The following is a 114,002-nucleotide window of genomic DNA, read 5'->3' as shown; positions in this document are numbered from 1 at the left end:
GGAGAAACGGCCGGTCCTGGCGCACCGGCGGCGCCTGCACCTGCTCACCGCGCTCGCGTTCCTGTGCAGCGCGGCGTTCATCATGAAACTGGGCGGCCCGGCGGTCTTCTTCTCCAGCCGCCAGGAGATCATCGCGGGCATCGAGGAGGCGGGCGTCTCCAACGGCGACGGCCAGGCGGGCCAAGCGCTGCTGCGCGGCTTCGGCACGGTGCCGGCGCTGCTGGCGCTGCTGCTGTACACCCGGTGGCTGATCACCTCCAAGTACGCCCGGCGCAAGGTCTCGATCCTCGCGACGTGGGGCGCGCTCGCGCTGCTCAACCTGGTGGTCAACAACCCGATCTCCAACCCGCGCTACTGGTTCCTGACGGTCATGTTCGCGTTGCTGTTCACCGTCTTCCCGGTGAGCGCGGCGATGTACCGGGTGGCGCTGTCCATGGCCGTGGTGATCGCGCTCCTCGTCTTCCCGTTCGCGGACCGCTTCCGGTACGACGAGAAGAACTACAAGCCGGTCGAGACGACGTCCTTCCTGGAGCCGATGGCCCTCAAGGACTACGACCAGATCGGCATGTTCGCGAACACCATCACCTACTCCAACTCGGGCCCGGGCCATCTGTACGGGCGTCAGCTCGCGGGATCGGTGTTCTTCGCGGTGCCGCGGTCGGTGTGGCCGGGGAAGCCGAAGGACACGGGCGTGATGATCGGGGAGTGGATGGGGACGGTCAACACCAACCTGTCGTCCCCGATCTGGGCGGAGCTGTGGATCGACTTCGGGCCGCTGGGGATGGTGGCCGGACTGCTGGGGATGGGCTACGCGGCCGCCCGGGTGGACCGCCGGTACGCGAAGCGGGCCACGAGGAGGTCGCCGCCGGGGAGCCTGATCTCGGTGGTGGTCCCGCTGGTCGCGGGGTACTCCTTCATCCTGCTGCGCGGCCCGCTGCTCCAGGCGTCGGGGCGGATCGCCATCGCGGCGCTCTGCCTGGCGCTGGTCGCGACGTTCCGCGAGGACAAATCGGCCCGCCTCCGCTGACCCGTCGCCCCCGCGCCTCAAACGCCGGCGAGGCTGAAATGCGGCCCCGTCCCCCGGGGTGGGTGAAATGCGGCCCCGGGTCCCAGGGGTGAGCTGCCGCCACCCGCGCTCTCAAGCGCCGGGGCGGAAAAAATCAGCCCCGTGGGGGTACCTCCCAGCGGTAGCTGGGGGAGTTTGAGGCGCGGGGTCTGGGGCGGAGCCCCAGGGGGTCCGGCGCAGCCGGAGGCGCTTGCGCGGTGGCGCCGCACTCGGGGCGGGTGTCCCGGCCGGTGAGGGCGGTCCGGCCGGCGGGCCGAGCCCCGAACGGCCGACCGAAGCCGCCGGGTTCTGGGGCCGAGCCCCGGATGGAGCCGGGCCGGGCCGGGACGGCTGGTCAGGCCGGTTCCGCCGACGGGGCGGGCGCCGGGGCCGGGACCGCGGGTTCCGGGAGGCGGGAGACCCGCGTCCAGGCCGCCGCCGCCTTCGCGGCCGAGCCCGCCGCCAGGCCCCACGCGGCGCCCGCCACCCCCCACACCGCGTACCCGCCCAACAACAGGGCCACCGACAGCAACGAGAACACCACCTGCAACGACAGCGTCGCCCTCGGGTTCAGCACCCGCAGCGTCAGCAACGCACACGTCCCCAGCCCCATCACCGCGTACTGCGCCCCCGTCGCCGGAAGCAGCGTCGCCGCCGCTCCCCACGTCGGGCCCAGCAACTGCCGCCCCACCGCCGCCGGCAGCGCGTACAGCACCGCGCCCCACCCCGCGCCGAGCGCCGCCAGCACCGCGCCCATCAGCAGCGTCAGCCGGACCACGCCCCGTTTGCCCGACGCCCGCCCCACCACCGGCGGCCCGAACGCGTTCGCCGAGTTGAACAGCACGTTCAGCGGCCCGAACAACGTGGTCGCACCCCGCAGCGCACCGACCGCCAGTGGCGTCGCGAACACCCCGAGCCCGAGCACCGCGAGCTGGCTGGAGCCGTTGCCCACCGCGAACTCGACCACGAACCGCTGTCCCAGGTGCCCGCGCCGCACGTACGGCCGCAGGTCCACCCGCGCCCCGCGCACGTACGGCCGCAGCAGCCACAGCCCCAGCCCGAGCGCCGGCAGCGCCGAGACCCCCCACACCAGCACCAGCCGCCCCGCCGACGCCCCTTCGGGCTGCGCGAGCAGCGCGCCGACCACACCCACCAGCCGCACCACGTCGGCGGCCAGCGCCCGCTCCGGCACGCGCAGCGCCGAGAAGCAGTACCGCAGCCCGTCCTGTACGAGCACCAGCGGCAGGACGAGCCCCAGCGCGAGGAACGCCCACCCCCCGGCCCCGGGCAGCACGAGGCCCACCAGGGCGAGCACCGCCCCGGCCGCGGCCGAGGCGGCGCCGGTGAAGGCGAGGCCCGAACGGCACACCGCGCCGAGCCGTTCCCCGTCCTGCTCCAGCACCACGGTCTGGCCGACGTACGCCATGTTCAGCCCGAGCAGCACCGTGAAGGTCACGTACACCATCGAGAAGTCGGCGAAGCCGGACGCCGACGACAGCCGGGCGGCCAGCACCAGCACCAGGATGTTGGTGGCGCTGGAAGCGGCCTGGTCCAGGACCGAGGCGAGCGCGGCGAGACCGCCGCGCCTCACCGCCGGCCCGTGCGGACCGTGCGCAGCGCCACGGTGTCGGTGCCGTCACCGGGGATGTGCTGCTCCTGTTCGGCGACCTCGTACGGGATGGGCCGCGGCGCCTGCTTGTCGGCCTGAGCCTGAGCCTGGGCCGGAGCCGGAGCTGCCGGGGCGGCGTCCTTGCCCTTCCCCTTGCCCCGGCCGCCGCGCTTCTCGCCGGGCAGCGGCGTGTGCAGCACCGCCCCGAGCACGGTCCCGCCGGCGCCGCTGATGAGCTCGCGGATGCGGGACAGGTCGCTGCGGTGCACCGCGCGGGGGTCGCAGACCACGAGGACGCCGTCGACGCGGTCGACGAGCGCGAGCGCGTCGGCGTACGAGAGCACGGGCGGCGCGAGCACCACGACGGTGGAGTTGGGGGAGTCGGCCTCGGAGATCAGCCGGGTGGCGCGCGGCGAGGTCAGGGCGCGGGCGACGTTGCGCACCCGCTCACCGGGGATCAGGTCGAAGGCGCCCGACTCCCCGGCGTCCACGACGAGCTGGCGCCCGTCGGGCCAGTCGGAGTCGCCCTGCTGCCCCGGCTTTCCGCCCGCGCCCGGGCCGCCCGGCATCTGGCTCCAGCGCGGGCGCCCGCCCGCGTCGGTCGGCAGTTGGCTGGCCAGCACCGGCGTGCGCAGGTCGGCCTCGATCAGCAGGACGTCCTTGCCGGTCTCCGCGAAGGAGGCGGCCAGGTTCACGGCGACCGCGGCGGCGGTCTCGCTGCTGCCGCGCGGTGCGACCACCAGCAGCCGGCGCCGGTCGGCGAAGCGGGAGTCGTAGGCGAGTCGGAAGGCCACCGACCGGAACTCCTCCGCGAGGCGCGGGTCTTCCTCACCGGCCGCGAGCAGCGGCCCGCCACCGGTCTTGTCGCGCGGCAGGGAGCCCAGTACGGGCGCCCGCAGGGCCCGCGCCACATCGCCGTCGGAGCGCGGCGCGGGGTCGAAGACGAGTCGGACCCAGGCGGCCAGCAGACCGAGCGCCAGGCCCACGGCCGCGCCGAGCGCGAGGGACATCGGCAGGCCCGGTCCGTCGGAGTCGCCGGGCGCGGTCGCGGGGCTGGTGACCCGGCCCGGTGCCATGTCCAGCGCCTGGAGCTTGGCGATGTTGCTGTTGAGGGTGTTGACCTTGCTCTGGAGGTCGGTCTTGGAGGAGTACGCCGTGTCCCGCCCGACTCCCGAGGGCATGGCGTTGATCTGCTTGACGAGGTCGTCGAGCTGCTTGGCGACCGGGTCGCGCTGGTCCTGGTAGCCCTTGACCATCTTGTCGCGGGTGACGTCCAGGGCTTCCTGCCGCTTGAGCAGGTAGGCCGCGGTCATCGCGTTGGCGCGCTTCGCGGCCTCCCCGGGGGAGGAGGAGGTGTAGGTGAAGCGGAGCACCATCGTCTGCGGCGGGTTGGTGACCTGGAGGCCGCTGCGCAGGGCGGCGACGCCGGACTCGGGCACGCCGAGCTTCTTCGCCGCCTCGTCGGCCGTGGAGGAGCTGAGCGCGACCTGGCGCTCCGAGCCGATGTTGATGGCCTTGTCGGGCGCCAGGCTCGGGTTGAAGGGATCGTCGGTGGGTGCACGGAGCACGATGTCGGCGGTCGCGACGTAGGTGTCCGCCGTGGAGACGCCGAGGTAGACGCCGCCCAGCAGGCCGATGCCGATGACCGCGCCGAGGAGCCGGCGGTAGCGCAGGAGTTGTCGGAACTGGTCCCGCAGGAGGTCCGGTTCGTCCTCGGCGGGGGCCGCTGCCGGCCGGTTCGTCTCGATCACGGCCGGGAACCCCCAAGTGCTTCGTCCATCAGTGCATCGATACGGGCCAGTCCCGCCTCGCGGCTCAGGTGGGCCGCCACGTGGACGGGCCCGGCGGCACCGAGGGCGTCCGCGGTCTCCGGGTCCTCGGCCAGTGCCCGTACGGCCTTGAGCAGGGCGCCCGGGTCCTCCGGCGGTACGAGCACCCCCGCGCCGGAACGTTTCACCTCCTGGGCGGTCCCGCCCCGCGCCGCCACCGACGCGACGACGGGCCGGCCGGCCTGGAAGTAGGAGGTCAGCTTGGAGGGCACGCTCATGTCGAGCACCGCCGCGTGCTGGGTGACCGCGAGCACGTCCGCCGCCGCGAGGATATCGGGGAACTCCCCATCGGCGGCAGGGGGGATGATGTCGAGGTTCGGTACGTCCGCCGCGAGGTCGGCGAGGGCCGCGCGCTGACTGCCGTCGCCCATGAGGACGAACCGGACGTCCGGGTCGAGCCGGGCGGCGCCGACCAGGACGTCCAGGCCCTGCTTGAGACCCATGTTCCCGGAATGCAGCACCACCGTCTGGCCCGGCGCCCAGCCGAGGTGGCGGCGGGTCTCGCCGCGCGGCTTGGTCGGCGTCGCCACGTGGGACCAGTTGGGCACCAGGCGGATCTTCTCCTCGGGCACGCCCATCCCGACGACCCGGTCCACGAAGGTCTCGTGGATGACGCCGACCAGGGTGGCGCGCTTCAGCGCGTACGCCTCGGCGCGTCCGGCCAGCGCGGCGGCCTTGTCGCCGCCGCTGATCCCGCTCTGCGCGGCGGCGGCGCCCATCAGGTCCTGGACGACCGGGACGTAGGGGACCCGCCACTTCGCGGCGAGGCGTGCGGCGAGCACCCCGCCGGCCAGGCTGGGCATCTGGGCGAGCACCGCGTCCGGCCTGGGCATCCGGGGCGGGGCCACGGCGCCGTGCAGCAGGATCGATCCTTCGAACAGGGCCCGCCGTACGGCGGTCTGGCGCGGCGGCACGGTGTGCGCACGCCGGTGCACGGTGACTCCCGCGCGCCGTTCCGTGCGCCGGAGCGCCCCCTTGTACTCCGGTTCCAACGACCAGGCCGGGTAGTGCGGCATGCCCGCGAGGACGTGCGTCTCATGGCCGAGATCCGCCCAGTGCTCCGCGATCTGGGTGGCGTAGGGCCCGATCCCGGCGTGCTCGGGAGCGTAATTGGTGGAAACCAGCAGCAGTCGCCGATGACCGGATCTGGACACTGGGCGTCCCCTTCCCCCCTGAATGATGCGCACGTCACCCTATTCGTTCACCGGCGTGGTGCGGAACGTGCACGCTATTGTCTGCTGATCCGCCACGCCGGGGGGTGTGGCTTCTGGGGGGTAAGAAATGACGGAGCAGGACATGTCCGACCTTGGCGCGCCCGCACGCAGGCCGTATCGAGTCGGCTACGCGCCCGGCGCCTACGACCTGTTCCACATCGGACACCTCAACATCCTTCGGCACGCCCGCAGTCGGTGCGACTACCTGGTGGCCGGGGTGGTCTCCGACGAGATGGCCGAACTCGCCAAGGGGCGCCGCCCGATGATCCCGCTCGTCGAGCGACTGGAGATCGTCCGCAGCGTCAAGTACGTCGACGCGGCCTTCGTGGAGACGGTGCCCGACAAGGTGGAGACCTGGAAGCAGGTCCGCTTCGACGTCATCTTCAAAGGCGACGACTGGCGCGGCACCCCCAAGGGCGACCGGTTGGAGAAGGACTTCGCCGCGCACGGCGTCGACGTCGTCTACTTCCCCTACACGGTCCACACCTCCAGCACCCAACTGCGTCGGGCGCTGGACGCCTTGGCGCAGCCGATCCCCGAGGCTTTCACCGCGGAACTGCGCTGAGCTCCCGGAACCACTTCGCGAGGAACGCCGCCAGGAACAGTGCGGCGACCGCCCCCAGCCCGGCGTAGGCCCAGCGGAAGAGCGCGCCGTCGCCGAGCAGCAGGAACACCAGACAGAACACCCCGTAGTCCACGGGCAGCAACGCCACCGCCCGCAGCGTCGACGGGGCGGCGGCGGGGCTCCCGGGCGCCGGCCCGGGCTTGAGCTTCTCGGTGAGCAGGCCGCCGAAGAAGGTGACGACGGCGGCGAACTGGAAGCCCAACGGCACCAGCAGCCAGCCGCCGGGCCGGGCTCCGCCGGCGCCCTCGCCGCCGACGCCGTACGCGTCCGGGAAGCGGTAGAAGGCGATGAGCACACAGGTGTGCAGGGCCGTCAACTTGGCACAGTCCACGACGTGGTCGAGCCACTCGCCGGAAGCGCTGCCGCCCCCGCGCAGCCGGGCGAGCTGTCCGTCGGCCGAGTCGAAGGCGAAGCCGACCGCGAGCGCCGCCCACACCGCGATCCCCAGTCCCCAGGAGGGTTCGGCCAGCGCGAGCGCCGCCACCGCGGCGAAGCTGAAGGCGGCGCTGACCAACGTCACCTGGTTCGGGGTGAGCCCGAGGGCGTACGAACCGGCGGCCAGGTACCGCCCGGCGGGCCGGTTGACGAACCGCGAGTAGAGCGACACCCCCTTCGCCGACTTCTGCGCTCCGCGCAACTCCCGCAGCGCGGTCCCGACTCTCGGCATCGACGCAAGCCCCCTTCGGAACGGATGTGTGTACGACGTACGTGCGTACGAGGGGCACATCATCGCAGGGGGTCCACGGCTTTCGGCTCCGGATGAACCCTTACGTCCTGAACCGGCGGTACGGAGCGGTCTCGGCGCGGTGACCACGACCGCCGACCGCGCCGTGCCCGCCGCCGTCCTCAAGCGGATGCCGCTCCAGGCCGGGACGGGCCGAGGCGCGGGCGCCTCAGCTCGCCACCCGCAGCAGCAGCACCGCCCGCGCCGGGACCGTCAGGGGCTCCCCGCCCCGGTGGCGCGTACCGGGCGCCGCCGACTGCTCCTCCCGGGAGGTGTCGAGCACGAGTTCGTACGTCGCCGCCCACGGCGCGCCCGGCAGCATCCACTCCACCGGCCGGTCCCCGGCGTGCAGCAGCGCCAGGAAGCTGTCGTCGCTCACCTGCCGCCCCCGCTCGTCCCGGCCCGGGATGTCCCGCCCCGACAGGTACAGGCCCAGCGCCGCGGCGGGCGCGTACCAGTCCCGCTCCGTCATCTCCGTCCCGGCCGGGGTGAACCACGCCAGGTCGCGCAGTCCGTCCGCGTCCTGCGCCCGCCCGGAGAAGAACGCCCGCCTGCGCAACACCGGATGTTCCCGGCGCAGCGCCGTCAGCCGGGTGGTCAGCGCGAGCAGCTCCGCCCAGGCCGGGTCCCGCGGCAGCGACCAGTCCAGCCAGCTCGTCTCGTTGTCCTGGCAGTACGCGTTGTTGTTGCCGCCCTGCGTCCGGCCGAACTCGTCGCCCGCCACCAGCATCGGCACCCCGGTCGACAGCAGCAGCGTGGTGAGCAGGTTGCGCAACTGCCGCCGGCGCAGCGCTCCGATCCGCGGGTCGTCCGTCTCGCCCTCCGCGCCGCAGTTCCAGGAGCGGTTGTCATTGGTGCCGTCCCGGCCGTCCTCCCCGTTGGCCTCGTTGTGCTTGCGCTCGTACGACACCAGGTCCCGCAGCGTGAAACCGTCGTGCGCGGTCACGAAGTTCACCGAGGCGTACGGGCGCCGGCCGCCCCACGCGTAGAGGTCGCTCGACCCCGACAGCCGGTACCCCAGGTCCCGTACGTCGGGCAGCGCGCCCCGCCAGAAATCCCGGACGGCGTCCCGGTAGCGGTCGTTCCACTCCGTCCACAGCGGCGGGAACGCGCCCACCTGGTAACCGCCCGAGCCCACGTCCCACGGCTCGGCGATCAGCTTGACCCGACGCAGCACCGGGTCCTGGGCGATCACCGCCAGGAACGGCGAGAGCATGTCCACGTCGTGCATGGAGCGGGCCAGGGCCGCCGCCAGGTCGAAGCGGAAGCCGTCGACCCCCATCTCCGTCACCCAGTACCGCAGCGAATCGGTGATCAGCCGCAGCACGTTCGGCCGCCCGGCGTGCAGGGTGTTGCCGCAGCCGGTGTAGTCCGCGTACCGGCGCTGGTCGTTCTGCAGCCGGTAGTAGCCCCGGTTGTCGATCCCGCGCAACGACAGCGTCGGCCCCAGCTCGCCCGCCTCGGCCGTGTGGTTGTAGACCACGTCGAGGATGACCTCGATCCCGGCCGCGTGCAGCGCCCGTACCATCCGCTTGAACTCGCCGACCTGCTGACCGGTGGTGCCGCTCGACGAGTAGGCGGCGTGCGGGGCGAAGTAGCCGATCGAGTTGTAGCCCCAGTAGTTGCGCATCCCCCGGCGCAGCAGGTGGTCCTCGTGCGCGAACTGGTGCACCGGCAGCAGCTCCACCGCCGTCACCCCGAGCCGGGTCAGGTGCTCGATCGCCGCCGGGTGGGCGAGCCCCGCGTAGGTGCCGCGCAGCCGCTCGGGAATCTCCGGATGGCGCATGGTGAAGCCGCGCACGTGCAGCTCGTAGATCACCGAATCGGCCCACGGGGTCTTCGGCCGGACGTCGTCCGCCCAGTCGTCGTCATCGTGGACCACGACGCCCTTGGGGACGTACGGGGCCGAGTCCCGGTCGTCGCGCACGGTGTCGGCGATGTACTGCTGCGGCCAGTCCCGCACGTGCCCGTACACCTCGGGCGGCAGCGCGCCGTAGTCGTTGCCCGGCCGCGCGTCCACGGCCCGCGCGTACGGGTCCAGGAGCAGCTTCGCCGGATTGTGGCGGGCCCCCGTCCAGGGGTCCCAGCGGCCGTGCACCCGGAACCCGTACCGCTGCCCCGGCCGCACGCCCGGGACGAAGCCGTGCCAGATCTCGTGGGTCAGCTCCGCCAACGCACAGCGGGTCTCGGCGCCCCGTCCGTCGAACAGGCACAGCTCCACCCGCTCCGCACCCGGCGCCCACAGCGCGAAGTTGGTGCCCGCGACCCCGTCCGGGCCCGAGCGGTAGCGGGCACCCAGCGGGTGCGAGGACCCGGGCCACACCGGCGGCCCCGGAGGCGCCGGCACCCGTACGGGCCGGCCGCCCGTCCGGCCGGTGACCGGGCCGGTGACCTGGCCGTTCGGCCGCGCCCGCGGGTGGCCGTCCGGCTGTCCGTCGACGGGCGGCGCGGGCGCGCTCCCGTTGACCCGTACCTCTCCGGCGACGGTTTCCACCGCTTCTTGCTCGGCTGCGCTCGACACTGCCCGCCTCCACGGCTCTCGGTACCTGCGAGGGCAGGGGAGTGCGGCCCCGGCGTCCCGGCCCGGGCCCGCCCCCGTCTGGTCCTTCCCACTGTTCTGCCCGCACGGACCCGCCCGGAACGTCGGCCGCGCCCACGTTTCCCCGCGAGGGGGCCGGTCGTTGGACAGGGCGTGACTCTTCTGACGAGGCGGGCAGGGGCGGGCTTGGCGGCCGTCGCGGTATGGGCGGCCCTGCTGGGAGCCCTGAGCGGCTGCACCGGTGACGGCCGCTCACCGGTCGAGATCCAGCTTCCCGGAAAGCCCCGGTCGCCGGACGAGGCCATTCGGATCACCCCAGAGGACAACGCCAAGGGGGTGCCCGCCGACGGCCCGTTGACCGTGCGGGTCACCGAGGGCCGGCTGGAGCGGGTGGTGGTCACCAAGGTCGAGGACGCCCAGGAGGAGAAGCTCCCGGGCGCCATCGCCGACGACGGGCTGAGCTGGAGTCCCGACCCGGCGGCCGGACGGCTCGCGCTCGCGGCCAAGTACACCGTCGACGTGGTCGCCGTGGACGGACACGACCGCCGTCAGGCCCGGCACACCACCTTCACCACCTACGTGCCCGAGGAACGGTTCATCGGCTACTTCCGGCCCGAGAACCGCTCGACCGTGGGCACCGGCATGATCGTCTCCTTCCGGTTCAACCGCTCCATCAAGCAGCGGGCCGCGGTGGAACGGGCCATCACCATCACCTCCGTCCCCGCCGTGAAGGTCGTCGGCCACTGGTTCGGCGACGACCGGCTCGACTTCCGCCCCAAGGAGTACTGGAAGGCCGGCACCGAGGTCACCGTCCGCATGAACCTCCGCGACGTCGAGGGCTCGCCCGGCGCGTACGGCATCCAGGACAAGACGGTCACCTTCAAGGTCGGCCGGTCCCAGATCTCCACCGTCGACGCGGCCGCGCACACCATGGAGGTGCGCCGGGACGGGCAACTGGTGCAGACCCTGCCCATCACCGCCGGGGCGCCCAAGAACACCACCTACAACGGCAAGATGGTGGTGATGGAGATGTTCGACGTCACCCGCATGAACGGCCAGACCGTCGGGTTCGGCGGCGAGTACGACATCCCCGACGTCCCGCACGCCATGCGGCTCACCACCTCGGGCACCTTCCTGCACGGCAACTACTGGGCCAGCCCCGACACCTTCGGCTCCCTCAACACCAGCCACGGCTGCGTGGGCCTGCGCGACGACAAGGGCGGCGGCTCGGACACCCCGGCCGGCTGGTTCTTCGACCGCTCGCTCGTCGGGGACGTGGTCGAGGTGGTCAACTCGCAGGACAAGACGGTGGCCGGGGACAACGGCCTGGGCGGCTGGAACCTCTCCTGGGCCGACTGGGTCACCGGCTCCGCCATCGGCTGACGCGCCCGGCCGACGGCTCCGCGCCGCCGGCCGTGGGGTCCGGGGCACGGCCCACGCATCAGTTGGGACGGAACGGTGACAAGACCGTGCCTTCACGTGATCTCCCCATGTGATTTCCTGACGTCAAGCGCGCGATTGTCCGCGCGGGGGACATGGGGAGAACACGAGTGAACCTGCAGCCGATTCGCGGCCGCGTCCGCACCGGCCTGCCGGCCCTCCTGCTGGGAGCGGCGCTGCTGTTCACCAGCGCGTGCAGCGGCGGCTCAGACGGCGGGGGCGGTGCCGCGGGCGACGCCGGCGGCAAGGGTGGCGGCAAGACCGGCACCGAGGCGTCCAAGGCCGTGGTCAACGTCAAGCCTGACGACGGCTCCAAGGAGGTCGCCACGAGCGGCGTCCTCAAGATATCCAGCACCGGCGGCAAGCTCACCACGGTGACGGTCGCCGACACCAAGGGCAACGCGGTGGACGGCAAGATGGGCGCCGACGGGGCCAGCTGGGAGCCCGCCCGCAACCTGGCCGCCGCCACCGAGTACAAGGTGCACGTCGTCGCCAAGGACGAGGCCGGTCGGGAGTCCGCCAAGGACACCACCTTCACCACCCTCACCCCGACGAACACCTTCGTCGGCCACTACACCCCCGAGGACGGGGAGACCGTCGGCGTCGGGATGCCCGTGTCGATCAACTTCACCCGGGGCATCACCAACACCGAGGCCGTCGAGAAGGCCATCAGCGTCACGGCGGAGCCGAACGTACCGGTCGAGGGCCACTGGTTCGGCAACGACCGGCTCGACTTCCGCCCCGAGAAGTACTGGGCGGCGGGCACCAAGGTCACCGTGAAGATCGCCCTCGACGGCGTCGAAGGCCGGCCGGGCGTCTACGGCAAGCAGACCCGTACCGTCCACTTCACCATCGGCCGCTCCCAGGTCTCCACCGTCGACGCGGCCGCGCACACCATGGAGGTCGTCCGCGACAACCAGGTGATCAAGAACCTGCCGATCACCGCGGGCGCCCCGTCGACCACCACGTACAACGGTCAGATGGTCATCAGCGAGAAGTACAAGGTGACCCGGATGAACGGCGCGACCGTCGGCTTCGGCGGGGAGTACGACATCTCCGACGTCCCGCACGCCATGCGCCTGTCGAACTCCGGCACCTTCGTGCACGGCAACTACTGGGCCTCCGCGAGCACCTTCGGGTCGGAGAACGTCAGCCACGGCTGCGTCGGCCTCAAGGACGCCCGCGGCGCGGGCGACGACGACCAGCCCGCCGCCTGGTTCTTCAACGAGTCCCTCATCGGCGACGTGGTCGTCGTGAAGAACTCCAAGGACAAGCAGATCGCCCCGGACAACGGCCTCAACGGCTGGAACATGGACTGGTCGGAGTGGATCAAGTAGTCCGCTCCCGCCCGACCCGCGAGTGATGCCCGGCCCGGTGCTGTGACCCACAGCACCGGGCCACTTCGCGTTAACCGCCGCTAACCTTCCCCGTATGACCCTCTCTCTCGAAGTCTCCGAAGGCGTCGGCACCCTCCGCCTGGACCGGCCGCCCATGAACGCCCTGGACATCGCCACCCAGGACCGGCTGCGCGAGCTCGCCGTGGAGGCCACCGACCGCGCCGACGTGCGCGCGGTGATCCTGTACGGCGGCGAGAAGGTGTTCGCGGCCGGTGCGGACATCAAGGAGATGCAGACGATGGACCACGCGGCCATGGTCGCCCGGTCCCGCGGACTCCAGGACGCCTTCACCGCCGTCGCCCGGATTCCCAAGCCGGTCGTCGCGGCCGTCACCGGCTACGCCCTGGGCGGCGGTTGCGAGCTCGCGCTGTGCGCCGACTACCGGATCGCCGCGGACAACGCCAAGCTCGGCCAGCCCGAGATCCTGCTCGGCCTGATCCCGGGCGCCGGTGGCACCCAGCGACTGTCCCGGCTGATCGGCCCGTCCAAGGCCAAGGACCTCATCTTCACCGGCCGCATGGTCAAGGCCGACGAGGCGCTCGCCCTCGGGCTGGTGGACCGGGTGGTGCCGGCCGCCGAGGTGTACGAGCAGGCGCGTGCCTGGGCGGCGAAGCTCGCCCAGGGCCCGGCCCTCGCGCTGCGCGCTGCCAAGGAGTGCGTCGACGCCGGGCTGGAGGCGGACATCGACACCGGACTGACCATCGAACGCAACTGGTTCGCGGGGTTGTTCGCCACCGAGGACCGCGAGCGCGGCATGCGCAGCTTTGTCGAGGAGGGCCCGGGCAAGGCCAAGTTCCTCTGAGGCGGCCCCTCGCCGGCCGTTCTCCCTGGGAGTGGATTAGCCGGGCATTAAGGCAGCCTTAAGCCGAAACGGTGATCCACTCGCCGTGATCATCGGAGTGCGTTGCGTCACACCAGGTCAGGCCGATGGCGTGACCCTTCGATTGCCTTTCGCATATGCCGGCACACCCCCTGGGGATCGGTGGACCCCGGGGGGTGTTTTCCCGCGGAACGCCCCGGAGCGGCGGTGTGGCCGTCCATGATGGGTGCATGGCGGGCCTGGAGGGTGTGGAGCAGCAGCGGCAGCGCGGCGGCGCTCCGGCGGTACGGATCGCGGCGGCTCTTGAGGAGGAACAGGGCCTCAGGGCCCTGGAGTTGTACGGCAATCCCGCCGAGGCGGAGGTGACGCTGCCGTCCATGCCCGAATCCGCCGGTACGGCGCGCCGGCTGACCCAGTCCGTGGTGATCCGGCTGTGGGGCCTGTCGCCGCAGATCGCCGAGCACACCGTCCTGCTGGTCTCGGAACTCGTGGGCAACGCCGTGCGGCATACCGGGGCCCGGTCGTTCGGCTTGCGGCTGGTGCGCCGGCGCGGGTGGATCCGGGTCGAGGTGCGCGACCCCTCGCGGGGGCTGCCCTGTCTGATGCCGGTCCACGAGATGGACACCACGGGCCGGGGGCTCTTCCTCGTGGACAAGCTGTCCGACCGCTGGGGCGCCGATCTGCTGCCCAGGGGCAAGATCACCTGGTTCGAGATGCGGGTGGCCGACCGCTGAGACGCCGGAGCCGGCCCGGCGCGCCCCCCGCCCCTCCCGGTAAACGCCTGAAACCCCCTGTCGCCGTGTGATGGGGCGCCGCGGGGGTTTCATGGGTGCGCCGAGGATCGAAGGGGGTGTGATCCTCGGCGTGGGACTTCGCTCGGGTCAAAGGGAAGCCGTGATTCCGACTATGGCAGACGAGCGACCAAATGCCAAAACCTCAAACTCGGACATAAGTGTGTATAACCTAAGAGTTCACAGCTAAATCCTAGGTGAGGTGGCCCACTCACCTCGTAATCAATGAATAAGTATCGACCGCTCTGCGTGATTCGTTGATCACATAGCGGACGAGCGTCGTGGGGAAGCGCTTCGGGCCGGGTGCCGAACTGGGTCAATCAGCATGTACGGGGACATCCGGACCTTAAATGGGCAGGTGCCCTGCTACCCGGACCGCCGATCCGCCCTCCTCGCCGGTGCCGCGGTCGCCGCCGGCGCCCTCACCGCCGCCTGCGGAACCGCCGCCCCGCCCAAGGCGCCGGCCGCCGCCCCCGCCACCCCGACACCGGCCCGTCCCGCCCCGGCGGCCGCCGCCGCGCCGGGCCCGCGCCGGTTCGCCGGACAGCCCGTCGAGATCGACCACGGCTCCCGGGACCGGCCCCGTGTCGCCCTCACCTTCCACGGCAACGGCGACCCGGCCACGGGACGCGCGGTCCTCGCCGAGGCGGAGCGCGCGGGCGCCCGCGTCACCGTCCTGGCCATCGGCACCTGGCTCGACGAGCACCCCGACATGGCCCGCCGGGTCCTGGAGGGCGGTCACGAACTCGGCAACCACACCCAGCGCCACCTCGCGATCAACACCATGCCGGAGGACGAGGCGTACGCGGAGATCACCGGCTGCGCCCAGCGCCTCAAGCGGCTCACCGGCTCGATCGGCACCTGGTTCCGCCCCTCGCAGACCCAGTACGCGACCCCTCTCGTCCGGAAACTCGCCCAGCGGGCCGGCTACCCGCACGTCCTCTCGTACGACGTGGACTCCCTCGACTTCACCTCACCCGGCGCCGCGGCCGTCATCCGCAACGTCACCGGGACGATCCACGCCGGATCGGTGGTGAGCCTGCACTTCGGCTACGCGGACACGGTCGACGCGATGCCGCCCCTCCTCGAAGAACTCGCGCGTCGCCAACTGCGCGCGGTGACCACCACGGAGCTGCTGACCCCATGACGACGAATCGCCTTCCACGGAAGGCCACCGTGCTGCTTGCCGGACTGGTTCTCGCGGCCCTGGCCGGGTGCGGATCCGGGGGAAAGGGCGCGACCGAGGCGCTCGGCACCAAGGGGCCCGCCCAACCGGTCAAAGCGCAACCCGCGGTCCCGCCCGGACTGGCCGGAATGCCGCCCGTGCTCGACCCCCACGACGTCTACGCGGCCGACCGGCCGAACCAGTTGTCCCCGGTCGTCAAGAACTTCCCGTCCCGCGTCTACGTACCGAACACCGGCTCCAACACGGTGTCGGTCATCGACCCCAAGACGTACAAGGTCATCGACACCATCCCGGTCGGCGTCCAGCCCCAGCACGTCGTGCCGTCCTGGGACATGAAGACCCTGTGGGTCAACAACAACCGCGGGCACACCCTGACCCCCATCAACCCGGCCACGGGCGAGGCGGGCGACCCCGTGGAGGTGCACGACCCGTACAACCTGTACTTCACGCCCAATGGCAAGTACGCGATCGTGATGGCCTCGATGGACCGCGAGCTGGTCTTCCGCGACCCGCACACCATGAACCGGGTGAAGACCGTCCCGGTGACCTGCTACGGCGTCAACCACGCCGACTTCTCCCTCGACGGCCGGTACTTCATCGTGAGCTGCGAGTTCTCCGGCGAGCTGCTCAAGGTCGACACCGAGAAGATGGAGATCGTCGGCCAGCAGAAACTCCCCTTCGAAGGCGCCATGCCCCAGGACGTCAAGGTGTCGCCCGACGGAAAGACCTTCTACGTCGCCGACATGATGGCGCACGGCATGTGGGTGCTCAGCGGCGACAAGTTCGGGACACCGAAGCTCCTCCCCACCGGAAAGGGCTGCCACGGCCTGTACGTGAGCCGTGACTCCAAGGAGATGTACATCTCCAACCGCGGCGAGGGCAGCATCTCCGTCTTCGACTTCAAGGCGAACAAGCTCACCAAGAAATGGGAGCTCCCGGACGGCGGCAGCCCCGACATGGGCGGTGTCTCCGCGGACGGCAAGGTGCTGTGGCTCTCGGGCCGCTACAACTCCGAGGTCTACGCCATCGACACGAAGACGGGCGAGGAACTGGCCAAGATCCCGGTCGGCTCCGGCCCCCACGGCCTCGCCGTCTACCCGCAACCCGGCCGCTACTCGCTCGGCCACACCGGCATCTTCCGGTAGCCGGTAGCCGGTAGCCGGTAGCCGGCACGGCATGACGGTGCCCCGGGAGCTCGCACAGCACCCGGGGCACCGCCGTCCTGTCCCGCCGCCTTACGCCGAAGGCGTCACCAGGCGACGGGGAGTCGTTCGGGCAGCCGCTTGATGAAACCGGTGCGCCAGACGAGGTTCTCCGCCGGCACCGCCAGCCGCAGCCCCGGCAACCTCTCCACCAGTACCTCCAGCGCGATCTCCGCGTGGGCCCGGCCCAGCGCGGACGCCGGGCAGAAGTGCCGCCCGGCACCGAAGGCCAGATGGGCGTTGGCGCTCTCCCGTTCCAGGTCCAGCTCGTCCGGGTGCTCGAAGGCATCGGGGTCGAAGTTGGCCCCCTCCAGCAGGACGAGGACCAGCTCCCCCTCCTTCACCAGCACGTCCCCGACCCGCACGTCGGCCATGGCGATGCGCGGCAGCCCGTCGCCCACCGACAGGTTCCAGCGCAGCAGCTCGTCCACCGCCTTGCCCATCCGCTCCGGATGCGCCCGCAGGTACCCGATGAGCTCCGGTCGCTGGAGCAGCGCGAGGACGGCGAGCACCAGGAACGCGGACGTGGACACCGCGCCCGCCCCGAAGAGCGAGACGGCGACGGTCGCGAACATCTCGTCGGTCAGGTGCGCCGACTCGGGGTCGGCCTCCTTCAGCTCGGCGAACTTGCCGAGGAGCCCCGTACGCTCCTCGGCCGGCAGCGCGAGCTGGACCTTCAACTGCTCGACGAAGTAACCGACGTCCTTGTACCAGTTCAGCGCGGAGTCGGCGAACGGTTCGCGCGCGGTCATGAACGCGACGTCCAGCCCCGACATCAACCGACGTCGGTCCTCGAAGGGAACCCCCAGCACCTGACAGTGCAGCGCCGCCGAGAAGGGGTCGGCGAACCCCGCCCGGAGGTCCGCCGGACCGCCCTCCGCCACGATCTGGTCGATGAGCTCGCCGGCCTTGGCGCGCAGCCAGTCCTGGAGCCCCTTCTGGCGCGGGTTGAGCGCCTTCATAACCGCGTTGCGCAGCCCGGCGCTGTTGATGTTGCCCATGTTGTTGACGACCTCGGGCGGTATCGTCAGCGCGTACTGGCGGGGCACGCCGGCGTTCGCGGTGTCCTTGAGACTGAACCGCTCGTCCTCCAAGACCTGCTTGGCCAGCGCGTAGCTGCTCACCAGCCACGCCGGGTCCCCGGTCAGGGTGCGGACCTTGGCGACCGGCGCCTTCTCCCGCAGCCGGGCGCACTCCTCGGGGAGCACGTCTCCGCGCCGCGACAGCGGGAAGTCGAGGAGGGCCTCGTCGGTCCCCGCGCCCTGCCCGGTCTCCCGGCCCTCAAGCTGCTCGACGCTCATCGACGGTCCCTTCGGTCGGTGCGTGGTTCGCGGGTCTCGCGTGGTGCTCGCCGCTCGCGTGGTGGTCGGCCGCCGGGTACGGGGCGGCCTCCGCGGTCTCCGGACGTACGACGGCGTACGCCTGGTTGCGTGTCGCGCGCAGTCCCCCACCGCGCGCGAACAGGACATCCGTCATCGGCATCTTGACGTGATAGGCCGCCACCGAGGACGGCACGTCGAGAATGCTCGGGGTGTCCACGAAGAACGGCAACTCCGCCGCCATGTAATCGAAACAGACCTGCAACTGGCTGTCGGTCATCGATTCATCTTCCGGCAACTTCGAACCGACAAACTGGAGAGCCATCTTCTCGCAGCCCTTACGGAACTCGTCATCGGTCTCAAGGAAATGCAGAACGCGCCGGTGCAGTAGTTGGTACACGGGATTCGATTCGAACTCGGAAAGTGCCCTCACTCGTATCTCGGCGTGCGTGGACCCGGACTCCTCGACACCTTTGAGAATCCTTCGCCGCACTGCCTTGATCTCCTTCGTCGCACGCTTCTCCGCGTGCTCCCGGGTGTAGCCGAAGGCGGCGAACATCCGGTCCACGTGGAGGTCCGCGTAGACGAAGTCGACCTGCGCGAAGCGGGTCGTCGCCCATCGGGCAAGACTGCCGATGCGCTCGGAGCTGAAGTAGCTGTTGCCGGGACTCACTCCGATGAGCACATGGTCGCCGTCTTCCCAGATATGGCGGCAAGTGCGGGTGAAGGGCAGAACTTCGAATGATGCGTCAGCTTTGATCGTCACCTTTGATCGCCCTTGTTGCCGCTTGTCCCTGGGAGCCCTGTGCTCCTGGTGTGGCGGCAATGTCGGTACGTTATGCCGTGATCCCGGAGTGTGACAAGTGGGGGCCGGATTTGTTGGCTGGAATTATCGCTTCCGGGTGGCCGGGGAGTAATTGAATTTCTTTCTGCCGGCCGAACGGGACCCGGGGTGAACGCGACCCGCCGGGGGCGCTACCCTGAGCCGTCAACAAGCACCGAGAAGGGGTGGACCCAGTGGCGGACATCGAGAGCGCGCGGGCGACGTTCGGCAAGTTCGACGCGGACGGCGACGGCTTCGTCACCGCCGACGAGTACAGCGCGGCCATGAAGGCCATGGGTGACGCGTACGTCACCGGCGCCGTCGCGGACGCCGTCATCGCCGCCAAGGACACGAACGGCGACGGCCTGCTGAGCTTCGACGAGTTCTGGAACGCCCTGAACAAGTAGCGGACGCCGGACGGGGCCGCGTCACGCGGGCGGCCCCGTCATGTCGTCGACCTCGGCCAGCGCCTCCTCCAACCAGCGCAGCCAGAACGTCTCCAGGCCGATCCCGCCGCGCAGCACGAGCCGGCGCAGCCGGTCCTGGTCGGAGTCCCGCCCGGGCGGGAAGTCCTTCGCCTCGATGGCCTCGTACTCCGCCAACTGCCCGCGGTGCAAGTCCAGGTGCCGCCGCAACTCCGCGGCCAGCCCCTGCGGGCCCACGACACCGGCCGCCCGCACCCGCAACAGCAGCGGGTCCCGGATCGCCTTCGGGTCCTGGCTCTCGCCGATCCACCGGGCCAGCTCCGCGCCGCCGGCGGGCAGCACCTCGTACTCCTTCTTCTGTCCCCGCACGGGCACCTCGCTGGGCAGCGCCCGGATCAGCCCGCCCTCCTCCAGCCGGCCGAGCTCGCGGTAGATCTGCTGGTGCGTCGCGGACCAGAAGTACCCGATCGACTTGTCGAACCGCCGGGTCAGCTCCAGCCCGGACGAGGGCTTTTCGAGCAGGGCGGTGAGGATGGCGTGCGGGAGCGACATGCGCACATCCTAGGTTCGCCGCCGGGCCGGGCACGCGTGCCGTTCAGGACCCGGACCGGGCCCAGCCGGCCAGCGCCTCCGGCGTCGCCGGCCCCGGGGCGTCCGGTTCCAGCAGGTCGCGGGCCCGCAGGAAAGCCGTCACGGCGGGGGACCACGCCTGGCGCAGCCCCGCCGACGCCAACAGCCCCGGGTCCGACAGCAGGGCCGCGGCCGGGCCGACGCGGATGCCCGCCGGGGTGAGGACCGCCGCGTCGTCGGCCCAGCGCACGGCGAGGTCGACGTCGTGCGTGGCCATCACCACCGTCGTGCCGTTCGCGCGCAGGCCCGCCAGCACGTCCAGCAGCCGCTCCTGCCCGTCCGGGTCCAGTCCCGCCGTCGGCTCGTCCAGGATCAGCACCCGCGGGGCCATCGCCACCGCCCCCGCGATCGCCGCCCGCTTGCGCTGCCCGTACGAGAGCAGGTGCGTCGGCCGGTCCCGCAGGGCGGTGATGTCCAGCGCGGTGAGCGCCGCGTCCACCCGGGCCCGTACCTCCGCCGGGGCCAGACCCATGTTCATGGGTCCGAAGGACACGTCCTGCTCCACCGAGGCCGCGAACAACTGGTCGTCCGGGTCCTGCACGACCAACTGCACCCGGCCGCGCAACCGGGTCAGGCCCGCCCGGTCGTGGCGCACCGCCGCACCGTCCAGCCGCAGTTCGCCCGCCACCGGCCGAAGGCCGCCGCTCAGCAGCCGCATCAGCGTGGTCTTGCCGCTGCCGTTGCGGCCCAGCAGGACCAGCGCCCGGCCCTCCGGGATCGCGAAGTCCACACCGGACAGCACCGCCGGACCGTCCTCGTAGGCGTAACCCGCCCCCACCAGTTCCACCAACGGGTTCACAGGTGCAGCCCTTCCAAGGTGAGAGTCACGGCGACCAGCGCGGCCGGCAGGGCGGCGGAGGCCGCCAGGAACCGCCACGACAGCGCCGCCCCGGGCACCAGCACCCGCAGCGTCCCGTCGTAACCCCGCCCCGCCAGCCCCTCCTGGAGCCGCGCGGCGCGGTCGAAGGCCCGGACGAACGAGGTCGCGGCGAGCCCGGCCAGCGAACGCCACAGCGCCGCCCGGCCGGTGTGGCCGAGCCGGGCCGCCTGCGCCCGGTGCACCTGGGCCACCGAGTCGAGCAGCAGGAACCCGATCCGGTACATGACCAGCGCCACGTCCACCACCGGTGCCGGGACGCCGGCCCGCACCAACCGGGGCAGCACGTCCGACACCGGGGTGGTGAACGCGAACAGCAGCACCCCGAGCGAAGCCGCCGAGGTGCGCAGCAGCAACTCCGCCGCGTGCCGGGGCCCGTCCGGGGCCAGGGAGACCGGCCCGGCCGGGCCGCCCACCGCGAACAGCAACGGCAGCGCCCCGGTGAAACAGAACCCCAGCGGAATCCGGAAGGCCCGCCACAGCTGTCGTCCGGTCACCCCGGCCGGGCCGAGGAGCACGGCCAGGGTCGCCGCCGCGACCAGCGGCCCGCCGGGCCAGGGCGGCAGGCCGACGGCGGTGACGGTGAGCCCGAGCCCGAGCAGCGCCTTCTCCAGCGGATGGCGGTGGCGCCAGCGGCTGCCGTGCGCCGCCACGTCGATGGGCAGCACCGGTCAGTGCTCCGCCGGGGGTGCCGGGGGCGTCGGAGCGTCCTGTGGGCCGCCCGCCTGGGCGAGCCCCTGGCGGCGGCCCCTGCGCAGCCCGAAGTAGTAGGCGAGCACGCCGGCGCCGAGGGCCGCCTGCAAGGCGAACAGGGCCGACTCGACCTCCGAGGAGGGGGGTTCGTACAGCGGGGAGAACCACGGCTTGTAGTCCGGCCTGATCTCGGTGATCGCCGACTCGGCCTGACTGTCGGCGCCCGCGAAGGGCTCCTTCTTGCCCTCGCCCATGCCCAACGCGATCGGCAGGACGGCGAGCGCGGCCACCAGGAGCAGCAGCAGGGCGTTGATCTTCGTGTTCTTGCTCGTGCCGCTCATCAGGCCGCCGCCTCCTGCGCGTCGCGGCCGCGGGCCGTCAGCTTGGCGACGCCCAGCCGGACCAGGTCCGACTTGCTGGACTGCATCAGCAGCCGCATGACGAGCACGGTCAACAGCCCCTCGCTGACGGCCAGCGGGATCTGCGTGATGGCGAAGATGCCGCCGAACTTCGCGAGCGCGCCGAGGAAACCGCTCGCCGGGTCCGGGAAGGCCAGCGCCAGTTGCACACTGGTCACGCAGTACGTGACGAGGTCGGCGAAGAACGCGCCGAAGAAGACCGTCACCATCAGCGGCACGTCGAACCGCTTGAGCAGCCGGTAGACCCCGTACCCCGCCCAGGGCCCGGCGATCGCCATCGAGAAGGCGTTCGCACCGAGGGTGGTCAGCCCGCCGTGCGCCAGCAACAGGGCCTGGAACAGCAGGGTGATGGTCCCCAGCACCGTCATCACCGGGGGCCGGAACAGGATCGCGCCGAGCCCCGTCCCGGTGGGGTGGGAACAACTGCCGGTGACCGAGGGGATCTTCAGGGCCGACAGGACGAAGGTGAACGCCCCCGACGCCCCGAGCAGCAGCGTGCTCTCCGGGTTCGCCTTCACCTCGCGGGTCAGGGCGCGGACACCGTGTACGACGAAGGGAGCGGACGCGACGCCCCAGGCGGCCGCGTGCAACGGGGGCAAGAAGCCCTCGGCGATATGCATGAGTGGGGAGACCTCTCCAGCACCTCGTGGATGGACGACGCGCCCTGGCCGGTCTCCTGGCTCACGGGTGCCGCTGCCCTGGCTCCGCCTTCCCGGGGCCGTGCGGTCTCCCGCGCGGGCCCAGTGGCTTCCCGCTGGGGGCACCTCCCGGACGGTGGGTCTGGGGGAGAGTGGAGCCGGACTTCCCGATCACAGTGGCGAGGGCCGCACCGGTTTCCCACCGGTTTCCCGAACACCAAGGCCCCATGACCCTAGTCGGCCGGGCGGACGGGTCACAACCCGCCCCTTCCGGGCGCGCCCGCCGGCGGCCGCGCCCGGCGGAACGCAGGGTGGTGGGAACTCATGCACCTGACGGGTCAGCAGGTGGCCGGGTGCGGGAAGTCCAGGACGAACCGCTCCGGGGCGTGCAGCACGCTCGTGTTGTAGGTGGGCGGGGTGTCGAAGGCGGCGCCGAAGGTGACGTACCCCTCGAAGTCGCCGGTCAGGGCGATGCCCTTGAGCTTGCTCAGGGCGATCTGCTGGAGCTTGGGTCCCACGTAGACGTTCTGACCGGCGGCGTCGTGCGCGGCGGCCGGGTGCAGCCTGATCTCCAGGAAGTACTTCCCCGGCAGCGGGACGGGCTTGCCGGACCCGTCGTAGACCAGTTGGGAGACGGGTGTGACGGTGACCGGCGGGGCGGTTCCCTGGAGGTCGATCACCAGCCGGTCGTAGGTGCAGTGGCCGCCCCAACGGGCGTTGGTGACCAGTGTCGTACCGGTGGCGGCGGAGGCCGGCGCCGCGAGCGCGACCCCGGCGGTGAGCAGAGCGCCCGCGAGCAGTGCGGTGACCTGACGGCGACGTACGTGCTGCATGACGTCCCCTCGATTCTGGGAGACGGGGACAAGGGTGACACTGCCGAAGACGCCCCGGAGGCCGCCGCGGTTGCACGGATCACCCGGTGGCGGCGCGCCTTTCCTGGCAAGGTGGCGGCCTGGACATGGACCGTGCGACAGGGGAGCACCGGATGCGCCGTCACCGCCTTCACACCCGCCTTCACCGTCATGCCGTCGGCACCGCGGCCCTCGTCCTCGCGGCCACCGCCTGCGGGGGCGGCGGCGACCAGCAGGTCTCCCAGGAGGGCAAGGGCGGCTACCCCTGGGTCGCCACGGACGAGATATGCAACGCGCTGCCGTACGGCAAACTGGCCGACCCGCTCGGGGCCCGCGAGGACGTCGCCGACCGCACCCGCAGGACCACCGGGGGCTACCCGGGCGCCGAGTGCGTCCAGCAGCTCGTCCAGCGCGGCCCCGCGACCTACGGCGGCGCCAAGGTGGAGCTGGACTTCGCCTACGTCCCGAGCGTGGACGAGGCGAAGGAGGTCTTCGCCAAGGTGCGGGGCGACGCGGGCAAGGACGCGCCGGGCGGCGCCCCGGTGGACGTCGAGGGCGTGGGCAAGGAGGCGTACCGGCTCGCCTACACCAAGCCGGACGACCAGCGCCAGGTCAGGCAGCTACGGGTGCGGGACAGCAACCTCATGCTGGACATCACGGTCACCGGGGAGGCGCACAAGCCCCCCACGCCCGAGAGCCTCAAGGCGCTGGACGACGCGGTGAACGGCTTCGCCAAGGGCTGCCTGACCACGATCCGCCGGAAGTAGCGCGGGGACGGGGAAAGGGCCGGGCGCACACGCGCCCGGCCCTCCCGTCGGGTACCCGCCGGCCGCCGTCAGCGGCGCGGGCGCCGGTGTCGGCTCAGCACTCGATGACGTTGACCGCGAGGCCGCCCCGGGCGGTCTCCTTGTACTTCACCTTCATGTCGGCGCCGGTCTCCTTCATGGTCTTGATGACCTTGTCCAGGGAGACCTTGTGCGAGCCGTCGCCGCGCATCGCCATCCGGGCCGCGGTGACGGCCTTGACCGCCGCCATGCCGTTGCGCTCGATGCACGGGATCTGCACCAGACCGCCGACCGGGTCACAGGTGAGACCGAGGTTGTGTTCCATGCCGATCTCGGCGGCGTTCTCCACCTGCTCCGGGGAGCCGCCCAGGACCTCGGCGAGCGCGCCCGCCGCCATCGAGCAGGCCGAGCCGACCTCGCCCTGGCAGCCGACCTCGGCGCCGGAGATCGAGGCGTTCTCCTTGAAGAGCATGCCGATCGCGCTCGCCGCGAGGAGGAAGCGCACCACACCGTCCTCGTCGGCGCCCGGCACGAAGTTCATGTAGTAGTGCAGCACCGCCGGGATGATGCCCGCCGCGCCGTTCGTCGGGGCGGTGACCACCCGGCCGCCCGCCGCGTTCTCCTCGTTCACGGCCATCGCGTAGAGCGTGATCCACTCCATCGACAGCGCCTGCGGGTCGCCCTCGGAGCGCAGCTTGCGGGCGGTGGTCGCGGCACGGCGCTTGACCCGCAGACCGCCCGGGAGGATGCCCTCGCGGGACATCCCGCGCGCCACGCACGCCTGCATGACGCGCCAGATCTCCAGGAGGCCCTCGCGGATCTCCTCCTCGGTGCGCCACGCCTTCTCGTTCTCCAGCATCAGCGCGGAGATCGACAGGCCCGTCTCGCGGGTGAGCCGCAGCATCTCGTCCCCGCTGCGGAACGGGTACTTCAAGACCGTGTCGTCGAGCTTGATCCGGTCCTCGCCGACCGCGTCCTCGTCCACGACGAAGCCGCCGCCGACCGAGTAGTACGTCTTCTCCAGCAGCGGCGCGCCGGCGGCGTCGTAGGCGAAGAGGGTCATGCCGTTCGCGTGGTAGGGCAGCGACCGGCGGCGGTGCAGGATGAGCTGGCTCGGCTCGTCGAAGGCGATCTCGTGGGCTTCGCCTATCTCGGCGCCCAGCAGGCGCAGCCGGCCGCTCCGGCGGATGCGCTCGACCTCGGCGTCGGCGTTCTCCACGTCCACCGTGCGGGGGGAGTGGCCCTCCAGGCCCAGCAGGACCGCCTTGGGGGTGCCGTGGCCGTGGCCGGTCGCGCCGAGCGAGCCGAACAGCTCCGCACGGACCGAGGCCGTTTGGGCGAGGGCACCTTCCTTCTTCAAGCGGGTCACGAACATGCGCGCCGCCCGCATCGGGCCGACCGTGTGGGAGGAGGAGGGACCGATGCCGATGGAGAAGAGATCGAAGACGGAGATGGCCACGGTGGCGAGACTCCCTTGTCTGCTCGTGGGGTGGGAGAGGGGCACAGGAGAGCGGGTTGATCAGCGGGAGGTGATCAGGGAGGTTTGTTCGGATTTTGTCCGACAGTCGAGCTTAACGCGACGAGGTGAACGACCCCCCTGCCCGGAAGGGCCACAAGAGGAAGCGCCGGTGTGCGTCGGCTCACACGTCCTGCTCGCCCCGGGCGGGCCGAGCAGGCGTGAAAAAGGGGCCCGGGCCTGTGGGAACAGGCACCGGGCCCCGCCCGGCCGCGTCAGAGCGTCGGGTACAGCGGGAACTTCGCCGCGAGCGCGGAGACGCGCGCCTTCAGGGACTCGCTGTCGTACGCCGGCTTGAGCGCCTGCGCGATGATCTCGGCGACCTCGGTGAACGCCTCGGCGTCGAAACCGCGGGTGGCCAGGGCCGGCGTACCGATCCGCAGACCCGAGGTGACCATCGGCGGTCGCGGGTCGTTCGGGATGGCGTTGCGGTTGACCGTGATGCCGACCTCGTGGAGGCGGTCCTCGGCCTGCTGACCGTCCAGCTCCGAGTTGCGCAGGTCCACCAGGACCAGGTGCACGTCGGTGCCGCCGGTCAGCACGTCCACGCCCACGGCCTTGACGTCGTCCTGCACCAGACGCGCGGCGAGGATCTTCGCGCCCTCCAGGGTGCGCTCCTGGCGCTCCTTGAACTCGGGCGACGCGGCGACCTTGAAGGAGACGGCCTTGGCGGCGATCACGTGCTCCAGCGGGCCACCCTGCTGACCGGGGAAGACGGCGGAGTTGATCTTCTTCGCCAGTTCCTGCGTCGACAGGATGACACCGCCGCGCGGACCGCCGAGGGTCTTGTGCGTGGTGGTGGTGACGACGTGGGCGTGCGGGACCGGGTTCGGGTGCAGGCCCGCGGCGACCAGGCCCGCGAAGTGCGCCATGTCGACCATCAGGTACGCGCCGACCTCGTCCGCGATGCGGCGGAAGGCGGCGAAGTCGAGCTGACGCGGGTACGCGGACCAGCCCGCGACGATCAGCTGCGGCTTGGACTCCTTGGCGAGGCGCTCCACCTCGGCCATGTCGACCTGACCGGTCTCGTCGACGTGGTACGGGACCACGTTGTAGAGCTTGCCGGAGAAGTTGATCTTCATGCCGTGGGTCAGGTGACCGCCGTGGGCCAGGTTCAGGCCCATGATCGTGTCACCCGGCTTGAGCAGCGCGAACATCGCGGCGGCGTTCGCCTGGGCACCGGAGTGCGGCTGCACGTTCGCGGCCTCGGCGCCGAAGAGCGCCTTGATCCGGTCGATCGCGATCTGCTCGACGACGTCGACGTGCTCGCAGCCGCCGTAGTAGCGGCGGCCGGGGTAGCCCTCGGCGTACTTGTTGGTCAGGACCGAGCCCTGGGCCTCCATGACGGCGACCGGAGCGAAGTTCTCCGACGCGATCATTTCCAGGGTCGACTGCTGGCGCACGAGCTCGGCGTCGACGGCGGCGGCGACGTCGGGGTCGAGTTCGTGGAGAGGGGTGTTCAGTACGGACATCAGAAGTCCCCGGGGATCAGTTGTCGGAGTGGGTGAGCGCGGCGTAGTCGTCGGCGGAGAGCAGGTCGGCCGGCTCCTCCGCGACGCGCACCTTGAAGAGCCAGCCACCCTCGAACGGAGCCGAGTTCACCAGCGACGGGTCGTCGACGACGTCCTGGTTGGCCTCGACGACCTCACCGGTGACGGGGGAGTACAGGTCGCTGACCGACTTCGTCGACTCCAGCTCACCACAGGTCTCGCCCGCGGTCACCGTGTCGCCGACCTCGGGGAGCTGGGCGTAGACGACGTCACCGAGCGCGTTGGCCGCGAACTCCGTGATGCCGACCGTCGAGACGCCGTCCTCGGCGTTCGACAGCCACTCGTGCTCCTTGCTGAAACGCAGCTGCTGGGGGTTGCTCATGACCTGATTCTCCTGGATGCGGGGGAGTGGATACGAACGGTGGTCTCGGGTACTGGGACAGCGCCGTACGGGTGCCGTACGCCGGCGGTACGGCCGCCGTACGGGGCTCCGTGCGGCGGTGACGCGGTACGGGGTCGGTGCGGAACTACTTCTGCCGCTTGTAGAAGGGCAGGGCCACGACCTCGTAAGGCTCATGCGTACCGCGAATGTCCACGCCGACGCCGGAGGTACCGGGCGCGGCGTGCGCCGCGTCCACGTACGCCATCGCGATCGGCTTGCCCAGCGTCGGCGACGGGGCGCCGGAGGTGACCTCGCCGATGACCTCGCCGTCGGCGACCACCGGGAAACCGGCGCGCGGGACCCGGCGGCCCTCGGCGATCAGACCGACCAGCTTGCGCGGCGGATTCGTTGCGGCGCGCTCGGCGGCCTCCTCCAGTGCCCGGCGACCGACGAAGTCGACCTCCTTCTCGAACTTCACGACCCGACCCAGACCCGCGTCGAACGGGGTCAGGGAGGTGGTCAGCTCGTGCCCGTACAGCGGCATGCCGGCCTCCAGGCGCAGCGTGTCGCGGCAGGACAGCCCGGCCGGGACCAGGCCGACGCCCTCGCCGGCCTTCGTCAGCGCCTGCCACAGCTCCACGGCGTGCTCGGGGGAGACGAACAGCTCGAAGCCGTCCTCGCCGGTGTAGCCCGTACGCGCGATCAGCGCGGGGACGCCGGCGACCGTGCCGGGCAGGCCCGCGTAGTACTTGAGCCCGTCGAGGTCGGCGTCGGTGAGGGAGGCCAGGATGCCGGGGGACTCCGGGCCCTGGACGGCGATCAGCGCGTACGCGTCCCGGTCGTCGCGGACCTCGGTGTCGAAGCCGGCGGCGCGCTCGGTCAGGGCGTCCAGGACGACCTGGGCGTTGGAGGCGTTGGCGACGACCATGTACTCGCTCTCGCCGAGGCGGTAGACGATCAGGTCGTCGAGGATGCCGCCGTCCTCCTGGCAGATGTGCGTGTAGCGGGCGCGGCCGACACCCACGGTGGAGATGTTGCCGACCAGCGCGTAGTCCAGCGCCTTGACGGCCTCGGGGCCGGTCAGGGTGATCTCGCCCATGTGGGACAGGTCGAAGAGACCGGCCTTCGTGCGCACGGCGGTGTGCTCGTCGCGCTCACTGGCGTAGCGCAGCGGCATGTCCCAGCCCGCGAAGTCGGTCATGGTCGCACCGAGCGAGCGGTGCAGCGCGTCGAGCGCGGTCAGGCGGGGGGCAGTGCTCATGGGTGTGGCTCCCGGGTCCCAGGGCATGACATGACGAGGACGATCCTCCCCATCTGTCATCGGAACCTGAGAGGTTCGCCGAGAGTTCCCGCACCGGGCGGGACGCGTCGTCGGCTTGCACCTTGGGTGGAGCTGTCGAACAGCCCGCTTTTCAGATCTGCCTCATCCACGCGGTACGGGGCCTGAGAGATTCAAGGGAGGAACTTGCTCCTTCGGCGCCCGGGCACGACCTCACGGCGTGCCGGGACTCTCCCGCGCGGATTCAAGCGGCCGGTATGCAGTTGGTGTCCAGATGGCGCACATCATTGCACGAGGTGGGCGGGAGCGGGCGGGCGGCCCCGAAAGTCCGCGCGGACCCGAGCGGGGCTTGAGTGGGCGCGCGCGGGCGGCGCGGGTGGGCGCGGGTGGGCGGGGTGGAACCGGGTGGGCCGGATTACCGTCTCTTTACATTCAGGTGCGGGGGAGGCGATCGCTGTGCGGAGGTTCGGATTGCCGGCTTTGACGGGGACGCTCGACGGGGTCCCGGCGCAGCGTCGGGCACCGGCGTCGGTGCGGCCGGGACGGGTCCGCGACCTGCGGGGGTCGGCGGCGCGGGGGCCGCGCCGGCTCGGCTTCGCGGCGGGGGACATCGTGGTGGTGTCCGGCCTGCCCGGCGGTGGCAAGAGCACGCTGATCAGACGGGTCGCCGGGGTCGTCGCGATCGACTCGCAGGACACCCGGGAGCGGTGGGAGCGGCGGGTGCCGGGGGCGGTCCCGTACGCCGTGTACCGGCCGGTGGTGCGGGCGGCGCACTACTGGGGGCTGTGGCGGGTGGTGCGCTCGGGGGCTTCGGTGGTGGTGCACGACTGCGGGAGCCGGGCGTGGGTACGGCGGCTCCTGGCGCGGGCGGCGCGGCGGCGGGGCCGGGCGTTGCATCTGCTGCTGTTGGACGCGACCGCGGGGGAGGCGTTGGCGGGGCAGGCGGAGCGGGGGCGGCGGGTGTCGGCGTACGCCTTCGCCCGCCACCGGGCGGCGGTGGCCCGCCTGATCCGCGCCGCGGAAGCGGGCCGCCCCCCGGCCGGCTGCGCCTCGGTCACCCTCCTCGACCGCCGCTCCGCCGCCGCGCTCACCGGCATCACCTTCCCCTGACCGGTCCCCCGCGCCACCTTCAGCGCCGGGTCGGCACATCCAGCCTCGCCGGCGTTTGAGGCGCGGGGGCCCGGCACACCCCCGGGGCCCGCCGCCCCGGGGTGTGGGGGGGGCGGGGGCGGCGGGCCCCCCCCCGGGGGCCGGGCGGCGCGGGGTGCCCGGGGGCCCCCCCCCCGCCCCCGCCCCTCAAACGCCGGCGAGGCTGAAAATGCTGGCCCCACGCCTCGAACGCCGGCGAGGCTGAGTTCGCGCCCGCGAGCTGGGGCCGAGCCGGCGACCCGGGGCCCGGGGGGTCAGGGCGACGGAATAAGGTCGGCGGGACAACGCGGAGCGACAGGCGGAGGCGGCAGATGCACGGCGGCGGGTGGCCCGACAACGAGCTGGAACACGTGCTCGGCGCGGCCCTGGGGCAGGCGGACGCCGGCGCCCGGATCCTGGAGGTGCTCGGCCGCAGCCCGGTCTGGGTGCCGCTGCCCACCGGCGGCGGCCCCGAGCACACCGCCCTCAACCTCCCGACCATGCTCATCGGCGGCGCGGCGTACGTCCCGGTCTACAGCTCCGAGGCCCAGTTCCGCGTCTGCGTCGGCACCGCCATGGACTTCGCCGTCGCCCCCGCCGTCGAATTCGCCCGCGGCCTGCCCCCACAGCTCGGCATCGCCCTCAACCCCGAGGGCGCCGTCGGCGTCCCGCTCCCCCCGCCCGCCGTCGCGGAACTCTGCCGCACCGGCCGTACCCCACTCGACGGCCCCGCCACCGGTGGCCGCGTCCGGCTCTACGAGCCCGACTGGCAGGACGACCCGGTGGACTTCCTCACCGCCGCCGCCGAGGAGTTCCGCGCCACGGGCGTGGTCGCCGCCGCCCACCGCTGCCTCGCCAGCGTCGAGGGCGGGGCGCCCCAGCTCTACATCGGTGTCCAGCTGATGGGATGGGATCCCGAGTCCCGGAACGCCCCGCTGGAGGCCCTCGGCCGGGCGCTGACCCGCGTAGCGCCGCCCTGGCCGGTGCAGTTGATCCTCCTCGACGCCGCCCAGGACCCGGTGGTCGACTACATCCGTGAGCGCGTACGCCCCTTCTACCTGCCCTAGGGCCGCTTAAGCTGGGGGCCGATACGCGTGGATGACGGGCGGACGAAGAGGGGTACCGGGTGAGTGCGTCAGGCACGGCCGCGGCCGGGCAGGTCGAGCACATGCTGCGCCAGGTGACTCCCGGGCGCTATGAGAGCTACGAGTCGCTCCTGCACGCCCTCGCCGAGGGCCGCCTGTGGATGCTGCTCTGGCAGGGGCAGCCGGGATCGCCGGACGCCCAGTACGGCGGCATGGAGGTCGACGGCCTGGGCTACGCGCCCTGCGTGACCTCCCCACAGGAGCTCGCCGCCAGCGGATGGAACCGCGGCTACGAGGTGGTCACCGGCCGGGACATCGCCCGCGCCCTGTACCCGGACCGCTGGGGCCTGTGGCTCAACCCCCATGCCCAGGGCGGCGGCCTCGGCCTCCCCTGGGCGGACCTGCGCCGGATCGCCACCGGCCTGGACCGGATGCCGGCCGGGCCGCTGCGACTGTCCGAGCCGGCGCTGGAGCTCCCGCAGTTCTACGGACTGCTCACCCAGCACGCGCACCGGACGCCCGCCGTCCGCTCGCTCCGCCGTGCCTGGGTGCAGCCGTCACTGGGGTCGGCGTACCTGGCGGTGGGGCTGGACCTGTACGACGCCTCCGCGCCCGCGCTGGAATCCGTACGGGAGATGATGCGGCAGTCGGTCGGGGCGGTCCCGGAAGGGGTCCCGGTGTGCACCGTCGCGCTCGCGGACGAGCACGATCCGGTGGCGATGTGGCTGCGGTCGCAGACCCGTCCGTTCTACGACCGTGAGGGCCAGGCGCCCTCGTACTGACCCCCGCCCGGGCTCCTCGCCCGCGCCCCGGGCGCTGGAATTCGTTCCTCCGGAAGCCCGCCCATGTTTTGAGACAGCGATAACCAGCCATCGCGAGGCCGCCGGGACCCACGGTTCCCGGCGGCCTTCGTCTTGTCCGGATTTCGCCGCCGTTGTGAGCCTGAAAAGCACTCCCCTCATGCGAGTTGGGCCGGATGTCCGGTTGCGTACCGAACGGACGGTCTTGCTCCGCTGAGGTGTGAGTGCAGTCCGGATAACGGGAATCGGGGCGTCAGATCACGGTTGCGCATCCATTCAACTGCGGGTCTGGCGGCTGGTCGAGCGCCCGATGAAGACTCCCCACCCAAGAGCCGCTCGGTCCTCCCGAACGCGGCTCGGCACGTGTTCCGCACCCGTGGTCCAGCGCCGCGGTTCCCGCAGCACTTCCCGCACTTCCTGCACTTCACACGCGTTCAGCGTGTCCCACGCACTCCGAGCGCCACTCCGCACCAACGCCGCCACAGCGGCGGGCATGGGCCGGCACACCCGTCGGCCGAGAGGGGTCCCCACCACGATGACGGCACCACTGCACGACACGAGCGCGGAGACGCCCGCACCCGTGTCCGTAGCCGACGTCCCTGCCAAGGCCATCGAAGGCCGCTCGCCCGGCCGCATCGCCTGGATGCGGCTCAAGCGCGACAAGGTCGCGCTGACCGGCGGCGTAGTCGTGATCCTCCTGATCCTGGTGGCGGTCTTCGCGCCGCAGATCGTGAGCCTGCTGGGCCACCCGCCCAACGAGTTCCACGAGGACATGATCGATCCCGACCTCGGCACGCCGATCGGTTCCTTCGGCGGTGTGAGTTCCGACTTCCTGCTGGGCGTCGAACCCACCAACGGACGCGACGTTTTCAGCCGGATCGTCTACGGCGCCCGCATCTCCCTGATCGTCGCCTTCCTCGCGGCCTTCGTCTCGGTCGTCATCGGCAGCCTGTTGGGCGCGCTCGCCGGCTTCCTCGGCGGCTGGGTCGACGGCCTCATCAGCCGCCTGATGGACCTGCTGCTGGCCTTCCCGCAGTTGCTGTTCACCATCGCACTCGTCTCCGTGGTGCCCAACAGCCTCCTGGGCTTGGAGGGTTCGAGCGTCCGCATGGCGGTGCTCATCCTCGTCATCGGCTTCTTCGGCTGGCCGTACATCGGTCGCATCGTCCGAGGCCAGACGATGTCCCTGCGCGAGCGCGAGTATGTGGAGGCGGCACGCAGCCTCGGCGCCGGCCGCGGCTACATCCTGATCAAGGAACTGCTCCCGAACCTGGTCGCGCCGATCCTCGTCTACTCGACGCTGATCATCCCGACCAACATCCTGACGGAAGCGGCCCTCAGCTTCCTCGGCGCCGGCGTCAAGCCGCCCACCGCCTCCTGGGGAAAGATGCTGTCCGACGCCATCCCCATCTACCAGGACGACCCCATGTACATGGTGGTTCCCGGTATCACGATCTTCATCACCGTCCTGGCGTTCAACCTCTTCGGGGACGGGCTGCGCGACGCACTCGACCCCAAGGGCAGCTGAACCGCTCTACCGATTCACCCACTTCTGGAGGTTGGACAACCGTGATCCGCAGAAAGCAGGCACTCGCGATCACCGCCGTGATCGCCGCCCTGTCGCTGACCGCCGCGTGCGGTGGCGACGACACCAAGAAGGCGGAGGGCGACAAGGGCGACAAGGGTTACAGCGGTGCTGCCACCGCTGTCGTGAACGCCTCCGACGCCAAGGGCGGCGAGCTCAAGCTCTGGTCCCCCCAGGACGTCGACTTCCTCGACCCGGCGCGTGCCTACTACGGCTTCGTGTGGAACATGCAGCGCCTGTTCATACGCCAGCTCTACGCGTACGACAGCAAGCCGGGCGCCGCGGGCACCAAGTTGGTCCCGGACCTCGCCGAGGGCGAGCCCGTCCTGAGCAACGACGGCAAGACGTACACCGTCAAGATCAAGGACGGCGTGAAGTTCGAGGACGGCGCGCCGATCACCGCGAAGGACTTCAAGTACGGCATCGAGCGCGTCTTCGCGCAGGACGTGCTGGCCGGAGGTCCGACCTACCTGATCGACCAGCTCGACCAGGGCCAGAAGTACCCGGGTCCCTACAAGGACACCGACGCCGACAAGATGGGTCTGAAGTCCGTCTCGACGCCGGACGACCACACGATCGTCTTCAACCTGGCGAGCGCGAACTCCGACTTCAAGTACCTGCTGGCCATGCCGTCCTCCTCGCCCGTCCCGGCGGGCAAGGACACGGGCGCCACGTACACCAACAAGCCGGTCTCCACCGGCCCGTACAAGGTCGAGAGCTTCGCCTCCGGCAAGGGTGCGACCTTCGTCCGCAACGAGAACTGGGACCCGAAGACCGACACGATCCGCAAGGGTCTGCCGGACAAGGTCACCTTCACGGTCACCACCAACCCGGACGACATGGACCAGCGCCTGCTCTCCGGCGACATCGACCTCGCCGTCGACGGCACCGGTGTCCAGCAGGCCGCGAAGAACAAGATCCTCAAGGACGCGAACCTCAAGAAGAACGCGGACAACCCGTTCACGGGCTACATCCGCTACTTCGCCTTCCCGCAGACGGTCGCGCCGTTCGACAACGTCGAGTGCCGCAAGGCCGTCATCTACGCGGCCGACCCGAAGTCGCTGCAGAACGCCCGCGGCGGCCCGACCAGCGGTGACCTCGGCGCGAACATGCTGCCGCCCGGTGTCCCCGGCGCCGACAAGTCCTACGACCCGTGGAACCTGACCGCAGGCAAGCCGCAGGAGGACAAGGCGAAGGCCGCCCTCAAGGCGTGCGGCAAGCCCGACGGGTTCGAGACCACCATCGCGGTCCGCAACAACAAGGCCCCCGAGGTCAAGTCCGCCGAGTCCCTCCAGGCCGCGCTCGCCAAGGTCGGCATCAAGGCGACGATCGACCAGTACGACGGCAAGCTCTCCTCCTCCACCATCGGTTCGCCCGAGAACGTGAAGAAGAAGAACTACGGAATCATCGTCATGGGCTGGGGCGCCGACTACAACTCCGGCGCGGGCTTCCTCCAGCCGCTGGTCGACGGTTCGTTCATCGCCCAGACCGGCAACAACAACTACACGATGCTCGACGACCCCGAGGTCAACGGGCTGTTCGACAAGGCCGCCGCCGCCCCCACGCCGGACGCCGCCGCGCCGTTCTACACCGACATCAACAAGAAGATCATGGAGAAGGCGCTCTACCTTCCCATCAACTTCGACAAGGCGCTCGTCTACCACAACCCGCGCCTGACGAACGTCTACTTCAACGACTCGATGGGCAAGATCGACCTCGCGGTCGTCGGCGTCGCCAAGTAGCCCGCGGGCACGGCAGCCAGTAGTCGGCGCCCAGTCGTCCGACCGTCCGGCGGCCCCGCGAGGCGGCCGCCGGACACCAGTAGGTCAGCAAGTACGTAAGTAAGTGCCTTCACCGCACGTGCGCTAGTCCGAAGGGCAGGTGAAGGCCGCAGGCGGCGGTCGTCGTCCCCACGAGGGGCGGCGACCGCCCGCCCCGGGCGGCCGACTGCAGTGCTCGTCTACCTCATACGGCGGCTGTTCAACGTCGCCGCCACGCTGCTGGTGGTCTCCGTGGTCACCTTCGGCATCTTCTTCGCGGTCCCGAAACTGACCGGCAGCGATCCCGCGCTCATGTACGCCGGCCGCGAGACCAACCCGACCGCCCTGGCGGGCATCCGCGTGAAGATGGGCTTCGACAAGCCCATCTCCGAGCAGTACTGGGTGTTCCTCAAGGGCATCTTCGTCGGCCGCGACTACGACGCCGGCACCGAGGTCACGCACTGCGCGGCACCGTGCTTCGGCTACTCCTTCAAGAGCGAGGCCCCCGTCTGGGAGACCATGCTCGACCGCATGCCGGTCACCCTCTCGCTCGCCCTCGGCGCGGCCGTGATCTGGGTGATCGCCGGTGTGGCCACCGGAGTGGTCTCCGCGCTCAAACGCAGGACCGCCATCGACCGGACCGTGATGATCGGAGCGCTCGCGGGCGTGTCCCTGCCGATCTTCTTCACCGGCATGGTGGCCCCCGCGATCTTCGTCTACGGCCTGGGCTGGTTGGACGTGTCCAACTACAAACCGCTGACCGAGGATCCACTGGCCTGGCTCAACAGCCTGATCCTGCCCTGGGTCACCCTGGCCTTCCTCTTCGCCGCCACCTACGCCCGCATCACCCGCGCCACCATGCTGGAGGTCCTCGGCGAGGACTACATCCGCACGGCCCGCGCCAAGGGCCTCACCGAGGGCGTCGTCATCCGCAAGCACGCCCTGCGCTCCACCCTCACCCCGATCGTCACCATGTTCGGCCTCGACCTCGGCGGCCTCCTCGGCGGCGCCGTGCTCACCGAGACGACCTTCAACTTCCAGGGCCTGGGAACGGCGGCCGTCGCCGCCATCAGCCAGGGCGACCTCCCCGTCATCATGGGCGTGACGCTGCTCGCCGCGCTGTTCGTGGTCCTGGCCAATCTGGTCGTGGACCTGCTGTACGCCGTCATCGACCCGCGCGTGAGGCTGACGTGACCGACAACCCCTCCACCTCCGCCGGCCCCCTGTTCGTACCCGAACAGGCGACGCCCGCCTCGCGGGCCTCGGCGACGTCCTTCCTGTCCGTACGCGACCTCCGGGTCCACTTCCCGACCGACGACGGGCTCGTCAAGTCCGTCGACGGGCTCTCCTTCGACCTGGAACGCGGCAAGACGCTCGGCATCGTCGGCGAGTCCGGCTCCGGCAAGTCGGTCACCTCGCTGGCCATCATGGGCCTGCACCGCACCGGTCAGGCCCGCAGCCGCCCGCACATCTCCGGCGAGGTCGTGCTCGACGGCGAGGACCTCGTCCGGGCCGACGCCGATCACGTCCGCAAGCTCCGCGGCCGCAAGATGGCGATGGTCTTCCAGGACCCGCTGTCCGCGATGCACCCCTACTACTCCGTCGGCAAGCAGATCGTCGAGGCGTACCGGACCCACAACGACGTCGACAAGAAGACGGCCCGCACCCGGGCCGTCGAGATGCTCGACCGCGTCGGCATCCCGGAGCCCCACCGGCGCGTGGACGCGTACCCCCACGAGTTCTCCGGCGGCATGCGCCAGCGCGCGATGATCGCGATGGCGCTGGTCAACAACCCGGAACTGCTCATCGCGGACGAGCCCACGACCGCACTGGACGTCACCGTCCAGGCGCAGATCCTGGACCTGATCCGCGACCTCCAGAAGGAGTTCGGCTCCGCCGTCATCATGATCACGCACGACCTCGGCGTGGTCGCCGAGATGGCCGACGACATCCTCGTGATGTACGGCGGCCGGTGCGTCGAGCGCGGCACCGCCGAGAAGGTCTTCTACGAACCCCGCCACCCCTACACCTGGGGCCTGCTGGGCTCGATGCCGCGCATCGACCGCGACCAGACCGAGCGCCTGATCCCGGTCAAGGGCTCCCCGCCCAGCCTCATCAACATCCCGAGCGGCTGCGCCTTCAACCCCCGGTGCCCCTACGCCGACGTGCCCAAGGGCGGCATCACCCGCACCCAGCGCCCCGAGCTGACCCAGGACGACACCCGGCACTGGTCCGCCTGCCACATGTCGCAGGAGGAGCGGACCCGGATCTGGACCGAAGAGATTGCGCCGAAGCTGTGAGCGACATGAACGAGGAGCCGCTCCTCAAGGTGACCGGGCTGGTCAAGCACTTCCCCATCAACAAGGGGCTGCTGCGCCGCCAGGCCGGAGCGGTCAAGGCCGTCGACGGCATCGACTTCGACGTCCGCCGGGGTGAGACCCTCGGCGTCGTCGGCGAGTCCGGCTGCGGCAAGTCCACGATGGGCCGCCTGATCACGCGCCTGCTCGAACCGAGCGCGGGGAAGGTCGAGTTCGAGGGCAAGGACATCACGCACCTCGGTGTGGTCGGCATGCGACCGCTGCGCCGTGACGTGCAGATGATCTTCCAGGACCCGTACGGTTCGCTGAACCCCCGCCACACGGTCGGCACGATCGTCGGAGCGCCGTTCAAGCTCCAGAAGGTCACCCCCGAGGGCGGCGTCAAGGCGGAGGTCCAGCGGCTGCTGTCGCTGGTGGGCCTCAACCCCGAGCACTACAACCGCTACCCGCACGAGTTCTCCGGCGGCCAGCGCCAGCGCATCGGCATCGCCAGGGCGCTGGCCCTCAAGCCGAAGCTGGTCGTCGCGGACGAGCCGGTGTCGGCGCTGGACGTGTCGATCCAGGCCCAGGTGGTGAACCTGCTGGACGACCTCCAGGAGGAACTCGGCCTCACCTACGTGATCATCGCGCACGACCTGTCGGTCATCCGGCACGTCTCCGACCGGATCGCGGTGATGTACCTCGGCAAGATCGTCGAGCTGGCGGACCGCAAGTCGCTGTACGAGGCGCCGATGCACCCGTACACGACCGCGCTGATGTCGGCCGTGCCGGTGCCGGACCCGAGGCGGCGGGGCGCGAAGAGCGGCCGCATCCTGCTCAAGGGCGACGTGCCCTCGCCCATCTCGCCGCCCAGCGGCTGCCGGTTCCACACCCGCTGCTGGAAGGCGACGGAGCTCTGCACGACGCAGGAGCCGCCGCTGGTCGCCCTCAAGACCGGGCACCAGGTCGCCTGCCACCACCCGGAGAACGCCCCCGACCAGGCGCCGGGCGACAAGGCCCTGCCGGGCGCGGCGGAAGCGGTGGAGACGCCCACCGTATAGCGGGCCCCGCCCCGTCCCCCGCCCCGACCCCGGCCGCCGACGGTGCGGCGGCCGGGGTCGGGGCCGGCCGGGTCGGTGGGCAGGCCGGTCGGGCCGGGTCGGGCCGGGTCGGGCGGTCGGGGCCTTGTCGGGGCCGACGCCGACAGCCCGCACAATGGGGGCGTGTCCCACGATCTCTTCCCGCCCGGTATCCAGCACACCCTGGACCTCGCGGGCATTTTCGTCTTCGCCACCGCCGGCGCGCTGCTCGCCGTCCGCAAGAACTTCGACGTCTTCGGCATCTGTGTGCTCGCGCTCGTCACCGCCCTCGGCGGTGGGCTCCTGCGCGACCTGGTGATCGGGGCCGTCCCGCCGGCCGCGTTCGGCGACCTCAGCTTCTTCCTGACCCCGCTGGTCGCCGCCGCGATCGTCTTCTTCCTGCACCCCGAGGTCCAGCGGATCAACCGCGCCATCAACGTCTTCGACGCCGCCGGCCTGGGACTGTTCTGCGTGTCGGGCACCACGAAGGCCTACGAGTACGGACTGGGGCTCACCGCGTGCGCCGCGCTGGGAGTGGCGACGGCGGTCGGCGGGGGCGTCATGCGCGACGTGCTCGCCAACGAAGTGCCGTCGCTGCTGCGCGACCGGGAGATGTACGCGGTCCCGGCCGTGGTCGGGGCGTCGATGGTGGCCCTCTTCATCGGCCTCGACGTGCTGAACGGTTTCACCACGGGCGTCGCGATCCTCACCGCCTTCGTGTTCCGGCTGCTCGCGATCCGCTACCACTGGCGGGCACCGCTGGCCTGGAACCGCCGCTCGGCGGTGGCCGAAGAGCCGTAACAGCGCCGTAGCAGAACAAAGCTACCGCTTAGTAGTATCGGCCGTGTACCGTCGCCCCATGGCACACACAGCGGCCCAGGCGGCCATCGGAGACAGCGAGTTCGACCGCGACACCGCCATCGCCCCCCGCGCGGGCGAGCCCGGGGTGTACGACACGGAACTCTCGGCGGGCTGGACGATCATCGCCGCCGTGAACGGCGGATACCTGCTGGCCCTGGTCGGTCGGGCGCTGTCGGCGGCGCTGCCGCACCCGGACCCGTTCACCGCCTCCGCCCACTACCTGACCTCCTCCGTGCCCGGCCCCGCCGTGATCCGCACCGAGGTCGTCAGGACCGGCCGCACCCTCTCCACCGGGCAGGCCTCGCTCTTCCAGTACGACAAGAGCGGCGCGGAGGTCGAGCGCATCCGGGTGCTCGCCTCTTACGGCGACCTCGACTCGCTCCCGGACTCCGTGCACACCACCGCGCGGCCCCCGGCCATCCCGGCGTACGACGACTGCCTCGGCGCCGAAGCCGGCCCGGCGCCCATCCCGGGCAGTTCCGCGATCGTCGACCGACTTCGGCTGCGGCTGGACCCGGCGACGGCGGGCTGGGCCGTCGGCGCGCCCTCCGGCAAGGGCGAGATGCGGGCCTGGTTCGAGCTGGCCGACGGTCGGGACGCGGACCCGCTCTCCCTGTTGCTGGCCGTGGACGCGCTGCCGCCGACCTCCTTCGACCTCGGCCTGATGGGCTGGACCCCGACCGTCGAACTCACCACCCACGTCCGCCACCGCCCCGCCCCGGGCCCGCTGCGGGTCGCCCTCACCACGCGCAACCTGGCCGGCGGGTTCCTGGAGGAAGACGCCGAGGTCTGGGACTCGACGGACCGCCTGGTCGCCCAGTCCCGCCAACTGGCCCGCGCGCCGCGCGCCTGACGGGCCCGGATGCCCGGCCGCGTGGCCTTCGGCCGCGCCGCCCGCCGCCCGCCGGCGGCCCGCGCCCCGCGCGGGACGCCCCTGAGGGCAGGGCTCCGACCCCTCCGACCCTGCCGGTCCCTGCCGCCGGCCCGGCCGGCGACCGGCAGGCCGGACCTCCGGCCGGGCCCGGACGTTGCCTGCTCCCGATCCGGCTCGGGCACCCGGGCGGCGCCCCTGGGGCCGGGACCCGGCCCGGCTCGCGCCGGCGCTCCCGACGGCGCCCCCCGGGCCGGGCCCGGGTCGCCCTTGTGCCTTGGCCGCCCCGCTCCCGAGCAGGCGGGGCGGAGCCGGCCCCGGGGCCCGGACGCGTGCCCGTCGGGGCCGGGCCGGGGTGGCTCGGGGGCCGGAGGGGGTGGGGGAGGTGGGGGGCTCGTAGAATCGGGGGATCATGGCCTACCTCGATCACGCCGCAACCACGCCGATGCTGCCGGAGGCGGCTGCGGCGATGACCGCGCAGTTCGCCGCCACGGGAAACGCGTCCTCCCTGCACGCCGCCGGCCGTCGCGCCCGCCGCACCGTCGAAGAGGCGCGCGAGGCACTCGCCGAAGCCCTCGGCGCGCGCCCGAGCGAGGTGGTCTTCACCGCCGGCGGCACCGAGGCCGACAACCTCGCCGTCAAGGGCCTCTACTGGGCCCGCCGCGACCAGGACCCCGCCCGGACCCGCGTCCTCGCCAGCCCCGTCGAGCACCACGCCGTCCTCGACGCCGTCCACTGGCTCGCCGAGCACGAAGGCGCCCGCGTCGAGTACCTGCCCGTGGACCGGTACGGCCGTGTTCACCCCGAGGCGTTCCGCGAGGCGGTCGAGCGAGACCCCGACGACATCGCCCTCGCCACCGTCATGTGGGCCAACAACGAGATCGGCACCGTCCTGCCCGTCCGTGAACTCGCGGCCATCGGGGGCGAGTTCGGCATCCCCCTGCACTCCGACGCGGTCCAGGCGTTCGGGCAGCTCGATGTCCGCTTCGGCGACAGCGGCCTCGCGGCCATGACCGTGAGCGGCCACAAGGTCGGCGGCCCCTACGGCATCGGCGCGCTGCTCCTCGGCCGCGACCAGAGCCCCGTACCCGTCCTGCACGGCGGCGGCCAGGAGCGCCACGTGCGCTCGGGCACCCTCGACGTGCCCGCCATCGCCGCGTTCGCGGTCGCCGCCGTCCTCGCCGCCGAGCGGCGCGAGACCTTCGCCGCCCGCGTCGGCGCCCTGCGCGACGAACTGATCACCGCCGTGCTGCGGGAGGTGCCCGACGCCGTCCTCGGCGGCGACCCCGCCGAGCGGCTCCCCGCCAACGCCCACTTCAGCTTCCCCGGCTGCGAGGGCGACTCCCTGCTGCTCCTCCTCGACGCCCAGGGCATCGAATGCTCCACCGGCTCGGCCTGCACGGCGGGCGTCGCCCAGCCCAGCCACGTCCTGCTCGCCACCGGCACCGATCCAGAGCTGGCCCGCGGCACCCTGCGGTTCTCCCTCGGCCACACCTCCACCAAGGAGGACATCGACGCCGTGGCCGCCGCCATCGGCCCGGCCGTGGCCCGCGCCCGCACCGCCGGCCTCAGCTAGGTCTGGCCGTCTCCGCGCGCAGCGCCTCGCCGACCATGCGCAGGTACCGGTCCCAGTCCCACAGCGGGCCGGGATCGGTGTGGTCGGTGCCCGGGACCTCGGAGTGGCCCAGGAGGTGCTTGCGGTCGACGGGTATGCCGTACCTGCGGCAGACGTCCGCCGCCAGCCGGGCCGACGCCGCGTACATCGCGTCGGTGAAGTCCTGCGGCCGATCGACGAAGCCCTCGTGCTCGATGCCGACGCTGCGCTCGTTCATCGAGCGGTTCCCGGAGTGGAACGCCACGTCCAGCTCGCGGACCATCTGCTCCACATGCCCGTCCTGGCGGACTATGTAGTGCGCCGACGCCTTGTGCCACGGGTTCTTGAAGGCGTCCACCGAGGTCTTGAAGCTTCCTTGCGTGACATGGACGACGATCCGGTCCACCCGGTAGTCGTCCGGCCGGTCCGCCCTCCGCCAGTTCGCCGGCGAGGCCGCCGTCCAACTCGCGCCGGCGTGGTCCAGCGCCCCCTCCTCGCGCGGCTTGGACACCCCCGGCAGCAGCCACCAGGCGCGCCCCAGCTCCTCCCGCCCCGCGACCGCCGCCACCGCGACGACCCCGAGCCCACCGAAGAGCACCGCCCTGCGGGTCCTGCCCCCGCCCCTGCTCTCGTCCCCGCTCGCCATGTGATCCACCCCCCGTACCCCAGAACGCGCTGGGACCCCGCCCGGTTCCCCCGTACTCTGGACGGTGCTATGACTGAGAACCTCCCGCGCACCGCCCGCCCACTTCGCGTCCTGGCCGCCATGTCCGGCGGCGTGGACTCCGCCGTCGCCGCCGCCCGCGCGGTCGAAGCCGGGCACGACGTGACCGGCGTCCACCTCGCGCTCTCCGCGAACCCGCAGTCCTTCCGGACCGGTGCCCGCGGCTGCTGCACCATCGAGGACTCCCGCGACGCCCGGCGCGCCGCCGACGTCATCGGCATCCCGTTCTACGTCTGGGACCTCGCCGAACGCTTCCGCGAGGACGTGGTGGAGGACTTCATCTCGGAGTACGAGGCCGGGCGCACCCCCAACCCCTGCCTGCGCTGCAACGAGAAGATCAAGTTCGCCGCCCTGCTCGACAAGGCGCTCGCCCTCGGCTTCGACGCCGTCTGCACCGGCCACTACGCCACCGTCGTCCTGAACGAGGACGGCACCCGCGAGCTGCACCGCGCCTCCGACATGGCCAAGGACCAGTCGTACGTGCTCGGCGTCCTCGACGAGAAGCAGCTCGCCCACGCCCTCTTCCCGCTCGGCGACACCCTCACCACCAAGGACGAGATCCGCGCCGAGGCCGAGCGCCGTGGCCTGGCCGTCGCGAAGAAGCCCGACAGCCACGACATCTGCTTCATCGCCGACGGCGACACCCAGGGCTTCCTCGCGAGCCGGCTGGGCAAGGCCGAGGGCGACATCGTGGACGGTGCGACCGGCGAGAAGGTCGGCAGCCACGACGGTGCCTTCGGCTTCACCATCGGCCAGCGCAAGGGTCTGCGCATCGGGCACCCGGCCCCGGACGGCAAGCCGCGCTACGTCCTCGACATCTCGCCGGTGAACAACACGGTGACCGTCGGCCCCGTCGAAGCCCTCGACATCAGCGCCCTCACCGCCATCCGCCCCCGCTGGTGCGGCTCCACCCCGGCCGCCACCGGGACGTACACCGCGCAGCTGCGCGCCCACGGCGGCGAGACCGAGGTCTTCGCCGAGGTCGTGGACGGCGAACTGCGCGTCTCCTTCACGGAGCCGGTACGCGGCGTGGCTCCCGGTCAGGCGATCGTGCTCTACGACGGCACGCGCGTGGTCGGCTCCGCCACCATCGCCACCACCACCCGCGCCGCCGCTACCGTCTGAGCCGGCTCGGGCATCCGCCCGGGCCACCCTCAGGCCACCGCCCGGGCGACCGTCAGGCCACCGTCAGGACGATCTTGCCGGTGGTCCGGCCCTGCTCGCCGATCTCGTGGGCCTTCGCCGCCTGCTCCAGCGGCAGGACCGTGTCGACCACCACCCGCAGCTCGCCCGCCTCGACCAGCGCGGCGATCTCCAGCAGGCCGCGGTAGTCCGGCTCCACCAGCGTCCAGCCGGTGCGCACGCCCGGGGCGTCGGCCGGGACGGCGTCCGGGCCCGGCAGGGTCACCAGCCGGCCGCCCGGCCGCAGCACGCCCAGCGAGCGCTGCCCGTAGTCCCCGCCGATCGCGTCGATGACGACGTCGATGTCCGAGGTGGCCTCCTCGAAGGCGGTGGTCCGGTAGTCGATCACCTCGTCCGCGCCGAGCTCCCGCAGCAGCTCGTGCTTGGCGGCGCTCGCGGTGCCGATCACGTACGCGCCCCGCGCCTTCGCGATCTGCACGGCCAGGTGACCGACCCCGCCCGCCGCCGCGTGCACCAGGACCCGCTCTCCCGCCTTCAGCCGGGCGGTGTCCACCAGGGCCTGCCAGGCGGTGAGGGCCGCCAGCGGGAGCGCTGCCGCCGCCACGTGGTCGAGCGAGGCCGGCTTGGGCGCGAAGTGCCGCGCCGGGCCGGTCACGTACTCGGCGTAGGCGCCGGCCTGGCGCGGGAAGTGCGGCATGCCGTACACCTCGTCGCCCGGGCGGTACACGGTCACGCCCGGCCCGACCGCCTCGACGGTGCCCGAGACGTCCCAGCCGACCGCCGGGACCTCGGCCCAGTCGATCAGTGCGCCGGAGGCCCGGGTCTTGAAGTCGACGGGGTTCACGCCGGCCGCGTGGACCCGTACGAGGATCTCGTTCAGACCGGGCTCGGGCCGCTCGACCTCGACCTCGGTGAGAACCTCGGGGCCACCCCACTGGCTGACGACGACGGCACGCATGAATGTCTCCTCGGTTGCGCTCTGTGCCGGTTTTCCCGGCCGTGCCACCAGCTTGGCCGCGCCGAGGCCGGCGTGGTGTTGGCCGGACGGCCACCATGTGACAGGATCTGGCCATGCCCGGTTTGCATCGAATCGCCGTACTCGCCCTCGACGGCGTCGCCCCCTTCGAGCTCGGCATGCCGTCCCGCGTCTTCGGCAACGCCCTGACCGCGGACGGCGACGCCCTCTACGAGGTCACCGTCTGCACCGCGGACGGCCTGCCCGTCGCCAGCGACGCGGGCTTCACGGTCGGGGTCGGCGCGGGCCCCGAGGCGCTCGCCACCGCCGACACCGTGATCGTCCCGCCGACCCACGCCATGCCCGGGCTGCTGCGCGGCGAACCGCTGCCGACCGCCCTCGCCGACGCCCTCGCGGCCATCCGCCCCGGCACCCGCGTCGTGTCCATCTGCACCGGCTCCGAGGTGCTCGCCGCCGCCGGACTGCTCGACGGCCGACCCGCCACCACCCACTGGGTGCACGCCCCGGCCTTCCAGCGGGCCTTCCCGCGCGTCAAGGTCGACGAGGACGTGCTCTTCGTCGACGACGGCGACATCCTCACCTCCGCCGGGGTCGCCGCCGGCATCGACCTCTGCCTCTACCTCGTCCGCGCCGACCACGGCACCGCCGTCGCCAACCGCGCCGCGCGGCTGTGCGTCGTACCGCCGTGGCGCGACGGGGGACAGGCCCAGTACATCGTCCGACCGGTGCCCGAACCGACCGTCGCCACCACCACCGCCACCCGGGCCTGGGCACTGGAACGGCTCGCCCGGCCGCTCACCCTCGCCGAGCTGGCCGCACACGCCAGGATGAGCCTGCGCACCTTCACCCGGCGCTTCCGTGACGAGGTCGGCATGACCCCCGTCCAATGGCTTACCGGTCAACGCCTCGACCTGGCACGGCAGTTGCTCGAATCCAGCGACCTGCCCGTCGACCTCGTCGCCCACCGCTCCGGCTTCGGCTCCGCCAACTCCCTGCGCCAGCACATGCGGGCCACCCTGGGCATCTCCCCGATCGCCTACCGGCGCACCTACCGCCCGGCCCTCGTGGAGGCATGAGGCCCGAACGGCATGACCTCCGAGGTAATGGCCGCGCCGGCCGCGGCTTGGCAGGATCGAGTCAACGAACCGATCCGGTCCACGACTTGCGGAGGAACCACCATGACCGCGTACGCCATCGCCCACATCCGCCCCGAGACGATGAACGAGGACATCCTCCGCTACATCGAGGAGATCCAGTCCACCATGGACCCCTTCGAGGGCCGTTTCGTCGTCCACGGCAAGGAAGTCGAGGTCCTGGAAGGCCCCTTCCCCGGCACCGTCGTGGTCATCTCCTTCCCGGACATCGACACGGCCCGCGCCTGGTACACCTCGCCCGCCTACCAGGCCATCCTCCCGCTGCGCACCCGGCACATCCCCGGCGAGATCATCCTGGTCGACGGCGTCCCGCCGGGCTACGACGCCCGGAAGACCGCCGCCGGCCTGCGCGAGGCCGCCGGTCTCTGACCGCAGGCCCCCACCGCACCCCGGCACGGACGCCGGCCTCCCCCGGGGTGCGAGCATGGCCACATGGCTACTCACCTGATCACCGGTGCCGGATCCGGCATCGGCGCCGCCGTCGCCGCCCGCCTCCACGCGCGCGGCGACGACCTCGTCCTGCTCGCCCGCGACGCCGGCCGCGCCAGGCAGCTCACCGACCGCTACCCCGGCGCCCGCGCGCTCGTCGGCGACCTCGCCGACCCCGACCGGCTCTCCTGGGCGTTCTCCAAGCAGGCCATCCCCGAGCGGATCGACTCCCTCCTGCACATCGCCGGCATCGTCGACCTCGGCCCGGTCGGGGACCTGCGCCCCAAGACCTGGCACCAGCAGCTCAACGTGAACCTCATCGCGCCGGCCGAGGTCACCCGCCTGCTGCTGCCCACCCTGCGCGCCTCGCACGCCACCATCGTCTTCGTGAACTCCGGCGCCGGACTGAACGCGCACGCCGACTGGAGTGCCTACGCCGCCTCGAAGCACGGTCTCAAGGCGCTCGCCGACTCCCTGCGCGCCGAGGAGAAGCCGCACGGCATCCGCGTCACCTCCGTCTACCCCGGCCGCACCGCGAGCCCCATGCAGGCCAAGGTGCACTCGCAGGAGGGCAAGGAGTACGACCCCGCCGCCTGGATCGACCCCGAGTCGGTGGCCACGACCATCGTCATGGCCGTCGACCTGCCCCGCGACGCCGAGGTCAACGACCTGTCCGTGAGGCCCGGCCGATGACCGCGAACGCCACCGGCGTCGGCTCGCTGCCCGGCGGCGACGCCCGCGAGGCCGCCAAGACGGTCACCGGCTCCTTCGAGGAGTTCCCGTACCTCCCGGAACTCCCCGCCCGCGGCCCCGGCGCGGACATGATCGGCCGCACGCTCGGGCTGCTCGTGGAGATGTACGCCCACGTCGAGCCCAGCGGCTGGCGCCTCAGCGACCGGCCCGGCCGCGACACGAGGCGCGCCCGGTCCTGGCTCGGCGAGGACCTCGACGCCCTGGAGGAGTTCACCCAGGGTTACCGGGGCAAGCTCAAGATCCAGGCCGTCGGCCCCTGGACCCTGGCCGCCGCCTTGGAGCTGCACGGCGGCGAGGCCGTGCTCCAGGACGCCGGCGCCTGCCGCGACCTGGCCGCGTCCCTCGCCGAGGGGCTGCGCGAGCACCTCGCCGACGTACGCCGGCGGGTGCCCGGCGCCGAGATCGTGCTCCAGTTCGACGAGCCGTCGCTGACCGCCGTCCTGCTCGGCCGGGTCCGCTCCGCGAGCGGCTACCGCACCTACCGGGCGGTCGACCGGCAGGTCGTCGAGGGCACCCTCCGCGAGTTGTTCGCCGTCACCGATTCCGTCGGGGGCGGCGAGGTCGTCGTCCACTCCTGCGCGCCCGAGGTCCCCTTCGCCCTCCTGCGGCGGGCCGGCGCCTCGGGCGCTTCGTTCGATTTCTCCTTGCTCACCGAGCGCGAGGACGACGCCATCGGCGAAGCGGTCGAAGACGGCCTGAAACTCTTCGCCGGAGTGGTGCCGGGCACCGACGCCCCGTTGTCAGACCCGGGCGGTAGCGTCATGGGTGTCAGGAAGCTTTGGCGCAGGCTGGGGCTGGCCCCGGGGACTCTGGCCGAGTCCGTCGTGGTCACCCCGTCGTGCGGTCTGGCGGGTGCCTCGCCCGCCTACGCCCGCGCGGCACAGGCGCACTGCGTCAGAGCGGCGAGGTCGCTCGCCGACAACCCTGAGTGACGGTCGAGACGGGCCACGGGAGGACACGGCATGGCAGCCGAACAGAAGCAGGCAAGCGACACGACGGCACCGGCGGCGGTGCGCGAACAGCACGCGCTGCTCGCCGAGCAGGTCGAGGAGCACCGCTTCCGGTACTACGTGAACGACCAGCCGGTCGTCAGCGACGCCGAGTTCGACCGACTGCTGCGCTCGCTGGAGGCACTGGAAGAGGAGTACCCGGAGCTGCGCACGCCGGACTCGCCCACCCAGAAGGTGGCCGGGGCGTACGAGACGGACTTCGCCTCCGTGCGGCACCGCGAGCGCATGCTCTCGCTCGACAACGCCTTCGACGACGAGGAACTGGCCACCTGGGCGGAGCGGGTCGCCCGGGACGTGAACACCGGTGACTACCACTACCTCTGCGAGCTGAAGGTGGACGGCCTCGCCGTCAACCTCACCTACGAGAACGGCCGCCTCACCCGCGCCGCCACCCGCGGCGACGGCCGCACCGGCGAGGACATCACGCCCAACGTCCGCACCATCGCCGAGATCCCCGACCGCCTCAAGGGCGACCGCATCCCGAAGCTGGTGGAGATCCGCGGCGAGGTCTTCTTCCCCATGGAGAAGTTCGAGGAGCTCAACGCCCGCCTCGTCGAGGCGGGCGACAAGCCCTTCGCCAACCCGCGCAACGCCGCCGCCGGTTCGCTGCGCCAGAAGGACCCGAAGGTCACCGCGACCCGCCCGCTGCACATGGTCGTGCACGGCATCGGCGCCCGCGAGGGCTTCGACATCGACAAGCTGTCGCAGGCGTACGGACTCCTCGGCGAGTGGGGCCTGCCGACCGCCCGGCACAACAAGGTGGTCTCCTCGCTCGAAGAGGTCCGCGAGTTCATCGCCTACTTCGGCGAGAACCGGCACTCCGTGGAGCACGAGATCGACGGCGTGGTCGTCAAGCTCGACGAGATCCCGCTCCAAGGGCGGCTCGGCTCCACCGCGCGCGCCCCGCGCTGGGCCATCGCCTGGAAGTACGCCCCCGAAGAGGTCAACACCAAGCTGCTCGACATCAAGGTCGGCGTCGGCCGGACCGGGCGCGTCACCCCGTACGCCCAGGTCGAGCCGGTGACCGTGGCCGGCTCGGAGGTCGAGTTCGCGACCCTGCACAACCAGGAGGTCGTCAAGGCCAAGGGCGTGCTCATCGGGGACACCGTCGTGCTGCGCAAGGCGGGCGACGTCATCCCCGAGATCCTCGGCCCGGTGGTGGACCTGCGTGACGGCACCGAGCGCGAGTTCGTGATGCCGGCCGAGTGCCCCGAGTGCGGTACGCCGCTGCGGCCGATGAAGGAAGGCGACATCGACCTGCGCTGCCCCAACGGGCAGACCTGCCCCGCCCAACTGCGCGAGCGGCTGTTCTACCTGGTCGGCCGGCAGTGCCTGGACATCGAGAACTTCGGCAAGGTCGCCGCGGCCGCGCTGACCCGACCGCTGGAGCCGGCCGCGCCGCCGATGCTCGACGAGGGCGACCTGTTCACCCTCACCATCGAGGACCTGCTGCCGATCAAGGCGTACGTGCTCGACCAGGACAGCGGACTGCCCAAGCGGGACCCGAAGACGGGCGAGGAGAAGATCGTCCGGGTCTTCGCCAACCAGAAGGGCGAACCGAAGAAGAACGCCCTGGCGATGCTCCGGAACATCGAGGCCGCCAAGGACCGCCCGCTGGCCCGCGTCATCAACGGGCTGTCCATCCGCCACGTCGGGCCCGTCGCCGCCGAGGCCCTCGCCCGCGAGTTCCGGTCGATCGGGCGCATCGAACAGGCCACCGAGGAGGAACTGGCCGCCACCGACGGGGTCGGCGCGATCATCGCCGCCTCCCTCAAGGAGTGGTTCGCCGTCGACTGGCACCAGGAGATCCTGCGCAAGTGGCGGGAGGCCGGTGTCCGGATGGAGGAGGAAGGTTCCGGCGAGCAGGAGGGACCCCGTCCGCTGGAGGGGATGACCGTCGTGGTCACCGGCACCCTGCAGAACCACACCCGCGACGGCGCCAAGGAGGCGTTGCAGAGCCGGGGCGCCAAGGTCACCGGCTCCGTCTCGAAGAAGACCTCCTTCGTCGTCGTCGGCGAGAACCCCGGCTCCAAGTACGACAAGGCCGTGCAGTTGAAACTCCCCGTCCTCGACGACGCGGGCTTCGCGGTGCTGTTGGAACAGGGGCCCGACGCCGCGCGAGCCGCGGCCCTCCCCGTGGACGGCGGCCTCCCGGTGTCCGGCGACCTCCCGGTGGACGGCGCCACCGAAGCGGAGTAACAACCGGATGAACGCTCGTCCGAGGGAGCGGCGGAACCAACGGATGCGTGGCGTGCGGCCGTACGGGCGGGCGCACGCCCCCGCGCGGGACCCGGGGGTAAACGGCCGGTACAAGGCTGGTGGCAGGGCCGTGAGCTGTCGGATCATCGGACGGGTGACCTCGAAGTCCTGGTCCAAACTCACCTGTTCGGCGGATACCGTACTGATGAGGATGGCTGGGTCGCATTCGGGCAACCACCGCCGACCGCTGCCCTTGGGTGCCTCTCGCGTCCTACTGTTGAGGGGTGCGCCTGTCGTGCACGGCTGCCTGATGTGCTTTCAGCCGTGATGGCATGACACAGGGGCCATCGCGTGACATCGGCATCGCCGGCTGTGAGAGGGACGGGCATGAAACCCACCGAAAGCGCCGACCCGTCACCTGAATTCGGCGGGGAACCCCCGTCCATGCGGACGGGCCGGCTCGGTGTCCTGGGTGCCAGGACACGGGAGACGCGCACCCCCGACACCGGGACGGGCGCGAGCGGCGGACAAGGGCGGACCGTGCTGCCCTTCGCCGTCGTCGGCCTGGCCGTCGCCGTACTGGCGGCGGGTGTCGTCACCGCGCTGGCCGACCGGCACGCCCTGTTTCCCGGCGGGCCCGTCGGCTGGGCGCTCGCCCTGCTCACCGGGGTCATCGTCGGCCACCTCGTGGCGCTCGGCCGCGACCGCTGGTGGGGCGGCACCGGCTCGGGAGCCGCGCTCACCCTCGGCGTGCTCCTCCTCTACGGCTGGGTCCCCGCCGGACTCGTCTCGCTCGCCGTCGTCTCGCTCGTCGGGGCCGCCCGCCGGCACCGCTGGCGGCAGGGCCTGCTGCACGGCTCCGCCGACATCCTCGGCATCGGCGCGGGCGCCCTCGTCCTGGCCGCCTTCGGCCAGACGCCGACCGTGGAGATCCCCTGGTTCCCCGGCACCTGGGGCCTGGCCGCGATCCCCGAGGTGGTCCTCGTCGCCGTCGCCTACCTGCTGGTGACCCGGATCGTCCTGTGGTTCGCGCTCGCCCCGCGCGGCGCCGGACTGCCCACCGTCGCCCGCACCGCCCTGCTGCGGCAGGCGCTGGTCGCCGCCGCGCTGCTCGGCATCGCCCCGCTGATCTGCGTCGTCGCCGGCAACCAACCCGTACTGCTGCCGCTGTTCGCCGTACCGCTCATCGCCCTGGACTCCACCCTGTGGATCGCCCGTGCCCGCGCCGAGGAACAACTGCGCGACCCGCTCACCGGCCTGCCGAACCGGCAGTGGCTGCTGGAGCGCACCTGGTCCGCGCTGGACGAGGCTGAACGTTTGGGCACCCGTTCCGCCCTCGTCCTCATCGACCTCGACCGCTTCCGCGCCGTCAACGACACCCTCGGCCACCTCGCCGGGGACCGACTGCTCCTCCAGATCGCCGAACGGCTGCGCCAGGCGCTCCCGCCGGACGCCGAGGCGGCCCGCCTCGGCGGCGACGAGTTCGCCGTCCTGCTGCCGCTCGCCGACTCCACCACCAGCGCCCAGCGCGTCGCCCGCCACCTGGTCTCGGAGCTCAGCTCCCCGCTCGACCTGGACGGCCTCACCCTCGTCCTGGAGGCCAGCGCGGGCCTCGCCGTCTTCCCCGACCACGCCCTGGACGCGGAGGGCCTGCTCCGCCGGGCCGACGTGGCCATGTACCAGGCCAAGCGGGACCGCACCGGTGTGGAGGTGTACGAGTCCAAGCGCGACAGCAACACGCCCGACCGGCTGGGCCTCCTCGGAGACCTCCGCCGGGCGCTCGACGCGGGCGAGGTCGAACTCCACTACCAGCCGAAGGTCGGCTTCGACGGCAAGGTGGCCGGCCTGGAAGCGCTCGTGCGCTGGGTCCACCCCGAGCGCGGGCGGGTCTCCCCGGACGAGTTCATCGCCATCGCCGAGACCTCCGGCCTCATGCCGCACCTGACGGAGTACGTGCTGGAGACGGCGCTGGCCCAGGTGGCCCGCTGGCGCGCCCAGGGACTCAAGGTGCCCGTCGCGGTCAACGTCTCGCCGCGCGACGTCCACACCCCCGGCTTCGCGGGGGCCGTGGCCGCCAGACTCGCCCGGCACGGGGTCCCGGCCAGCGGCCTGCAACTGGAGATAACGGAACACGTCCTGCTGGAGGACCCCCAGCGGGCGGCCGACACCATGGCCGGGCTGACCGGGCACGGCGTGAAGATGTCCCTGGACGACTTCGGCACCGGCTACTCCTCGCTGGTCCACCTGCGGCGGCTGCCCGTCAGCGAGCTCAAGATCGACCGCTCGTTCGTGGCCCGACTGGCCGTGGACGCCCAGGACGCCGAGATCGTCCGGTGCACCGTGGACCTCGCGCACTCGCTGGGCCTGCTGGTCGTCGCCGAGGGCGTCGAGGACGACGAGACCTGGGAGCGGCTGCGGGACCTGGGCTGCGACGCCGTCCAGGGCTGGCTGATCGCCGCCGCCATGCCGCCGCAGGAGGCCACGGCCTGGCTGCTGGCCCGCGGCGAACGCGGCTGGCGCCGCCCGGCCGACATCACGGCCGAACTCGCCGCCGCGGCGGCCAAGGAATCCCAGGCGTCCTGACCCCGGGCCTCCGCCCCGGACCCCGCGCCTCAATCGCCGGCGGGGCTGAGGTTGCCCGGCGTGTCCCGCCCGGGCCGCTGGGGCTCCCGCCCCGACCCCCGGCGCCTCAATCGCCGGCGGGGCTGCTTTTGCCCGGCGGGGTAACCGGCGTCGCCGGGGACACCGGCCTGCCGGGGCCATGGGCAACCCGGGCCGCCCCAGCCACCGGCCCGCCCGGGCTCCGCCCCGGGGTCTCCGGGCCCCCACGGGGTCAACCGGCACACCCCGGCGCGGCGGCAGAACCAGCCCCGCCGGCGTTTGAGGCGCAGGGTCCGGGGCGGAGCCCCGCGCGGGTCCGGGCAGCGCCCGGCGGACACCGCGCAGCCGACGCCGACGGCCCCGGACGGCAAACCGTTTAGTGGCTGCGGCCCCCCGCCCCCTAGGATTGGCAGCGAAACCTACACACTCACCACCCCCAGAGGATCGCTGCATGCCTGGCATCACGCGCGAGGAGGTCGCCCACCTCGCTCGGCTGGCACGTCTGGAGCTCAAGGCCGAAGAGCTGGACCACTTCGCCGGACAGCTCGACGACATCATCGGCGCGGTCGCCCGCGTATCCGAGGTCGCCGACCAAGACGTCCCGCCGACCTCCCACCCGCTGCCGCTGACCAACGTCATGCGCGCGGACGAGGTCCGTCCGTCGCTCACCCCCGAGCAGGCGCTTTCCGGCGCTCCCGCCCAGGAGCAGCAGCGTTTCAAGGTGCCGCAGATCCTGGGGGAGGACTAACAACCATGGCTGACACCATCATCACCAAGCTCACCGCCGCCGAGACCGCCGAGAAGATCGCCTCCGGCGAACTCACGGCCGTCGAGGTCACCGAGGCCCACCTGGCCCGCATCGAGGCGACCGACGAGAAGGTCCACGCCTTCCTCCACGTCGACCGCGAAGGCGCCCTGGCCCAGGCCCGTGCCGTCGACGCCAAGCGCGAGCGCGGCGAGAAGCTCGGCCCGCTGGCCGGCGTGCCGCTCGCCCTCAAGGACATCTTCACGACCGTCGGCGTCCCGACCACCGTCGGCTCGAAGATGCTCGAAGGGTGGATCCCGCCCTACGACGCCACCCTGACGCGCCGGCTCAAGGAAGCCGACGTCGTCATCCTCGGCAAGACCAACATGGACGAGTTCGCCATGGGGTCCTCCACCGAGAACAGCGCGTACGGCCCCACCGGCAACCCCTGGGACCTCACCCGCATCCCCGGCGGCTCCGGCGGCGGCTCCGCCGCGGCCCTCGCCGCCTTCCAGGCGCCCCTCGCCATCGGCACGGACACCGGCGGCTCCATCCGCCAGCCCGCCGCCGTCACGGCCACCGTCGGCGTGAAGCCCACGTACGGCTCGGTCTCCCGGTACGGCATGGTCGCCTTCTCCTCCTCCCTCGACCAGGGCGGTCCCTGCGCCCGTACGGTCCTGGACGCCGCGCTCCTCCACGAGGTGATCGCCGGCCACGACCCGATGGACTCCACCTCCATCGACGCCCCGGTCCCGCCGGTCGTCGAGGCGGCCCGCAACGGCTCCGTCGCCGGCATGCGCGTCGGCGTGGTCAAGCAGTTCGCGGGCGAGGGCTACCAGGCCGGTGTCGTCCAGCGCTTCAACGAGTCGGTCGAGCTCCTCAAGGAGCTCGGCGCCGAGATCGTCGAGCTGGACTGCCCGTCCTTCGATCTCGCCATGGCCGCGTACTACCTGATCGCGCCGTCCGAGGCCTCCTCGAACCTGGCCCGCTTCGACGGTCTGCGCTACGGCCTGCGCGTCGGCGACGACGGCACCCTGTCCGCCGAGGACGTCACCGCCCTGACCCGCGAAGCCGGCTTCGGCGACGAGGTCAAGCGCCGCATCATCCTCGGTACGTACGCGCTCAGCTCCGGCTACTACGACGCGTACTACGGCTCCGCCCAGAAGGTCCGCACGCTGATCTCGAAGGACTTCGAGAAGTCCTTCGAGCAGGTCGACGTGATCGTCTCCCCGACGACCCCGACCACCGCCTTCCCGATCGGCGAGCGCACCGACGACCCCCTGGCGATGTACCTCGCCGACCTGTGCACCATCCCGACCAACCTGGCCGGCAACTCCGCCATGTCGCTCCCCTGCGGCCTGGCACCGGAGGACGGCCTGCCGGTCGGACTGCAGATCATCGCCCCCGCCATGAAGGACGACCGGCTGTACAAGGTCGGTGCCGCCGTCGAGGCCGCCTTCACGGAGCGTTGGGGTCACCCGCTGCTTGAGGAGGCTCCGTCGCTGTGAGTGGTAGCGCACTGTCCAAGGCCAAGGGCTTCAAGAAGTCCAAGTCCGGTACGTACCTGTCGATCGGCACCACCGCCTTCGGTGCCATCAGCGTGATCAAGCAGGCCAAGAAGGCCCGCACCGAGAACGACACGCTAAAGCTGGTCGACGCCGTTGTGTCCGCCGCCGCCATCGTCACCGGCCTCGCGATCCTGTACCGCGAGCTGAAGCGCCTCGGCGACGACGACGTCCTGCTGGGCTGAGAGGGAAGTTTCACTGTGACCGTCACCGAACTGCTGTCGTACGAGGACGCCCTCGCGTCGTACGACCCCGTCATGGGCCTGGAGGTCCATGTCGAGCTCGGCACCAAGACCAAGATGTTCTGCGGCTGCTCGACCGAGCTGGGCGCCGAGCCCAACGCGCAGACCTGCCCCGTCTGCCTCGGCATGCCCGGCGCGCTCCCGGTCGTCAACGCGATCGGCGTGGAGTCGGCCATCAAGATCGGTCTCGCGCTGAACTGCGAGATCGCCGAGTGGTGCCGCTTCGCCCGGAAGAACTACTTCTATCCGGACATGCCGAAGAACTTCCAGACCTCCCAGTACGACGAGCCGATCGCCTTCAACGGCTTCCTGGACGTCCAGCTGGAGGACGGCGAGATCTTCCGCGTGGAGATCGAGCGCGCCCACATGGAGGAGGACACCGGCAAGTCGCTGCACGTCGGCGGCGCCACCGGCCGTATCCACGGCGCGTCCCACTCCCTGCTGGACTACAACCGCGCCGGCATCCCGCTCATCGAGATCGTCACCAAGCCCATCGAGGGCGCGGGCGAGCGGGCCCCCGAGGTCGCCAAGGCGTACGTCGCCGAGCTGCGCGAGGTCATCAAGGCCCTCGGCGTGTCCGAGGCCCGGATGGACAAGGGCCAGATGCGCTGCGACGTGAACCTGTCGCTGCGCCCGAACGGCACCGAGAAGTTCGGCACCCGCTCGGAGACGAAGAACGTCAACTCGCTGCGCTCCGTGGAGCGCGCGGCGCGCTTCGAGATCCAGCGCCACGCGGCGGTCCTCTCCTCCGGCGGCACCATCATCCAGGAGACCCGGCACTTCCACGAGGAGGACGGCTCCACCACGGCCGGCCGCATCAAGGACAACGCCGAGGACTACCGGTACTTCCCGGAGCCCGACCTGGTCCCCGTCGCCCCGGCCCGCGACTGGGTCGAGGAACTCCGGGGCGGGCTGCCCGAGATGCCGCGCGTGCGCCGCAACCGGCTCCGCGAGGAGTGGGGCGTCAGCGAGCACGACATGCAGTCGATCCTCAACGCGGGCGCGGTGGATTCCATCGTCGCCACGGTCGAGGCCGGTGCCGACTCGGCCGCCGCGCGCAAGTGGTGGATGGGCGAGCTGGCCCGCAACGCCAACGAGCAGGGCGTCTCCGTGGACGAGCTGCCCATCACCCCGGCGCAGGTCGCCCGGGTCGCGGCGCTGGTCGCCGAGGGCTCGCTCAACGACAAGCTGGCCCGCCAGGTCATCGAGGGCGTCCTCGCCGGCGAGGGCACCCCGGACGAGGTCGTCGACAAGCGCGGCCTCAAGGTCGTCTCGGACGAGGGCGCGCTGGGCGCGGCCGTGGACGAGGCCATCGCGGGCAACGCCGCCATCGCGGACAAGATCCGCGGCGGCAAGATCGCGGCGGTCGGCGCCCTGGTCGGCGCGGTCATGAAGACCACCCGCGGCCAGGCGGACGCGGCACGCGTCAAGGAGCTCATCCTGGAGCGGCTGGGCGTCTCGGAGTAGTCGCTCACGTAACTCGAAAGGCGGCCCCCCACCGGAACCTCCGGTGCGGGGCCGCCGTCGTATCCCGGTCAGCGGGTGAGCTGCGGGGCGGCGATCACGACGGTGCCGTTGTCGCAGCCCATGTCCACCTTGACGCGCAGCCGCAGGGCGCCGTTCACGTCCACCGACTTGGTGATCGGCTTTCCGAGTTCCACCAGTTCGGAGAAGGCCGCCGGTTGGCCGTCCAGCGAGACGGTGACCCGCCCCTTCTGCTGCAACGAGCCGTCGTCGATCCCGGCGGTGAAGTCCAGGTGCTTCCACTCCCGGTTGAGGTCGAACTCCGTGACGGCCTCGTCGTTGCAGTCGGGCTGCGCGATGAAGGCGGCCCCGTACTGCTTGGTGTTGATCTTCGCCGAGCCGACCTTGAAGTTGCCCAGGTCCGACACCGGCGTCATGACCGTCAGGTCGGCCGCCTTGATGTTCGCCGCGATGCCCGCCGGCGCGGTGCCGGAGGCGGTGGGGTCGGGCGTGGGCTCCGTGCTCTCGCTCTCCGACGGGGTGGGCGTCGGGGTCTCCTCCGGGGTGGTCCCGTCGGAGGCGGTGCTCTCCGCCTTGCCGTTCGAGGCCGCCTGGTCCCGCCCCTTGTCGTCCTTCCCGTTCAGGAGCTGTACGCCGATCACCGCGAGTGCGGCGATGACCAATACGGCGGCCACCGAGCCCAGGACCAGCCCGGCCCGCTTTCTCTTCCCCGGCCGGCTGCCCGCCGGCTCCGGGGGCGGCGTCGCGTGCAGGGCGTACGTGGGCGCGTACGCGGCCGGTACATGAGGCACTTCGGCAGGCGGCGTACTCGCGGACTGCGGCTCGGCGGGCTGCGGCGGCACCACCGGGGCCACCACCGGCCGGGGCGGGACCGCGCCGGGTACGGCGTCCTGGACGGCCGTGGCGCGCTGGGAGGTGGAGCTGGTCGTGGACACCACCGCGTGCCGGACGTCCTTCATCCACCCCGTCAGGCTCACCGGCCGCTCGGCGGGGTCGTAGGCGTAGATCGCGGTGATCCGGCTCCGCTGCTCCGCGTCCAGCGCCGCGATCTGCGGCAACGCCTGCATGGCCCGCGCCAGTTGCTCCGGCGAGGAGGGCGGGGACTCCCCGCTCAGCAGGAAGTACGCGATGGCCCCGAAGGCGTACCGGTCGGCGCCCGGGGTCCGCTTGCCGTCGAAGACCTCTGGGGCCGCGTAGCCCGGGGTGAACCAGACCTCGGCCGTCTGGTGGTCGGCGGTGAGCTTGCTCAGGCCGAAGTCCACGAGAGTCGCCTGCCCGTGCGCGTCGACCATCACGTTGCCGGGGGAGAGGTCACCGTGGATCACCTGGCGCCCGGACGGCGTCGCCTTCCCCGAGTGCAGCCAGTCCAGCACGTCGGCCAGCTGCTCCAGCGTGCGCATCACCTCGCGCCGCTCGGCGGCGGTGGTGAGGGTCCGCTCGGCCCGCCAGTCGCGCAGATCGAGCCCGTCGACGTGGTTCATGACGAGCACGAGCGCCCGCCCGGTCAGCGTCCCGGACTCCCCGGGCCGGTGGATCGGCGGCCCTTCGAAATGCTCCCGGACACCGACGACACCGGGGCGGTGGACGAAGCGGAGCAGTTCGGCCTGCTCGTTCCACTTCTGGCTGATCCGGTCGAAGATGTCGGGCGTGATGGTCGTCTTGGAGTCGAGCACCTTGACGACCACCGGTTCACTGCCACCCGCGAGCTCGATCTCGGCGAGATAGAGCACGGCCTCCCCGCCGCGCCCGATGGACCGGAGCAACCGATAACGGTCGGCTGCGGAATCCGGTCCGATGTGCAGATTCTGGCTGGTCAATTTCCCCCCAGCGGCACTGGTTTGCGTGGGGGTCAGTCTGGCGTGGCCTGAATCACACGGTCAATCGAAACGGTCAGTTTGCCGCGCCCGAGACGAAGGCGGCCCAAGTCCCGGGGGAGACCGTCAGGACCGGTCCGTCGGTCACCTTGGAGTCCCGGACGTGCACGGCGGCGGGGTGCGCGGCGACCTCGACGCAGTCGCCGCCGGCGTCGCCGCTGTAGCTCGACTTGTGTCAGTGGTAGGCGACTTCGATGCAGTCGCCGCCCTGGCTACCGCTGTAACTCGATTTGAACCAGGCCAGTTGGTGCGTCATGACTCTCCCAGCATCTCGTCCAGCAGGCTCTCGCTGTCTTCCACGGACAGAGCCTGGGAACGCAGCATCCCATACAGGAGATGGAGGGGATGGACCTCGTCGGGGTCATCCAGGAGGAAGCTGACACGCTGACCCTCTACGTAGGCGAGTTGCTCGTGATCGGATGTCTCCAGCAGAACCTTCGCCCCGTCCAGGCCGGCGTGTGTCTCGCGAGAACGGGGCATGATTTGGAGCCCGACGAAGGGAAGCTCCGCCAGGGCTCGTAGGCGTTCGAGTTGTCCGCGTAGCACTTGCGGTCCACCGACGGGGCGCTCCAACGCGTACTGCTCGATGATGAAGTGCATCACCGGTGGTTGCGGTTCGCGATGGAACAGGGCTTGGCGGGCGATCCTGTCCTCGGCCTGTTGGGCGATCTGGTCGGCCGGGAGTGGGGGAAAGAAGTTGGCGAAGACCGCCTCTGCGTACTGCGGCGTCTGAAGCATGCCTGGGACCGAGGCATTCTGATACGAGAGCAGGCTGAGCGCTTCCTCCTCGTGCTCGATGTACTCGCGTGCGAACGCCGGATACCGCTCCCGCCTAGGGATCGCCTCCGCCGCCTCTCGCAGGGCTCCCTTCGCGTCCAGGACCGCGTCGAGGGCGACGGCGAGCTTCAAGGACAGCGGCCGGCGGCCCTGTTCCACCGAGGTGATGGACTCGACGTCGCAGAAGACCAGGTCGGCCAACTGCTGTTGGGTGAGCAGGGCGCGCTTGCGATGGTGGGCCGGCAGGACGCCGACGACCTTCCAAGAGGCGTTCTTCTGGGGCCGGTTGCTTTTGGGCATGCCGGTCACATCCCCCGCAGACTTCGCGCCGACCCACGTATCACCCCTACGGCACCCGTACAAAAGGCGTGTACGAGCAGCCTGCCGCCTATTTCTATAGCGAACGTTATTGAACTTGGGTACGGTTGAATCTAGAACGACCGCTACAGAAAGGCAGAGGTGCCACCATGTCCGTCGTCACGACGACCACCCCCTACGCCCGCACCGTCCGCAAGGAAAGCGGTGGCCCCGGGCTGCTGCTCGCCCACGGCGGTGGCGGGTCCGTCGAGTCCAACTTCGGCGCGATCCTGGACGACCTGGCCGCCGCGTACAGCGTCGTCGGGGTCGACTACCCCGGGACCGGCGGCACGCCGCGCGCCACCGGACCGCTGGAACTCGACGTACTTGCTGACCAGTTGGTGGCGGCAGCCGACGCCGAAGGGCTGGAGCGGTTCGCCGTGCTCGGCTACTCGCTCGGCGGGAACGTCGCCGTCCGGCTCGCCGCCCGGTACCCCGAGCGGGTCACCGCGCTCGTCCTCACCGCGACCTTCGCCCGCGCCGGGAACCGGCTGGGACTGGTCGCCGACCTCTGGTCGGCGTTGGCCGCGCGGGGCGACAGCGAGTCGCTGGCACGGTTCCTGACCCCGCTCGCCCTCGGCGCGCGGACGCTGGAGGCCCTCGGCCCCGAGGAGCTGGAAGAGCTGGTGCGGGCCACCGCCGCTTCCATCCCGCCCGGCAGCGGGGACCACGTCGAGCTGATCAGGGGCGCCGATCTGCGCGCCGACCTCGCGCGGATCGACGTACCCGCCCTCGTCATCGCGACGACCGAGGACGGGCTCGTACCGCTCGACCTCCAGCGGGAACTGGCCGACTCCCTCCCGGGCGCGCAGTACGCGGAACTCGCCACCGGCCATCTTCCCTTCGTCGAACGACCGGCGGAGTGGGCGGCGTTGATCAGCGGGTTCCTGGGATCGCGTTGAGGAAGGCGAGACGGGCCTTCTTCGCCGGGAGGTAGACCTCGGGGAGGTCGATCTCCGGCAGCTCGATCTCGGGACCGAGGACGAAACCCGAGCGCTCCAGGAAGGCCATGACCTTGCCGTTGCGGACGTCCGGCTCACCGACCACGCGGCGGGCGCCGCCGTCGGAGAACAGGTACGCCGTGAACACCCCCACCAGGGCCGCGCTGAAACCGTGCTCCGGCGCACCCTGGGCCGGCCCGAGCAGCAGGTGGATGCCGACATCGCCCGGCCGCACCTCGTAGCACTCGCTGATCCGGTCCTCGGCGCAGTCGTACGTCTGGAACAGCGCGACCGGTCGACCGTCGCGGCGGACGAGGAAGGCATGGTGGGTGGTGCGGCGGTCGACGTCCTCGTAGATCTCCCGGACCAGCTCGCGGCTCGCCTCGGCCATGCCCCAGAAACGGGCCCGCTCCTCGGTGACCCAGCCGTGGATCAGGGCGGAGTCGGCGGCCGGGTCGAGAGGGGTGAGGGTGACGGTCCCGAAGCCCTCGACGGAGCGGGTGAACACGGGCTGCCGGGTGGAGGTGGTCATGCGGATTCCTTGGTGAGGCGGGCCCAGTCGGTGACGACGGGTACGAGTTCGCAGCGGGCCCAGAGGGGAAGCTGGTCGCGGTGGTGGGGGGAGCCGGTGACCCCGTCGGCGCCCAGTGGGACCACCCAGAGGCTGTCCTCGCGCCGGGCGAGGTCCCAGACGTAACGGGCCGCCGATGCCCGGGCGGTGAGGTCGGTGAAACCGGGGACGGAGGAGGTGGCGTTCACACAGTCGTGGTCGCCGCCGAGGCCGAGCCACTCGGCGTCCGGGTCGGGGAGCACCGACCACGGGGTCAGCCGGTGGACCTCAGACCAGGGCGTGTCGGCGGTGTGTCCGGCCGCCGTCTCCTCCAGCGCGGCGCGGACGTGACCGGCGCGGTCCAGGTCGGGGAGGAGGGGCGTGGTCAGCAGCCCCTCCAGGGCGTAGCCGACGCGCGGGACGAGGTACAGCCACGGGTGGAACACCTCGGGGGCGGTCGGCGCGTCGGCCAGGCCGGCGAAGACGGGGTCGGCGGCGAGGCGGCGTACGGTCGCGGTCCGGAAGGCCGAGAAGACGGTGGCGTCGGTGGAGTCGGCCTCCATGCGTCGGTCCCAGGCGAGCAGGCGTTCGCGCAGCAGCGCCGCGTCGGGGGAGAGGTCGTCGAGCCCGGGCAGCAGGGCCAGGAGGGGTTCGGCGGAGGCCAGGTGGGTGTCCCGGTGTACGTCGGCCATCGCCTTCGGAGACCAGTCGGCCGAGCCGGAGAGCAGCTCGCGGATGCGGTTCGCGCGGTGCGGGGGCGCGAACTCGACGCCGAGCGGGGAGGCGATGCCGCGCGCGTTCGCCATGACGGCGAAGCCCTGGACCGGCTCGGCGGGGGTCGCGGCCCAGCCCTGCCATGCGTACCGCGCGTCCCAGGCGGGCACGGGGCGCAGCCGGTTGGCGGGGTCGCGGTGCGGGACCGCTCCGGCGACGCGGTGCAGCAGCCCGCCCTCGGTGTCGGCGGCGTGCACGACGTTGACGGGTTCGGCCCAACCGTCGAGGGCCCGGTCGATGTCGGCGACCGTGCGGGCGCGCAGCAGCGCGGGGAGGGCGGCGAAGCCGAGATCGCGGCGGACGCGGGGCGGGTAGCGCAGGGAGAGCGGCTGCTCCGCGGTGGCGGTGTGGGTGATGACCGGGCCGCGCGCGGTTTCCAGCACCTCGACGGTGACGGGGGCGGCGCCGGCCACCGTGATCGTCTCGGTGTGCCGGTGGACGGCCTCCCAGGCGCCGCCCGGCCCCAGCGCCTCGATGGTCTCACCGTCGGTGTGGGCCGCGGGGCGCAACTGTTCGACGAACAGGTCCTGGTAGTCGGCCATGGCGTTGGTGATGGCCCAGGCGGCGCTGCCGGTGTGGCCGAAGTGGGCGAGCCCGGGGACGCCGGGGACGGCGAGGCCGAGGACGTCGTACTCCGGGCAGGAGAGACGCATCTGCTGGTAGACCCCGGGGTCCTCGATGAACCGGTGGGGGTCGCCGGCGATGATCGCCGCGCCGGTGGCGGTGCGCTCGCCGGGGACGAGCCAGCCGTTGCTGCCGGCGGTGCCGGGGCCGTCGGTGGCGAAGAGCGTGACGGCGTCGTCGCCGAGGGCGCGGGCGACGCGCTCGCGCCACAGCTTGGTGGCGAAGCCGGCGAAGAGGATGTGGGTGGCGATCCAGATGGAGAGCGGTACCCACGGCTCCCAGGGGGTGGGGCGGTGCGCGGTGCGCGCGAACCGGTCGTCGCGGGCGGCCCCTTCGGCGAGGGCGTCGTTGACGCCGTCGACGTACGCCCCCACCCAGGCGGCGGTCGCGGCGTCGAGGGTCTCGTGGCAGCGGCGCGCGGTGTCGTCGAGCCGGGCCTGCCGCGCGAACCGGTCCCAGGCGACCGCCCCGGTCCCGAGGAACGCGGCACTCGAACCCTGGGCGCGGTGCCGCTCCACCTCCACCTGCCAGGCCCGGTCCAGGGCGGTGACGCGGCCTTGGGCGCGGGCGAGGCGGAGGTGGTCGGCGGCGCGGAGGTGGGGGATGCCCCAGGAATCCCGGTAGACGCCGGGGGACGTGGGGTCGGTGGTGGAGCCGTCTGCGGCGGTCGGGCTGGTCATGCTGGGGCTCCCCCGGTGGTGGCGGCTTAGGTAAGGCAACCCTAACTGTCGAGCCAACTATAGGGGGTGGGGCCGGGGCCGGGGGCCGGAGTCGGGTTCAGTCGCCGACGGTGCCGTCGATCGCCTCGCGGAGGAAGTCGGCGTGGCCGTTGTGGCGGGCGTACTCGTGGATCATGTGCAGCATCACGAACCTGAGCGAGACCTCCTCCTCCCACTTGGTGACATAGCCCCTGACGTCGAGGGACTCGGCGGCGGCTTCCACGGCGCGGGAGTGCTCGACCTCGGCCTCCCAGGCCGCGAAGGCTTCGGCGCGGGTGGCGGAGGAGGCGTCGTAGGCGGCCTGGAAGTCATGCCGGTCGGACCACACGTGCGGGACGTCGGTGGCACCGATCGTGCGGCGGAACCAATGCCGTTCGACCTCGGCCATGTGCCGCACGAGACCCAACAGGGACAAGGTCGAGGGCGGCGACGCCTGCCGCCGCAGGTCTTCGTCGGAGAGCTCCCGGCACTTTCCGGCGAGGATGGCGCGGTGGTAGTCCAGGTAGCCACGGAGGCTTTCGCGCTCGCCGCCGGTGAGGGGCGGGTCAACGGGTTCTATGACGGGTTTCATGTCGGGTTCCATGTACGGATCTTGCAGGGCGGGGGGTCGGAGGCGGAAGGGGGTTTCGGGGCCGGTGCACCCTTCCTCGGGATCAGGGAGGTGCTGGGGGCTTCCCGACACCGCCCCGCTGCAACCCCGCGCCCAAAACCCCCGCCCCGCCCGCCTTCACCCCTCCCACACGTACGGCACCGTCACCCCCAGCACCTGGAAGCCCAGCCGCTCCAGGATCGGGCGGCTGTCGGCCGACGCGTCCACCTGGAGGTACGGGATGCCGCGTTGCGCCGCGACGCGGGCCCGGTGGGCCACCAAGAGGCGGTAGATGCCCCGGCCGCGCCACTCCGGGGCCGTGCCGCCGCCCCACAAGCCCGCGAACGACGACCCCGCGGGCATCTCCATCCGCGCCGCGCTGACCGGGGTGTCACCCGCCATGGCCAGGACCGCTTCGATCGTGTCAGGCCGCTCCCGCAGCAGGCTGAGGATCTGCTCGCGGATGTGCGGCCGCTCGGTGCCGAAGGCCCGGGCATGGGCCTCCATCATCAGGTCAACCCCTGCTTCGTCCCGTACCACCCGCAGGGTGATGCCCTCCGGCGGTTCCACCGGCAGCGCGGCGAGATCGGCCGTCCGGGCCACCAGCAGGGTCTCGGGCGGCTCCGGCACGAAGCCGGCCGCCCGCAGTCGCTCCCCCAAGTCCGCCGGACGGTCGTAGTCGTACAGCTTCCACTCGAACCCCGCCGGCTGCCCGGCACCAGGGAACTGCCCGGACTGCCCGAAGTGCGCGATCTGCGCCGCGATCTCCGCGTCCGCGTTCTCCTCGTCCAGTTCCGACCAGAGCACGGCGTTCCAACCCAACGGCCCGGGCATCGTCTGCCGAACCACCGCACCCACCCGCTCCACCCGGGCCTCGGCCGAGTCCGGCCGGGCGTCACGGCGCATCTCCGCGTCGTAGAGGGCACGTACCCGCATCACATCGTCACGATCCATCGCTGTTGCCATCCGCTCAGACCACCACCAGGCATCAGCTCCGTACAACTGCATTAGCCTCGCCCCGTGACGGACCACTCGACGACAAGCACCCCCAACCCCGCCCCCGACACCACCGCCACCCCCACCATCTACACCGGCAAGGCCGCCCCCGATGCCGCCGCCGACCGAGGTTGGCTCCTCGGTCACTTCAAGGCCGCCGGCGATCCCCGCCACAGCGAGGACGTGGAGATCAAGTGGGGTGTCCACCCCAAAGGCGACGAGCGGGCACGGTGGGTCACCGGAGAAGAGCGGACCGCGCTCCAGGTGCTCATCAGCGGGCGTTTTCGGCTGGAGTTCCCGGGCCGCACCGTCGTCCTCGCCGAACAGGGTGACTACGTGGTCTGGGGCCGCGGTGTCGACCACTCCTGGTACGCGGAAGAGGACACGGTGGTCCTCACGGTCCGCTGGCCCTCGCTACCCGGCTACCGAGCCGAGGCGTCGGCCGACGCAGCGCCCCCGACCTCCTGACGAGACACCCACCGCCTGTGACGATGCGCACGAACGGGTCCAATGATCATAAAACGCTGCGATCCTCAACGGCGCGGCGGACCATCGGGCCCCGGGCGGCGACGGCCTGCCTCCGTGAAGCCCCGAACTAATCCGAACAGGTCTGAATGGTCCGGATAGGTCCGAACAGATCCACCAAATCACCAAGATCCATCCCCCCAGGGAGCACGTCCGTTGGCAGCAATCGCACGGTGGTGCCTGCGGCACCGCCTGGCCACCGTCCTGATCTGGCTGCTCGCACTCGCCGCGACGGCGCTCGCCGCCGGCGTCGCCGGTTCGGCGTTCTCCAACGACTACGAGGTCCCCGGGACCGAGTCCGGCCGGGCCACCACCCTCCTCCGCGAGGGTTTCCACGACCAGGGCGGCGACGTCGACACCATCGTGTGGCGGGCCCCCGAGCACCAGACGGCCCGCACCCCCGCCGTCGAGCAGCGCATGACGGCGGCGTTGGAAGCGGTGTCCCGCCTCCCCGGCGTCGGATCGGTCGCCGGTCCCTACGGCCACCACCCCGGGCAGGCCCCCCAGATCAGCCCCGACGGGCGCACCGCCTACGCCGTCGTCACCTTCGACCGGCAGTCCGACTCCGTACCCAAGGCCCAGGCCGAGGCGGTCGTGAAGGCGGCCAAGAACCCCGCCACCGAGACGGACGGGCTCCAAGTGGAACTCGGCGGCCGGGCCATCGCCCTGACCGAGGCGCCCGACGCCCACTACGCCGAGGTCGTCGGCGTGGTCATCGCGGCCGTGGTCCTCTTCCTCGCGTTCGGCTCCCTCGCCGCGAGCCTGTTGCCCATCGCCACCGCCCTGGTCGGCGTGGGCACCGCCTATTCCGGGATCGCGCTCCTCGGGCACGCCATGCCCGTCGCCGACTTCGCGCCGATGCTGGGCACCCTCGTGGGGCTCGGAGTGGGCATCGACTACGCCCTGTTCATCGTCACCCGGCACCGCAAGGGCCTGCGCCGAGGCATCCCCGTCGAGGAGGCGGCCGCGCACGCGGTGGCCACCACCGGCAGGGCCGTGGTGTTCGCCGGGGCCACCGTGTGCATCGCGTTGCTCGGCATGCTCGTACTGCGGCTCGACTTCCTCGACGGCGTCGCGATCGCGGCCTCCCTCACCGTGGTCCTCACGGTGGCCGCGTCGGTCACCCTGCTCCCCGCTCTCCTCTCCCTCATCGGCCCGCGCGCCCTCTCACGCCGCGAGCGCCGCAGGCTGGCGGCCGAGGGGCCGCGGCCCGAGGCGCCCGCGGGCTTCGCCGCCCGGTGGTCCGCGTTCGTCGAACGACACCCCAAAGCGCTCGGACTGGTCGCCGCCGCGGTGATGGTGGTGCTGGCGCTGCCCACCGCCTCCCTGCACCTGGGCACCTCCGACCAGGGCAACAACCCGGCCGGCTCCACCACCCGCCGGGCCTACGACCTGTTGGCCGGCAGCCCCTCCCAGCCCCGGGAGCGCGGAGCAGCGCGGGGGCGGACGCCGGCGGAGGGCTTCGGGCCCGGGACGAACGGTCCGCTCACCATCGTCGCCCGACTCGACGGCGCGGCGGACCGGATCGCCGTGGACCGGCTGGCCGAGGCGCTGCGCGCGACCAGAGGAGTGGCCTCCACCGTCCCGCCCGTCTTCAACCGGAGCGGTGACACCGCCGTCCTGACCGTCGTACCGGACTACGCGCCGCAGTCCCGCGCCACCAGCGACCTGGTCGACAGGCTGCGCCGGGACGTCGTCCCGCGTGCCGCGCGCGGCAGCTCGATGGAGGCCCACGTAGGCGGTGCGACCGCCTCCTTCGACGACTTCGCCGAGGTGATCATCCGAAAACTGCCTCTCTTCGTCGGGGTGGTCATCGCCCTCGGGTGTGTGCTCCTGCTGCTGGCCTTCCGGTCCGTCGGGATTCCGGTCAAGGCCGCCGCCATGAACGTCGCCGCCGTGGCCTCCTCCTTCGGTGTCGTCGTCGGCATCTTCCAGTGGGGCTGGGGCAGTGAGCTGCTGGGCCTGGGCCGCGCCGGACCGATCGAGCCGTTCCTGCCCGTGATCATGGTGTCGGTACTGTTCGGGCTCTCCATGGACTACCAGGTCTTCCTGGTGAGCCGGATGTACGAGGAGTGGCTGGAGACCGGCGACAACCGTCGGGCCGTACGCGTGGGACTCGCGGAGACCAGTCGGGTGATCAACTCGGCGGCCGTCATCATGATCTCCGTCTTCCTCGCGTTCGTCCTCAGCGGCGACCGCCTCATCGCGATGTTCGGCATCGCCCTCGCGTCCGCCGTCGCGCTCGACGCCTTCGTCCTGCGCACGCTGCTGGTCCCCGCGCTCATGCACATGCTCGGCGGCGCCAACTGGTGGCTCCCCGCGTGGCTGGACCGTCGATTGCCGCGGATGAGCATCGATCCGCCCGAGCGCCGTGACCGTGCGAGACCTCCCGCGCAGCGGGCCGGTACCGAGACCGCCACGAGCGCGGACGGCTTCGAGCCCGCCACGACATCCCGATGATCCGGCGATCCGGTGATCCGGCGATTGCCGTACGCACCACCGACCCGAAGGGAGCGGCACATCCGCCGCCGGCCGGGGCCGGTTACCGGGGCTGCCCGGCCTCATTGGCCGGGCTTCCAGGAGCGCGGCACGCACCGGGCGGAGTGGTGAGACTCCTCCACCAACCCGCACGAGCCTCGCCCTGGCCGAGCGGCTCGGCATGAGGCGGGAGGGCGCCCTGCGGGAGAGCTACCCGCTCCGGGGTGATCGCCGGGACGGCGAGATCCGGGCGGAGCCGGCGTCGGAGTGGCCGAAACCCGCCGCGCGGTAGCCGAGGCCGACGCCGGCGGCGTCCCTGACCCGGGCCCCACCTGGGCCGATGCGCCGGGGGCTGCTCAGGGACCTCTCAGGAACCTCTCAGAAACGCCGCCTACGGTGCCCCGCATGGAGACCACCAAGACCCCCGCCCCCGCCCCCGCCGATGCCGAGACCCCCGAGGACGTGACGGCGGCCGACACGGCGGCCGACACCTCGGCCGGGGCAGTGGAGGCCGAACCGGCCGACCGGCCCGTCGAACTGACCAAGGACGCCACCGTCGAGGCGGATACCTCCGCCGAGACGGACGAGGTGGAAGAGGCGGACGAGGACGACGAGGACGACGAGACGCACGGGGCGGATGACACCGACGAGCGCGCCGGTGGCGTCGGTTCCGCCGCCACCGCCATCGTCGCCGCCGCGCTGGGCACCGTAGCCCTCAGCGGCAGCTGGGTCTCCCGCGTCGCCGCCGAGCGCGAGAACCTCGCGAACCAGCTCGACCTGAGCGCCACCGCCGACAACAACCAGAAGATCGCCGCGCTCTACAGCGCGCCGTGGCACGCCACCGCCCTGGTCAACGGCGTCCTCGCCACCCTCGCGCTGCTGCTGGCCGTCTTCGTCCTGGCCCGTCCGGCCTTCGGCACGCCCGGCCGCACCCTGCCCACCTGGATCCGGTCCGTCGCCTGGGCGGCCGTCGCCCTCGGCGTCCTGGGCATCCTGCTCTTCGGGCTCATGTACTTCGACGTGCTCCTCCCCATCCCGACGGCCCCCGCCCAGCCCGCCTAGGCCGCCGCCTTACGCGCACGGGCGCCGCCTTACGCGCACGGGCACCGCCTTACCTCCCCCTCGCCCGCCGCGCTCCACCCGCAGCCGCGTCAGGCGCCTACGGCCCCCGGCCTAAGGCGCCCGGACCGGGTAGATGAGGCATGCGCCCGATGTGGCGGTACCCCCTGGGACGCGAATCTTGGATCACACCGAACGAGGTGCCCGAGAAACGCAACCAGGGAGTACGAGATGTTCGCCTACGAGCTCGCCACCGCCCGCCACGCCGACCTGGTCCGCCGGGCCGACCGGTACCGGCTGGTCCGGGAGGCCAAGAACGCGCGCCGCGCCGCGTCCGCGCGGAGCCAGGAACCCGAAGGGGTAACGGTGAGGGCGCTACGCAGCCGTTTCACCCGGGCGGCCTGACCGCCCCGCCACGCGGCCCCAGTGACGCGTGATGAGAAGCGCACCGATAACGAGTGCCGCGGGGCAGGGCCCCTGTGCGATGCTCGACGCCGTGGAGACCAGATCCGTCAGCCCGGTGTTCGTCGGCCGAGCCGACGAACTGGCCGTACTCGTCGATGCTTTGACGCGCGCCGCCGAACAGGAGCCGCAAGCCCTCCTCATCGGGGGAGAGGCGGGGGTCGGCAAGACCCGGCTCACCGAGGAGTTCCTGGAGGTCGCCGACCGCCGGGGCGCCGTGGTGGCCGTCGGAGGCTGCGTGGAGATCGGGGCGGAGGGGTTGCCCTTCGCCCCCTTCTCGACGGCCCTGCGCAGCCTGCACCGTCGCCTCCCCGACGAGCTGGCCGCCGCGGCCGCCGGCCAGGAGGACGAACTGGCCCGCATCCTCCCCGAACTCGGCGACACCCCCCGGGGGCCGCACGACGAGGAGAGCACCGCCCGGCTCTTCGAGCTCACGGCCCGGATGCTGGAGCGGCTCGCCGCGGACCGCACCATCGTGCTCGTCCTGGAGGACCTGCACTGGGCCGACGCCTCCACCCGGCACCTCCTCGCCTACCTCTTCCGGACGCTGGGCAGCGGCCGTCTCGTCGTCGTCGCCACCTACCGTGCGGACGACGTCCACCGCCGTCACCCGCTGCGACCCCTCCTCGCCGAACTGGACCGCCTCCGTACCGTCCGGCGGATCGAGCTTCCCCGCTTCAACCGGGCGGAGGTACGCCGTCAGCTCGCCGGCATCCTCGCGGCCCAGCCCGAAGAGGGCTTCGTCGACTCCGTCTTCGAACGCTCCGACGGCAACGCCTTCTTCGTCGAGGAGCTCGTCGCCTCCAAGGCGAGCGGCTGCCGCACCGGCCTCACCGAGTCGCTGCGCGACCTGCTGCTGGTACGGGTCGAGGTGCTGCCCGAGGCGGCCCAGCGCGTGGTGCGGCTCGTCGCCGAGGGCGGCTCCACCGTCGAGTACCCGCTGCTGAGGGCCGTCGCCGGACTCACCGAGGACGAACTGATCGAGGCCCTTCGGGCGGCGGTCGGAGCCAACATCCTCCTCGCCACCGCGGACGGGGACGGCTACCGCTTCCGCCACTCGCTGGTGCGCGAGGCCGTCAGCGACGACCTGCTGCCAGGCGAGCGGGCCCGCGTCAACCGCCGCTACGCGGAGGCCATGGAAGGCGACGACTCGCTGGTCCGCGCCGAGGAGCGGGTCATCCGGACGGCCACCTACTGGTACTACGCCAACGACCCGGCGAAGGCGCTCCCCGCCGTGCTCGCCGCCTCGGTGGCCGCCCGGCGCCGGCACGCCTACTCCGAGCAGCTACGGCTGCTGGAGCGCGCCCTGGACCTGTGGGACAGCGCCCCCGCCGAAGTCCGCGAGGCGCTGCGCCCGGTGGACTACACCGACGTGTACCCGCCGTGCGGCTGTGACCCGGCCACCACCCCGCTCGTCCGCCTCGACCTGTTGGCGGAGGCGACCGTCGCGGCACGTTTTGGCGGTGAACGCGAACGCGCCCTCAAGACGACCAAGTTGGCGCTGAGATTCCTCGAAGAGGACCCGGACCCCTTGCGGGCCGCCTGGTTCTGGACCGAGCGCTCCTCCTTGATCGCCGGCCTCGGCCGGGGCGACGGGTGGGAGGAACTCGCCAAGGCGCAGGAACTCGTCCAAGGGCTGCCCCCGTCGCACGTGCACGCGCAGGTGCTGGTGCGGGCCGCCGGGTGGGGCATGCTCCACAACCCCGGCCCGGGCAACCTGGAGGCCGCGGAACGGGCCGTCGAGTACGCGCACATGGTCGACGCCGAGGAGATCGAGCTGAACGCCCGGATCACGATGGGTTCGCTGCTCGCCGACTCGGGGGAGCGCGAGCGCGGTCTGGCGGTGATGCACGAGGTCAAGGAACGGGCCACCGCCCTCGGTCATGTGATGTTGGCGGGCCGGGCCCACATCAACCTCAGCTCCCAGTTGGAGAGCCTGGGCAAGTCCCGGGAGGCCGTGGAAGTGGCCGAGCAGGGCGTCGAACGCGTCGGCAAGGCCCGGCTCCTGGACATCCAGGCATGGATCTGGGGAAACATGGCCGAGAGCCTTTACAGCCTCGGCCGCTGGGACGAGGCCGCCGAAGCGGCCAAGCGGACGCTGCGGGTCGGCCAGAGCGCGGCCCCGCGCGGCTCCGGCGCCGCCCGCCTCGCCTACCTCGCGCTGGCGCGCGGAGAGCTGAGCGAGACGGCGGCGCAGCTCGCCGCCGCCCACGCCCACTTCGGAACGCACGACACCCAGCCCCAGCACCGGATACCGCTCTACCGCCTCGCGGTCGGGCTGGCCGCCGGAGAGGGCCGGATCGCCGACGTCCGCGCGGAGGTCGCCGCCGCGATCGCCGCCGGCTTCCCGCTGGGCCACCACCGCTACGCCTGGCCGCTGCTCCTCGCCGCGGCCACCGCGGAAGCCGACGCCCGCGGGCTCCCGGTCGCCGACGCCGGCCGCGACGCCGCCGTGGCCGCCCTGCGCGACGCCGCCCGGGACCTGGCCACCCCCGTCCCGGTGTGGGCCGCGCACGCCGAATACCTCCGGGCCGAGCTGCGCCGGGCCGAGGGCCGCGACACCGTCCGAGACTGGACCGCGGTCGTCGAGGCGATCGCCCCGCTGGAGCGCCCCTACCTGCTCGCCCGCGCCCGCCACCGGCTGGCCGAGACCCTGCTGGCGGCCGGCTGCGCCCGCGACCGGGCCGCGGCCCTGCTCCGCGACGCGTACGCCACCGCCGACCGGCTCGGCGCCCGCCGGCTGCGCGAGGACCTGGGCCTGCTGGCGCAGCGGGCCCGGCTCCCCCTCACCGACGACGAGCCGACCCGGCGGCCGGTCGCGCCGGAGGAGGACGCGGTCCAGGCACTCGGCCTGACCAGCCGCGAGCGGGAGGTGCTCCGCCTGGTCGCGACGGGCAGCACCAACCGGCAGATCGCGGAGGAGCTGTTCATCTCCCCGAAGACGGCGAGCGTGCACGTCTCCAACATCCTGGCCAAGCTGGGCGTCTCCGGCCGCGGCGAGGCCGCGGCCCTCGCGCACCGGCTCCGGCTGTTCGGCCCGGTCGTCCACGTGCCCGCCCGGGCGGCACACGGCCGGTGAAGGCACCGCGCCCGCGGGCCCCGGCGCCCCTCCGGCCTCGGCGGAGCCGCGCCCACCGCGCGCGACCACCGTGCCTAACGCCTAACGCCTACCGCCTCCTGTCTCCCGCCGGGGTCTGCCGGTCACCGCACTGTCAGGGTCAGAATCCTGTCGTCACCGGCGCTCGGCGACCCGCGGCCGTCCGTCTCGCTCGTGACCAGCAGCAACCTGTCCCCGCCGAGGGCCACCACCGTCCGCAGCCGGCCGTAGGTGCCCTGGAGGAACGCTTCGGGCTGTGCCACCGGGGTCGCCCCCGACAGGGGGATGCGCCACAGCCGCTCGCCCTTCAGACCCGCCATCCAGATCGAGCCCTGCGCCCACGCGATCCCGCTCGGCGAGTCCTCGTCCGTCTTCCACACCGCCACCGGGTCCCGCAGGCCGGGCTTGCCCGCCTTCCCCTCGGCCTCGGGCCAGCCGTAGTTCCCGCCCGGCTCGATGAGATTGAGCTCGTCCCAGGTGTGCTGGCCGAACTCGGACGCCCACAGCCGTTTGTCCTTGTCCCAGGCCAGACCCTGCACGTTGCGATGGCCGTAGGAGTAGACGACGGAATCGGGATCCGGATTGCCGTGCACCGGCTGCCCGTCCGGGGTCATCCGGAGGATCTTGCCGCCGAGCGACTTCTTGTCCTGCGCCAGCCCCGTCTCGCCCGTCTCCCCCGTCCCGGCGTAGAGCATCTTGTCCGGGCCGAAGGCGATCCGGCCGCCGTTGTGTATCACCCCCTTGGGGATGCCCCGCAGGATGGTGTCGGGAGCCCCCAACTGCTGCCCCGAGGGCCGATCGGCGTCGTAGCGCATCCGGGCGATGCGGTTGTCCGACTCGGTGGTGAAGTAGGCGTACACCAGATGGTCCGAGGCGAAGGCGGGGGACAGGGCCAAGCCGAGCAGTCCGCCCTCGCCGCCGGGGGCCACTCCCGACACCTTGCCGATCTGCGTCACCGTGCCCGTGCCCACATCCACCCTGCTGATGGTGCCCTTGTCCCGCGAGGCCACCAGCAGGTCGCCCTCCGGCAACGGCGCCACGCCCCACGGTGACTCCAGGCCCTTGGCGACCTCGCCCGTGACGGTCACCGATCCCTTGGCGGGAGGCGCCGAAGTGTCCGGCGAGCCGGACGGCCCGCCCGAGGCGGCCGTGGCCCTCACGGAGGCCGCCGCGTCCGGTGGTGAGGTGCCCGGCCGCGGGGACGCGCCGCCCGGCGGTGCGCATCCCGCCGCCAGCAAGGCCCCACATCCCGCCAGGGCGAGAGCCGCCAGCGCTCCTCGGGGCCGGGCGCGCGGGCCCTCGTACGACATCTGTGCTTCCCGTTCCTGCCGCTGCCTCTGCGCCTGCCCCTGCGCCCGGCCCCGCCTCGCGCCCGCCGGTCCCTGTCCGTATCGCATCGCCCTGCTCCCCTCGGTCCTCCGACTGTGCCCATCCACCTGACTCAACCGCCACGGCCCTACCCGAAGTTCCACCGCTCGTACACCCGATCGAGTGGATGTGCGAGCGGTCCGGGCAGCAGACCCGAGAGCAGCCAGTGACCCGAGCAGACCCCGGAGCGGGCGCGGTCAGTCCCAGGCCCCCACCGCCGCCGGCAGCCCCGCTATCTCCGCCAGGTCGGCGGCCGTCAGCCGGACCTCCGCCGCCCGCGCGTTCTCCGCCGCCCAGTGCGCACGGTCCGCGCCCGGCACCGGCACCACGTGCGGCCCCTGCGCCAGCACCCACGCCAGCGCCACCTGCGCCGCGGTCACCTCCGGCCCGTGCCGCAGGGCCACCCGCCGCAGCCCCGCCACCAGTACCTGGTTCGAGGCCATCGCCTCCGCCGTGAACCTGGGGTGCCGGGCCCGCACGTCCTCCGGCTCGAAGCCCGCCCCCGGCCGCAGCGTCCCCGTCAGGAACCCGCTGCCCAGCGGCATGGCCGCCAGCAACCCCACCCCCCGCGCCGCGCACCACGGCAACAGCTGCCAGGCCGCCTCCGGGGACCACACCGACAGCTCCGCCTGCACCGCGCTCACCGGGAACACCTGCTGCGCCCGCTCCAGGTGCCGCACCGTCGACCGGTACCCGCGGTCCGTGCTCCGCCCCGCCCCCGGACCGGCGGCCGCCCCCAGCGCGCAGAAGCCGAGCGCCCGCACCTTCCCCGCGCCCACCAGCTCCGCCATGGCTCCCCACGTCTCCTCCACCGGGACGTCCGGATCCACCCGGTGCAGTTGGTAGAGGTCTATGACCTCGGTCCGCAGCCGCCGCAGAGACGCGTCGCAGGCCCGCCGCACGTACCCGGGTCGCCCGTCGGCCACCACGTGTTGCTCGCCCGCCCGCAACCCCACCTTGGCGGAGACGAAGGCGTCGGAGCGCCGCTCCCGCAGCACGCGCCCGAGCACGAGCTCATTGGTGTACGGCCCGTACACATCGGCCGTGTCCAGCAGGTTCGCGCCCAGGTCCAGCGCCGTGTGCAGGGTGCGCAGCGACTCTTCGCCCCGGCGGTGCGAGGGCGCGTACCCCCAGCTCATCGGCATGCAGCCGAGTCCGATGGCGCCCACCGTCAGCGATCCCGCCCCGATCGACCTGCGCTCCACCCCTGAGTCCCCCTCCCGGTCCGGCCCTCAAACTAACGGCTTGATCGTCTCGCCTTCGCATAGCCTCGTGATCATGACTGCAACGACCGGGGACGTGTGGCTCCCCTTCCCCGCCGACGAGGTCGACGGCCTCCCCGACCGCTTCCGCTACCGCCTCTGGGACGGCGAGGAGCGGTTCCCGGCGGACCCGAAGGCATGCGTCTTCTACGTGACCCCGTACATGAAGTCCTCGGCGGTGACCCTGCGCCCGCTGGCCGCCATGCCGGCGATCCGGGTCGTCCAGACCCTGACGGCCGGCATCGACCACGTCCTGCCCGGCCTCGACGCCCTGCCGGCGGGCGTACGGCTGTGCAACGCGCGCGGCGTCCACGAGGCGAGCACCGCCGAACTGGCCCTCACCCTGATCCTCGCCTCCCTGCGCGGCATCCCCGGCATGGTCCGCGGCCAGGACCGCGAGGAGTGGCGCTCCGGCTTCTACGAGGCGCTCGCCGACAAGTCCGTCCTGATCGTCGGCTACGGATCGATCGGCGCGGCCGTCGAGGACCGGCTGGAGCCGTTCGAATGCCGGCGGATCACGCGCGTCGCCCGGTCGGCGCGCTCCGTGGCGCGCGGTCCGGTCCACGCCCTGGCGGAGCTGCCGCGGCTGCTGGCGGACGCGGACGTGGTGGTCCTCGCCACGCCGCTGACGGAGGAGAGCCGGGGCCTGGCGGGGGCCGGCTTCCTCGGCCGCATGAAGGACGGCGCCCTGCTGGTGAACGTCGCCCGCGGGCCCGTCGTCGACACCGGGGCGCTGCTGGCGGAGCTGCGGTCGGGGCGGCTGCGGGCGGCGCTCGACGTCACCGACCCGGAACCGCTGCCCGCCGGACATCCGCTGTGGCACGCGCCGAACCTTCTGATCACCCCTCATGTGGGCGGTAGCAGCAGCGCGTTCGAGCCACGGGCGAAGCGCCTCGTCGCCCGCCAGCTCACCCGGTTCGCCGCCGGTGAACCCGTGGAGAACACGGTGTTGATCACGGAGTGAGGGCAGGATGGTCACCATGCGCATTCGGATGAGTGCGGGCGGTGTCGTTCGTCTCCTCGCCAGTTACTGTGCGTAGAGATGCTATGTCCCTGAGTGACGAAAGTGGTGTATCGTCCGGAAGAAGGGGCTGCGCCACGAACGTCTGGCGCTGGGGAGTGATCGGACCATTTGGGGGGCGACGGGCGATGCACGGCCAATGGACGAAGGATCCGGTGCGGCACAGCCGCCGGAAGCGACGATGGGGTGCCCCCGAACCAGCCGGCGAGGGGGACCGGTGAGCGCCCCCGGGACGGCGCTCCTGACCCGGCCGCCGGGTCGCGGCGGGGGCAGGAGCCTGGCGATGCAACTGCTCCTCGCCGCCGTGTGCGCCGGGTACGCCGTCGGTTCGGCCCTCGGCTGGGGAACCAAGTTCACCGCCGACTTCATGGGCGACTTCGGCCTCAGCGGGGCCGCGTTGCTCGCCGCCGTCTCCTGCTACGGCTACGCGCGCACCATCGATCCGCGCGAGCGTCCCGCCTGGCTGCTGTTCGCCTTCTCCTCCCTCATGGGAGCCTGCGGGAACGCCATCTGGGGCTGGTACGAGGTCGTCCTCGGCGCCGAGGTGCCCAAGCACTCGCTCGCCGACTTCGCCTTCCTGTGCTTCGCGCCGCCCGCGATCGTGGGCCTGCTCGTGCTCGCCAAACGCCCCGTCACCCGCGCCGGATGGGTCTGCCTCGGGCTGGACTCCTGGCTCATCGGCGGCTCCCTGCTGACCCTGTCCTGGAGCCTGGCCCTCGCGAACGCGGCGCGGAGCGCCCAGTCCGGGACCCCCAGCAGCGTGCTGAGCGCCGCGCTCACCCTCGCCTACCCGATCCTGGACATCGCGCTCGTCTCGATAGTCCTGGTCCTGCACTTCCGGCGCTCCGAGACCAATCGGTCCGCCGTCAACACCGCCATCGCGGCGCTGGCCCTGACCGTGCTCAGCGACGCCCTGTTCACCTCGCCGCTGCTCAGCGCCGAATACAAGTCCGGTCAGTTGTTGGACGCCGGCTGGTTCGCCGGCTCGCTGCTCCTGGCCTACGCCCCCTGGGGCGCCCGGCGCGGCATCCCGGGCCCCGCCGTCCCCCGGCACCCCCGGGAGGACCGCCCGGTCAGTCGGCCCATCACCGGATCGCTGACCGCTCTCACCCCGTACCTCGCGGCCGCCGTGTGCACGCTGGGCATCCTGTACAACGTCGTGGACGGCCGGAAGGTCGACCGCGTGGTCGTCTTCACCGGGTGCACCGTCGTCCTCGCCCTCGTCATCCGCCAGGGCATCATGTTGCTCGACAACATCGCGCTCACCCAGGAACTGGCCCAGAAGGAGAACCACTTCCGCTCCCTGGTCCAGGGGTCGAGCGACGTGATCATGATCGCCGCCCCGACGGGGACCCTGCGCTACGTCAGCCCCGCCGCCGCCGGGGTCTACGGCCGCGAGGCGGAGGAGCTCGTCGGCAGCGAACTGGCCACCTTGATCCACCCCGATGACCTGGGCCGTGTGGTGCACGAGGTACGCCGCTTCCTCGCCGCGCCCCCCACCGAGGAACCGACCACCCGCATCGAGTGCCGGTTCAAGTCGGGCGGCGGCGAGTGGCTGAACGTCGAGTCCACCGTCAACCGCCACCAGGGCGGCCTGATCCTCAACAGTCGGGACGTCACCGAGCGGGTCCGCCTCCAGGCCCAGCTCCAGCACAGCGCCGAGCACGACGCCCTGACCGACCTGCCCAATCGGGCCCTGTTCACCCGCCGCGTCCGCCAGGCGCTCACCGGCCGCCGGGCCGGCGACCACAGCACCGCCGTGCTCTTCATCGACCTCGACGGCTTCAAGGCGGTCAACGACACCATCGGGCACCAGGCCGGTGACGAGCTGCTCGTCGAGGCCGCGCGCCGGCTCCAGGACTCCGTCCGGGCCGGGGACACGGCGGCCCGCCTCGGCGGGGACGAGTTCGCCGCATTGATCCTGGGCGACGGCAACCGCGACCGCAGCGCCCGTGAGTACCAGGTGCGCGAGATCGCCGACCGGCTGCGGACCACCCTCTCCCAGCCCTACCGGATCTCTGGGAACGAGGTCCGCGTCGCCGCCAGCATCGGGGTGGCCTTCGCGGACCCCGGCATCACCCCTTCGGACCTGATGCGCAACGCGGACCTGGCCATGTACCGGGCCAAAGCCGGCGGCAAGGACCGCGTCGAGCTGTACGCGCCGCAGATGCAGGCCGAGGTCGTACGCAAGGCGGAACTGGCGGGCCGGCTGCGCACCGCGCTCCACGAGGGCGAGTTCGCGCTGCTGCACCAGCCCGTGGTGTCGCTGGCCACCGGGGAGGTCACCGCGGTGGCCGCGCAGGCCCGCTGGCGTTCCGCCCAGGGCATCCTGTTCACCCCGGCCGAGTTCCTGCGCGCCGCCGAATCCGGGGAGGGCGGGCCGGCCGCCCCACCGCGCGCCGCCGAGCTGGGTCGCCGGCTGCTGGAGGAGGCGGTGGAGCAGGCCGCGGAGCGGCACCGGGTCGGGCACGACGTGCCGGTGGCCGTCCGGATGACCGCCGAGCGGCTCCTGGAGCTGGGAGTGCCGCGGGCCGCGGCCGGGGGAGCCGCGCCGCCGGCTTCGGTGGAGGCCCTGCTGACCCGGCACGGGCTGCCTTCCGGGGCGCTGGTGATCGAACTCGCGGACAACGACCCCAGAGTCCCCTTCGACGAGCTGGAGCGGCGCCTGGCGGCCTTGCGCAGGCTCGGCGTCCTGATCGCGCTCGACGGCTTCGGCAGCGGCTACGCGGCCATCAGCGCCCTGCGCCGGCTCCCGGTCGACATGCTCAAGCTGGACCGGGGCCTGGTCGAGGGAGTCGTCGAGTCCGCCCGCCTCCACAAGATCACCGCAGGGCTCTTGCGCATCGCAAACGACCTCGGCATGCAGTCCGTGGCAGACGGCGTGGATCTGCCCGAGCAGGTCATGGCGCTGCGCTCGATGGGGTGCACCCACGGCCAGGGAATGGCCTTCTCCGGGCCGCTCGACGAATACAGGCTGCGGCGCGCGCTCGTGCGCGGTACGTTCCCAGTACCGGGGGCATTGGCCCAGCCCGCCTTGGCCGGTGGCTCGCCCAGTGGCTCGATGGTCACCCGTAGGGGCTCACATAATGAGACGCCCGTCCCACCTACTTGACATCGACCTCCCGACGGAGGGAGGGTCAATGCCATGCGCACCCGAATTCTCGTACTTGGAAAGCGCGTCGGCTGAAGCTGGGGTCAGTACGTCCCCGCTCCACAACGCCCGACGCGCTCCCCTCGCTTGCCTCCCGGCACGAGGGGTTTTTTGTTGCACTGGCACACGCCCCGGACACGGTCCGGGGGATCCCCGCTCCTCGTAAAACCCTCAGCTTCGAGAAGAGAATGCCGATGACCGACCAGGCCACCGGGGCCCACCATCCGCAGCCGCGGCCCCGTACGGGCGGACAGCAGTCCGCCGCAGTTGAGCACGTCACGGGTGCGCAGTCCCTCATCCGCTCTCTCGAAGAGGTGGGGTGCGACACCGTCTTCGGCATCCCGGGCGGCGCCATCCTCCCCGCTTACGACCCGATGATGGACAGCAAGAAGGTCCGTCACATCCTGGTCCGCCACGAGCAGGGGGCCGGCCACGCCGCCACCGGCTACGCCCAGGCGACCGGCAAGGTCGGCGTCTGCATGGCCACCTCCGGCCCCGGCGCCACCAACCTGGTCACCCCGATCGCCGACGCCCACATGGACTCGGTCCCGCTGGTCGCGATCACCGGCCAGGTCTCCTCCAAGGCGATCGGCACCGACGCCTTCCAGGAGGCGGACATCGTCGGCATCACCATGCCGATCACCAAGCACAACTTCCTGGTCACCAAGGCCGAGGACATCCCGCGGACGATCTCCGAGGCGTTCCACATCGCCTCCACCGGCCGCCCCGGCCCGGTCCTGGTCGACATCGCCAAGGACGCGCTCCAGGCGAAGACCACCTTCTCCTGGCCGCCCACCCACGACCTCCCCGGTTACCGGCCGGTCACCAAGCCGCACGCCAAGCAGATCCGCGAGGCCGCCAAGCTCATCTGTCAGGCCAAGCGTCCGGTCCTGTACGTCGGCGGCGGCGTCATGAAGTCCGGCGCGACCGCCGAACTGAAGGTTCTCGCCGAGCTGACCGGCGTCCCGGTCGCCACCACGCTGATGGCGCTCGGTTCGTTCCCGGACAGCCACCCCCTGCACGTCGGCATGCCCGGCATGCACGGCTCGGTCACCGGCGTCACCGCGCTGCAGAAGTCGGACCTGCTGATCGCCCTCGGCACCCGCTTCGACGACCGCGTCACCGGCAAGCTGGACAGCTTCGCCCCCTTCGCGAAGGTCATCCACGCGGACATCGACCCGGCGGAGATCGGCAAGAACCGCGAGGTGGACGTCCCGATCGTCGGCGACGCCCGCGAGGTCATCGCCGACCTGATCCAGGCCGTCCAGGCCGAGCACACCGAAGGCAACGCCGGCGACTACAGCGCCTGGTGGAAGGACCTCAACCGCTGGCGCGAGACGTACCCGCTGGGCTACGACCTGCCGGCGGACGGCATGCTCTCGCCGCAGCAGGTCATCCAGCGCATCGGCGAACTCGCCCCCGAACACACCGTCTACGCGGCCGGCGTCGGCCAGCACCAGATGTGGGCCTCGCACTTCGTCAACTACGAAGAGCCCCGGACCTGGCTGAACTCCGGCGGCGCCGGAACCATGGGCTACGCGGTCCCGGCCGCGATGGGCGCCAAGGTCGGCATGCCCGAGCGCACGGTCTGGGCGATCGACGGCGACGGCTGCTTCCAGATGACCAACCAGGAACTGGTCACCTGCGCGCTGAACAACATCCCGATCAAGGTCGCGATCATCAACAACGGCGCGCTGGGCATGGTCCGCCAGTGGCAGACCCTGTTCTACAACCAGCGGTACTCCAACACCGTCCTGCACGCGGACGAGACCGGCCACGACACCGTCGGCTCCCAGCTCGGCGAGTCCATCGCCCCCCGCAAGGGCACCCGCGTCCCGGACTTCGTCAAGCTGTCCGAGGCCATGGGCTGCGTCGCCCTGCGCTGCGAGGACCCGGCCGACCTGGACCGCGTCATCGCCGAGGCCAACGCGATCAACGACCGTACGGTGGTCGTCGACTTCATCGTCCACGAGGACGCCATGGTGTGGCCGATGGTCGCCGCCGGCACCTCCAACGACGAGGTCATGGCAGCCCGGGGCGTCCGTCCCGACTTCGGCGACAACGAAGACGACTGAGCCGAGAGAGCCTGAGAGAGAGAACGCCTCACATGTCCAAGCACACGCTCTCCGTCCTGGTCGAGAACACGCCCGGCATCCTCGCCCGGATCGCCGCGCTGTTCTCCCGCCGCGGGTTCAACATCGACTCCCTCGCGGTCGGCGTCACCGAGCACCCCGACATCTCGCGCATCACCATCGTCGTGAACGTCGAGGACCTCCCGCTGGAGCAGGTGACCAAGCAGCTCAACAAGCTGGTCAACGTGCTCAAGATCGTCGAGCTGGAGCCGCACAACGCCATCGAGCGCGAACTCGTTCTGGTGAAGGTCCGCGCCGACAACGAGACCCGCTCCCAGATCGTCGAGATCGTCCAGCTGTTCCGTGCCAAGACGGTCGACGTCTCCCCGGAGGCCGTCACCATCGAGGCCACCGGCGGCAGCGACAAGCTCGGTGCCATGCTGAAGATGCTGGAACCCTTCGGCATCAAGGAACTCGTGCAGTCCGGCACGATCGCCATAGGGCGTGGCGGCCGGTCCATCACCGACCGCAGCCTGCGCGCGCTCGACCGCAGCGCCTGACCGACCTCAGCGCGCTCGACCGCAGCGCCTGACCGACCGCCCCGCGCGGCGGCTCCCGCCACGACTCGCCGGTGACCCGGGGACGACACGCGAGCCGCCCGCATGGCGAGACCGACAAACTCACATTCCGTTCCCCGCCGTACGGTGGGAGCAACACCAGCGCACCAAGGAGATATCCCAGTGGCCGAGCTGTTCTACGAGAACGACGCCGACCTGTCCATCATCGCGGGCCGCAAGGTCGCGGTCATCGGCTACGGCAGCCAGGGCCACGCCCACGCGCTGTCGCTGCGCGACTCCGGCGTCCCTGTCGTGGTCGGTCTGAAGGAAGGCTCCAAGTCCAAGGCCAAGGCCGAGGAGCAGGGCCTCAAGGTCCTCCCGGTGGCCGAGGCGGCCGAGTGGGCCGACGTCATCATGATCCTGACCCCGGACCCGCTCCAGGCCGAGATCTACGAGGAGTCCGTCAAGGACCACCTCAAGGACGGCGACGCGCTCTTCTTCGGCCACGGGTTCAACGTCCGCTACGGCTTCATCAAGCCCCCGGCCAACGTGGACGTCGCGCTCGTCGCCCCGAAGGGCCCGGGCCACCTGGTCCGCCGCCAGTACGAGGAAGGCCGCGGCGTGCCCTGCATCGCCGCCGTCGAGCAGGACTACACCGGCAACGCCTTCGCGCTCGCGCTCTCGTACGCGGCCGGTATCGGCGGCACCCGCGCCGGCGTCATCAAGACGACCTTCACCGAGGAGACCGAGACCGACCTGTTCGGTGAGCAGGCCGTCCTCTGCGGTGGCGCGTCCGCGCTGGTCAAGGCCGGTTTCGAGACCCTGACCGAGGCCGGCTACCAGCCGGAGATCGCGTACTTCGAGTGCCTGCACGAGCTCAAGCTCATCGTGGACCTCATGTACGAGGGCGGCCTGGAGAAGATGCGCTGGTCGGTCTCCGAGACCGCCGAGTGGGGCGACTACATCACCGGCCCCCGCATCATCACCGACGCCACCAAGGCCGAGATGAAGAAGGTCCTCGCGGAGATCCAGAGCGGCGAGTTCGCCAACACCTGGATGGCCGAGTACAAGGCCGGTCTGCCGAAGTACAACGAGTACAAGAAGGCCGACGAGGCGCACCTGCTGGAGACCACCGGCAAGAAGCTGCGCAAGCTGATGAGCTGGGTCGACAACGACGAGAGCTGATCTCGTGAGGCGGCGGGGCCGGGACCGTGTCCCGGCCCCGCCGCGCACCACCGGCCGGATCGGATTCGGCCGGATCGGCCCCCTGCGAAACCGCCGATTGTCCACCCCGGCCAATCACGGACGGGTGATCTCTCCGTACAGGCGGAGTCCCGGCCCGGAACCGCTACTACACTGCTCAACACAACGCGTCAGGCCCACAGTGTCGTGCGTCTTCCACGCGGCTAACCCCTCCACCGCCTGCGGCCGTCGGGACGGCCGTCCGCACCGGACTTGTTCCGCACTGGACTTGTGAGGACCCACGTGAGCTCGAAACCTGTCGTACTCATCGCCGAAGAGCTGTCGCCCGCCACCGTGGACGCGCTCGGCCCGGACTTCGAGATCCGGCACGTCAACGGAGCCGACCGCGCGGAGCTGCTCCCCGCGATCGTCGACGTCGACGCGATCCTGGTGCGCTCCGCGACCAAGGTCGACGCCGAGGCGATCGCCGTCGCGAAGAAGCTCAAGGTCGTCGCCCGCGCCGGTGTCGGCCTGGACAACGTCGATGTCTCCGCCGCCACCAAGGCCGGCGTGATGGTCGTGAACGCCCCGACCTCCAACATCGTCACCGCCGCCGAGCTGGCCTGCGGCCTGCTCGTCGCCACCGCCCGCAACATCCCGCAGGCCAACACCGCGCTCAAGAACGGTGAATGGAAGCGGAACAAGTACACCGGCGTCGAGCTGAGCGAGAAGACCCTCGGTGTCGTCGGCCTCGGCCGCATCGGCGTCCTGGTGGCCCAGCGCATGTCGGCCTTCGGCATGAAGGTCGTCGCGTACGACCCCTACGTGCAGCCCGCGCGCGCCGCCCAGATGGGCGTGAAGATGCTGACGCTGGACGAGCTGCTGGAGGCCGCCGACTTCATCACCGTGCACCTGCCCAAGACCCCCGAGACCCTCGGTCTCATCGGGGACGAGGCCCTGCACAAGGTGAAGCCGTCGGTCCGCATCGTCAACGCCGCCCGCGGCGGGATCGTCGACGAGGCCGCGCTGTACTCGGCGATCAAGGAAGGTCGCGTCGCCGGCGCCGGCCTCGACGTGTACGCGAAGGAACCCTGCACGGATTCCCCGCTGTTCGAGCTCGACCAGGTCGTCTGCACCCCGCACCTCGGCGCGTCCACGGACGAGGCCCAGGAGAAGGCCGGCATCGCCGTCGCCAAGTCGGTGCGCCTCGCCCTCGCCGGTGAGCTCGTGCCCGACGCGGTCAACGTCCAGGGTGGCGTCATCGCCGAGGACGTGCGCCCCGGGCTGCCGCTCGCCGAGAAGCTCGGCCGCATCTTCACCGCCCTCGCGGGCGAGGTCGCGGTCCGCCTCGATGTCGAGGTCTGCGGCGAGATCACCCAGCACGACGTCAAGGTGCTGGAACTCTCCGCCCTCAAGGGTGTGTTCGAGGACGTCGTCGACGAGACGGTCTCCTACGTCAACGCCCCGCTGTTCGCGCAGGAGCGCGGTGTCGAGGTCCGCCTGACCACCAGCTCCGAGTCGCCCGACCACCGCAACGTGGTGACCGTGCGCGGCACCCTGTCGGACGGTCAGGAAGTCTCGGTCTCCGGCACGCTCGCGGGCCCGAAGCACCTCCAGAAGATCGTCGGCATCGGCGAGTACGACGTGGACCTCGCGCTCGCCGACCAGATGGTCGTCCTGCGCTACTCCGACCGCCCCGGTGTCGTCGGCACCGTCGGCCGCATCCTCGGCGAGGCCGGCCTGAACATCGCCGGCATGCAGGTCGCCCGCGCGGAGGAGGGCGGCGAGGCGCTCGGCGTCCTCACGGTCGACGCCGAGGTCCCGGTCAACGTCCTCGCGGACATCGCCTCCGAGATCGGCGCCGTGTCGGCGCGCACGGTCAGCCTGACCTGATCGTCGCGAAGGCTCGGACACGCACGGCGGAAGGGCCCGGGGAACTCCCCGGGCCCTTCCGCTTTTCCGGTCGTACGAGGCTCAGTGCACGAGGGCTTCGGGAGCCTCGGCCGGCTCCGCCGCGAGCGGGGCGGCAGCCGTGATGCCGCGCAGCGAGACGACCGCGAGTACCGCCGCCGCGAGCAGCAGTGCCGTCCCGCCCCAGGCCGCGTACCGCATCCCGTGCACGAAGGCGTCCCGGGCCAGTGTCAGGACCTGGCCGCCCGCCTCGCCGCCGAGCCGCTGGGCCACCGCGACCGCGCCGCCCAGGGTCTCCCGTACGGCGGGGTCGGCGCCGGCCAGGTCGCCTCGGTAGACGGCGGTGCCGAGGCTGCCGAGGAGCGCCATCCCGAGGGCCCCGCCGAACTCCTGGCCCGTCTCCAGCAAGGAGGCCGCCGAACCGGCCTTCTCGGCGGGGGCCGAGCCGAGCGCCATGTCGGAGACGAGGGACATCACCGTCACGATGCCGGAGGCGAGGACGCCGGCCGCGACCAGCAGCAGCCACAGGGAGTCGGTGTCGACCAGCCCCATCAGGGCGAACCCCGCGGCGGCGAGGACGAACCCGCCGGCGATGACGTAGGCCCGGTCGATCTTCTGGGCGATGGCCGCGCCGACGGGGGCGGCGGCGCCGATGGCCAGCGAGGGGGCGAGGCTCCACAGGGCCGCTTCGAGGGTGCCCATGCCCAGGACGGACTGGAGGTACTGGGTGGTGAAGTAGGCCGAACCCATCATGGCGAAGGCGGCGACGGTGTTGAGGCCGATGCCGGCCCCGAAGCCGCGGCCCTGGAAGAGCGCCCGGCTGATCATCGCGTCCTCCCGGGTGCGTTGGCGGCGCAGGAAGACGTAGCCGAAGACCAGGCCGACGGCCACGCAGCCGAGGTAGAGCGGCTCGAAGCCCTCGGCGGCGATCTCCTTGAGGCCGTAGACCAGCGGCAGGACGGCGGCCGTCGACAGCGGGACGCTCGGCAGGTCGAAGCGGCCGGGGGCCGGGTCCTTGAACTCCGGGACCAGCACGGGGACCAGGAGCAGCAGGAGCAGCATCGCGGGGACGTTGATCAGGAAGACGGAACCCCACCAGAAGTGGTTCAGCATCAGACCGCTCATGACGGACCCCAGAGCGATGCCGCCGGTCATGGCGCCGGACCAGATCGCGATGGCCCGGCCGCGTTGCTTGGCGTCCTGGAAGAGGTTGCGGACGAGCGCCAGCGTGGACGGCATCAGGGTCGCGCCGCCGATGCCTAGCAGGACGCGGGCGGCGATGAGCATCTCGGGGCCGGTGGCGTAGGCGGCTCCGACGGAGGCGAGGCCGAAGGCCGTCGCGCCCATCAGCAGCAGCTTGCGGCGGCCGATCCGGTCGCCCAGCGACCCCATCGTGATGAGCAGTCCCGAGAGGGCGAAGGCGTAGCTGTCGAAGATCCACAGCTGCTGCGTCGCGCTCGGGTCCAGCTGCCGGGTGATGGCGGGGATGGCGAAGTACAGGACGGAGACGTCCATCGAGACCAGGAGCAGCGGCAGCACGAGGACGGTGAAGGCGATCCATTCACGGCGGCCGGCGAGGCGGGCTGGAGCAGCGGGGTTCGTCATGAGGAGGAATGTACAGACGTCATAAACGCTTGTCTAGTACGCTTGTGTGGAACGTCTGTCAGAGACGGGGGTATAGGACAATTGTCTTGTTATGCTGTGGCCATGGGACATCGTGAAGATCTGCTCGTGGGTGCCAAGAAGTGCCTGATGGAGAAGGGCTTCGTGCGGACCACGGCGCGCGACATCGTCAACGCCTCGGGCACCAACCTGGCCTCCATCGGCTACCACTACGGCTCCAAGGACGCGCTGCTGACCCAGGCGTACATCGAGCTCATCCAGGAGTGGGGCGACACCTGGACGGCCGACCGGGTCGGTGAGGACGGCTCGCTGGAACGGTTCCGCTCGGTGTGGCAGGGCGTCGTGGCCGGGCACGAGCAGACCGGCCCGCTGTGGGCGGCGAGCATGGAGGTCGCACTGGGCGGCGAACGGCTGCCCCAGCTTCGTCAACTCCTCGCCGCCTCGCAGGGGGAGGGCCGCAAGGGCCTGATCGCGCTGATGACCGGCCGGCCCGAGGAGGAGCTGACGGACCGGGACGTACGCACGCTGGGCTCCTTCTACCAGGCGCTCCTGAACGGCCTGATGATCCAGTGGCTCTTCGACCCCGAATCCGCGGCCACCGCCGAGGAGTTCACCGAGGGCATGCGCATGGCGGCCGAGGGCGTCTTCCGGGCGTCGGGAGGACAACCGAAGAGCGACGCGTAGGGATGGTCTTGGCGCCCGGGGAAAATCGTGCGGCCCCGGTCCTGCCGTATGCCTATCGTCGCTGGTCACCCCATAAGGAGGCCAACGTGACGGGCTGGACCACCACCCCTGTCGGACCCCACATGCTGCGCGGCGCGCTCGAACTGGAACGCACGGCCCACGGCTTGCTCCCCCACCGGCTGCCCGCCCGGGCCCGACGACAGTGCCCCGATCCCTACCTCGCGATGGTCGAGTCCCAGCCCGCGGGCGTCCGGCTCGTGTTCCGCACCCGCGCCACCGCCGTGGAACTGGACGTCCTGCCCACGAAGGTGGTCTACCGGGGCGCCCCCACAACGCCGGACGGCCTCTACGAGCTGGTCGTCGACGGACTCGTGACGGCCCGGACGGTTGCCGCCGGCGGCAACGTGCGCACCATCGACATGACGACCGGGGCCGCCGTGACCGAGCCCGGCCCGGTCGCCACCGTCCGGTTCGCCGGGCTGGCCGAGGGCGAGAAGGACATCGAGATCTGGCTGCCGCAGGCCGAGGTGACCGAGCTGGTGGCGCTGCGCACCGACGCCCCCGTCACGGCGGCGGCCGACCGCGACCGCCGGGTGTGGCTGCACCACGGCAGTTCGATCAGCCACGGTTCGCGGGATTCCGGCCCCACGGGCACCTGGCCGGCGGTGGCGGCGCGCGCGGGTGGCGTGGAGCTGATCAACCTCGGGTTCGGCGGCAACGCGCTGCTCGACCCCTTCACCGCCCGCGCCATGCGGGACGTCCCCGCCGACCTGATCAGCGTCAAGATCGGCATCAACCTGGTCAACACCGACCTGATGCGGCTGCGCGCCTTCGGCCCGGCGGTCCACGGCTTCCTCGACACCCTGCGCGAGGGGCATCCGAGCGCGCCGTTGCTGGTCGTCTCCCCGATCCTGTGCCCGATCCAGGAGGACACGCCCGGGCCCCTCGCGCCGGAGTTCGACGGCGGGACGCTGCGGTTCCGCGCGACGGGCGACCCGGCGGAACGGGCGGCCGGGAAGCTGACGTTGGCCGTCATCAGGGAGGAGCTGGCAAGGATCACCGCGTCGCGCGCGACCGAGGACCCGCACCTGTACTACCTGGACGGCCGCGAGCTCTACGGGGAGCCCGACCTGGCCGGATCGCCGCTGCCGGACGGGCTGCACCCCAACGCCGCCGGTCACCGCCGGATCGGGGAGAGGTTCGCGGAGCGGGCCTTCGGTGCGGGCGGGCCGTTCGCGGCGAAGGGCGCCTGAGCGGGCGGGCCGTCAGACCAGGCGGGCCGTCTTGAGGGCCATGTGGAGCAGCAGCCGGTCCTCGCCCTCGTCCAGGTCGAGACCCGTCAACTGCTCCACCCTGCCCAACCGGTAGTACAAGGTCTGCCGGTGGATGCCGAGGGCGGCCGCCGCCCGGCCCGCCTGGCCCGCGCAGTCCAGGAACACCTCGGCGGTGCGGGCCAACTCCCGGTGGGCCGGGCCGAGCAGGGTCCGGGTCGCCGGATCGTCGACGGGGGCCGTCGCCAGCGCGGCCAGCATCCGGTACGGGCCGATCGCCGACCACCGCGCCACCGTGCCGAGCGCGGGTCGGGCGGTCGCCGCGCGGGCCGCCGCCCACGCCTGCTGCCAGGCGTCGGCGAGCCCCGCCGGCCCGCGCCGCGGCTCGGCGATCCCGGCCGTCACCCGCCCGGCAGGCGCGGGGACCGCGGACCCGGTTGCGACGGGCGGGGCCGGCGGCCGGGCCGTACCCGGGGCGGCGTCCCGGGGCAGGAGCCGGGCCGCCACCGTCTCGGCCGGGGTGAGGACATCCGCCGAACGGAGCCTGACCAGCAGGGCCAGCCCGCGCTCGGGCCCGGCGCCGGGCGACCCCGGGCAGGGTGCCACGCACACCGCCGCCGCGCCCGGCACCGAGCCCGGCGCCTCCCCGGCCCAGGGGGTCAGGCAGACCACGGCGTGCAGGCCGTCGCCGTCCGGGCCCAGGGCGGTGCGCAGCGCGGACTCCGCCATGTCCCGCTCCCAACCCCGACCGGCGGTGAGCGCGGCGCGGAACTCCCGCGAGAGATCCGCCCCCGCCCTGGCCTCCTGCGCGAGGAGGACCCCGATCCGTTCGGCGACCTCCATGGCGGAGGCCAGCGCCGCCGGGCCGGGTCCCGCGCCGGACCCGGGTTCCGGGTCCAGCAGCCACACGTAGCCCTGCACGATGCCCCGGTAACGAACGGGGAGACAGATCCGGCCCCGCAGGACCCCGGCGTCCGGGGCCGCGGGGATGCGTACCGGTCCGGTGGCGCGGGCGATGCCGAACGCCTCGAACCAGGCGCGGACCGCCGCCGTCGACTGCCGGGTGAGGATCGACCGGGTCCGTACCGGGTCCATGGCGAGGTCGTCATCGCTGTCGTGCGCGCCGAAGGCGATGAGGCGGAAGTCCCGGTTCTCCAGCGTCGCCGGGGCGCCGACCAACGCCGAGATCTCGTCCACCAAGTCCTGGTAATCGCCCTTCACCCGCACATTCTCCCACCCGCGCGCCCCGTCGTCAGACATATGTATGAGATAGCCGCCACGGATGCGTGACAGCTGTCGATGGCAGAGGATCGTGGAGATCCTTAGGTTTCACGGTGGTTTTACTTGCGTTTTTCCTACGTCCTCCGCCCATCCGGCGACGGATCGTATGTCCGCTTCTGCCACCCGTTGGAGGTGCCCCGTGCTGGGTCCCGCGATCCTCGCCGCGTCGCGCAGCGACAAGATGCGCCGAATCGTCTCTGCCGCTCCCGTGACCAAGCCCGTGGTGAACCGGTTCATCCCCGGTGAGACGGTCGACCAGGTCATCCCGATCGTCCGGGACCTCACGCGCAAGGGCCTCGAAGTCACCCTCGACGTCGTCGGCGAGGACATCACCACCGTGGAGCAGTCCCACGCCGCGCGGGACGCCTACCTGGAGCTGATCGAGCGCCTCGCCGCCCTGGGTCTGGGCGACAAGGCCGAGATGTCGGTCAAGCTGTCCATGTTCGGCCAGGCGCTGGAGGGCGGCCACGAGCTGGCCCTCGCCAACGTCCGCCCCGTCGTCGAGGCCGCCGCCGCGATCGGCACCACCGTCACCCTGGACGCCGAGGACCACACCACCCTCGACTCGATGTTCGCCATCCACGAGGAACTGCGCCGGGACTTCCCGCAGACCGGCTGCGTCATCCAGGCGTACCTCTTCCGCACCGAGGCCGACGCCCGCCGGCTGGCCGCCGCCGGCAGCCGCGTGCGGATCGTGAAGGGCGCCTACAAGGAGCCCGCCGAGGTCGCCTACCAGGACAAGGCCGAGATCGACAAGGCGTACGTCCGGATCATGAAGATCCTGATGGAGGGCGAGGGATACCCGATGATCGGTTCCCACGACCCGCGGCTGATCGCCATCGCACAGGAGCTCGCGCGGGCGGCCGGGCGCAAACTGGACGAGTACGAGTTCCAGATGCTGTACGGCATCCGCGGCGAAGAGCACCTGCGGCTGGCCGCCGAGGGTCACCGGATGCGCGTCTACACCGCCTACGGGACGGACTGGTACGGCTACTTCATGCGCCGCCTGGCGGAGAAGCCGGCCAACCTCCTCTTCTTCCTCCGCTCGATGATCACCAAGAACTAGGTCCAGAACTAGCTCAAGGAGTTACCAGCCCCATGGATGCTGTGACCCAGGTCCCCGCGCCGGTCAACGAGCCGGTCCACTCGTACGCCCCCGGCAGCCCGGAGCGCGCACGTCTCGAAATCCAGCTCAAGCAGCTGTCCGAGAACCCGATCGACCTTCCGATGACCATCAACGGCGTCAAGCGGATGGGCGGCGGCGAGCGCTTCGACGTGGTGCAGCCGCACGACCACAAGTCGGTGCTCGGTACCTACGCCAACGCCACCGAGGACGATGCCCGCGAGGCCGTCGACGCCGCCCTGGCCGCCGCCCCGGCCTGGCGCGCCATGTCCTTCGACGACCGCGCCGCGATCATCCTGCGCGCCGCCGACCTGCTGGCCGGCCCCTGGCGGGAGAAGCTGGCCGCCTCCACCATGCTCGGCCAGTCGAAGACCGCCCAGCAGGCCGAGATCGACACCCCCTGCGAGCTCGTCGACTTCTGGCGCTTCAACGTCCACTTCGCCCGCCAGATCATCGCGGAGCAGCCGGGCGCGAACAGCGCCGGCGTGTGGAACCGCAGCGACCACCGGCCGCTCGAAGGCTTCGTCTACGCGATCACCCCCTTCAACTTCACGGCCATCGCCGGCAACCTGCCGACCGCCCCGGCCCTGATGGGCAACGTGGTGGTGTGGAAGCCGTCCCCGACGCAGACGCACTCCGCGGTCCTGCTGATGGAGCTCCTGGAGGCGGCCGGTCTGCCCAAGGGCGTCATCAACCTGGTGACGGGCGACGGCATCGCCGTCTCCGAGGTGGCCCTGAACCACCCCGAGCTGGCCGGCATCCACTTCACCGGCTCGACCAAGACCTTCCAGTACCTGTGGAAGACGGTCGGCAACAACATCGAGAAGTACCGGTCCTACCCGCGTCTGGTCGGCGAGACCGGCGGCAAGGACTTCGTCGTCGCGCACCCGTCCGCGGACCGCGACATCCTCAAGACCGCCCTGACCCGCGGCTCCTTCGAGTTCCAGGGCCAGAAGTGCTCGGCGTCCTCCCGCGCCTACATCCCGGCGTCGATCTGGAACGACGGCTTCAAGGAGGCGTTCGCGGCCGAGGTCGACGGCATCACCATGGGTGACGTCCGCGACCTGACCAACTTCATCGGCGCCGTCATCGACGAGCGTTCGTTCGCCAAGAACAAGGCCGCGATCGACCGCGCCAAGGCCGACCCGACCTGCACGATCGTCGCGGGCGGCACCTACGACGACTCGGAGGGCTACTTCGTCCGCCCGACCGTCATCGCGTGCACGGACCCGGAGAACGAGGTCTTCACGACCGAGTACTTCGGCCCGATCCTGGCCGTCCACGTCTACGAGGACGAGCGGTTCGACGCGATGCTGGAGCAGATGGAGTCGGTGTCGGCATACGCCCTGACCGGCTCCGTCATCGCCCAGGACCGCTACGCGGTGGCCGACGCGATGGCCAAGCTCCGCTTCGCGGCGGGCAACTTCTACATCAACGACAAGTCGACCGGCGCCGTCGTCGGCCAGCAGCCCTTCGGCGGCGGCCGTGCCTCGGGTACGAACGACAAGGCGGGCGCGGCGTCGAACCTGATGCGCTGGACCTCGACCCGCTCCATCAAGGAGACGCTGGTCCCGCCGACGGACTACACGTACCCCCACATGGGCTGACCCGCTCCACGGGGCGGCCCCCTTCACGGGGTGCCCGCCCCCGCTGAACCCCGCCCCCGTTCCGGTACCCCCAAGCCCGGAGCGGGGGCGGTCTCCATCCCACGCACGGCCTCGGGACGTCACGGCACCAGGACGACCTTGCCGAGGTTGCGCCGGTCCTCGATCAGCGCGTGCGCCCGGGCCGCCTCGGCCAGCGGGATCTCCTCGTGCACGGACGCGCGCAGGGCGCCGGCGTCCCGCATCTCCCACACCTCGCGCAGCCGACGGGCGTAGAGCGCGGGCTTGCCGAAGGCGAGCATCCGCATCTGGAAGCCGATCACCGACGCGCCGCGGACCAGCAGCTCGTACGCCTCCACCGTGCCGCCGCCGGAGCCGTAGGCGACCAGCCGGCCACCGGGCGCGAGGGCGCGTACGGCGGGGGAGAGCAACTCGCCGCCGACACCGTCGAGCACGATGTCGTACGGGTCTCCCCAGGCGGTGTCCCCGTACAGGACGACGTCGTCGGCGCCGAGGGCGCGCACGAAGTCCGCCTTCGCGGGATCGCCGACGGCGGCGACGACGCGCCCGGCGCCCCGGGCCTTGGCGTACTGGAGCGCGAGGCCCCCGACGGCGCCGGCCGCCGCCGTCACCAGGACCGACCCGCCGGGTTCGGGGCTCGCCGCCTCGTACGCCCCGCCCGCCACCACGCCGCTGCGCACCAGGGCGACCGCCTCGACCGCGCTCGCGTCGTCGGGGACGCGGGAGGCGAGGGCGGCGGGTACCACGGCGAACTCCGCGTAGGCGTCGGTGAAGCAGAGCCCGGTCACCCGGTCGCCGACGGCGAACCCGGCGACGTCGGGGCCCAGGGCCTGCACGGCGCCGGCGACCTCGCCGCCCAGCGGCATCGGCTCGCTGCCCTCGCGGACCTTCCGGACGGTGGGCAGGGTGACGCCGATCGCCTCCACGCGGACCAGCAGCTCGCCGGCGGCGGGGCGGGGGAGGACCGACTCCTCGCAGAACAACACCTCAGGGCCGCCGTTGACCTCATACCGAACGCGCCGCACGGGACCTCCTCGATCCGATTCATTGGGTTCCCCAACGATAACGAAAGTCGTGGGGATGTCCAACGGTTTTCGGATAGGCTGGGACCATGACCTCAGCGCTCGCCCACATCCAGGCCCTGCCGAGCTGGCTCGCCGGCCGCGTGGCGGCGCGCGGGCGTGCCCTGGTCGCCGAGGCGCTCGCCGCCGAGGGGCTCAAGCTCGCCCACTACGCGGTCCTGGCGGCGACGGACGAGTACGGCCCGCTGGCCCAGGCCGACTTGGGCCGCCGACTGGCCATCGACCCCAAGGACCTGGTCGGTCTGCTCAACCACCTCCAGGACTCCGACCTCGTCCTGCGCACCCCGGACCCCGTCGACCGCCGCAAGAACGCCGTCCGCCTCACCCCCGCGGGCGCCGACACCCTGGCCCGCTGCGGAGCCCTCGCACAGGCGGCCAACGCGGAGTTCCTCGCCCCCCTGGAACCGGCGGAACGCCGCACCCTGCTGGCCCTGCTGACCCGCATCCACGAGGCCGCCCCGTAGGAACCGCGGACCGGGCTCGGGGCGCCGCCGGTCGAGGCGGGCGGTCAGACCTCGACCAGGACCTGGTCCAGGGACTTGCGGAGGAGGTCGGGGACCTCGCAGTCGTCCGAGGGGTAGCCCACCGGGACGACGGCGAACGCCTTCTCGTTCTCGGGGCGGTTCAGGACGTGGCTCAGGAAGCGCATCGGGCTCGGTGTGTGGACGAGCGCGGCCAGACCGCTGAGGTGGAGCGCGGACAGCAGCATGCCGACCGCGATGCCGACCGACTCGTCGACGTAGTAGTGCTTGCGCTTCGTGCCGTCCGGGCCGAGCCAGTAGCGCTGTTGGAAGACCACGATCAGGGCGGGCGCGTCGGTCAGGTGGGTCTTGACGGCGTCCGTGCCGATCGGGCGCAGCGCGGCGAGCCACTCGTCGCCGAGGCGGCCGTCGTAGGAGATCTGCTCCTCCTGCTCCGCCGCGGCACGAATCTGTTGCCGGATGTCAGGGTCCCTGACCAGGACGAAGGTCCACGGCTGCTGGTGCGCGCCGGAGGGGGCGGTGGCCGCGCAGGCGATGGCGTCCCGCACGACCTGCTCGGGTACCGGGTCGGTGGAGAAGTGGCGCACGGTCCGCCGCTCGTCCATCCTCGCCCGCAACTCGGCGGCGCGCGCCAGGGATTCACCGCTCGGCATGCGCGCCGGGCGGTAGGCGACGGGCCGGTAGGGCTGGCCGTGGGTGGGGGTCCAGTGCTGGGTCTCAGGCGACATGCGCAGATCTTCACGCCGAGGGCCGGTCGCCGCCAGGGTCCTGGTGCCACCCGCTGTCCGATGTGTACGGACAGGGCGGGTTTGTGTCGGGCGCACGTCGGCCGATTCCCGCGGATGCCCCCGGTGGGACGGGTGTTGCGGCGGGTGCCCGGTGGGGGCACCGGCGCGGCCCGTGGCCCGGACGGCCGCGCCCGCCCGGCTCGCCGTGCGCGACTGGACCACCGGCCGCGCCCGGGGCGCGTCCTCGTGGACGACCTGCGCGGGACCGGGGGGTCCGCGGTGGACCACGCCCCCCGCCCGGCCGGCCCCCGACGGCGCCCGTCGGGCGATCACCGATCGCGCGGCGGCCCCGACCGGTACCGCGGCCTCCGCGCGTTTCCGGCCTTTCCCGGCGTCCCCCGGCGCCTTGGTACCGTCGCCGGGTGACCCACCGGGGCCGGCCCTACGTCCTCGGGACGCTCTCGGCGTCGCCGGCCGGGGCGGCCCTCTACGCGGGTCGGGGCCGGCGCCCACTCCCCGGTCCGATCGGCGTCCTGGGGCCTGCCGGACCCGAGCGGCTCCCCGAGGAGGAGGGCGCCGGGGCGGTGGGCCTTTCCGGTCACGCCACCCGCACTACGAGCCCGAGATGCTCGGCGTGCCCGTTTCGATGTGGCCCGTGTAGCGGCGCGACCAGGTGCCGTCGCAGTCCGCCAGGATCGTGAAGTCGTACCAGCCGTTGTTGTACGCGACGGCGTTGAAGTAGTCCTCGCGGGAGGAGTTCGCCGGGACGGTGTACGTCCACGGGCCGTCGGTGCGGTAGGCGTTCGAGCGGATCGTGAAGGTGACCGGCGCGGCCGAGGTGTTGGTCATCTTGAAGTAGAGCGCCGTCTTGCCCGTGCCCGGCTCCACGGCGTAGCGGGCCGCGACCTCGACCGACTTCCCCGCCTTCGACGCGTCACCGATGAAACGCCGCAGGAAGCGGTTGGGGCCGTACATGGAGATGTCGTACTTGCCGGAGCCGCTGCCCAGCCCGATGTTGAAGTAGTCCGTCGCGGTTGAGCCGGCGTCGACCGTGTACTGCCAGGCGGCCGTGTCCCGGTACTGGTGCGGGTGGATCGAGAAGTGCGCCGCCCGCTTGGCCTGCGCGCCCTGGTTCGTCATCGAGAACCAGGCCAGGATCTTGCCCGCCGCCCCGAACTCGAAGCGGTCGAGGTTGCCGTTCACCTGGTACGGAAGGGCCCGCGCGGGGCGGGTTCCGGCCTCCTGCGCCGGGAGGGCGTTGTCCTGCGGAGCCGGGTTGGGCAGCGGGCCGCAGGTCGACTGCCCGATGACCTTCGCCGTCGAGGGGAGCCCGGCGGGGACGCCGTAGACGGGGCGGGCGAAGTCGAAGACGCCGGTCAGGTCACCCGTCACCCTGCGGCGCCACGCGCTGATGTTGGGACAGGTCGCCGGGGTGCCCAGGGCCGAGGTCCACGTCTCCATGAAGCGCAGGACGGAGGTGTGGTCGAAGACCTCGGAGCTGACCCAGCCGCCCCGGGTCCACGGGGACATCACGATCATCGGCACCCGGAAGCCGAGGCCGATCGGGGTGTCGTCGATGTACTCCCCGGGGGTGCCGGGCGGCGCGACCGGCGGCGCGACGTGGTCGAAGAAGCCGTCGTTCTCGTCGTAGTTGAGGAAGAGGACCGTGGAGTCGAAGACTTCCGGGTTCGCGGCGAGCGCCCGGTAGACCAGGTCGACGAAGTGCGCGCCGTCGCCGGGAGGCGCGTAGGGGTGTTCCGAGAACGCCTCGCTCGCCACGACCCAGGACACCTGGGGGAGGGTGCCGGCGATCACGTCGGCGCGGATGGCGGCGGCGATGTCGTCCGGGGTGGAGCCGGTGACCTTGGGCACCGAACCCATGCCCCGGTCCCACAGCGGGTTGCCGGGGGCGGCGTCCGTGAACTTCTTGAAGTAGGCCAGGCCGTTGTCGCCGTAGTTGTCCTGGGCGTTCTGGTACACCTTCCAGCTCATCCCGGCCCGCTGGAGGGCCTCGGCGTACGTCTCCCAGGTCAGCCCGGACTCGTCGCCGCCGTCCTTGCTGCCCGCGTCGACCTTGCCGCTCCACAGGAACGTGCGGTTGGGGCCGGTCGCGCTGAGGGTGGAGCAGAAGTAGGCGTCGCAGATCGTGTAGTTGTCGGCGAGCCCGTAGTGGAACGGGATGTCGCCCCGGTCGAGGTAGCCGAGGGTGCGGGTGTTGCCGACGCCGGTGACCCAGTTGTCCATCCGGCCCTTGTTCCAGGCGGCGTGCTGCGAGGACCAACTGTGCGGGAGGTCGCCGTCGCACTGGGCGAGGGTCTCGCCGTCCACGCCGCCGGCGGCCGGGGTGGCGCTCAGCTTCCACGGGTACTGGCGCCCGCCCCAGTTGTACTGGTTGAACGTGCCCCAGCCGCCCGGGATGTTGCCCGCCGCGCGGTCGCCGAAGCCGCGGACACCCTTCAGCCGGCCGAAGTAGTGGTCGAAGCTGCGGTTCTCCTGCATGAGGACGACCACGTGTTTCACATCGGCGATGGTGCCGGTCGCGGCGGCCGCGGCGGCCGTCGTCGGTGTGACCGCGGGCAGGGCGGCCCCCGCCACCAGCCCGGCGCCGATACCCACGAAACCTCTGCGGCTGATCGGTGTCACTGGCTACTCCCCTCCAACTCAAGTGCCTCGTCGGCACATTGACCGAAAGAGTGGCGGGCGCCGGGTCAAAGGTCTACATCCGTGCGGTAAGAAGTCGGTGAACTTCCGGGTGGCCGGAATCAGGCGTCGAGACGAACGAGCATCTTGCCCAGATTGTCCCCGCGCAACATGCCCAGGAAGGCGTCCACCGTGTGCTCGAATCCCTGCACAACGGTGGTATCCGTACCGATCCGCCCACTGCGCAGGTGCGGGACCAGGAACTCCTCCAGCTCGTCCTGGAGATTGGTGTGATGGCGAACCAATACCCCTTCCAGCCGCAGGGACTTGTGCACGACCTCGAACAGGTTGCGGGGCGCGGCGGGGGAGCGGTCGCCGTTGTACATCGAGATCGCGCCGACCCAGGCGATCCGCCCGAACTCGCGCAGCACGTCGATCGCGCCCGCCAGGTGGTCCCCGCCGACGTTGTCCACGTACACGTCGATACCGCCCGGCGCCGCCTGTGCCAACTGCTCGCCGACCGGCCCGTCGTGGTAGTCGAAGGCGGCGTCGAAGCCCAGCTCGCCGGTCAGGTGGGCGACCTTGGCCGCCGAGCCCGCGCTGCCGATGATCCGGCGGGCGCCGAGCAGTCGGGCCATGTGCCCGGTCGCCGTGCCCACCCCGCCGGCGGCGGCGGAGACGAAGAGGTCCTCGCCCTCGCGCAGGGCCGCCGTCCGGGTGAGGGCGGCGTACGCGGTCAGGCCGGTGCCGCCGAGGATCGAGAGGTACGCCTCCAGGGGGACGCCCGCGTGGTTCCGCAGCGTGCGGGTGCCGTCCGCGCCCGAGGTGACCAGCGCGTGGGTGCGCCAGCCCCGCCGGTGGAAGACGAGGTCGCCCTCGGCCAGGCCGGGGTCACGGGAGGCGATCACCCGGCCGACCGCGCGCCCCTCCAACGGGGTGTGCAGCTCGAAGCCGCCCTCGCCGCCGTCCATCAACCCGCGGTGGTACGGGTCCACGGAGAGCAGGAGGTTGTGGACCAAGGCGGTCCCGGGAGCGGGCGAGGGGACCGGGGTGCGCACCTGGGCGAAGTCGGCGGCGGTGGGGAAGCCGGTGGGGCGGGCGATCTGGTGGACGGCGTAGCCGCTCTGCGTGGTCATGGCAGTGACCGTAGGAAGGAATCCCGGACCCGGTCAGGGGGTTGGGCTCATGGAAGCCGCACACCCATGAATCCCGCTCATAGAACGAGGTGAGAGCACGCGTGGCCGAGCTCGCTCCGCAGGAACTGCGCATCCTGGTCGCCGTCGCCGAGAGCGGCGGCTTCTCCGCCGCCGGCGCCGCGCTCGGCATCGGCCAGTCGGCCGTCTCGCACGCCGTGCGCGGCACGGAGACCAAGATCGGCGCGGTGCTCTTCGACCGCGGGCGCGCCGGGGCGACGCCCACCCCGGCGGGCGAGCGGGCCGTCGCCCTGGCCCGCCGCATCCTGCGCCTCTACGAGGTCATGGGCGCCGAAGCCCGGTCCGCCGGCCGGTCCCCGGCCGAGGCGGTGGAAGGGGTGCTGCGCGTCGCGGCGTTCCGCAGCGCGGCCCTGCACCTGCTGCCGGCCGCCCTGGAGCGCCTCACCGCCCGCCACCCGGGGCTGCGCCCCGAGGTCCGGGTGGTGCGCGAACTCGGCGCCGGCACCGCCGGGGAGGTCCTGGCCGGCCGGGCCGACCTGGGCATCGCCACCCTCGGCGGCCCGGCGGGCCTGCCGGCCGGCCTGCTCGGCGGGGTCATCACCGAGGAGGCGTACGCACTGGTCCACCCGGTGGGACACCCGGACCCCAGGGCGCTGCCCCTGCTGGACTGGGACGAGAATTGCGGCTCCTACACCCGGGCCTGGTGGCAGGCGCAGGACTGGATCCCGCGGGCCACCGTCAAGGCGGAGGACGACGGCATGGTGCTGACCATGGTCGGTCGGGGGCTCGGGATGGCGATCCTGCCCGAGCTGTCCCTGCGGGAGGCGGGGGAAACCGTCGAGATCGCCGATCTGGGGCCCGGGAGGCCGGTGAGGCAGGTGGGGTACGTCACCACACCGGAATCGGCGTCCACTCTCGCCGTAAGGGCTCTGATCAGGGAACTTCGCTCCGAGGCAGGTTGAAAAAGGAACCGCACCGGGGTCACGGGGGCGCTCCGTTCGAGTCATTCCCGTCTCAGATACTAGGAAGTCCGAGTAATTGCGGAGACAGACAGCGGGACCTGCCCTAGCTTTGTAGGAGCCGAACGTCTCGCCGATCCGGCGAATGGCGGTCGAGAGCGCGCGCCCCTTGGCAGGCAATCCCTGCGGCGCACCGCTCCCCGCCTCTTCCGGCGCCTTGAAGGAACCCCTCATCCGTGGCCCCGCCACGCCGTGATCTCAAGGAGTCGATCACCATGACCACCACCACCGCGACCCGCCGCGTCCGTCACTCCTCCACCGCCGACGCCGACCGCAAGAACGCGGCCGCCGCCCTCCAGCGGGCGCTGGACCGCCGCGACAACGGCGGCTCCACGGGCCACTGAGCCACCCGGAGGCACCCGGACGCCCCTGCCCTCCCAGCCCCGCCCGGGCCGCGACCCCGGACGCGAGCCGGCACGTTTCCCCGTTCACGCACGTCCACATGGTGGACGGAAGATGTCTGAGGGCTGGGACAGGGGGTACGGTTCCGACATGTCGACCAGCATCAATCTCGCAGTGATCCCCGGTGATGGCATCGGCCAGGAAGTCGTGGCTCAGGGCCTCAAGGTCCTTACCGCGGTCCTGCCCCAGGATGTGAAGCTGGAGACCAAGGAATACGACCTCGGCGCCCAGCGCTGGCACCGCACCGGTGAGACTCTACCGGACGCGGAGCTCGAATCCCTCAAGCACCACGACGCGATCCTGCTGGGCGCCATCGGCGACCCCTCCGTACCCTCGGGCGTCCTGGAGCGCGGTCTGCTGCTGAAGCTCCGCTTCGCCTTCGACCACTTCATCAACCTGCGCCCCTCGAAGCTCTTCCCCAACACGGCCACGCCGCTGGCCGGCCGTCCGGAGATCGACTTCGTGGTGGTCCGCGAGGGCACCGAGGGTCCGTACACCGGCAACGGCGGCAGCCTGCGTACGGGGACCCGGGCCGAGGTGGCCACCGAGGTCAGCGTCAACACCGCGTACGGTGTGGAGCGCGTCGTCCGTGACGCGTACGAGCGGGCCGACGCCCGCCCCCGCAAGAAGCTGACGCTGGTCCACAAGAACAACGTCCTCGTGTACGCGGGCCACCTGTGGAAGAACATCTTCGACGCGGTCGGCCGGGAGTACCCCGAAGTCACCACCGACTACCTGCACGTCGACGCCGCGACGATCTTCTTCGTCACGCAGCCCGAGCGCTTCGACGTCATCGTCACGGACAACCTCTTCGGTGACATCCTCACCGACCTGGCCGCGGCCGTGACCGGCGGAATCGGCCTGGCCGCCTCCGGGAACATCAACCCGACCGGCGCCTTCCCGTCCATGTTCGAGCCCGTCCACGGCTCGGCCCCGGACATCGCCGGCACCGGCAAGGCCGACCCGACCGCGACGATCCTCTCGGTCGCCCTCCTGCTGCGCCACCTGGGCTACGAGGCCCAGGCGGTCCGCATCGAGGAAGCGGTCTCCGCCGACCTCGCCGAGCGGGACGGGACCTTCCGCTCCACCGACGCGATCGGCGAAGCCCTCGCCGCGCGCGTAGCCGGCTGACCCGGCAGAGCTCCACACCCAGGAAGCCGCCGGGTCGCGAACACCGCACCCGGCGGCTTCTCCTGCGCGGCCCCGGGTGCCACCATCTCCCCTGGGCCGCATCACCCCGTTTCTCCGAGACCACCTCGCGCGCGATAATCGAACGCGAGGCCGCGGAATACGGGGAAGCTCGGACGTCCTGGTAGGCGTGAGCGCGGTCCGCCATACACAACCGGTGAAGGACAAGCACTCATGACGACGCCCACCATCGAGCTGAAGCCCTCCTCGAACCCCCTGTCCGACGCGGAGCGCGAGGCGATCCTGGCCAGCCCCGGGTTCGGCCGCCACTTCACCGATCACATGGTGACGATCAAGTGGACCGAGGGTCGCGGCTGGCACGACGCCGAGCTGGTCCCGTACGCGCCGTTGTCGATCGACCCGGCGAACATGACCCTGCACTACGCGCAGACCATCTTCGAGGGACTCAAGGCGTACCGGCAGCCCGATGGCACCGTCGCCACGTTCCGCCCCGAGGCCAACGCCGAGCGCTTCCGGACCTCCGCGCGCCGCATGGCGATGCCCGAGCTCCCCGCCGACCTGTTCATCGCCGCCTGTGACGCGCTGATCGCACAGGACCGCGCCTGGGTGCCGGATTCCGGCGAGGCGTCGCTGTACCTGCGGCCGTTCATGTTCGCGTCCGAGGTCGGTCTCGGTGTCCGCCCGGCCAACGAGTTCCTGTTCATGGTCATCGCCTCGCCGGCCGGCGCGTACTTCCCCGGTGGTGTCAAGCCCGTCTCCGTGTGGCTCTCGGAGGAGTACGTCCGCGCCGTCAAGGGCGGTACGGGCGCGGCCAAGACCGGCGGCAACTACGCGGCCTCCCTCGTGGCCCAGGCCCAGGCGGCCTCGCACGGCTGTGACCAGGTCGTGTGGCTCGACGCCGTCGAGCACCGCTGGATCGAGGAAATGGGCGGCATGAACCTGTACTTCGTGTACGGCGACCGCATCGTCACCCCCGAGCTCACCGGTTCGCTCCTCCCGGGCATCACCCGTGACTCCCTCCTCACCATCGCCCGCGACCTCGGCTACACCGCCGAGGAGGGTCGGATCAGCACCGAGGACTGGAAGCGCGACAACGAGAACGGCACCCTGACCGAGGTCTTCGCCTGCGGCACCGCCGCCGTGATCACCCCGGTCGGCTCGGTCAAGTCGGAGCGCGCCAACTGGACGCAGGGCACCGGCGAGCCCGGCGAGGTCACCATGAGGCTCCGCAAGGCGCTGCTGGACCTCCAGACCGGCCACACCGCCGACACCCACGGCTGGATGCACCCGCTCGGCTAGCGCGCGTCCGCCACGACGAGGTCCCGGCCGGGAGGCCGGGGCCTCGTCGTGCGTTCGGGGTCCGCTTCCGCCGACGGCGCGTGGGCCCGTGCGGGCGGGCCTCCGCGTCCCACCCGAACGGCTCATCCCGATCCCGTCCACGGCGAAGCGCTTCGGGAACGCCGCGGCCTCGCGGGCCGTTGGCCGCCGGGCGGTGCGGCCCCGGCGGTGGCCTCGTGCGGGTGCGGGACGCGCCCGTACGCGGATGCGGCGGGCATACCGACGTGCGACTTTGATCGCGCCGCCGGTTAGGCGCCGGACACCGGCCCGGGCGGCCCGGTACGCCCCCCACCGGGGTGGACCCCTCGTGCGCCGGCGCGGCTCGCGCCGGCGGAAAGGCGGATCCCATGAAGCGGTTCGTTGTCTCCGGCCTGCTCTGCGCGGCCGTGGCGCTGGGCGGCGCGGCCTGCTCCAGCAATGACGAGACCCCGCAGGAAAAGGCATCGAAGGCCGGAGCCGAGCTGTGTACCAACCTGAACCAGCTGAAGTCGGACAATGCCGCCCTCAAGGCGCTGAACCCGGCCACGGCCACGAAGGACCAGATGCAGAAGGCCTACGGCGCCGTGCAGACGGATTGGAAGAACGTCAAGGAGAACACCCAGACCATGAAGTCGGCCGAGCGGGACGCCGTCCAGTCGGCCGCGGAGAACCTCAAGAAGGCCTACGAGGGCCTGCCGGGCGACACCACGGGCAGGGACGCCCTGATCCAGCTCCAGCCGCAGATCCAGCAGCTCGACACCGCGACCACCCAGGCGGCCACCGACCACAACTGCCGGGCCGGCTGACGGGCACGGCGGGACGGGTCGCCGGCGACGGCGACGACCGACGGTGCGGGCCCCGGGGAGCGGAATCCCCGGGGCCCGCACCATATGCCGACTCGGTCGGCGTCGGTCGGTGTCAGTCGGCGGCGACCGCGACCCCGACGGCAGCCGGCACGGCCGTCTCGTCGAGTCCGGCCGGCTCGGACGCGCCGGCGGTCCGGAACGTCAGGGCCAGGTACGCCAGGCCGCCCGCCAGGCCGGAGAGGACGAAGGAGCAGTCCACCCCGCCGGTCAGGGCCAGCAGCGGGCCCTCGTAGAACGGGGTGGTCACGGCGAGCAGGCCGACGCCCGCGCCGATCGCCCAGGCGGCGGTGGCCTGGACGTTCCAGCCCGCCCGGTACCAGTAGATCCCGCCCACCGAGCGGCGGTTGAAGACCTGGAGCGCGTCGGCGTCGTACTGCCCGCGGCAGCGGACGTAGCCGATCAGGGTGATGACGGCCCACGGGGTGCCGATCGCGGTCAGCAGCAGGACGAACGAGGTCATCGCGGACTGGACGTCCCACTCGAACGAGCCGAAGAAGACGAACGCGGTGGCGACGGCGGCGGCGATCACGGTGGCCTTGGTCCGGGTGGCCTTGGGCACGATCGCGTCCAGGTCCAGGCCCATGGAGTAGAGCATCAGCCCGGCGTTGCCCACCGAACCGGCGGCGGCCGCCGCGAGCAGCGGGACCAGGTACCAGAAGGGCGCGGCCGCGACGAGCGGCCCGGCGTAGTCGGCGCCGGCCTTGGCGGCGAGCGCGGTGTACGTGCCGAAGAGCTGCGGGATCAGGAGGCCGATCGCGAGCCCCAGACAGGTGCCCCAGAAGACCTTGCGGGAGCTGTGTCGGGTCGGGGAGATGTAACGGGTGTAGTCGCCGAGCAGGGTGATGAAGGCGACGGGACCGCTCAGACCGGCCGCGACGGCGGCCAGCAGCCAGGTCGGCCAGAACGAGCCGAGCAGGTACGAGGTTCCGGCCGGCGCGGCGGTGGTGAAGTCGGGCGCGTAGGCGTAGAGGCCGATGGCCAGCAGGATCACCATGCCGATGGAGAGCACCTTGCTCATGCGCAGCAGCAGCCGGTAGCCGAAGACGGCTCCGACGACGGTGAAGGCGGCCAGTACGCCGTACATGACCGCGTGCGTGACGCCGGTGTCCGGGAGTCCCACCAGCCGCGCCAGGGTGCCGACCATCACGTCGCCACCGATCCACAGGGTCAGGGCGGTGTAGCCGAGGGCGAGCAGCAGGCCCACGACCGAGCCGACGAGCCGACCGCGGACGCCGAACTGGGCGCCGCTGGAGGTGGAGAGGTTGGTGGCCGTCCGCAGGGAGACCAGCGCCAGCGGCGCGGTGAAGGCGATGCCGACGAGGGTGCCGGTCACGATGGCCGTGAGCGAGGGCCACAGACCCAGTCCGAAGGACGGGGGCAGCCAGCCGAACACGATCACGCCGAGGCAGAGATTGGAGCCGAGCAGGATCGATATCAGGTCACGGGGACCGCTCGTCCGCTCCTCCTCCGGGATCGTGTCGACTCCGCGCTGTTCGATGGGCATGGGGGAGCTCCCTTGGCAGGGCGGGGGTGAGTGCGCTGTGCTTGGTGCGCTTGTTTGAGCGACATTCAATGTGACCTAAGTGCTGGTCCCAGGTCAATGCTTCATTGCAGGGAAATGAAGAGTTAGAGTGATGCTCTAACCCATCGACTCAAAAGGTGGTGGATCGGCGTGCGGCTGACCCCTACGGAGCGCGACCGCCTGCTGCTGCGCGGCGCGGCGGAACTGGCCAGGGCCCGGCGGGCCCGGGGCCTCAAGCTCAACGTCCCGGAGGCCACCGCGCTCATCGCGGACACGGTCTGCGAGGCGGCCCGCGACGGCAAGCGGCTCGCCGAGGCCATCGAGGAGGCCCGCGGCGTGCTGGGCCCCGACGACGTACTGCCCGGCGTGTCCGACGTGGTCACCGAGGTGCACGTCGAGGCCGTCTTCGACGACGGGTCCCGGCTCGCGGTCGTCTCTTCGCCGATCCGCGGCGCCGTGGGTCTGGGCGATGACGCGCCCGGCGCGGTCGTGCCCGGCCCGGGCGCGCCCCAGCCCGAGCCCGTGGTCCACCTGCGGGTGCGCAACACGGCCTCCGTGCCGGTGAGCGTCACCTCCCACTTCCACTTCTTCGAGGCCAACCCGCGTCTGGACTTCGACCGCGCCGCCGCGTACGGCATGCGGCTGTGCGTGCTCGCGGGCTCCTCCGTACGGTTCGACCCGCACGGCGAGGCCGAGGTCGGGCTGGTCCCGATCGGCGGCGAGCGCGTGGCCATCGGCTTCGCCGGGCTGGTCGACGGACCGCTGGACGCCCCCGGAGCCAAGGAGGAGGCCCTGCGCCGCGCCGCCGCGTGCGGCTACCTGGGCACCGGTGGCCCCCAGGACGGGACCGCGGACGCCCCCACGCACGAGGCCACGGACGGAGACCAGGCGTGAGCAAGCAGACCAAGCACAGCGACCACTGCGCACCGGGCGCGAGCCGGCACATCGACCCGCACGAGTACGCCGCCGTCTTCGGTCCCCGCGCCGGCGACCGGGTCCGACTCGGCGACTCGGGCCTGACCGTCCGCGTCGAGCACGACGCGCAGAAGCCGGGCGACGAGTTCCTGGCCGGCTTCGGCAAGACCGCCCGCGACGGCCTGCACCTGAAGGCCGCCGCCGTCCGCGAGACCTGTGACGTCGTGATCAGCAACGTGCTGGTCATCGACGCCGTCCTCGGCATCCGCAAGGTCTCCATCGGTATCCGCGAGGGCCGCATCCACGCGATCGGCCGGGCCGGCAACCCCGACACCCTCGACGGCGTGGACGTGGTCGTGGGCACCGGCACCTCGATCGTCTCCGGCGAGGGCCTCATCGCCACCGCCGGCGCCGTGGACACCCATGTCCACCTGCTCTCGCCGCGGATCATGGAGGCGTCGCTCGCCGCCGGTGTCACCACCGTCATCGGCCAGGAGTTCGGCCCGGTCTGGGGCGTGGGCGTGAACTCCCCCTGGGCGCTGAAGCACGCCTTCAACGCCTTCGACGCCTGGCCCGTGAACATCGGCTTCCTCGCCCGCGGCTCCTCCTCGGACGCCGCGCCCCTGGTGGAGGCCCTGGCCGAGGGCGGCGCCAGCGGGTTCAAGGTCCACGAGGACATGGGCGCGCACACCCGCGCCCTGGACACCGCGCTGCGGGTGGCCGAGGAGCACGACGTACAGGTCGCCCTGCACAGCGACGGCCTCAACGAATGCCTCTCCGTCGAGGACACCCTGCGCGTCCTGGACGGCCGCACCATCCACGCCTTCCACATCGAGGGCTGCGGCGGCGGTCACGTCCCCAACGTGCTCAAGATGGCCGGCGTGCCGAACGTCATCGGCTCCTCCACCAACCCGACCCTGCCCTTCGGCCGGGACGCGGTCGCCGAGCACTACGGCATGATCGTCTCCGTCCACGACCTCAAGCCGGACCTGCCGGGCGACGCGGCGATGGCCCGCGACCGCATCCGCGCCGGGACGATGGGCGCCGAAGACGTCCTGCACGACCTGGGCGCCATCGGCATCACCTCCTCCGACGCCCAGGGCATGGGCCGCGCCGGCGAGACCATCCGGCGCACCTTCGCCATGGCCGCCAAGATGAAGGGCGAACTGGGCCCGCTGGCCGGCGACGGCGAGGGCGACGACAACGCCCGCGTCCTGCGCTACATGGCCAAGCTGACCATCAACCCCGCCATCGCCCACGGCCTGGCACACGAGATCGGCTCCATCGAGGTCGGCAAGCTCGCCGACATCGTGCTGTGGCGCCCGCAGTTCTTCGGCGCCAAGCCGCAGCTCGTCCTGAAGTCCGGCTTCCCGGCGTACGGGGTCACCGGCGACCCCAACGCCGCCACCGACACCTGCGAACCACTCGTCCTCGGACCGCAGTTCGGCGCGTACGGGGCCACCGCCGCCGACATCTCCGTCGCGTTCGTCTCCGCCGCGGCCGCCGCCCTCGGCTCTGACCAGATGCCCACGCGCAGGCGCCGGGTGGCCGTCCGCGGCACGCGCGACATCGGTCCCGCCGACCTCCTCCTCAACTCCCGGGTGGGCGCGGTCGATGTGGACCCGCGCAGCGGTCTCGTCACCCTCGACGGTGACCCGCTGCGCTCCGAAGCCGCCGATTCGGTCTCCCTCAACCGCCTGTACTTCCTGTAACAGACAGCCGTAAGGACCCCTCCATGACCAAGCCCGCCGCCGACGGATTCCGGATGCCTGCCGAGTGGACGCCCCACGAGCGCACCTGGATGGCCTGGCCCAGCCCCAACCCCACCTTCACCAACGAGCAGGAACTCGCCGAGGCCCGCGAGGCGTGGGGCGCCGTCGCCCGCGCCGTGCGCGCCTACGAGCCCGTGACGCTCGTCGTCGCGCCCGGTGACGCGGAGAACGCCCGCGCGATCGTGGGCGAGGACGTCGAGCTGGTGGAGCGGGAGCTCGACGACGCCTGGATGCGCGACATCGGCCCCACCTTCGTCACCAACGACGCGGGCGAGCTGGCCGCCGTCGACTGGACGTTCAACGGCTGGGGCGCGCAGGAGTGGGCCCGCTGGGACCACGACGAGAAGATCGCCCGACACGTCTCGGACCTGGTCGGCACCCGGACGTACAGCACCCCGCTGGTCAACGAGGGCGGCGCCATCCACGTCGACGGCGAGGGCACTGTGCTCCTCACCGACACCGTGCAGCTCGGCGAGGGCCGCAACCCCGACTGGACCCGCCGGCAGGTCGAGGAGGAGATCCACGCCCACCTCGGCACCACCAAGGCGATCTGGCTGCCGTACGGGCTGGCCGGCGACTACGGCACCTACGGCACCCAGGGCCACGTGGACATCGTCGCCGCCTTCGCGCGCCCCGGCGTGGTCATGGTCCACAGCCAGCCCGACCCGGCCCACCCGGACCACGAGCGCTGCAAGGCCATCGCGGCCCTCCTGCGCGCCTCCACCGACGCCCGCGGCCGGCTCCTGGAGGTCGTCGAGATCCCGGCACCGACCGTGCTGGAGGAGGACGGCGAATGGGTCGACTACTCGTACATCAACCACTACCTGTGCAACGACGGCGTCGTCCTGTGCTCCTTCGACGACCCCCGCGACGAGGAGGCGGCGGAAATCTTCCGCGGTCTGTTCCCCGGGCGGACCGTGACCCTCGTCGACGCACGTACGATTTTCGCCGGGGGTGGCGGTATCCACTGCATCACCCAGCAGCAGCCGAAGGTCTGATCCCCAGGACGGACCCGATGTGAGGAGAGGCCCATGGTGGCGGGTGGAGTACGACCGGCGCGGAAGAACGCCCCGCCGCGCGAGGACGTACTCGTCGCCGCCATGGCCACGATCGCCGAACGCGGCCTCGACGGTCTGACCATGGCCGGCCTGGGCCGCCAGGTCGGCATGAGCAGCGGCCATCTCCTCTACTACTTCGGCAGCAAGGACGAACTGCTGCTGCGGACACTGGAATGGAGCGAGGCCGCGCTCGGCACCGAACGGCGGGCCCTGCTCGCCCGCAGCGGCACGGCGCGCGAACGGCTGGCCGCCTACGTGGACCTCTACGTCCCCGACGGCGCCCGGGACCCGCACTGGACCCTGTGGCTGGAGGTCTGGAACCGGTCGCAGAACGCCGGGCCGCGCGAACGCGAGCGGCAGGCCGCCATCGAGGGCGCCTGGCACCGCGACCTGGTGGCGCTGCTCGCCGAGGGCATCTCGCGCGGGGAGTTCCGACCGGTGGACGCCGACCGCTTCGCGGCCCGGATGCGGGCCCTGCTCGACGGGTTCAGCATCCAGGTCGCCGTCGGCCTGCCCGGGATAGGGCGCGCCGACATCCTCGACCACGTGCGGGAGTTCGTGGACGAGACGCTGGCGGCGCCGCGGGCCTGATCCCGCGGCCCCGGCCCGCCGGCGCCGCGAGCCGCTCGCATCGTGAGACGTCGGTCCGCGCGCGTGGACCCCTGTGACACACTGCGGACGTGCCTGCTCAGCTCATGATTATCGACAGCAGCGCGCCGGTCCGCAGTGGCCGCTGAGCCGTGGAACAACCACGGGAACGCGGCCGCCGTGCCCCAGACCCGCGCGCAGACCTCTCGCACCCGCGAGAGGTTTTTTCGTTTCCCGGCCCATTCCTGCCGGGGCCCGGCAGCGCGCGATGATGGGGGCAGTGGATCCCCGGTCTCCGGAACCACTCATCCGACAGGAGTCAGACCAGCATGACGACGACAGAGGCTACGGAGCCGACCGGGCCGCGCACGGGCCCCGCGGACGGCTTCCACGTCTTCGACACCACCCTGCGCGACGGTGCCCAGCGTGAGGGCATCAACCTCACCGTCGCGGACAAGCTGACGATCGCCCGGCACCTGGACGACTTCGGGGTGGGGTTCATCGAGGGCGGCTGGCCCGGCGCCAACCCCCGCGACACCGAGTTCTTCGCCCGCGCCCGCGCCGAGATCGACTTCAAGCACGCGCAGCTCGTCGCCTTCGGCGCCACCCGCCGGGCCGGCGGCTCCGCCGCCGCGGACCCCCAGGTCCGCGCCCTGCTGGAGTCCGGCGCGCCCGTGATCACCCTGGTCGCGAAGTCCCACGACCGGCACGTCGAACTCGCGCTGCGCACCACCTTGGACGAGAACCTGGAGATGGTCCGCGACACCGTCTCCCACCTGGTCGCCGAAGGCCGCCGGGTGTTCGTCGACTGCGAGCACTTCTTCGACGGCTACCGCGCCAACCCCGAGTACGCGAAGTCCGTCGTGCGGACCGCGTACGAGGCCGGCGCGGACGTCGTCATCCTGTGCGACACCAACGGCGGCATGCTGCCCGCCCAGATCACCGCCACCGTCGCCACCGTCCTGGCCGACACCGGTGCCCGCCTCGGCATCCACGCCCAGGACGACACCGGCTGCGCCGTGGCCAACACGCTGGCCGCCGTCGACGCGGGCGCCACCCACGTCCAGTGCACCGCGAACGGTTACGGCGAGCGCGTCGGCAACGCCAACCTGTTCCCCGTCGTCGCCGCGCTGGAGATCAAGTACGGGCGCCGGGTGCTGCCCGACGGCGCGCTCGCCGAGATGACCCGGATCTCGCACGCCATCGCCGAGGTCGTCAACCTGACGCCGTCCACGCACCAGCCGTACGTGGGCGTCTCCGCCTTCGCGCACAAGGCGGGCCTGCACGCCTCCGCCATCAAGGTCGACCCCGACCTCTACCAGCACATCGACCCCGAGCGGGTCGGCAACACCATGCGGATGCTGGTCTCCGACATGGCCGGCCGCGCCTCCATCGAGCTCAAGGGCAAGGAGCTCGGCGTCGACCTCGGCGGAGACCGCGCGCTGATCTCCCGGGTCGTGGAGCGGGTCAAGGAGCGCGAGCTCCAGGGCTACACGTACGAGGCCGCCGACGCCTCCTTCGAGCTGCTGCTGCGCGCCGAGGCGGAGGGTCGGGCCCGCAAGTACTTCCGGGTCGAGTCCTGGCGGGCGATCGTCGAGGACCGTCCCGACGGCACCCACGCCAACGAGGCCACGGTCAAGCTGTGGGCCAAGGGCGAGCGGATCGTGGCGACGGCCGAGGGCAACGGCCCCGTCAACGCGCTCGACCGCGCGCTGCGGGTGGCGCTGGAGCGGTTCTACCCGCAGCTGGCCAAGTTCGAGCTGGTGGACTACAAGGTCCGCATCCTGGAGGGCAAGCACGGCACGGAGTCCACGACCCGGGTGCTGGTCTCCACGACGGACGGCGCCCGCGAATGGTCCACGGTCGGCGTCGCCCCGAACGTGATCGCGGCTTCCTGGCAGGCCCTGGAGGACGCCTTCACCTACGGTCTGCTGCGCGCGGGGGTCGAACCGGCCGAGTAGGCGCGTCGCCCCGGCGGCCCCGGGCACGCCCGGTGTCCCGTTCACCCGTGCGGGGGGCGGTTCGGGTAGCGTCGTAGACATGAAGACCAGGCTTATGTGCGCATTGTCCGGTCTGTTGCTGGGGCTGTTCGCGTTCGCCCTCGTGGGCGCACCGCAGGCGTCCGCCGACACCGGGACCGCGGCCGTCGCGCGGGCCCTCAAGCAGGGCCCCGTCTACGTCGACCCCCGCACCGCGGACCAACTGCCGAAGGCGCAGGCGGACGCGCTGGCCCGGAAGATCGAGAAGGCCGGGAAGCCGGTCTTCGTCGCGGTCCTCCCGGCCACCGCCGAATTCCCGCCGCAGGGGCTGCTGAGCGCCGTCCGCGCCCAGACGGGCATCACGGGGCTGTACGCGATCCGCCTCGGCACCGGCTTCGACGCCGGGGCCGACGCCTCCGTCATGCCGCGGGTCGCCGTACGCAACCTCACCGACGCGGTGAAGGCGGGCGGGCCGGTCGACGCGGCCACCGAACTGAACAACTTCGTGGACCAGGCCCTCACCCAGACCAAGGGCAGGGCGCCGGCCTCCTGGGGTGACACGGGAGCCGACCAGGGCGCCCCGGTCGGCGGTCTGGTCACGCTCGGCGCGGTCGCCGTGCTCGGCGGCGCCGGCGCCTACGCGCTGGTCCGGCGCAACCGCAAGAAGAAGGAAGAGACACGGCGCGAGGCGATCGCCCGGCTCGCCGTGGTCGTGGACGAAGACATCACCGCGTTCGGCGAGGAACTAGACCGGCTCGACTTCCGACCCGGTGAACCCGGTGCCGACGACGCGATGCGCGCGGACTTCGGGCAGGCCCTGGACTCGTACGAGAAGGCCAAGCAGATCATGGCCCAAGTCCGGTACCCGGAGGAGGTGCAGGGCGTCACCCAGGCACTGGAGGACGGCCGCTACGCCTTGGCCCGCCTCGACGCGCGCCGGCAGGGGCGGCCGGTACCGGAGCGGCGGGCGCCCTGTTTCTTCGACCCGCGCCACGGTCCGAGCACGGAGGACGCCACCTGGGCCCCGGCGGGCGGAGCGGCCCGGACCGTCCCCGTCTGCACGGCGGACGCCGTGCGGCTGCGCGACGGCCTGGACCCGGCGGTGCGCACGGTCGACACCGACTACGGGCGGCGGCCCTACTACGACGCGGGCCCGGCCTACGGCCCCTGGGCGGGCGGCTACTTCGGCGGTGGCATCCTGCCCGGTCTGCTGGTGGGCACGATGCTCGGTTCGATGATGTCGGGACCCGCGTACGCCTCCGACTTCGGGGGAGTGGGCGGCGGGTTCGACGGCGGTGACGTGTCGGGCGCCGACTTCAACCCGGCGGACTTCGGCGGCGGGTTCGACGGCGGCGGGGGTGGGTTCGACGGCGGCGGCGGTGGCTTCGACGGCGGGGGCGGCTTCTGAGCCGGCCGCCCCCGGTGGCGCCGCGGCCGGCTCAGGCCTGCTTCACGGCCGAGATGTCGAAGGTCAGCTTCACCTTGTCGCTGACCATCACGCCGCCGGCCTCCAGTGCGGCGTTCCAGGTCAGGCCCCAGTCGGAGCGCAGGATCTGGGCGGAGCCCTCGAAGCCGACGCGCTGGTTGCCGTAGACGTCGGTGGCGGAGCCGTTGAACTCCAGGTCGATGGAGAGCGGGCGGGTGACGTCCTTGATCGTCAGGTCGCCCGTGATGCGGTACGTGTCCCCGCCGAGGGCGGCCGCGCCGGTGGAGCGGAAGCTCATCAGCGGGAAGGTCTCGGCGTCGAAGAAGTCGGCGCCGCGCAGGTGGGCGTCGCGGTCGGCGATGCCGGTGTCCACGGAGGCGGTCTTCACGTCGATGGAGGCCGTCGAGCGGGACGGGTCGGAGCCGTCCAGGTGCAGGAAACCCTCATGGTCGGTGAAGGCGCCGCGGACGTTGGTGACCATGGCGTGCCGGACGGTGAAGCCGATGCTGCTGTGCGCGGGGTCGATGGCGTAGTCACCGGTGAGGGCGGCGAGCGCGGGGTCCACGTCCAGGGTGGTGACGGCCGCGGTGCCGGTGACGTCCTGGTCGCTGGTGCGGCGGGTGAAGATGCCCATGATCACTCCTCGGTAGTCGGGGTCGAAGCTTTGTTTAAGTTTCAACGACAATGACGCTAGACCTATTCCGTTCAAATTTCAACCTCTTCGCGTCCGCTGGGGTGATTTGTAGGATCTCCATAACGGGCGGCTGCTCCACCTGGTGGAGTTCGCGCATCGTCCGGCGGTTCTGTCCGGGCCGGACAGCGGATCGCGTCGGAGACTGTGCGGAACCAACGGAGGGTTTTCGCCCCGTCACTTCGTAAGGTCGGTACATGACCGTTGTGGACCAGACTCCGAGCGAGCCGACGGACGCCCACGGGCGCGTGGCCGAACTGCATTCCCTGCGCGAGCAGGCGCGGCGCGGCCCCAGTGACCGGGCGACCGAGGCGCAGCACGCCAAGGGCAAGCTGACCGCGCGTGAGCGCATCGCGCTGCTGCTCGACGAGGGTTCCTTCAAGGAGGTCGAGCAGCTGCGCCGGCATCGGGCGAGCGGGTTCGGTCTGGAGGGCAAGAGGCCGTACACCGACGGTGTGATCACCGGTTGGGGCACGGTCGAGGGCCGTACGGTCTTCGTGTACGCGCACGACTTCCGGATCTTCGGCGGCGCGTTGGGCGAGGCCCACGCGACGAAGATCCACAAGATCATGGACATGGCCATCGCGGCCGGTGCCCCGCTGGTCTCGCTGAACGACGGCGCGGG

Annotated in this window: 96 protein-coding genes, 1 pseudogene and 2 riboswitches (1 of these 99 running past the window's edge); of the genes and pseudogenes, 61 read left to right on the top strand and 36 right to left on the bottom strand. The window is 71.8% G+C overall.

Features of this window, described 5'->3' with window-relative positions; genetic code table 11:
• A protein-coding gene (locus ACFVXJ_RS19035; RefSeq protein WP_389663010.1) for a hypothetical protein crosses the window boundary here: on the top strand, positions 1-1,027 show its 3' portion. 485 nt of this gene lie to the left of the window's left edge; 1,027 of the gene's 1,512 nt are visible here — the last part of the coding sequence; its start codon lies off the left edge, out of view; the stop codon is at positions 1,025-1,027.
• A gap of 373 nt (positions 1,028-1,400) precedes the next feature.
• Here ACFVXJ_RS19035 and ACFVXJ_RS19030 read toward each other — a convergent pair whose 3' ends face one another.
• Genes ACFVXJ_RS19030 through ACFVXJ_RS19020 form a run of 3 tightly spaced genes read right to left on the bottom strand, consistent with a single transcriptional unit; the run spans position 1,401 to position 5,607 of the window.
• Positions 1,401-2,636 carry a hypothetical protein gene (locus ACFVXJ_RS19030; protein ID WP_389663008.1) on the bottom strand — a complete coding sequence of 412 codons (1,236 nt, stop codon included), beginning with the start codon at positions 2,634-2,636 and terminating at the stop codon, positions 1,401-1,403.
• Positions 2,633-4,405, bottom strand: a complete 1,773-nt coding sequence (locus ACFVXJ_RS19025) for a lipopolysaccharide biosynthesis protein (protein WP_389663006.1) — start codon at positions 4,403-4,405, stop codon at positions 2,633-2,635. Before ACFVXJ_RS19025 ends, ACFVXJ_RS19030 begins: the two co-directional genes overlap by 4 nt.
• Positions 4,402-5,607, bottom strand: coding sequence for a glycosyltransferase family 4 protein (locus tag ACFVXJ_RS19020; RefSeq protein ID WP_389663248.1), 1,206 nt, complete (start codon positions 5,605-5,607; stop codon positions 4,402-4,404). The genes ACFVXJ_RS19025 and ACFVXJ_RS19020 overlap by 4 nt, the downstream gene beginning before the upstream one ends.
• Before the next feature lie 172 nt (positions 5,608-5,779).
• Here ACFVXJ_RS19020 and ACFVXJ_RS19015 point away from each other — a divergent pair, with 172 nt between their 5' ends.
• Complete coding sequence (locus tag ACFVXJ_RS19015; protein WP_389663005.1) at positions 5,780-6,262, top strand: adenylyltransferase/cytidyltransferase family protein; 483 nt, start codon at positions 5,780-5,782, stop codon at positions 6,260-6,262.
• Here the strand turns inward: ACFVXJ_RS19015 and ACFVXJ_RS19010 are convergent.
• Together ACFVXJ_RS19010 and glgX are read right to left on the bottom strand one after the other, a co-directional pair.
• A complete protein-coding gene (locus ACFVXJ_RS19010; RefSeq protein WP_389663003.1) occupies positions 6,243-6,989 on the bottom strand; it encodes a CDP-alcohol phosphatidyltransferase family protein in 747 nt (248 codons plus the stop codon). The genes ACFVXJ_RS19015 and ACFVXJ_RS19010 overlap by 20 nt on opposite strands.
• A gap of 226 nt (positions 6,990-7,215) precedes the next feature.
• The gene (gene glgX, locus ACFVXJ_RS19005; protein ID WP_389663001.1) at positions 7,216-9,567 is read right to left on the bottom strand and encodes a glycogen debranching protein GlgX; all 2,352 of its coding nucleotides are present in this window, start codon (positions 9,565-9,567) and stop codon (positions 7,216-7,218) included.
• Positions 9,568-9,747: 180 nt separating this feature from the next.
• On the opposite strand from glgX, the gene ACFVXJ_RS19000 reads away from it, so the two are divergent.
• The 6 genes from ACFVXJ_RS19000 to ACFVXJ_RS18975 all read left to right on the top strand — a co-directional run bounded on the left by ACFVXJ_RS19000 (position 9,748) and on the right by ACFVXJ_RS18975 (position 16,364).
• A complete protein-coding gene (locus ACFVXJ_RS19000; protein ID WP_389663246.1) occupies positions 9,748-10,968 on the top strand; it encodes an Ig-like domain-containing protein in 1,221 nt (406 codons plus the stop codon).
• A 152-nt stretch (positions 10,969-11,120) separates the two neighbouring features.
• The gene (locus ACFVXJ_RS18995; protein ID WP_389662999.1) at positions 11,121-12,362 is read left to right on the top strand and encodes an Ig-like domain-containing protein; all 1,242 of its coding nucleotides are present in this window, start codon (positions 11,121-11,123) and stop codon (positions 12,360-12,362) included.
• Between the two features lie 94 nt (positions 12,363-12,456).
• Complete coding sequence (locus ACFVXJ_RS18990; RefSeq protein WP_389662998.1) at positions 12,457-13,224, top strand: enoyl-CoA hydratase/isomerase family protein; 768 nt, start codon at positions 12,457-12,459, stop codon at positions 13,222-13,224.
• Positions 13,225-13,472: 248 nt separating this feature from the next.
• Positions 13,473-13,976, top strand: coding sequence for an ATP-binding protein (locus ACFVXJ_RS18985; protein ID WP_389662996.1), 504 nt, complete (start codon positions 13,473-13,475; stop codon positions 13,974-13,976).
• A 382-nt stretch (positions 13,977-14,358) separates the two neighbouring features.
• Complete coding sequence (locus ACFVXJ_RS18980; RefSeq protein ID WP_389662994.1) at positions 14,359-15,180, top strand: polysaccharide deacetylase family protein; 822 nt, start codon at positions 14,359-14,361, stop codon at positions 15,178-15,180.
• A complete protein-coding gene (locus ACFVXJ_RS18975) occupies positions 15,177-16,364 on the top strand; it encodes a YncE family protein (protein WP_389662993.1) in 1,188 nt (395 codons plus the stop codon). Before ACFVXJ_RS18980 ends, ACFVXJ_RS18975 begins: the two co-directional genes overlap by 4 nt.
• A 104-nt stretch (positions 16,365-16,468) precedes the next feature.
• Here ACFVXJ_RS18975 and ACFVXJ_RS18970 read toward each other — a convergent pair whose 3' ends face one another.
• Positions 16,469-17,722, bottom strand: a complete 1,254-nt coding sequence (locus ACFVXJ_RS18970) for a cytochrome P450 (RefSeq protein ID WP_389662991.1) — start codon at positions 17,720-17,722, stop codon at positions 16,469-16,471.
• Positions 17,703-18,506: a tRNA-dependent cyclodipeptide synthase gene (locus ACFVXJ_RS18965; protein ID WP_389662989.1), complete on the bottom strand. Its 804-nt coding sequence runs from the start codon at positions 18,504-18,506 to the stop codon at positions 17,703-17,705. The genes ACFVXJ_RS18970 and ACFVXJ_RS18965 overlap by 20 nt, the downstream gene beginning before the upstream one ends.
• A 251-nt stretch (positions 18,507-18,757) precedes the next feature.
• On the opposite strand from ACFVXJ_RS18965, the gene ACFVXJ_RS18960 reads away from it, so the two are divergent.
• Entirely contained in the window at positions 18,758-18,970 is a 213-nt protein-coding gene (locus ACFVXJ_RS18960) for an EF-hand domain-containing protein (protein ID WP_136214509.1), read from the top strand.
• Positions 18,971-18,991: 21 nt separating this feature from the next.
• On the opposite strand, the gene ACFVXJ_RS18955 is transcribed toward ACFVXJ_RS18960, so the two are convergent.
• From ACFVXJ_RS18955 to ACFVXJ_RS18930, 6 genes are all read right to left on the bottom strand, one after another.
• Complete coding sequence (locus tag ACFVXJ_RS18955; protein ID WP_389662987.1) at positions 18,992-19,540, bottom strand: PadR family transcriptional regulator; 549 nt, start codon at positions 19,538-19,540, stop codon at positions 18,992-18,994.
• 43 nt (positions 19,541-19,583) lie between these two features.
• Positions 19,584-20,417 carry an energy-coupling factor ABC transporter ATP-binding protein gene (locus tag ACFVXJ_RS18950; protein WP_389662985.1) on the bottom strand — a complete coding sequence of 278 codons (834 nt, stop codon included), beginning with the start codon at positions 20,415-20,417 and terminating at the stop codon, positions 19,584-19,586.
• Complete coding sequence (cbiQ, locus tag ACFVXJ_RS18945) at positions 20,414-21,163, bottom strand: cobalt ECF transporter T component CbiQ (protein ID WP_389662983.1); 750 nt, start codon at positions 21,161-21,163, stop codon at positions 20,414-20,416. The genes ACFVXJ_RS18950 and cbiQ overlap by 4 nt, the downstream gene beginning before the upstream one ends.
• A 3-nt stretch (positions 21,164-21,166) precedes the next feature.
• On the bottom strand, positions 21,167-21,529 hold the full coding sequence (locus ACFVXJ_RS18940) for an energy-coupling factor ABC transporter substrate-binding protein (RefSeq protein ID WP_389662981.1): 363 nt from the start codon (positions 21,527-21,529) through the stop codon (positions 21,167-21,169).
• Positions 21,529-22,227, bottom strand: coding sequence for an energy-coupling factor ABC transporter permease (locus ACFVXJ_RS18935; RefSeq protein WP_389662980.1), 699 nt, complete (start codon positions 22,225-22,227; stop codon positions 21,529-21,531). Before ACFVXJ_RS18935 ends, ACFVXJ_RS18940 begins: the two co-directional genes overlap by 1 nt.
• 28 nt (positions 22,228-22,255) lie before the next feature.
• A riboswitch (cobalamin riboswitch) is annotated at positions 22,256-22,482 on the bottom strand.
• 101 nt (positions 22,483-22,583) lie between these two features.
• A complete protein-coding gene (locus ACFVXJ_RS18930; protein WP_389662978.1) occupies positions 22,584-23,078 on the bottom strand; it encodes a hypothetical protein in 495 nt (164 codons plus the stop codon).
• A 125-nt stretch (positions 23,079-23,203) separates the two neighbouring features.
• Here ACFVXJ_RS18930 and ACFVXJ_RS18925 point away from each other — a divergent pair, with 125 nt between their 5' ends.
• Positions 23,204-23,863, top strand: a complete 660-nt coding sequence (locus ACFVXJ_RS18925; RefSeq protein ID WP_389662977.1) for a hypothetical protein — start codon at positions 23,204-23,206, stop codon at positions 23,861-23,863.
• 94 nt (positions 23,864-23,957) lie between these two features.
• On the opposite strand, the gene ACFVXJ_RS18920 is transcribed toward ACFVXJ_RS18925, so the two are convergent.
• The 4 genes from ACFVXJ_RS18920 to gcvT all read right to left on the bottom strand — a co-directional run bounded on the left by ACFVXJ_RS18920 (position 23,958) and on the right by gcvT (position 28,530).
• Entirely contained in the window at positions 23,958-25,340 is a 1,383-nt protein-coding gene (locus tag ACFVXJ_RS18920; protein WP_389662976.1) for an L-serine ammonia-lyase, read from the bottom strand.
• A gap of 272 nt (positions 25,341-25,612) precedes the next feature.
• Positions 25,613-26,869, bottom strand: a complete 1,257-nt coding sequence (gene glyA, locus ACFVXJ_RS18915; RefSeq protein ID WP_389662974.1) for a serine hydroxymethyltransferase — start codon at positions 26,867-26,869, stop codon at positions 25,613-25,615.
• A 16-nt stretch (positions 26,870-26,885) separates the two neighbouring features.
• Positions 26,886-27,269 (bottom strand): glycine cleavage system protein GcvH, encoded by a 384-nt coding sequence (gcvH, locus tag ACFVXJ_RS18910; protein ID WP_389662973.1) that lies wholly within the window; start codon positions 27,267-27,269, stop codon positions 26,886-26,888.
• A gap of 145 nt (positions 27,270-27,414) precedes the next feature.
• Positions 27,415-28,530, bottom strand: coding sequence for a glycine cleavage system aminomethyltransferase GcvT (gcvT, locus tag ACFVXJ_RS18905; RefSeq protein WP_389662971.1), 1,116 nt, complete (start codon positions 28,528-28,530; stop codon positions 27,415-27,417).
• A 161-nt stretch (positions 28,531-28,691) separates the two neighbouring features.
• Positions 28,692-28,795, bottom strand: a riboswitch (glycine riboswitch).
• Between the two features lie 224 nt (positions 28,796-29,019).
• On the opposite strand from gcvT, the gene ACFVXJ_RS18900 reads away from it, so the two are divergent.
• The 11 genes from ACFVXJ_RS18900 to ACFVXJ_RS18850 all read left to right on the top strand — a co-directional run bounded on the left by ACFVXJ_RS18900 (position 29,020) and on the right by ACFVXJ_RS18850 (position 41,590).
• A complete protein-coding gene (locus ACFVXJ_RS18900; protein ID WP_389662970.1) occupies positions 29,020-29,658 on the top strand; it encodes an AAA family ATPase in 639 nt (212 codons plus the stop codon).
• A 350-nt stretch (positions 29,659-30,008) separates the two neighbouring features.
• Positions 30,009-30,743 (top strand): enhanced serine sensitivity protein SseB, encoded by a 735-nt coding sequence (locus ACFVXJ_RS18895; RefSeq protein ID WP_389662968.1) that lies wholly within the window; start codon positions 30,009-30,011, stop codon positions 30,741-30,743.
• Between the two features lie 59 nt (positions 30,744-30,802).
• Positions 30,803-31,543, top strand: a complete 741-nt coding sequence (locus ACFVXJ_RS18890) for an enhanced serine sensitivity protein SseB C-terminal domain-containing protein (RefSeq protein WP_351384798.1) — start codon at positions 30,803-30,805, stop codon at positions 31,541-31,543.
• A 553-nt stretch (positions 31,544-32,096) separates the two neighbouring features.
• Positions 32,097-33,089, top strand: a complete 993-nt coding sequence (locus ACFVXJ_RS18885; RefSeq protein ID WP_389662966.1) for an ABC transporter permease — start codon at positions 32,097-32,099, stop codon at positions 33,087-33,089.
• Positions 33,090-33,130: 41 nt separating this feature from the next.
• Positions 33,131-34,888 carry an ABC transporter substrate-binding protein gene (locus tag ACFVXJ_RS18880; RefSeq protein ID WP_389662964.1) on the top strand — a complete coding sequence of 586 codons (1,758 nt, stop codon included), beginning with the start codon at positions 33,131-33,133 and terminating at the stop codon, positions 34,886-34,888.
• A 210-nt stretch (positions 34,889-35,098) separates the two neighbouring features.
• Positions 35,099-36,100: an ABC transporter permease gene (locus ACFVXJ_RS18875; RefSeq protein WP_361309146.1), complete on the top strand. Its 1,002-nt coding sequence runs from the start codon at positions 35,099-35,101 to the stop codon at positions 36,098-36,100.
• A gap of 29 nt (positions 36,101-36,129) precedes the next feature.
• Positions 36,130-37,206: an ABC transporter ATP-binding protein gene (locus ACFVXJ_RS18870; protein ID WP_389663245.1), complete on the top strand. Its 1,077-nt coding sequence runs from the start codon at positions 36,130-36,132 to the stop codon at positions 37,204-37,206.
• A 5-nt stretch (positions 37,207-37,211) separates the two neighbouring features.
• The gene (locus tag ACFVXJ_RS18865; protein ID WP_389663243.1) at positions 37,212-38,264 is read left to right on the top strand and encodes an ABC transporter ATP-binding protein; all 1,053 of its coding nucleotides are present in this window, start codon (positions 37,212-37,214) and stop codon (positions 38,262-38,264) included.
• Positions 38,265-38,426: 162 nt separating this feature from the next.
• Positions 38,427-39,083 carry a trimeric intracellular cation channel family protein gene (locus ACFVXJ_RS18860; protein WP_389662962.1) on the top strand — a complete coding sequence of 219 codons (657 nt, stop codon included), beginning with the start codon at positions 38,427-38,429 and terminating at the stop codon, positions 39,081-39,083.
• A 58-nt stretch (positions 39,084-39,141) separates the two neighbouring features.
• Complete coding sequence (locus ACFVXJ_RS18855) at positions 39,142-39,996, top strand: thioesterase family protein (protein ID WP_389662960.1); 855 nt, start codon at positions 39,142-39,144, stop codon at positions 39,994-39,996.
• Between the two features lie 430 nt (positions 39,997-40,426).
• Positions 40,427-41,590, top strand: a complete 1,164-nt coding sequence (locus ACFVXJ_RS18850) for a cysteine desulfurase family protein (RefSeq protein WP_389662959.1) — start codon at positions 40,427-40,429, stop codon at positions 41,588-41,590.
• On the opposite strand, the gene ACFVXJ_RS18845 is transcribed toward ACFVXJ_RS18850, so the two are convergent.
• Positions 41,583-42,254 (bottom strand): N-acetylmuramoyl-L-alanine amidase, encoded by a 672-nt coding sequence (locus ACFVXJ_RS18845; protein ID WP_389662957.1) that lies wholly within the window; start codon positions 42,252-42,254, stop codon positions 41,583-41,585. The genes ACFVXJ_RS18850 and ACFVXJ_RS18845 overlap by 8 nt on opposite strands.
• A 69-nt stretch (positions 42,255-42,323) precedes the next feature.
• Between ACFVXJ_RS18845 and mnmA the strand changes: the two genes are divergently transcribed.
• The gene (gene mnmA / locus ACFVXJ_RS18840) at positions 42,324-43,457 is read left to right on the top strand and encodes a tRNA 2-thiouridine(34) synthase MnmA (RefSeq protein WP_389662956.1); all 1,134 of its coding nucleotides are present in this window, start codon (positions 42,324-42,326) and stop codon (positions 43,455-43,457) included.
• Between the two features lie 52 nt (positions 43,458-43,509).
• On the opposite strand, the gene ACFVXJ_RS18835 is transcribed toward mnmA, so the two are convergent.
• The gene (locus tag ACFVXJ_RS18835) at positions 43,510-44,433 is read right to left on the bottom strand and encodes an NADP-dependent oxidoreductase (protein ID WP_389662954.1); all 924 of its coding nucleotides are present in this window, start codon (positions 44,431-44,433) and stop codon (positions 43,510-43,512) included.
• A gap of 113 nt (positions 44,434-44,546) precedes the next feature.
• Here ACFVXJ_RS18835 and ACFVXJ_RS18830 point away from each other — a divergent pair, with 113 nt between their 5' ends.
• The 10 genes from ACFVXJ_RS18830 (at position 44,547) to gatB (ending at position 56,616) form a co-directional block, all read left to right on the top strand.
• Positions 44,547-45,527 (top strand): GlxA family transcriptional regulator, encoded by a 981-nt coding sequence (locus tag ACFVXJ_RS18830; protein WP_389662953.1) that lies wholly within the window; start codon positions 44,547-44,549, stop codon positions 45,525-45,527.
• Positions 45,528-45,629: 102 nt separating this feature from the next.
• Positions 45,630-45,974: a DUF1330 domain-containing protein gene (locus tag ACFVXJ_RS18825; RefSeq protein ID WP_389662951.1), complete on the top strand. Its 345-nt coding sequence runs from the start codon at positions 45,630-45,632 to the stop codon at positions 45,972-45,974.
• Between the two features lie 63 nt (positions 45,975-46,037).
• Positions 46,038-46,727, top strand: coding sequence for an SDR family oxidoreductase (locus tag ACFVXJ_RS18820; protein WP_389662950.1), 690 nt, complete (start codon positions 46,038-46,040; stop codon positions 46,725-46,727).
• Positions 46,724-47,719 (top strand): methionine synthase, encoded by a 996-nt coding sequence (locus ACFVXJ_RS18815; RefSeq protein WP_389662948.1) that lies wholly within the window; start codon positions 46,724-46,726, stop codon positions 47,717-47,719. Before ACFVXJ_RS18820 ends, ACFVXJ_RS18815 begins: the two co-directional genes overlap by 4 nt.
• Positions 47,720-47,749: 30 nt before the next feature.
• Positions 47,750-49,996, top strand: a complete 2,247-nt coding sequence (gene ligA, locus ACFVXJ_RS18810) for an NAD-dependent DNA ligase LigA (protein WP_389662947.1) — start codon at positions 47,750-47,752, stop codon at positions 49,994-49,996.
• A 387-nt stretch (positions 49,997-50,383) separates the two neighbouring features.
• Positions 50,384-52,579, top strand: a complete 2,196-nt coding sequence (locus tag ACFVXJ_RS18805; RefSeq protein ID WP_389662946.1) for a putative bifunctional diguanylate cyclase/phosphodiesterase — start codon at positions 50,384-50,386, stop codon at positions 52,577-52,579.
• A 469-nt stretch (positions 52,580-53,048) separates the two neighbouring features.
• The gene (gene gatC, locus ACFVXJ_RS18800) at positions 53,049-53,345 is read left to right on the top strand and encodes an Asp-tRNA(Asn)/Glu-tRNA(Gln) amidotransferase subunit GatC (RefSeq protein WP_010984178.1); all 297 of its coding nucleotides are present in this window, start codon (positions 53,049-53,051) and stop codon (positions 53,343-53,345) included.
• A gap of 5 nt (positions 53,346-53,350) precedes the next feature.
• A complete protein-coding gene (gene gatA, locus ACFVXJ_RS18795) occupies positions 53,351-54,850 on the top strand; it encodes an Asp-tRNA(Asn)/Glu-tRNA(Gln) amidotransferase subunit GatA (RefSeq protein ID WP_389662944.1) in 1,500 nt (499 codons plus the stop codon).
• On the top strand, positions 54,847-55,092 hold the full coding sequence (locus tag ACFVXJ_RS18790) for a hypothetical protein (protein ID WP_136214541.1): 246 nt from the start codon (positions 54,847-54,849) through the stop codon (positions 55,090-55,092). The genes gatA and ACFVXJ_RS18790 overlap by 4 nt, the downstream gene beginning before the upstream one ends.
• A 15-nt stretch (positions 55,093-55,107) precedes the next feature.
• A complete protein-coding gene (gene gatB / locus ACFVXJ_RS18785; protein ID WP_389662943.1) occupies positions 55,108-56,616 on the top strand; it encodes an Asp-tRNA(Asn)/Glu-tRNA(Gln) amidotransferase subunit GatB in 1,509 nt (502 codons plus the stop codon).
• 68 nt (positions 56,617-56,684) lie between these two features.
• Here gatB and ACFVXJ_RS18780 read toward each other — a convergent pair whose 3' ends face one another.
• From ACFVXJ_RS18780 to ACFVXJ_RS18770, 3 genes and pseudogenes are all read right to left on the bottom strand, one after another.
• Positions 56,685-58,451 carry a protein kinase gene (locus ACFVXJ_RS18780; protein ID WP_389662941.1) on the bottom strand — a complete coding sequence of 589 codons (1,767 nt, stop codon included), beginning with the start codon at positions 58,449-58,451 and terminating at the stop codon, positions 56,685-56,687.
• A 73-nt stretch (positions 58,452-58,524) separates the two neighbouring features.
• Positions 58,525-58,764 (bottom strand): annotated as a pseudogene (locus ACFVXJ_RS18775) (DUF397 domain-containing protein).
• Entirely contained in the window at positions 58,761-59,585 is an 825-nt protein-coding gene (locus ACFVXJ_RS18770; protein WP_389662939.1) for a Scr1 family TA system antitoxin-like transcriptional regulator, read from the bottom strand. Before ACFVXJ_RS18770 ends, ACFVXJ_RS18775 begins: the two are co-directional and overlap by 4 nt.
• A 167-nt stretch (positions 59,586-59,752) precedes the next feature.
• Between ACFVXJ_RS18770 and ACFVXJ_RS18765 the strand changes: the two genes are divergently transcribed.
• Positions 59,753-60,544, top strand: a complete 792-nt coding sequence (locus tag ACFVXJ_RS18765) for an alpha/beta fold hydrolase (RefSeq protein ID WP_389662938.1) — start codon at positions 59,753-59,755, stop codon at positions 60,542-60,544.
• Here ACFVXJ_RS18765 and ACFVXJ_RS18760 read toward each other — a convergent pair.
• From ACFVXJ_RS18760 to ACFVXJ_RS18745, 4 genes are all read right to left on the bottom strand, one after another.
• Positions 60,519-61,115, bottom strand: coding sequence for a GNAT family N-acetyltransferase (locus ACFVXJ_RS18760; protein WP_389662937.1), 597 nt, complete (start codon positions 61,113-61,115; stop codon positions 60,519-60,521). The two genes, ACFVXJ_RS18765 and ACFVXJ_RS18760, sit on opposite strands and share 26 nt — an antisense overlap.
• Positions 61,112-63,211, bottom strand: a complete 2,100-nt coding sequence (locus ACFVXJ_RS18755) for a penicillin acylase family protein (RefSeq protein WP_389662935.1) — start codon at positions 63,209-63,211, stop codon at positions 61,112-61,114. The genes ACFVXJ_RS18760 and ACFVXJ_RS18755 overlap by 4 nt, the downstream gene beginning before the upstream one ends.
• Before the next feature lie 97 nt (positions 63,212-63,308).
• On the bottom strand, positions 63,309-63,833 hold the full coding sequence (locus ACFVXJ_RS18750) for a DinB family protein (protein WP_389662934.1): 525 nt from the start codon (positions 63,831-63,833) through the stop codon (positions 63,309-63,311).
• 144 nt (positions 63,834-63,977) lie between these two features.
• Positions 63,978-64,793, bottom strand: coding sequence for a GNAT family N-acetyltransferase (locus ACFVXJ_RS18745; RefSeq protein ID WP_389662932.1), 816 nt, complete (start codon positions 64,791-64,793; stop codon positions 63,978-63,980).
• A 129-nt stretch (positions 64,794-64,922) separates the two neighbouring features.
• On the opposite strand from ACFVXJ_RS18745, the gene ACFVXJ_RS18740 reads away from it, so the two are divergent.
• The 5 genes from ACFVXJ_RS18740 to ACFVXJ_RS18720 all read left to right on the top strand — a co-directional run bounded on the left by ACFVXJ_RS18740 (position 64,923) and on the right by ACFVXJ_RS18720 (position 72,438).
• Positions 64,923-65,303 (top strand): signal peptidase I, encoded by a 381-nt coding sequence (locus ACFVXJ_RS18740; protein WP_389663241.1) that lies wholly within the window; start codon positions 64,923-64,925, stop codon positions 65,301-65,303.
• A 213-nt stretch (positions 65,304-65,516) separates the two neighbouring features.
• The gene (locus tag ACFVXJ_RS18735; protein WP_389662931.1) at positions 65,517-67,820 is read left to right on the top strand and encodes an MMPL family transporter; all 2,304 of its coding nucleotides are present in this window, start codon (positions 65,517-65,519) and stop codon (positions 67,818-67,820) included.
• A gap of 423 nt (positions 67,821-68,243) precedes the next feature.
• Positions 68,244-68,900, top strand: a complete 657-nt coding sequence (locus ACFVXJ_RS18730; RefSeq protein ID WP_389662929.1) for a hypothetical protein — start codon at positions 68,244-68,246, stop codon at positions 68,898-68,900.
• Positions 68,901-69,128: 228 nt separating this feature from the next.
• Positions 69,129-69,302, top strand: a complete 174-nt coding sequence (locus tag ACFVXJ_RS18725; protein WP_389662927.1) for a hypothetical protein — start codon at positions 69,129-69,131, stop codon at positions 69,300-69,302.
• A gap of 79 nt (positions 69,303-69,381) precedes the next feature.
• Entirely contained in the window at positions 69,382-72,438 is a 3,057-nt protein-coding gene (locus ACFVXJ_RS18720; protein ID WP_389662925.1) for an AAA family ATPase, read from the top strand.
• 122 nt (positions 72,439-72,560) lie between these two features.
• Here the strand turns inward: ACFVXJ_RS18720 and ACFVXJ_RS18715 are convergent, their stop codons facing one another.
• Both ACFVXJ_RS18715 and ACFVXJ_RS18710 read right to left on the bottom strand, forming a co-directional pair.
• Positions 72,561-73,766 (bottom strand): PQQ-dependent sugar dehydrogenase, encoded by a 1,206-nt coding sequence (locus tag ACFVXJ_RS18715; protein ID WP_389663239.1) that lies wholly within the window; start codon positions 73,764-73,766, stop codon positions 72,561-72,563.
• A gap of 255 nt (positions 73,767-74,021) precedes the next feature.
• A complete protein-coding gene (locus ACFVXJ_RS18710) occupies positions 74,022-75,029 on the bottom strand; it encodes an aldo/keto reductase (protein ID WP_389662923.1) in 1,008 nt (335 codons plus the stop codon).
• A gap of 73 nt (positions 75,030-75,102) precedes the next feature.
• Between ACFVXJ_RS18710 and ACFVXJ_RS18705 the strand changes: the two genes are divergently transcribed.
• The 6 genes from ACFVXJ_RS18705 to serA all read left to right on the top strand — a co-directional run bounded on the left by ACFVXJ_RS18705 (position 75,103) and on the right by serA (position 84,962).
• On the top strand, positions 75,103-76,050 hold the full coding sequence (locus ACFVXJ_RS18705) for a 2-hydroxyacid dehydrogenase (protein WP_389662922.1): 948 nt from the start codon (positions 75,103-75,105) through the stop codon (positions 76,048-76,050).
• Positions 76,051-76,324: 274 nt separating this feature from the next.
• Entirely contained in the window at positions 76,325-79,219 is a 2,895-nt protein-coding gene (locus ACFVXJ_RS18700) for a putative bifunctional diguanylate cyclase/phosphodiesterase (protein WP_389662920.1), read from the top strand.
• Positions 79,220-79,446: 227 nt separating this feature from the next.
• A complete protein-coding gene (locus ACFVXJ_RS18695; RefSeq protein ID WP_389662919.1) occupies positions 79,447-81,333 on the top strand; it encodes an acetolactate synthase large subunit in 1,887 nt (628 codons plus the stop codon).
• A 32-nt stretch (positions 81,334-81,365) separates the two neighbouring features.
• Positions 81,366-81,890, top strand: coding sequence for an acetolactate synthase small subunit (ilvN, locus tag ACFVXJ_RS18690; protein WP_030027475.1), 525 nt, complete (start codon positions 81,366-81,368; stop codon positions 81,888-81,890).
• Between the two features lie 180 nt (positions 81,891-82,070).
• Positions 82,071-83,072: a ketol-acid reductoisomerase gene (ilvC, locus tag ACFVXJ_RS18685; RefSeq protein ID WP_136214557.1), complete on the top strand. Its 1,002-nt coding sequence runs from the start codon at positions 82,071-82,073 to the stop codon at positions 83,070-83,072.
• A gap of 300 nt (positions 83,073-83,372) precedes the next feature.
• Positions 83,373-84,962, top strand: a complete 1,590-nt coding sequence (serA, locus tag ACFVXJ_RS18680) for a phosphoglycerate dehydrogenase (RefSeq protein ID WP_389662916.1) — start codon at positions 83,373-83,375, stop codon at positions 84,960-84,962.
• 81 nt (positions 84,963-85,043) lie between these two features.
• Here serA and ACFVXJ_RS18675 read toward each other — a convergent pair whose 3' ends face one another.
• On the bottom strand, positions 85,044-86,585 hold the full coding sequence (locus ACFVXJ_RS18675; protein WP_389662914.1) for an MFS transporter: 1,542 nt from the start codon (positions 86,583-86,585) through the stop codon (positions 85,044-85,046).
• 102 nt (positions 86,586-86,687) lie between these two features.
• On the opposite strand from ACFVXJ_RS18675, the gene ACFVXJ_RS18670 reads away from it, so the two are divergent.
• The gene (locus tag ACFVXJ_RS18670) at positions 86,688-87,287 is read left to right on the top strand and encodes a TetR/AcrR family transcriptional regulator (RefSeq protein WP_389662912.1); all 600 of its coding nucleotides are present in this window, start codon (positions 86,688-86,690) and stop codon (positions 87,285-87,287) included.
• A gap of 122 nt (positions 87,288-87,409) precedes the next feature.
• A complete protein-coding gene (locus tag ACFVXJ_RS18665; RefSeq protein ID WP_389663238.1) occupies positions 87,410-88,540 on the top strand; it encodes a GDSL-type esterase/lipase family protein in 1,131 nt (376 codons plus the stop codon).
• A gap of 12 nt (positions 88,541-88,552) precedes the next feature.
• On the opposite strand, the gene ACFVXJ_RS18660 is transcribed toward ACFVXJ_RS18665, so the two are convergent.
• On the bottom strand, positions 88,553-89,779 hold the full coding sequence (locus ACFVXJ_RS18660; protein ID WP_389663237.1) for a PucR family transcriptional regulator: 1,227 nt from the start codon (positions 89,777-89,779) through the stop codon (positions 88,553-88,555).
• A gap of 199 nt (positions 89,780-89,978) precedes the next feature.
• Between ACFVXJ_RS18660 and ACFVXJ_RS18655 the strand changes: the two genes are divergently transcribed.
• Positions 89,979-90,905 (top strand): proline dehydrogenase family protein, encoded by a 927-nt coding sequence (locus ACFVXJ_RS18655; RefSeq protein ID WP_389662910.1) that lies wholly within the window; start codon positions 89,979-89,981, stop codon positions 90,903-90,905.
• A gap of 32 nt (positions 90,906-90,937) precedes the next feature.
• The gene (pruA, locus tag ACFVXJ_RS18650; protein WP_389662908.1) at positions 90,938-92,569 is read left to right on the top strand and encodes an L-glutamate gamma-semialdehyde dehydrogenase; all 1,632 of its coding nucleotides are present in this window, start codon (positions 90,938-90,940) and stop codon (positions 92,567-92,569) included.
• A 119-nt stretch (positions 92,570-92,688) separates the two neighbouring features.
• On the opposite strand, the gene ACFVXJ_RS18645 is transcribed toward pruA, so the two are convergent.
• A complete protein-coding gene (locus ACFVXJ_RS18645; RefSeq protein WP_389662906.1) occupies positions 92,689-93,612 on the bottom strand; it encodes a zinc-binding alcohol dehydrogenase family protein in 924 nt (307 codons plus the stop codon).
• Between the two features lie 86 nt (positions 93,613-93,698).
• Here ACFVXJ_RS18645 and ACFVXJ_RS18640 point away from each other — a divergent pair, with 86 nt between their 5' ends.
• Positions 93,699-94,133 (top strand): MarR family winged helix-turn-helix transcriptional regulator, encoded by a 435-nt coding sequence (locus ACFVXJ_RS18640; RefSeq protein ID WP_389662904.1) that lies wholly within the window; start codon positions 93,699-93,701, stop codon positions 94,131-94,133.
• A 44-nt stretch (positions 94,134-94,177) separates the two neighbouring features.
• Here ACFVXJ_RS18640 and ACFVXJ_RS18635 read toward each other — a convergent pair whose 3' ends face one another.
• From ACFVXJ_RS18635 to ACFVXJ_RS18625, 3 genes are all read right to left on the bottom strand, one after another.
• Entirely contained in the window at positions 94,178-94,879 is a 702-nt protein-coding gene (locus ACFVXJ_RS18635; protein WP_389662902.1) for a nitroreductase family protein, read from the bottom strand.
• 612 nt (positions 94,880-95,491) lie between these two features.
• Positions 95,492-97,522 carry a phosphocholine-specific phospholipase C gene (locus ACFVXJ_RS18630; protein WP_389662900.1) on the bottom strand — a complete coding sequence of 677 codons (2,031 nt, stop codon included), beginning with the start codon at positions 97,520-97,522 and terminating at the stop codon, positions 95,492-95,494.
• A gap of 119 nt (positions 97,523-97,641) precedes the next feature.
• Positions 97,642-98,655 (bottom strand): NADP-dependent oxidoreductase, encoded by a 1,014-nt coding sequence (locus ACFVXJ_RS18625; protein ID WP_389662899.1) that lies wholly within the window; start codon positions 98,653-98,655, stop codon positions 97,642-97,644.
• A 101-nt stretch (positions 98,656-98,756) separates the two neighbouring features.
• Between ACFVXJ_RS18625 and ACFVXJ_RS18620 the strand changes: the two genes are divergently transcribed.
• From ACFVXJ_RS18620 to ACFVXJ_RS18600, 5 genes are all read left to right on the top strand, one after another.
• Positions 98,757-99,635: a LysR family transcriptional regulator gene (locus ACFVXJ_RS18620; RefSeq protein WP_389662898.1), complete on the top strand. Its 879-nt coding sequence runs from the start codon at positions 98,757-98,759 to the stop codon at positions 99,633-99,635.
• 272 nt (positions 99,636-99,907) lie between these two features.
• Positions 99,908-100,036: a hypothetical protein gene (locus tag ACFVXJ_RS18615; protein ID WP_361309037.1), complete on the top strand. Its 129-nt coding sequence runs from the start codon at positions 99,908-99,910 to the stop codon at positions 100,034-100,036.
• 148 nt (positions 100,037-100,184) lie between these two features.
• A complete protein-coding gene (locus tag ACFVXJ_RS18610) occupies positions 100,185-101,225 on the top strand; it encodes a 3-isopropylmalate dehydrogenase (protein WP_389662896.1) in 1,041 nt (346 codons plus the stop codon).
• Between the two features lie 231 nt (positions 101,226-101,456).
• Positions 101,457-102,542: a branched-chain amino acid aminotransferase gene (locus ACFVXJ_RS18605; RefSeq protein WP_389662894.1), complete on the top strand. Its 1,086-nt coding sequence runs from the start codon at positions 101,457-101,459 to the stop codon at positions 102,540-102,542.
• A 386-nt stretch (positions 102,543-102,928) separates the two neighbouring features.
• Positions 102,929-103,366 carry a hypothetical protein gene (locus ACFVXJ_RS18600; protein WP_389662892.1) on the top strand — a complete coding sequence of 146 codons (438 nt, stop codon included), beginning with the start codon at positions 102,929-102,931 and terminating at the stop codon, positions 103,364-103,366.
• A 112-nt stretch (positions 103,367-103,478) separates the two neighbouring features.
• Here the strand turns inward: ACFVXJ_RS18600 and ACFVXJ_RS18595 are convergent, their stop codons facing one another.
• Positions 103,479-104,930, bottom strand: a complete 1,452-nt coding sequence (locus ACFVXJ_RS18595; RefSeq protein WP_389662890.1) for a cytosine permease — start codon at positions 104,928-104,930, stop codon at positions 103,479-103,481.
• A gap of 168 nt (positions 104,931-105,098) precedes the next feature.
• Here ACFVXJ_RS18595 and ureA point away from each other — a divergent pair, with 168 nt between their 5' ends.
• The 6 genes from ureA to ACFVXJ_RS18565 all read left to right on the top strand — a co-directional run bounded on the left by ureA (position 105,099) and on the right by ACFVXJ_RS18565 (position 112,668).
• A complete protein-coding gene (ureA, locus tag ACFVXJ_RS18590) occupies positions 105,099-105,842 on the top strand; it encodes an urease subunit gamma (RefSeq protein ID WP_389662888.1) in 744 nt (247 codons plus the stop codon).
• Positions 105,839-107,575 carry an urease subunit alpha gene (locus ACFVXJ_RS18585; protein ID WP_389662886.1) on the top strand — a complete coding sequence of 579 codons (1,737 nt, stop codon included), beginning with the start codon at positions 105,839-105,841 and terminating at the stop codon, positions 107,573-107,575. Before ureA ends, ACFVXJ_RS18585 begins: the two co-directional genes overlap by 4 nt.
• Before the next feature lie 23 nt (positions 107,576-107,598).
• Positions 107,599-108,633 (top strand): agmatine/peptidylarginine deiminase, encoded by a 1,035-nt coding sequence (locus ACFVXJ_RS18580; protein ID WP_389662885.1) that lies wholly within the window; start codon positions 107,599-107,601, stop codon positions 108,631-108,633.
• Between the two features lie 33 nt (positions 108,634-108,666).
• Entirely contained in the window at positions 108,667-109,284 is a 618-nt protein-coding gene (locus tag ACFVXJ_RS18575) for a TetR/AcrR family transcriptional regulator (protein WP_361309022.1), read from the top strand.
• 326 nt (positions 109,285-109,610) lie between these two features.
• Complete coding sequence (cimA, locus tag ACFVXJ_RS18570; protein ID WP_389662883.1) at positions 109,611-111,242, top strand: citramalate synthase; 1,632 nt, start codon at positions 109,611-109,613, stop codon at positions 111,240-111,242.
• Positions 111,243-111,321: 79 nt separating this feature from the next.
• Complete coding sequence (locus ACFVXJ_RS18565; protein WP_389662882.1) at positions 111,322-112,668, top strand: hypothetical protein; 1,347 nt, start codon at positions 111,322-111,324, stop codon at positions 112,666-112,668.
• Positions 112,669-112,699: 31 nt separating this feature from the next.
• Here the strand turns inward: ACFVXJ_RS18565 and ACFVXJ_RS18560 are convergent, their stop codons facing one another.
• Entirely contained in the window at positions 112,700-113,320 is a 621-nt protein-coding gene (locus ACFVXJ_RS18560; RefSeq protein WP_389662881.1) for a YceI family protein, read from the bottom strand.
• Positions 113,321-113,574: 254 nt separating this feature from the next.
• Between ACFVXJ_RS18560 and ACFVXJ_RS18555 the strand changes: the two genes are divergently transcribed.
• The coding region (locus tag ACFVXJ_RS18555) for a carboxyl transferase domain-containing protein (protein ID WP_389662879.1) at positions 113,575-114,002 on the top strand (428 nt) is incomplete at its 3' end.

Origin of the sequence: Streptomyces sp. NPDC058279 (genome assembly GCF_042881255.1) — a bacterium.
In the GTDB taxonomy this organism is placed as follows: Bacteria; Actinomycetota; Actinomycetes; order Streptomycetales; family Streptomycetaceae; genus Streptomyces.
This window is presented reverse-complemented; position numbering and strand designations above follow the sequence as displayed.

What these genes read in the sequence shown, in the direction of transcription:
- ACFVXJ_RS18955 (WP_389662987.1), bottom strand. Translation starts at nt 19,540, where the DNA reads ATGTCGCTCCCGCACGCCATCCTCACCGCCCTGCTCGAAAAGCCCTCG.
- gatA (WP_389662944.1), top strand. Translation starts at nt 53,351, where the DNA reads ATGGCTGACACCATCATCACCAAGCTCACCGCCGCCGAGACCGCCGAG.
- ACFVXJ_RS18720 (WP_389662925.1), top strand. Translation starts at nt 69,382, where the DNA reads ATGCTCGACGCCGTGGAGACCAGATCCGTCAGCCCGGTGTTCGTCGGC.
- ACFVXJ_RS18560 (WP_389662881.1), bottom strand. Translation starts at nt 113,320, where the DNA reads ATGGGCATCTTCACCCGCCGCACCAGCGACCAGGACGTCACCGGCACC.
- ACFVXJ_RS18750 (WP_389662934.1), bottom strand. Translation starts at nt 63,833, where the DNA reads ATGGAACCCGACATGAAACCCGTCATAGAACCCGTTGACCCGCCCCTC.
- ACFVXJ_RS18820 (WP_389662950.1), top strand. Translation starts at nt 46,038, where the DNA reads ATGGCTACTCACCTGATCACCGGTGCCGGATCCGGCATCGGCGCCGCC.
- ACFVXJ_RS18665 (WP_389663238.1), top strand. Translation starts at nt 87,410, where the DNA reads ATGCTGCGCGGCGCGCTCGAACTGGAACGCACGGCCCACGGCTTGCTC.
- ACFVXJ_RS18725 (WP_389662927.1), top strand. Translation starts at nt 69,129, where the DNA reads ATGTTCGCCTACGAGCTCGCCACCGCCCGCCACGCCGACCTGGTCCGC.
- ACFVXJ_RS18575 (WP_361309022.1), top strand. Translation starts at nt 108,667, where the DNA reads ATGGTGGCGGGTGGAGTACGACCGGCGCGGAAGAACGCCCCGCCGCGC.
- ACFVXJ_RS18730 (WP_389662929.1), top strand. Translation starts at nt 68,244, where the DNA reads ATGGAGACCACCAAGACCCCCGCCCCCGCCCCCGCCGATGCCGAGACC.
- ACFVXJ_RS18825 (WP_389662951.1), top strand. Translation starts at nt 45,630, where the DNA reads ATGACCGCGTACGCCATCGCCCACATCCGCCCCGAGACGATGAACGAG.
- cimA (WP_389662883.1), top strand. Translation starts at nt 109,611, where the DNA reads ATGACGACGACAGAGGCTACGGAGCCGACCGGGCCGCGCACGGGCCCC.
- ACFVXJ_RS18615 (WP_361309037.1), top strand. Translation starts at nt 99,908, where the DNA reads ATGACCACCACCACCGCGACCCGCCGCGTCCGTCACTCCTCCACCGCC.
- ACFVXJ_RS18605 (WP_389662894.1), top strand. Translation starts at nt 101,457, where the DNA reads ATGACGACGCCCACCATCGAGCTGAAGCCCTCCTCGAACCCCCTGTCC.
- ACFVXJ_RS18830 (WP_389662953.1), top strand. Translation starts at nt 44,547, where the DNA reads ATGCCCGGTTTGCATCGAATCGCCGTACTCGCCCTCGACGGCGTCGCC.
- ACFVXJ_RS18835 (WP_389662954.1), bottom strand. Translation starts at nt 44,433, where the DNA reads ATGCGTGCCGTCGTCGTCAGCCAGTGGGGTGGCCCCGAGGTTCTCACC.
- ACFVXJ_RS18845 (WP_389662957.1), bottom strand. Translation starts at nt 42,254, where the DNA reads ATGGCGAGCGGGGACGAGAGCAGGGGCGGGGGCAGGACCCGCAGGGCG.
- ilvN (WP_030027475.1), top strand. Translation starts at nt 81,366, where the DNA reads ATGTCCAAGCACACGCTCTCCGTCCTGGTCGAGAACACGCCCGGCATC.
- ACFVXJ_RS18805 (WP_389662946.1), top strand. Translation starts at nt 50,384, where the DNA reads ATGAAACCCACCGAAAGCGCCGACCCGTCACCTGAATTCGGCGGGGAA.
- glyA (WP_389662974.1), bottom strand. Translation starts at nt 26,869, where the DNA reads ATGTCCGTACTGAACACCCCTCTCCACGAACTCGACCCCGACGTCGCC.
- ACFVXJ_RS18985 (WP_389662996.1), top strand. Translation starts at nt 13,473, where the DNA reads ATGGCGGGCCTGGAGGGTGTGGAGCAGCAGCGGCAGCGCGGCGGCGCT.
- mnmA (WP_389662956.1), top strand. Translation starts at nt 42,324, where the DNA reads ATGACTGAGAACCTCCCGCGCACCGCCCGCCCACTTCGCGTCCTGGCC.
- gcvT (WP_389662971.1), bottom strand. Translation starts at nt 28,530, where the DNA reads ATGAGCACTGCCCCCCGCCTGACCGCGCTCGACGCGCTGCACCGCTCG.
- pruA (WP_389662908.1), top strand. Translation starts at nt 90,938, where the DNA reads ATGGATGCTGTGACCCAGGTCCCCGCGCCGGTCAACGAGCCGGTCCAC.
- ACFVXJ_RS18600 (WP_389662892.1), top strand. Translation starts at nt 102,929, where the DNA reads ATGAAGCGGTTCGTTGTCTCCGGCCTGCTCTGCGCGGCCGTGGCGCTG.
- ACFVXJ_RS18580 (WP_389662885.1), top strand. Translation starts at nt 107,599, where the DNA reads ATGACCAAGCCCGCCGCCGACGGATTCCGGATGCCTGCCGAGTGGACG.
- ACFVXJ_RS18610 (WP_389662896.1), top strand. Translation starts at nt 100,185, where the DNA reads ATGTCGACCAGCATCAATCTCGCAGTGATCCCCGGTGATGGCATCGGC.
- gatC (WP_010984178.1), top strand. Translation starts at nt 53,049, where the DNA reads ATGCCTGGCATCACGCGCGAGGAGGTCGCCCACCTCGCTCGGCTGGCA.
- gcvH (WP_389662973.1), bottom strand. Translation starts at nt 27,269, where the DNA reads ATGAGCAACCCCCAGCAGCTGCGTTTCAGCAAGGAGCACGAGTGGCTG.
- ACFVXJ_RS18850 (WP_389662959.1), top strand. Translation starts at nt 40,427, where the DNA reads ATGGCCTACCTCGATCACGCCGCAACCACGCCGATGCTGCCGGAGGCG.
- ACFVXJ_RS18595 (WP_389662890.1), bottom strand. Translation starts at nt 104,930, where the DNA reads ATGCCCATCGAACAGCGCGGAGTCGACACGATCCCGGAGGAGGAGCGG.
- ACFVXJ_RS18935 (WP_389662980.1), bottom strand. Translation starts at nt 22,227, where the DNA reads ATGCATATCGCCGAGGGCTTCTTGCCCCCGTTGCACGCGGCCGCCTGG.
- ACFVXJ_RS18635 (WP_389662902.1), bottom strand. Translation starts at nt 94,879, where the DNA reads ATGTCGCCTGAGACCCAGCACTGGACCCCCACCCACGGCCAGCCCTAC.
- ACFVXJ_RS18705 (WP_389662922.1), top strand. Translation starts at nt 75,103, where the DNA reads ATGACTGCAACGACCGGGGACGTGTGGCTCCCCTTCCCCGCCGACGAG.
- ACFVXJ_RS18770 (WP_389662939.1), bottom strand. Translation starts at nt 59,585, where the DNA reads ATGCCCAAAAGCAACCGGCCCCAGAAGAACGCCTCTTGGAAGGTCGTC.
- ACFVXJ_RS18940 (WP_389662981.1), bottom strand. Translation starts at nt 21,529, where the DNA reads ATGAGCGGCACGAGCAAGAACACGAAGATCAACGCCCTGCTGCTGCTC.
- ACFVXJ_RS18670 (WP_389662912.1), top strand. Translation starts at nt 86,688, where the DNA reads ATGGGACATCGTGAAGATCTGCTCGTGGGTGCCAAGAAGTGCCTGATG.
- ACFVXJ_RS19015 (WP_389663005.1), top strand. Translation starts at nt 5,780, where the DNA reads ATGTCCGACCTTGGCGCGCCCGCACGCAGGCCGTATCGAGTCGGCTAC.
- ACFVXJ_RS18930 (WP_389662978.1), bottom strand. Translation starts at nt 23,078, where the DNA reads ATGCAGCACGTACGTCGCCGTCAGGTCACCGCACTGCTCGCGGGCGCT.
- ACFVXJ_RS18975 (WP_389662993.1), top strand. Translation starts at nt 15,177, where the DNA reads ATGACGACGAATCGCCTTCCACGGAAGGCCACCGTGCTGCTTGCCGGA.
- ACFVXJ_RS19010 (WP_389663003.1), bottom strand. Translation starts at nt 6,989, where the DNA reads ATGCCGAGAGTCGGGACCGCGCTGCGGGAGTTGCGCGGAGCGCAGAAG.
- ACFVXJ_RS18995 (WP_389662999.1), top strand. Translation starts at nt 11,121, where the DNA reads ATGGGGAGAACACGAGTGAACCTGCAGCCGATTCGCGGCCGCGTCCGC.
- ACFVXJ_RS18925 (WP_389662977.1), top strand. Translation starts at nt 23,204, where the DNA reads ATGGACCGTGCGACAGGGGAGCACCGGATGCGCCGTCACCGCCTTCAC.
- ACFVXJ_RS18625 (WP_389662899.1), bottom strand. Translation starts at nt 98,655, where the DNA reads ATGACCACGCAGAGCGGCTACGCCGTCCACCAGATCGCCCGCCCCACC.
- ACFVXJ_RS18895 (WP_389662968.1), top strand. Translation starts at nt 30,009, where the DNA reads ATGCACGGCGGCGGGTGGCCCGACAACGAGCTGGAACACGTGCTCGGC.
- ACFVXJ_RS18990 (WP_389662998.1), top strand. Translation starts at nt 12,457, where the DNA reads ATGACCCTCTCTCTCGAAGTCTCCGAAGGCGTCGGCACCCTCCGCCTG.
- ACFVXJ_RS18760 (WP_389662937.1), bottom strand. Translation starts at nt 61,115, where the DNA reads ATGACCACCTCCACCCGGCAGCCCGTGTTCACCCGCTCCGTCGAGGGC.
- ACFVXJ_RS18865 (WP_389663243.1), top strand. Translation starts at nt 37,212, where the DNA reads ATGAACGAGGAGCCGCTCCTCAAGGTGACCGGGCTGGTCAAGCACTTC.
- ACFVXJ_RS18970 (WP_389662991.1), bottom strand. Translation starts at nt 17,722, where the DNA reads ATGAGCGTCGAGCAGCTTGAGGGCCGGGAGACCGGGCAGGGCGCGGGG.
- ACFVXJ_RS18715 (WP_389663239.1), bottom strand. Translation starts at nt 73,766, where the DNA reads ATGTCGTACGAGGGCCCGCGCGCCCGGCCCCGAGGAGCGCTGGCGGCT.
- ACFVXJ_RS18885 (WP_389662966.1), top strand. Translation starts at nt 32,097, where the DNA reads ATGACGGCACCACTGCACGACACGAGCGCGGAGACGCCCGCACCCGTG.
- ACFVXJ_RS18565 (WP_389662882.1), top strand. Translation starts at nt 111,322, where the DNA reads ATGAAGACCAGGCTTATGTGCGCATTGTCCGGTCTGTTGCTGGGGCTG.
- ACFVXJ_RS18675 (WP_389662914.1), bottom strand. Translation starts at nt 86,585, where the DNA reads ATGACGAACCCCGCTGCTCCAGCCCGCCTCGCCGGCCGCCGTGAATGG.
- ACFVXJ_RS18815 (WP_389662948.1), top strand. Translation starts at nt 46,724, where the DNA reads ATGACCGCGAACGCCACCGGCGTCGGCTCGCTGCCCGGCGGCGACGCC.
- ACFVXJ_RS18855 (WP_389662960.1), top strand. Translation starts at nt 39,142, where the DNA reads ATGGCACACACAGCGGCCCAGGCGGCCATCGGAGACAGCGAGTTCGAC.
- ACFVXJ_RS18745 (WP_389662932.1), bottom strand. Translation starts at nt 64,793, where the DNA reads ATGGATCGTGACGATGTGATGCGGGTACGTGCCCTCTACGACGCGGAG.
- ACFVXJ_RS18695 (WP_389662919.1), top strand. Translation starts at nt 79,447, where the DNA reads ATGCCGATGACCGACCAGGCCACCGGGGCCCACCATCCGCAGCCGCGG.
- ACFVXJ_RS18755 (WP_389662935.1), bottom strand. Translation starts at nt 63,211, where the DNA reads ATGACCAGCCCGACCGCCGCAGACGGCTCCACCACCGACCCCACGTCC.
- ACFVXJ_RS18980 (WP_389662994.1), top strand. Translation starts at nt 14,359, where the DNA reads ATGTACGGGGACATCCGGACCTTAAATGGGCAGGTGCCCTGCTACCCG.
- ACFVXJ_RS18640 (WP_389662904.1), top strand. Translation starts at nt 93,699, where the DNA reads ATGACCTCAGCGCTCGCCCACATCCAGGCCCTGCCGAGCTGGCTCGCC.
- ligA (WP_389662947.1), top strand. Translation starts at nt 47,750, where the DNA reads ATGGCAGCCGAACAGAAGCAGGCAAGCGACACGACGGCACCGGCGGCG.
- ACFVXJ_RS18765 (WP_389662938.1), top strand. Translation starts at nt 59,753, where the DNA reads ATGTCCGTCGTCACGACGACCACCCCCTACGCCCGCACCGTCCGCAAG.